At 53.1% G+C, this 115,343-nt stretch carries 106 protein-coding genes, 1 pseudogene and 3 riboswitches (1 of these 110 cut by a window edge); of the genes and pseudogenes, 89 read left to right on the plus strand and 18 right to left on the minus strand.

Annotated elements, in window-relative coordinates:
• From queE to GCU45_RS30340, 4 genes are all read right to left on the minus strand, one after another.
• Positions 1-711, minus strand: the 5' portion of a protein-coding gene (gene queE / locus GCU45_RS30325) for a 7-carboxy-7-deazaguanine synthase QueE (RefSeq protein ID WP_152403585.1). It extends 15 nt beyond the left edge of the window; only the first 711 of its 726 coding nucleotides appear in the window; it begins with the start codon at positions 709-711; the stop codon falls past the left edge of the window.
• Positions 708-1,193, minus strand: a complete 486-nt coding sequence (gene queD, locus GCU45_RS30330) for a 6-carboxytetrahydropterin synthase QueD (RefSeq protein ID WP_152403586.1) — start codon at positions 1,191-1,193, stop codon at positions 708-710. Before queD ends, queE begins: the two co-directional genes overlap by 4 nt.
• Entirely contained in the window at positions 1,190-1,858 is a 669-nt protein-coding gene (queC, locus tag GCU45_RS30335; protein WP_076167263.1) for a 7-cyano-7-deazaguanine synthase QueC, read from the minus strand. Before queC ends, queD begins: the two co-directional genes overlap by 4 nt.
• 128 nt (positions 1,859-1,986) lie before the next feature.
• A riboswitch (PreQ1 riboswitch) is annotated at positions 1,987-2,030 on the minus strand.
• Positions 2,031-2,081: 51 nt separating this feature from the next.
• Positions 2,082-3,017 (minus strand): AraC family transcriptional regulator, encoded by a 936-nt coding sequence (locus GCU45_RS30340; protein WP_152403587.1) that lies wholly within the window; start codon positions 3,015-3,017, stop codon positions 2,082-2,084.
• Between the two features lie 126 nt (positions 3,018-3,143).
• Between GCU45_RS30340 and GCU45_RS30345 the strand changes: the two genes are divergently transcribed.
• The 10 genes from GCU45_RS30345 (at position 3,144) to GCU45_RS30390 (ending at position 16,544) form a co-directional block, all read left to right on the plus strand.
• Complete coding sequence (locus GCU45_RS30345; RefSeq protein WP_163873271.1) at positions 3,144-3,881, plus strand: sugar phosphate isomerase/epimerase family protein; 738 nt, start codon at positions 3,144-3,146, stop codon at positions 3,879-3,881.
• A gap of 43 nt (positions 3,882-3,924) precedes the next feature.
• Complete coding sequence (locus tag GCU45_RS30350; protein ID WP_152403588.1) at positions 3,925-5,046, plus strand: Gfo/Idh/MocA family protein; 1,122 nt, start codon at positions 3,925-3,927, stop codon at positions 5,044-5,046.
• A 457-nt stretch (positions 5,047-5,503) separates the two neighbouring features.
• Positions 5,504-6,205 (plus strand): 4'-phosphopantetheinyl transferase family protein, encoded by a 702-nt coding sequence (locus GCU45_RS30355; RefSeq protein ID WP_167527292.1) that lies wholly within the window; start codon positions 5,504-5,506, stop codon positions 6,203-6,205.
• A gap of 101 nt (positions 6,206-6,306) precedes the next feature.
• Positions 6,307-6,393, plus strand: a riboswitch (cyclic di-GMP riboswitch).
• 179 nt (positions 6,394-6,572) lie between these two features.
• Positions 6,573-8,345 (plus strand): methyl-accepting chemotaxis protein, encoded by a 1,773-nt coding sequence (locus tag GCU45_RS30360; RefSeq protein WP_152403590.1) that lies wholly within the window; start codon positions 6,573-6,575, stop codon positions 8,343-8,345.
• Between the two features lie 20 nt (positions 8,346-8,365).
• Positions 8,366-12,073: a non-ribosomal peptide synthetase family protein gene (locus GCU45_RS30365; protein ID WP_152403591.1), complete on the plus strand. Its 3,708-nt coding sequence runs from the start codon at positions 8,366-8,368 to the stop codon at positions 12,071-12,073.
• Positions 12,074-12,893: 820 nt separating this feature from the next.
• Positions 12,894-13,415 carry a MerR family transcriptional regulator gene (locus GCU45_RS30370; RefSeq protein WP_152403592.1) on the plus strand — a complete coding sequence of 174 codons (522 nt, stop codon included), beginning with the start codon at positions 12,894-12,896 and terminating at the stop codon, positions 13,413-13,415.
• On the plus strand, positions 13,408-13,848 hold the full coding sequence (locus GCU45_RS30375) for an SRPBCC family protein (protein WP_152403593.1): 441 nt from the start codon (positions 13,408-13,410) through the stop codon (positions 13,846-13,848). The genes GCU45_RS30370 and GCU45_RS30375 overlap by 8 nt, the downstream gene beginning before the upstream one ends.
• A gap of 212 nt (positions 13,849-14,060) precedes the next feature.
• Entirely contained in the window at positions 14,061-14,783 is a 723-nt protein-coding gene (gene pxpB, locus GCU45_RS30380) for a 5-oxoprolinase subunit PxpB (protein ID WP_152403594.1), read from the plus strand.
• Positions 14,780-15,796, plus strand: a complete 1,017-nt coding sequence (locus GCU45_RS30385) for a 5-oxoprolinase subunit C family protein (RefSeq protein WP_152403596.1) — start codon at positions 14,780-14,782, stop codon at positions 15,794-15,796. Before pxpB ends, GCU45_RS30385 begins: the two co-directional genes overlap by 4 nt.
• Positions 15,783-16,544 carry a LamB/YcsF family protein gene (locus tag GCU45_RS30390; RefSeq protein WP_152404659.1) on the plus strand — a complete coding sequence of 254 codons (762 nt, stop codon included), beginning with the start codon at positions 15,783-15,785 and terminating at the stop codon, positions 16,542-16,544. The genes GCU45_RS30385 and GCU45_RS30390 overlap by 14 nt, the downstream gene beginning before the upstream one ends.
• A gap of 44 nt (positions 16,545-16,588) precedes the next feature.
• Here GCU45_RS30390 and GCU45_RS30395 read toward each other — a convergent pair whose 3' ends face one another.
• Entirely contained in the window at positions 16,589-17,509 is a 921-nt protein-coding gene (locus GCU45_RS30395) for a TetR/AcrR family transcriptional regulator (protein ID WP_167527293.1), read from the minus strand.
• A gap of 156 nt (positions 17,510-17,665) precedes the next feature.
• Here GCU45_RS30395 and GCU45_RS30400 point away from each other — a divergent pair, with 156 nt between their 5' ends.
• The 7 genes from GCU45_RS30400 (at position 17,666) to GCU45_RS30430 (ending at position 22,566) form a co-directional block, all read left to right on the plus strand.
• On the plus strand, positions 17,666-18,394 hold the full coding sequence (locus GCU45_RS30400) for an MBL fold metallo-hydrolase (RefSeq protein ID WP_152403599.1): 729 nt from the start codon (positions 17,666-17,668) through the stop codon (positions 18,392-18,394).
• Complete coding sequence (locus GCU45_RS30405) at positions 18,394-19,527, plus strand: AbrB family transcriptional regulator (protein ID WP_152403601.1); 1,134 nt, start codon at positions 18,394-18,396, stop codon at positions 19,525-19,527. Before GCU45_RS30400 ends, GCU45_RS30405 begins: the two co-directional genes overlap by 1 nt.
• A gap of 203 nt (positions 19,528-19,730) precedes the next feature.
• Positions 19,731-20,435, plus strand: coding sequence for a Crp/Fnr family transcriptional regulator (locus tag GCU45_RS30410; RefSeq protein ID WP_152403603.1), 705 nt, complete (start codon positions 19,731-19,733; stop codon positions 20,433-20,435).
• A gap of 49 nt (positions 20,436-20,484) precedes the next feature.
• Positions 20,485-21,054 carry a peroxiredoxin family protein gene (locus GCU45_RS30415; protein ID WP_152403605.1) on the plus strand — a complete coding sequence of 190 codons (570 nt, stop codon included), beginning with the start codon at positions 20,485-20,487 and terminating at the stop codon, positions 21,052-21,054.
• 188 nt (positions 21,055-21,242) lie between these two features.
• On the plus strand, positions 21,243-21,572 hold the full coding sequence (locus GCU45_RS30420; protein WP_244364733.1) for an ArsR/SmtB family transcription factor: 330 nt from the start codon (positions 21,243-21,245) through the stop codon (positions 21,570-21,572).
• 100 nt (positions 21,573-21,672) lie between these two features.
• Positions 21,673-22,182 carry an SRPBCC family protein gene (locus GCU45_RS30425; protein WP_152403609.1) on the plus strand — a complete coding sequence of 170 codons (510 nt, stop codon included), beginning with the start codon at positions 21,673-21,675 and terminating at the stop codon, positions 22,180-22,182.
• 42 nt (positions 22,183-22,224) lie between these two features.
• Positions 22,225-22,566, plus strand: a complete 342-nt coding sequence (locus GCU45_RS30430; protein ID WP_152403611.1) for a DUF1801 domain-containing protein — start codon at positions 22,225-22,227, stop codon at positions 22,564-22,566.
• Between the two features lie 105 nt (positions 22,567-22,671).
• On the opposite strand, the gene GCU45_RS30435 is transcribed toward GCU45_RS30430, so the two are convergent.
• The gene (locus GCU45_RS30435; protein ID WP_152403613.1) at positions 22,672-23,592 is read right to left on the minus strand and encodes a LysR family transcriptional regulator; all 921 of its coding nucleotides are present in this window, start codon (positions 23,590-23,592) and stop codon (positions 22,672-22,674) included.
• Between the two features lie 118 nt (positions 23,593-23,710).
• Between GCU45_RS30435 and GCU45_RS30440 the strand changes: the two genes are divergently transcribed.
• The 3 genes from GCU45_RS30440 to GCU45_RS30450 all read left to right on the plus strand — a co-directional run bounded on the left by GCU45_RS30440 (position 23,711) and on the right by GCU45_RS30450 (position 26,418).
• Positions 23,711-24,466 (plus strand): SDR family NAD(P)-dependent oxidoreductase, encoded by a 756-nt coding sequence (locus GCU45_RS30440; protein ID WP_208837176.1) that lies wholly within the window; start codon positions 23,711-23,713, stop codon positions 24,464-24,466.
• 42 nt (positions 24,467-24,508) lie between these two features.
• Positions 24,509-25,252, plus strand: a complete 744-nt coding sequence (locus tag GCU45_RS30445; RefSeq protein ID WP_145134386.1) for an SDR family NAD(P)-dependent oxidoreductase — start codon at positions 24,509-24,511, stop codon at positions 25,250-25,252.
• 380 nt (positions 25,253-25,632) lie between these two features.
• Positions 25,633-26,418: an arylamine N-acetyltransferase family protein gene (locus GCU45_RS30450; protein ID WP_152403617.1), complete on the plus strand. Its 786-nt coding sequence runs from the start codon at positions 25,633-25,635 to the stop codon at positions 26,416-26,418.
• A gap of 109 nt (positions 26,419-26,527) precedes the next feature.
• On the opposite strand, the gene GCU45_RS30455 is transcribed toward GCU45_RS30450, so the two are convergent.
• Positions 26,528-27,322, minus strand: a complete 795-nt coding sequence (locus GCU45_RS30455; RefSeq protein WP_152403618.1) for an SDR family NAD(P)-dependent oxidoreductase — start codon at positions 27,320-27,322, stop codon at positions 26,528-26,530.
• Positions 27,323-27,528: 206 nt separating this feature from the next.
• On the opposite strand from GCU45_RS30455, the gene GCU45_RS33945 reads away from it, so the two are divergent.
• The 3 genes from GCU45_RS33945 to GCU45_RS30465 all read left to right on the plus strand — a co-directional run bounded on the left by GCU45_RS33945 (position 27,529) and on the right by GCU45_RS30465 (position 30,271).
• Positions 27,529-27,702 carry a hypothetical protein gene (locus tag GCU45_RS33945; RefSeq protein ID WP_167527294.1) on the plus strand — a complete coding sequence of 58 codons (174 nt, stop codon included), beginning with the start codon at positions 27,529-27,531 and terminating at the stop codon, positions 27,700-27,702.
• Positions 27,703-27,921: 219 nt separating this feature from the next.
• Positions 27,922-29,316 (plus strand): MATE family efflux transporter, encoded by a 1,395-nt coding sequence (locus GCU45_RS30460; RefSeq protein WP_152403620.1) that lies wholly within the window; start codon positions 27,922-27,924, stop codon positions 29,314-29,316.
• Positions 29,317-29,371: 55 nt separating this feature from the next.
• On the plus strand, positions 29,372-30,271 hold the full coding sequence (locus GCU45_RS30465; protein ID WP_152403622.1) for an NAD(P)/FAD-dependent oxidoreductase: 900 nt from the start codon (positions 29,372-29,374) through the stop codon (positions 30,269-30,271).
• Positions 30,272-30,378: 107 nt separating this feature from the next.
• On the opposite strand, the gene GCU45_RS30470 is transcribed toward GCU45_RS30465, so the two are convergent.
• Positions 30,379-31,077 carry a hypothetical protein gene (locus GCU45_RS30470; protein ID WP_152403623.1) on the minus strand — a complete coding sequence of 233 codons (699 nt, stop codon included), beginning with the start codon at positions 31,075-31,077 and terminating at the stop codon, positions 30,379-30,381.
• Positions 31,078-31,324: 247 nt separating this feature from the next.
• On the opposite strand from GCU45_RS30470, the gene GCU45_RS30475 reads away from it, so the two are divergent.
• From GCU45_RS30475 to cysI, 7 genes are all read left to right on the plus strand, one after another.
• The gene (locus GCU45_RS30475; protein ID WP_152403625.1) at positions 31,325-33,856 is read left to right on the plus strand and encodes a GH39 family glycosyl hydrolase; all 2,532 of its coding nucleotides are present in this window, start codon (positions 31,325-31,327) and stop codon (positions 33,854-33,856) included.
• Positions 33,857-34,026: 170 nt separating this feature from the next.
• Positions 34,027-35,325, plus strand: a complete 1,299-nt coding sequence (locus GCU45_RS30480) for an MFS transporter (RefSeq protein WP_152403627.1) — start codon at positions 34,027-34,029, stop codon at positions 35,323-35,325.
• Positions 35,322-37,622, plus strand: a complete 2,301-nt coding sequence (locus tag GCU45_RS30485; protein WP_152403629.1) for a beta-glucosidase — start codon at positions 35,322-35,324, stop codon at positions 37,620-37,622. The genes GCU45_RS30480 and GCU45_RS30485 overlap by 4 nt, the downstream gene beginning before the upstream one ends.
• A 29-nt stretch (positions 37,623-37,651) precedes the next feature.
• Positions 37,652-39,922, plus strand: a complete 2,271-nt coding sequence (locus GCU45_RS30490) for a glycoside hydrolase family 3 protein (protein ID WP_152403631.1) — start codon at positions 37,652-37,654, stop codon at positions 39,920-39,922.
• 466 nt (positions 39,923-40,388) lie between these two features.
• Positions 40,389-41,543: a serine hydrolase domain-containing protein gene (locus tag GCU45_RS30495; RefSeq protein ID WP_244364735.1), complete on the plus strand. Its 1,155-nt coding sequence runs from the start codon at positions 40,389-40,391 to the stop codon at positions 41,541-41,543.
• 240 nt (positions 41,544-41,783) lie between these two features.
• Positions 41,784-43,640 carry an assimilatory sulfite reductase (NADPH) flavoprotein subunit gene (locus GCU45_RS30500; RefSeq protein WP_152403633.1) on the plus strand — a complete coding sequence of 619 codons (1,857 nt, stop codon included), beginning with the start codon at positions 41,784-41,786 and terminating at the stop codon, positions 43,638-43,640.
• 37 nt (positions 43,641-43,677) lie between these two features.
• Complete coding sequence (gene cysI / locus GCU45_RS30505; protein ID WP_152403635.1) at positions 43,678-45,402, plus strand: assimilatory sulfite reductase (NADPH) hemoprotein subunit; 1,725 nt, start codon at positions 43,678-43,680, stop codon at positions 45,400-45,402.
• Positions 45,403-45,512: 110 nt separating this feature from the next.
• Here cysI and GCU45_RS30510 read toward each other — a convergent pair whose 3' ends face one another.
• Together GCU45_RS30510 and GCU45_RS30515 are read right to left on the minus strand one after the other, a co-directional pair.
• On the minus strand, positions 45,513-46,049 hold the full coding sequence (locus GCU45_RS30510; protein WP_244364737.1) for a phosphatase PAP2 family protein: 537 nt from the start codon (positions 46,047-46,049) through the stop codon (positions 45,513-45,515).
• Positions 46,050-46,121: 72 nt separating this feature from the next.
• On the minus strand, positions 46,122-46,739 hold the full coding sequence (locus GCU45_RS30515; protein ID WP_152403637.1) for a DedA family protein: 618 nt from the start codon (positions 46,737-46,739) through the stop codon (positions 46,122-46,124).
• A 322-nt stretch (positions 46,740-47,061) separates the two neighbouring features.
• On the opposite strand from GCU45_RS30515, the gene GCU45_RS30520 reads away from it, so the two are divergent.
• The 5 genes from GCU45_RS30520 to GCU45_RS30540 all read left to right on the plus strand — a co-directional run bounded on the left by GCU45_RS30520 (position 47,062) and on the right by GCU45_RS30540 (position 52,418).
• Entirely contained in the window at positions 47,062-48,063 is a 1,002-nt protein-coding gene (locus GCU45_RS30520) for a Gfo/Idh/MocA family protein (protein ID WP_152403639.1), read from the plus strand.
• Positions 48,064-48,101: 38 nt separating this feature from the next.
• Positions 48,102-49,049 (plus strand): helix-turn-helix transcriptional regulator, encoded by a 948-nt coding sequence (locus GCU45_RS30525; RefSeq protein ID WP_152403641.1) that lies wholly within the window; start codon positions 48,102-48,104, stop codon positions 49,047-49,049.
• A gap of 15 nt (positions 49,050-49,064) precedes the next feature.
• Positions 49,065-50,153 carry a Gfo/Idh/MocA family protein gene (locus GCU45_RS30530; RefSeq protein WP_145020881.1) on the plus strand — a complete coding sequence of 363 codons (1,089 nt, stop codon included), beginning with the start codon at positions 49,065-49,067 and terminating at the stop codon, positions 50,151-50,153.
• 186 nt (positions 50,154-50,339) lie between these two features.
• Complete coding sequence (locus tag GCU45_RS30535; RefSeq protein WP_152403643.1) at positions 50,340-50,879, plus strand: superoxide dismutase family protein; 540 nt, start codon at positions 50,340-50,342, stop codon at positions 50,877-50,879.
• Between the two features lie 273 nt (positions 50,880-51,152).
• Positions 51,153-52,418 carry an MDR family MFS transporter gene (locus tag GCU45_RS30540; protein ID WP_152403645.1) on the plus strand — a complete coding sequence of 422 codons (1,266 nt, stop codon included), beginning with the start codon at positions 51,153-51,155 and terminating at the stop codon, positions 52,416-52,418.
• A gap of 63 nt (positions 52,419-52,481) precedes the next feature.
• On the opposite strand, the gene GCU45_RS30545 is transcribed toward GCU45_RS30540, so the two are convergent.
• Complete coding sequence (locus tag GCU45_RS30545; protein ID WP_152403647.1) at positions 52,482-53,459, minus strand: metallophosphoesterase family protein; 978 nt, start codon at positions 53,457-53,459, stop codon at positions 52,482-52,484.
• Positions 53,460-53,474: 15 nt separating this feature from the next.
• On the minus strand, positions 53,475-54,326 hold the full coding sequence (locus tag GCU45_RS30550; RefSeq protein ID WP_152403649.1) for an alkaline phosphatase family protein: 852 nt from the start codon (positions 54,324-54,326) through the stop codon (positions 53,475-53,477).
• 221 nt (positions 54,327-54,547) lie between these two features.
• Between GCU45_RS30550 and GCU45_RS30555 the strand changes: the two genes are divergently transcribed.
• The 5 genes from GCU45_RS30555 (at position 54,548) to GCU45_RS30575 (ending at position 61,333) form a co-directional block, all read left to right on the plus strand.
• Positions 54,548-55,522: an ABC transporter permease gene (locus GCU45_RS30555; RefSeq protein ID WP_244364738.1), complete on the plus strand. Its 975-nt coding sequence runs from the start codon at positions 54,548-54,550 to the stop codon at positions 55,520-55,522.
• 73 nt (positions 55,523-55,595) lie between these two features.
• Complete coding sequence (locus tag GCU45_RS30560; RefSeq protein WP_145946275.1) at positions 55,596-56,495, plus strand: carbohydrate ABC transporter permease; 900 nt, start codon at positions 55,596-55,598, stop codon at positions 56,493-56,495.
• Positions 56,496-56,534: 39 nt separating this feature from the next.
• On the plus strand, positions 56,535-58,055 hold the full coding sequence (locus GCU45_RS30565; RefSeq protein ID WP_152403652.1) for an ABC transporter substrate-binding protein: 1,521 nt from the start codon (positions 56,535-56,537) through the stop codon (positions 58,053-58,055).
• A 111-nt stretch (positions 58,056-58,166) separates the two neighbouring features.
• Complete coding sequence (locus GCU45_RS30570; protein WP_152403654.1) at positions 58,167-59,909, plus strand: cache domain-containing sensor histidine kinase; 1,743 nt, start codon at positions 58,167-58,169, stop codon at positions 59,907-59,909.
• Positions 59,910-59,935: 26 nt separating this feature from the next.
• A complete protein-coding gene (locus GCU45_RS30575; protein ID WP_152403656.1) occupies positions 59,936-61,333 on the plus strand; it encodes a response regulator in 1,398 nt (465 codons plus the stop codon).
• A gap of 30 nt (positions 61,334-61,363) precedes the next feature.
• Here GCU45_RS30575 and GCU45_RS30580 read toward each other — a convergent pair whose 3' ends face one another.
• Positions 61,364-62,260: a LysR family transcriptional regulator gene (locus GCU45_RS30580; RefSeq protein ID WP_152403658.1), complete on the minus strand. Its 897-nt coding sequence runs from the start codon at positions 62,258-62,260 to the stop codon at positions 61,364-61,366.
• Between the two features lie 104 nt (positions 62,261-62,364).
• On the opposite strand from GCU45_RS30580, the gene GCU45_RS30585 reads away from it, so the two are divergent.
• From GCU45_RS30585 to GCU45_RS30605, 5 genes are all read left to right on the plus strand, one after another.
• Positions 62,365-63,285 (plus strand): DMT family transporter, encoded by a 921-nt coding sequence (locus GCU45_RS30585; RefSeq protein ID WP_152404665.1) that lies wholly within the window; start codon positions 62,365-62,367, stop codon positions 63,283-63,285.
• 257 nt (positions 63,286-63,542) lie between these two features.
• Complete coding sequence (locus GCU45_RS30590; protein ID WP_089546898.1) at positions 63,543-63,959, plus strand: VOC family protein; 417 nt, start codon at positions 63,543-63,545, stop codon at positions 63,957-63,959.
• Between the two features lie 238 nt (positions 63,960-64,197).
• A complete protein-coding gene (locus tag GCU45_RS30595) occupies positions 64,198-65,148 on the plus strand; it encodes a glycoside hydrolase family 43 protein (protein WP_152403660.1) in 951 nt (316 codons plus the stop codon).
• A gap of 98 nt (positions 65,149-65,246) precedes the next feature.
• On the plus strand, positions 65,247-65,966 hold the full coding sequence (locus tag GCU45_RS30600) for a YebC/PmpR family DNA-binding transcriptional regulator (protein ID WP_076167139.1): 720 nt from the start codon (positions 65,247-65,249) through the stop codon (positions 65,964-65,966).
• An 83-nt stretch (positions 65,967-66,049) separates the two neighbouring features.
• Entirely contained in the window at positions 66,050-66,793 is a 744-nt protein-coding gene (locus GCU45_RS30605; protein ID WP_152403661.1) for a spermidine synthase, read from the plus strand.
• Positions 66,794-66,901: 108 nt separating this feature from the next.
• Here GCU45_RS30605 and GCU45_RS30610 read toward each other — a convergent pair whose 3' ends face one another.
• Positions 66,902-67,744: an aldo/keto reductase gene (locus GCU45_RS30610; RefSeq protein ID WP_152403664.1), complete on the minus strand. Its 843-nt coding sequence runs from the start codon at positions 67,742-67,744 to the stop codon at positions 66,902-66,904.
• Between the two features lie 138 nt (positions 67,745-67,882).
• The gene (locus GCU45_RS30615) at positions 67,883-69,100 is read right to left on the minus strand and encodes an MFS transporter (RefSeq protein WP_152403666.1); all 1,218 of its coding nucleotides are present in this window, start codon (positions 69,098-69,100) and stop codon (positions 67,883-67,885) included.
• 176 nt (positions 69,101-69,276) lie between these two features.
• On the opposite strand from GCU45_RS30615, the gene GCU45_RS30620 reads away from it, so the two are divergent.
• The 21 genes from GCU45_RS30620 (at position 69,277) to GCU45_RS30720 (ending at position 89,664) form a co-directional block, all read left to right on the plus strand.
• A complete protein-coding gene (locus GCU45_RS30620) occupies positions 69,277-69,708 on the plus strand; it encodes a winged helix-turn-helix transcriptional regulator (protein ID WP_145134344.1) in 432 nt (143 codons plus the stop codon).
• A gap of 123 nt (positions 69,709-69,831) precedes the next feature.
• Positions 69,832-70,629 carry a helix-turn-helix transcriptional regulator gene (locus GCU45_RS30625; RefSeq protein WP_152403668.1) on the plus strand — a complete coding sequence of 266 codons (798 nt, stop codon included), beginning with the start codon at positions 69,832-69,834 and terminating at the stop codon, positions 70,627-70,629.
• Positions 70,630-70,863: 234 nt separating this feature from the next.
• Positions 70,864-71,259 carry a VOC family protein gene (locus GCU45_RS30630; protein ID WP_152403670.1) on the plus strand — a complete coding sequence of 132 codons (396 nt, stop codon included), beginning with the start codon at positions 70,864-70,866 and terminating at the stop codon, positions 71,257-71,259.
• Positions 71,260-71,579: 320 nt separating this feature from the next.
• A complete protein-coding gene (locus GCU45_RS30635) occupies positions 71,580-72,635 on the plus strand; it encodes a LacI family DNA-binding transcriptional regulator (protein WP_152403672.1) in 1,056 nt (351 codons plus the stop codon).
• A 111-nt stretch (positions 72,636-72,746) separates the two neighbouring features.
• A complete protein-coding gene (locus tag GCU45_RS30640; protein WP_167527295.1) occupies positions 72,747-73,973 on the plus strand; it encodes a sugar ABC transporter substrate-binding protein in 1,227 nt (408 codons plus the stop codon).
• Positions 73,974-73,994: 21 nt separating this feature from the next.
• Positions 73,995-74,921 (plus strand): carbohydrate ABC transporter permease, encoded by a 927-nt coding sequence (locus GCU45_RS30645; protein ID WP_145946267.1) that lies wholly within the window; start codon positions 73,995-73,997, stop codon positions 74,919-74,921.
• Positions 74,918-75,757 carry a carbohydrate ABC transporter permease gene (locus tag GCU45_RS30650; protein WP_244364739.1) on the plus strand — a complete coding sequence of 280 codons (840 nt, stop codon included), beginning with the start codon at positions 74,918-74,920 and terminating at the stop codon, positions 75,755-75,757. Before GCU45_RS30645 ends, GCU45_RS30650 begins: the two co-directional genes overlap by 4 nt.
• Positions 75,758-75,797: 40 nt before the next feature.
• Positions 75,798-78,119 (plus strand): alpha-xylosidase, encoded by a 2,322-nt coding sequence (gene yicI, locus GCU45_RS30655; RefSeq protein ID WP_152403675.1) that lies wholly within the window; start codon positions 75,798-75,800, stop codon positions 78,117-78,119.
• Positions 78,120-78,814: 695 nt separating this feature from the next.
• Complete coding sequence (gene pyrH / locus GCU45_RS30660) at positions 78,815-79,552, plus strand: UMP kinase (protein WP_152403677.1); 738 nt, start codon at positions 78,815-78,817, stop codon at positions 79,550-79,552.
• A 151-nt stretch (positions 79,553-79,703) separates the two neighbouring features.
• Positions 79,704-81,164, plus strand: coding sequence for an MDR family MFS transporter (locus tag GCU45_RS30665; RefSeq protein WP_152403679.1), 1,461 nt, complete (start codon positions 79,704-79,706; stop codon positions 81,162-81,164).
• Between the two features lie 239 nt (positions 81,165-81,403).
• Entirely contained in the window at positions 81,404-82,480 is a 1,077-nt protein-coding gene (locus GCU45_RS30670) for an NAD(P)-dependent alcohol dehydrogenase (protein WP_152404668.1), read from the plus strand.
• 151 nt (positions 82,481-82,631) lie between these two features.
• The gene (locus GCU45_RS30675) at positions 82,632-83,219 is read left to right on the plus strand and encodes a TetR/AcrR family transcriptional regulator (RefSeq protein ID WP_152403682.1); all 588 of its coding nucleotides are present in this window, start codon (positions 82,632-82,634) and stop codon (positions 83,217-83,219) included.
• A gap of 75 nt (positions 83,220-83,294) precedes the next feature.
• Entirely contained in the window at positions 83,295-84,125 is an 831-nt protein-coding gene (locus tag GCU45_RS30680) for an SDR family NAD(P)-dependent oxidoreductase (RefSeq protein WP_152403684.1), read from the plus strand.
• A gap of 59 nt (positions 84,126-84,184) precedes the next feature.
• Entirely contained in the window at positions 84,185-84,559 is a 375-nt protein-coding gene (locus GCU45_RS30685; RefSeq protein ID WP_152403686.1) for a DUF4180 domain-containing protein, read from the plus strand.
• 51 nt (positions 84,560-84,610) lie between these two features.
• Positions 84,611-85,228, plus strand: coding sequence for a cyclase family protein (locus GCU45_RS30690; protein WP_152403688.1), 618 nt, complete (start codon positions 84,611-84,613; stop codon positions 85,226-85,228).
• 48 nt (positions 85,229-85,276) lie between these two features.
• Entirely contained in the window at positions 85,277-85,807 is a 531-nt protein-coding gene (locus GCU45_RS30695) for a GNAT family N-acetyltransferase (RefSeq protein WP_152403690.1), read from the plus strand.
• Positions 85,804-86,550 carry a WecB/TagA/CpsF family glycosyltransferase gene (locus GCU45_RS30700; RefSeq protein ID WP_152403691.1) on the plus strand — a complete coding sequence of 249 codons (747 nt, stop codon included), beginning with the start codon at positions 85,804-85,806 and terminating at the stop codon, positions 86,548-86,550. The genes GCU45_RS30695 and GCU45_RS30700 overlap by 4 nt, the downstream gene beginning before the upstream one ends.
• A gap of 118 nt (positions 86,551-86,668) precedes the next feature.
• Complete coding sequence (locus GCU45_RS30705; protein ID WP_152403693.1) at positions 86,669-87,520, plus strand: MBL fold metallo-hydrolase; 852 nt, start codon at positions 86,669-86,671, stop codon at positions 87,518-87,520.
• A gap of 220 nt (positions 87,521-87,740) precedes the next feature.
• The gene (locus GCU45_RS30710) at positions 87,741-88,448 is read left to right on the plus strand and encodes a Crp/Fnr family transcriptional regulator (RefSeq protein WP_152403694.1); all 708 of its coding nucleotides are present in this window, start codon (positions 87,741-87,743) and stop codon (positions 88,446-88,448) included.
• A 114-nt stretch (positions 88,449-88,562) separates the two neighbouring features.
• A complete protein-coding gene (locus GCU45_RS30715) occupies positions 88,563-88,892 on the plus strand; it encodes an antibiotic biosynthesis monooxygenase family protein (protein WP_152403696.1) in 330 nt (109 codons plus the stop codon).
• A 25-nt stretch (positions 88,893-88,917) separates the two neighbouring features.
• Positions 88,918-89,664 (plus strand): SDR family oxidoreductase, encoded by a 747-nt coding sequence (locus GCU45_RS30720; protein ID WP_076167091.1) that lies wholly within the window; start codon positions 88,918-88,920, stop codon positions 89,662-89,664.
• Positions 89,665-89,842: 178 nt separating this feature from the next.
• On the opposite strand, the gene GCU45_RS30725 is transcribed toward GCU45_RS30720, so the two are convergent.
• Positions 89,843-90,448 carry a hypothetical protein gene (locus GCU45_RS30725; protein ID WP_152404670.1) on the minus strand — a complete coding sequence of 202 codons (606 nt, stop codon included), beginning with the start codon at positions 90,446-90,448 and terminating at the stop codon, positions 89,843-89,845.
• A gap of 56 nt (positions 90,449-90,504) precedes the next feature.
• On the opposite strand from GCU45_RS30725, the pseudogene GCU45_RS30730 reads away from it, so the two are divergent.
• A pseudogene (locus tag GCU45_RS30730) lies at positions 90,505-90,741 on the plus strand (carbohydrate ABC transporter permease); the annotation flags it as partial.
• Between the two features lie 125 nt (positions 90,742-90,866).
• Here the strand turns inward: GCU45_RS30730 and GCU45_RS30735 are convergent.
• Positions 90,867-92,453 carry an ATP-binding protein gene (locus GCU45_RS30735; RefSeq protein ID WP_152403698.1) on the minus strand — a complete coding sequence of 529 codons (1,587 nt, stop codon included), beginning with the start codon at positions 92,451-92,453 and terminating at the stop codon, positions 90,867-90,869.
• 238 nt (positions 92,454-92,691) lie between these two features.
• Between GCU45_RS30735 and GCU45_RS30740 the strand changes: the two genes are divergently transcribed.
• The 20 genes from GCU45_RS30740 to GCU45_RS30835 all read left to right on the plus strand — a co-directional run bounded on the left by GCU45_RS30740 (position 92,692) and on the right by GCU45_RS30835 (position 113,235).
• Positions 92,692-92,976 (plus strand): hypothetical protein, encoded by a 285-nt coding sequence (locus tag GCU45_RS30740; RefSeq protein WP_145946256.1) that lies wholly within the window; start codon positions 92,692-92,694, stop codon positions 92,974-92,976.
• Between the two features lie 240 nt (positions 92,977-93,216).
• Complete coding sequence (locus GCU45_RS30745; RefSeq protein ID WP_145157052.1) at positions 93,217-94,083, plus strand: class I SAM-dependent methyltransferase; 867 nt, start codon at positions 93,217-93,219, stop codon at positions 94,081-94,083.
• Between the two features lie 195 nt (positions 94,084-94,278).
• Complete coding sequence (locus GCU45_RS30750; protein WP_152403700.1) at positions 94,279-95,256, plus strand: aminoglycoside phosphotransferase family protein; 978 nt, start codon at positions 94,279-94,281, stop codon at positions 95,254-95,256.
• A 190-nt stretch (positions 95,257-95,446) separates the two neighbouring features.
• Positions 95,447-95,692 carry a spore gernimation protein GerQ gene (locus tag GCU45_RS30755; protein WP_105443330.1) on the plus strand — a complete coding sequence of 82 codons (246 nt, stop codon included), beginning with the start codon at positions 95,447-95,449 and terminating at the stop codon, positions 95,690-95,692.
• A gap of 15 nt (positions 95,693-95,707) precedes the next feature.
• Positions 95,708-96,094, plus strand: a complete 387-nt coding sequence (locus GCU45_RS30760) for a spore coat protein (RefSeq protein WP_105443329.1) — start codon at positions 95,708-95,710, stop codon at positions 96,092-96,094.
• Positions 96,094-97,230 carry a zinc-dependent alcohol dehydrogenase gene (locus tag GCU45_RS30765; RefSeq protein WP_152404672.1) on the plus strand — a complete coding sequence of 379 codons (1,137 nt, stop codon included), beginning with the start codon at positions 96,094-96,096 and terminating at the stop codon, positions 97,228-97,230. The genes GCU45_RS30760 and GCU45_RS30765 overlap by 1 nt, the downstream gene beginning before the upstream one ends.
• 51 nt (positions 97,231-97,281) lie before the next feature.
• Complete coding sequence (locus GCU45_RS30770; protein WP_076169411.1) at positions 97,282-97,473, plus strand: hypothetical protein; 192 nt, start codon at positions 97,282-97,284, stop codon at positions 97,471-97,473.
• Positions 97,470-97,775, plus strand: a complete 306-nt coding sequence (locus tag GCU45_RS30775) for a spore coat protein (protein ID WP_152403702.1) — start codon at positions 97,470-97,472, stop codon at positions 97,773-97,775. Before GCU45_RS30770 ends, GCU45_RS30775 begins: the two co-directional genes overlap by 4 nt.
• A 191-nt stretch (positions 97,776-97,966) precedes the next feature.
• The gene (locus GCU45_RS30780) at positions 97,967-99,973 is read left to right on the plus strand and encodes a Na+/H+ antiporter (RefSeq protein ID WP_152403704.1); all 2,007 of its coding nucleotides are present in this window, start codon (positions 97,967-97,969) and stop codon (positions 99,971-99,973) included.
• Positions 99,974-100,039: 66 nt separating this feature from the next.
• Complete coding sequence (locus GCU45_RS30785) at positions 100,040-100,828, plus strand: alpha/beta fold hydrolase (RefSeq protein ID WP_152403706.1); 789 nt, start codon at positions 100,040-100,042, stop codon at positions 100,826-100,828.
• Positions 100,829-100,871: 43 nt separating this feature from the next.
• On the plus strand, positions 100,872-101,630 hold the full coding sequence (locus GCU45_RS30790; protein ID WP_076167041.1) for a TrmB family transcriptional regulator: 759 nt from the start codon (positions 100,872-100,874) through the stop codon (positions 101,628-101,630).
• Between the two features lie 155 nt (positions 101,631-101,785).
• The gene (locus tag GCU45_RS30795) at positions 101,786-102,970 is read left to right on the plus strand and encodes an MFS transporter (protein WP_152403708.1); all 1,185 of its coding nucleotides are present in this window, start codon (positions 101,786-101,788) and stop codon (positions 102,968-102,970) included.
• A 33-nt stretch (positions 102,971-103,003) separates the two neighbouring features.
• Positions 103,004-103,408, plus strand: coding sequence for a hypothetical protein (locus GCU45_RS30800; RefSeq protein ID WP_152403710.1), 405 nt, complete (start codon positions 103,004-103,006; stop codon positions 103,406-103,408).
• 329 nt (positions 103,409-103,737) lie between these two features.
• On the plus strand, positions 103,738-104,724 hold the full coding sequence (locus GCU45_RS30805) for an iron-hydroxamate ABC transporter substrate-binding protein (protein WP_152403712.1): 987 nt from the start codon (positions 103,738-103,740) through the stop codon (positions 104,722-104,724).
• Between the two features lie 230 nt (positions 104,725-104,954).
• The gene (locus tag GCU45_RS30810) at positions 104,955-105,920 is read left to right on the plus strand and encodes an ABC transporter permease (protein ID WP_105443321.1); all 966 of its coding nucleotides are present in this window, start codon (positions 104,955-104,957) and stop codon (positions 105,918-105,920) included.
• 83 nt (positions 105,921-106,003) lie between these two features.
• On the plus strand, positions 106,004-106,828 hold the full coding sequence (locus GCU45_RS30815) for a carbohydrate ABC transporter permease (protein WP_234489283.1): 825 nt from the start codon (positions 106,004-106,006) through the stop codon (positions 106,826-106,828).
• An 84-nt stretch (positions 106,829-106,912) separates the two neighbouring features.
• Positions 106,913-108,619: a type 2 periplasmic-binding domain-containing protein gene (locus tag GCU45_RS30820; RefSeq protein ID WP_145157062.1), complete on the plus strand. Its 1,707-nt coding sequence runs from the start codon at positions 106,913-106,915 to the stop codon at positions 108,617-108,619.
• A 91-nt stretch (positions 108,620-108,710) separates the two neighbouring features.
• Positions 108,711-110,615: a cache domain-containing sensor histidine kinase gene (locus GCU45_RS30825; protein ID WP_244364741.1), complete on the plus strand. Its 1,905-nt coding sequence runs from the start codon at positions 108,711-108,713 to the stop codon at positions 110,613-110,615.
• Positions 110,593-112,152, plus strand: a complete 1,560-nt coding sequence (locus GCU45_RS30830) for a response regulator (protein WP_152403714.1) — start codon at positions 110,593-110,595, stop codon at positions 112,150-112,152. The genes GCU45_RS30825 and GCU45_RS30830 overlap by 23 nt, the downstream gene beginning before the upstream one ends.
• A 153-nt stretch (positions 112,153-112,305) precedes the next feature.
• Positions 112,306-113,235 (plus strand): serine hydrolase domain-containing protein, encoded by a 930-nt coding sequence (locus tag GCU45_RS30835; protein ID WP_152403716.1) that lies wholly within the window; start codon positions 112,306-112,308, stop codon positions 113,233-113,235.
• A gap of 142 nt (positions 113,236-113,377) precedes the next feature.
• Here the strand turns inward: GCU45_RS30835 and GCU45_RS30840 are convergent, their stop codons facing one another.
• Positions 113,378-113,731: a hypothetical protein gene (locus GCU45_RS30840; protein WP_152403718.1), complete on the minus strand. Its 354-nt coding sequence runs from the start codon at positions 113,729-113,731 to the stop codon at positions 113,378-113,380.
• Positions 113,732-113,854: 123 nt separating this feature from the next.
• Here GCU45_RS30840 and GCU45_RS30845 point away from each other — a divergent pair, with 123 nt between their 5' ends.
• A complete protein-coding gene (locus GCU45_RS30845) occupies positions 113,855-114,577 on the plus strand; it encodes a class I SAM-dependent methyltransferase (protein ID WP_152403720.1) in 723 nt (240 codons plus the stop codon).
• A 105-nt stretch (positions 114,578-114,682) separates the two neighbouring features.
• Positions 114,683-115,009, plus strand: coding sequence for a YrdB family protein (locus tag GCU45_RS30850; RefSeq protein WP_152403722.1), 327 nt, complete (start codon positions 114,683-114,685; stop codon positions 115,007-115,009).
• 134 nt (positions 115,010-115,143) lie between these two features.
• Positions 115,144-115,248, plus strand: a riboswitch (TPP riboswitch).
• Positions 115,249-115,343: the final 95 nt, after the last annotated feature.

A 115,343-nucleotide genomic window follows, 5' to 3' on the forward strand; every position in this document is an offset into this window, starting at 1 on the left:
ATTTCCCCACACCAGCGCGTGAAGCTGGGGCAGCACGCGGACCGCGTTCAGCTCGGGGGAAGCGACCACGGCGTCGATGAGCCGCTCATAGCGGGCGAGCAGGTCGGCGGCATGGCCCGCGATATCCATCCGCTTCAGGTCGGGGTTGCCGACCTGAAGATACATCGGCGCCTGCGGGTACCGGGCATGGACTTTGGCGGCATAGGCCAGATCGGCATCGTCAAAGACGACGACTTTCAAGCTGTACGTATAAGCGGCCGGTCTGGCCGCAAGCCGGGTCACAATGCTGTCCAGCATCTCCCAGTCGGTCTCCATGCCGGAGCTCGGCGGCTTCGGCGACAGCGTGACTTCGTGAATGTCGTCGAGCCAATCCTGCCAGCGGGAGCCCTGGGTTTCGACGGCTATCCGGATCCCTTTGCTTTCCAGCAGGCTCACAAGCGAGCCGAGCTGGGGCAGCAGAGCGGGATTGCCGCCGGACAGGGTGACGTGGGAGAAGCGTTCGCCACCGATCCGCTGAAGCTCCTCCCAGATGTCGCCAGCACTCATTTGGCGGATGTCCGCCTTGGCACTGCCGTCCCATGTAAATGCGGAGTCGCACCAGGAGCAGCGGTAATCGCAGCCCGCAGTGCGCACGAACATCGTCTTCTGGCCGATGACCATGCCTTCGCCCTGAACCGTCGGGCCGAAAATTTCAAGCACGGGAATGTTCATTCGTACATCCACTCCCGTCTCGCCTCGGCATAACTCGTCGGCGTTTCGAACAGACGGACGAATTCGGTCCGGCCGCCTTCGATTCGGTAATCCCCGCAGTTAAGTGCCTCTTCCATCCGCTCAAACAGCCAAACGACTATATTCTCGGCAGTCGTATTCATCGGAGGCAGCGTTTCGTTCAAATAGCGGTGGTCCAAGGAAGGTTCGATCCGCTCCTTCCAGATTTGCTTGATCAGGCCGAAATCGGCGGTAATGCCGACCTCGTCCGGAAAGGCGCTGATCCCAAAAACGGCTTTATACGTATGGCCGTGCAAGTTTTTGCATTTGCCCTCATAGGCATGCAGGTGATGCGCGGCGTCGAAGGTAAATTCTTTGCTGACAAGCACTCTCTTATGATGATAGCGCAGGTCGGTTGGCTGGATGTCTTCCCCCAGCTTTTGCAGCCGGTCCACGATGCGGAATTCGCCGGGAGTCTTGGTCATGGCTGCAGCGCCTCCGCCTTGGATTGAAGGTACTTGTCAAGACCAGCCTTGCGCAGCCGGCAGGCAGGGCATTCGCCGCACCCGTCGCCGATGATGCCGTTATAGCAGGTCAGCGTGCGTTCGCGTACAAACGGGAAGGCGCCCAGATCGTCGGCAAGCTTCCAGGTCTCCGCTTTGTCGAGCCACATCAGCGGCGTATGGATGACAAAGTCGTAGTCCATGGCGAGGTTCAGCGTCACGTTCAGGGACTTGACGAAAGCATCCCGGCAGTCGGGGTAACCGCTGAAGTCCGTTTCGCATACGCCGGTGACCAGATGTCTGGCGCCGGATTGCTTGCCCAGCACGGCGGCGAAGCTCAGGAACAGATGGTTCCGGCCGTCCACGAATGTGCTGGGAAGTTCGCCTTCCTCCTGCGTGATTTCAATGTCGCTTCGCGTCAGCGCGTTCGGGGCGAGCTGATTGAGTAGGCTCATGTCCAGCACGGTGTTCTTCACGCCAAGCTCCGCGGCGATCGACTGCGCACATTCGATTTCAAGCCGGTGACGCTGACCGTAGTCAAACGTAACCGTTTCGACTTCCTTGAACTGCCGGAGCGCCCAGAACAGGCAGGTCGTACTGTCTTGGCCGCCGCTGAACACGACGACCGCTTTTTCGTTTTTGAGCATAAAAAAACCTCTCCTTCATGATTTGGTCCGGAAGCGCAGGGCTGGAAAGCACCTGATCTCCGGCAGAAGAGAGAGGATTCTTGAACTGATCCGTAAAAAAACAAGCCCGGTCTTTATGGCCAAAGAGGGCAGTCTTAGTTTTTTATAGAGGGAGTTCGCGAACCTCTCCCGCGCGCGACGCGCGGATTTTCTTCAATTAAGCGCAGGGTGCTGCGCCGGACTATTATATCATATCTTTGCGGATGAGGGAGTTTTGGATTTCAACATTTTCGCTGCTGACCTTTTTACGGAACTGGCTCGGCGAAATGTTCTTGTACTGCTTGAACTGCTGGATAAAGTAGCTCGAGCTCGAAAATCCCGTCTCCTGGGCGATTTCCGTCATGGTCATCTCGGTGGTCAGGAGCAGCTTCTCCGCCTCGGTAATCCGTATATAGTTCAAATAATTGGTAAACGTTTTGCCCATGATCGCTTTGAAGCGGCGCGAAAAATAGCTGTAGCTCAGGTTGCAGATCCGCGCGGCCGCTTGGGCGTTGATGTCGAAGCGGTAGTTGTCGTCGATGTACTCGAACACTTTCTGCAGCATCTGGATGTCCATCTCCTTTAGGGAGTGGGCAACATCCCAGTGGAGGCCGAGGTTTTTCGATTCGCGCAAAAACCACAGGAAGAGCCTGCAGATCAGCGTCCGGACTGCGAGCTCGAAGCCGTAAGACCGGCTCGTGAATTCGTCATAAATTTCGCGAACCAGGCCCGGGACGACCGTATCCTTGATTTCGGATTCGGCGAACATCCGCTGATTGTTCGATTCCGCCATCGTAAAGGGCAGCACGTACTTCGATTCGAATACGGTTCTGGATGTTGAGTACAAAATTTCAGGATCGAATTTAATGACAATATAAGAGACCAGCTCCCCATCCAGCGCATAGATGGAGTGGGTTTCATGCGAGTGGATCACGATCAGATCGCCTTTGCTCAGGGTATGGGACTCTCCTCCCAGGAACACCTTGGCTTTTCCCGTAAGAAAATAAAGAATCTCGATATACATGTGCCAGTGGGCGTGAACGATCCAGCGGCTGCCGGCGCTTTGATGGATCATGCATTCGTACGGATAGTGGATCGTCCCGATGGATGGGCGGTTCGACTCAAAATAAGGCTCGGTCATTTTCGCACGCTCCCGTTATACAATGACAAATATTTAATATATTAGAATAGGTTCATTGTATAACTTATCGAGGGATTTTGGTATCGTTACTTTGTATCAACGGAAGGGGTGCAAAGGATGGAAAAGGTGGCATTGCAGTTATATTCAATCAAGGAACTGACAGGAACTGATTTTCTCGGGACGCTCCGGAAGGTTGCGGAGACCGGCTACGATGGCGTCGAATTCGCCGGTTATTTCAATACTTCCGCTTCGGATCTGAAGAAAGCGCTGGACGAGTATGGCCTGCAGGCGGCCGGCAGCCATATCGGCGTATCCGAGCTGACGGATCACCTGGATCGGACGATCGAGTATTCGCAGGAAATTAATAGCGCTTACATCATCTGTCCCGGTCTTCCGGAGGAAATGAGAAACAGCGCTGACAGCTACAAGCGTACTGCAGAGCTGTTCAACCGCATCGGCGAACGCTGCAAGCAGAGCGGTATCCGCTTCGGTTACCACAATCACGGCATTGAATTTGAGAAATTCGATGGCGAATACGGGCTGGACCTGCTGGTGAACAATACGGACCCTGATCATCTGTTCATCGAGCTGGATACATATTGGGCGGAGCACGCCGGACTGCGCTCGGTGGACTTTATCAACAAATACAAAGAGCGCTGCGCCATTCTGCACATCAAGGATATGAAGAGCCTGGAGGACAAGCGGAATACGGAAATCGGTTCCGGCATCATGGATTTCCGTGCCATTACGGCGGCAGGGAAGCAGTACGGCGTCAACTGGTTTACGGTCGAGCAGGAGGAATATGAAATTCCGCAGCTGGACAGCATCGGCCAGAGCCTGAAGTATTTACGGGAAATTTTGTAATTCTGGTACAATCCCATTTTATATATGAAAAGGAGAATGAGTCATGGCGCAAAATACCGATAGAGTATTGAAGGTAGCAATCGTTGGTTGTGGAGGCATCGCCAACGGCAAGCACATCCCGAACCTGGTTAACCAGAAAAACGTAGAGCTGGTGGCTTTTTGTGACATCATCGAAGAGCGTGCCATCGAGTCCGCCCGCAAAATCGGCAAAGAGGATACGATCAAAATTTACACTGACTACAAAGAACTGCTGAAGGATGAGAGCATTGACGTCGTGCATGTGTGCACACCGAACAAATCGCACTCCTTTATTACGATCGACGCCCTCGAAGCAGGCAAACACGTGATGTGTGAAAAGCCGATGGCCAAGACAGCCAAAGAGGCAAGAGCGATGGTCGAAACCGCCAAGCGGACCGGCAAGAAGCTCACGATCGGCTATGACAACCGCTATCGTCCGGATTCCCTGACCCTCAAGCAAATTTGCGAAAGAGGCGACCTCGGCGACATTTACTTTGCGAAAGCGCATGCGATCCGCAGACGCGCCGTGCCGACATGGGGTGTGTTCCTGAACGAGGATGAGCAGGGAGGCGGACCGCTGATCGATATCGGTACGCACGCGCTGGACCTGACGCTCTGGCTTCTGGACAACTACAAGGTAAAGAGCGTCAAAGGCAACGTGTACTACAAACTCGGCGACAAGGAAAGCCCTGCCAACGCTTTTGGCCCATGGAAGGCGGAAGAATTTAATGTGGAAGACTCCGCGTTTGGCTTTATTACGATGGAGAACGGCGCAACCGTCATTCTGGAAGCGAGCTGGGCGCTCAACACGCTTGACGTGGGCGAAGCTCAGGCTTCCCTGTCCGGTACGGAAGGCGGCGCGGACATGAAGGACGGCCTGCGCATCAACGGTGAGGACCTTGGCGTGCTGTATACGAAGAAGCCGGAGCTGAAGACAGGCGGAGTCGCCTACTTCGCTGGCAATTCCGAGAGCCAAGCCGGCAGAGAATGCCGTCTCTGGATCGAGAGCATTCTGAACGATACCGAGCCGATGGTCAAACCGGAACAGGCTCTGGTCGTAACGGAAGTTCTGGAGGCCATTTACGAGTCGGCCCGTACCGGCAAAACGGTATATTTCGACGACCAGCTTGTCACGGCCGAAGGATAAGTTCAGCCTGCCAAAAACAATACGCTACAATCAAGTACAACCGTCCGGCTGCTGCCGGGCGGTTTTTTTCGTTGAAAGGCTCGTCCGCAGGAGAGCTATTCCCACGCGCTGTCCCGGATCAGCGGTGATGTACGGGTAAAGGCTGGATTCTTGGTTTCCGAGGATCCGGCTTTTTTTGCCTGAAGGGGATGCGAGGCTTGTCCCCATAGGCGTCGTGTGTAGACGTTTGTACCTAATTTGTTGATCAATTTGTGTACAAATGCTAGAAGCTATTAAAAAATAGGAAAAATTGGCCGAATAGTAATAATGAACGTTAGTTTTTTGTAGGAGGTTCAACCTAAACAAATCGATGAATTGGGGAAAATGTACTAGATTTCGCACCTTTCATTTTAGTAGCAAAAGCTGCTGTAAGCGGACCTGGTGATTACGAATGGAGCAACGTGCTCAGGAGGGCTTGATGATCAAACTGTATATGCTTGGGATCAAGAATGTTTCTGCGGCGCATTTCGATCATTTTATGAAACGGGTCTCTCCCGAACGAACCAGACAAGTACGACGAATCAGAAACAGGAGGGATGCTGTAAGAAGCCTGTTCGGCGAAGTCATGGTGCGCTGGGCGGTGAACCAAGTAAAGCCTGCTGCCGCCTTTTCCAAGCCATGGACACGCAGCGAATTTGGCAAACCGGCCTTTGCAGACGAACCGGATATTCACTTTAATCTTTCCCATTCCGGAGATTGGGTGGTAGCCGCCCTCGGCCCGTCTGAACTTGGAGTGGATGTCGAGCAGGTGCTCCCTGTGAACCCGGGAATGGCTGAATTATGTTTTTCACCCGCTGAACTCGGAATGCTTCAACACTTGACCGAAGAAGAGCGGCTGAACCGGTTTTATGACATCTGGACGCTCAAAGAAAGCTATATCAAGTGCATCGGCAGAGGATTAAGTCAGCCGCTGGACTCATTTACGATCATGGTTCGTCCGGACGGAAAAATTGAGTACAGCGGTCCCGACATTGAAGCACGCAATTATCAGTTTATGCTGATCCCGATGGAAGGACCCTATAAGCTCGCGGTCTGTACGAAATCAAAGGGGCCGATCGAAATTTATACGCCGGAAATGGATCAACTCTTGGATATGAAGATGTTTCAGGTTAATTTCTGAAATGAATGGAAATATCCATGAAAATTATGGTAGACTAGGTTTGCGAAATGAACAATTTATAGTTACTAATTATTCATTAGTATCTATAAAAATGTATATGTAAAATCCATAGGCAAAACTGCTGAAAAGCAGTGACGCAAAGCTATAGGGACTACTTCCGAAACGGGATATGTCAGCCAGTTGCAGATGAATTGGTGAGCTGTGGTTTGCATTCCCATAGGTTGCTATTTTTTTGCCCTGAACATGCTGTTTTCGCCACAGGGAGGTGTGATTCGTACAAAAACCAAGATCGTTTCTAGCATGGCCAGGTGGATAGGCGCCTGTAAGATTACATAACAGAGAGTCAGACAAAAGGAGAGAAACGAGAATGAGCAAGTTTAAGCAATTTTTCAAGAAGTGGCGGTTTAAAAATTTAAGTATTGTAAGCAGAAGTATGCTGCTGACCAGTCTTTATATTTTCATCACCGGGGCTGTCGTCATTGGCGCAAGCTTTTATATTCAGGGCACCGTTCTGACCGAGCAGCTGCAGTCGGATTCCGGTAAAACGATGGATGCCCTGGTGAAGAGCGTATCGGTACAAGATGTCGAGCAGGCCAAGGATGTTAAGGATCCCAACGCCGCTGTCCAGCAAAAGCTAACGGGTATCTTTGACGAGCTGTCCCGTACGCATCCGAATATTGCCCAAGGGTATATTTTCGGGCCGGAGCTCGAAGGAGGCAATCAAACCTCGATTATTTCGATGCCGTCGGCTGTGCTGGAAATGTTCGCCAAAGATAATTTGCATCTGGGCGACCTGTACGAGCAGCCTAAAATTCATGCCGATGCCGTCCGCGAAATGCTGAAAACAAAAAAACTGGTGTTTACCAAAGCATATACAGATAACTATGGTACATGGATCACGGTCCTGTATCCGTTCCAGGATGCAGGCGGCAACATCTTCGCCTACATGGGCATCGACGTGGATGCCAGCCTGGTCTCTACCGGTCAGAATGATCTGCTGCGCAACACGCTGTTCGCCCTGCTGATTACGCTGGTGATCGTACTGGCGCTGCAGTATTACACGAACAGACGGACGTTTGCCCCGATCAAATCGTTAATGACGGCGCTGGACAAGCTCAGCAAAGGCGATTTTACCGTACAGCTGAAGGCTGGAGACGATGAGCTTGGGCAGGTTAACGCCAAATTCAACACGATGGTGAACCAAATCAACGAGCTGGTAGGGACGATTAAAAAAGTATCGGAGCAGTCGGCGGAGCAGTCGAAGTTCCTGTTCTCGGCTGTGGAGAACAATAACAAAAACTCGTTGGCCATTACGAAAAATATTGAACAAATGTCCGAGCGGGTTGCACTGCAAAGCACATCCATCACGGAGAGCGTCGTTTCGCTGGAGGAAATTTCGTCAGGCGTCAACACGATTGCCGGCAATACGTCCGAGCTGTCGGACATTTCGATGCAGATGAAGGATCAGTCGGAAAAAGGGAACGAGAACGTTGAGCAGGTTATCGAGCAGATGAATTCGATCAACCACTCGGTTAAAAATTCCGTGGACATTATTGAGAAGCTGCAGGTCCGTTCCCAGGAAATCGGCCAAATTGTTCAGGTCATTACGGAGATTGCTTCCCAGACCAATCTACTGTCCCTGAACGCAAGCATCGAAGCGGCGCGGGCCGGCGAGGAAGGCCGGGGATTTGCCGTGGTAGCCGATGAGGTCAAAAAATTGTCCGAAGAGTCCAGAAGATCCGCCACGCAAATTATCGAGCTGATCCGCTTTATTCAGGATGAGACCGCACTGGCCGTCGAGGCCATTAGCGAAGGCGAGCAGAACGTCGCCAAAGGGATTGAGGTCGTCAAGGAAACCGGCTCCCTGTTTAAAGGCATGATGATCGCGACCGATTCGGTTACGAGCCAAATTCAGGAGGTATCTGCAGCGACGCAGCAGATGGTTGCCGAAACCGAGCAAATAACGGCTTCCATTAAACAGCTTGCGGAACTGGCGGAGAAAAACTCAGCCGTATCCAGCGAGATCAAGACGAGCGCCCACGAGCAGCAGGCTTCCTTTGACAGAATTTATGATTCCGCCAATCAGATGAACCAGGTGGCTGACCAATTGGAAACCTTAGTCGATAAATTGCGGGTGTAATCATGAAGGAGCTGAACATTTTGAACACAACATCGATAAGCGAGCGCAGCAAGGCATACTGGTCCCAGGAACTCGAGCTTCCTCTGCCCGGACTCAATCTCTACACGGATGAGCCGGTGCGGGAAATTCAGCCCGATTTGCTGCGGATCACGGAAACGCTGGACTTGGGACCGGAAGAGGCTGCTGAACTGAGCCGGCTGGGCAACCCTCGTGCCTGGTGGCTGGCTGGTTACGCGGTGTTCCTGTACAGGATGAGCGCCGATCAGGATTTGCTGCTTGGCGTGGTGAGCCGGCAAGGAGAACTGCTGCCGCTTCGCGCAGCGATCAGCGGACAAGATACGTTCCGGCAGGTCTATGCCCGGATCGAAGCCAAGCTGGGAGAGCTGGACGCTGCGGATTTGAGTCTGCAGGAGCTCGAAGAAATGATAGGCCAGCCCCTCGGCTATCAAGCGGTGTACGGCGAGGTTCATGAGAGCCGCCCTGCTTGGCTGGGCTGGAATGTTCAGGCGAAATCCGGTCGTTGGACGATGAGCATTGCCTATGCACGCCAGCTGTTCCGGGAACAGACTGTGCGCAAGTTCAGCAGGCATTACGCTCAAATCGTTCGCGGTGCGCTGCGGAACGCGGATCTGGAAATCAGCCGCCAGCCTTTTCTGCTGGAGGAGGATCGGGCCGCTTATACTGCTTTGAATGATACGCAGATGGACCTTCCGGAACAGCCGACGATCGTCCGGATGATGGCTTCCACTGTAGCGAAGTATCCGGACCGGATCGCCGTCACTCAAGATGGGCAGCAGTTAACCTACAGGCAGCTTGACCGGCAGTCCAACCGGATTGCGAACATACTGCTGTCCAAAGGGCTGCAAAAAGGGCAGTTCGTGCCTATTTTCATGAAACGGAGCCTCGAAACGATTGTTTGCATGCTTGGGGTTATTAAGGCAGGAGGGGCTTACATTCCGCTGGATCCTTCCCATCCGGATGAAAGAAACGCCTATATTATTGCTGACACGCAAACCGGGATGATCCTGACACATGCTGAATATGTGGACCGTCTGGAAACGCTGCTTTCCGGTTTTGACAGGAAGCCGGAAATTCTCCCATTGGGAGAACAGGCGGACTCCTATCCGGAAGAAGCATCCCCGGTTGCCATTGAGCCGGATGATCTGGCCTATATCATTTATACGTCCGGTTCCACAGGCAAGCCGAAAGGAGCCCTGATCGCTCATCAAGGCGTCGTCAACTTGGCAGAGTCCACGCGCAGGGAGATGGATCTGACCGAGGAGGACGTGATTCTTCAGTACTCCACGTTCAGCTTTGACGCGTCGGTCTATGACATTTTCGGATCGCTGGCCTGCGGCAGCCGGCTGCATCTGCTCACCGATGAGGAGCGTTTCTCCATCGACGCCTTCACCGCGGCGGTGGTGAAGCAGCAGGCGACGCGCGTCGCCATTCTGCCGACCGTTTTCTTCAACCAGCTTGCCGCCCATTTGCCTGAAGAGGATGCGCCCAAATACGGGAACATCAAGAGCATCATCGTCGGTGGCGAGGCGTTGTCGGGAGAGGCCGTACGCATGCTGCAGAAAAAGCTGCAGGTTCCGATCGTCAATCTTTACGGTCCTACCGAGATTACGGCGGTGGCAACCTCCCATATCGTCGATTATCCGGTTCCGGACGATCTGACGACAGTATGTATCGGAACGCCGCTGAGCAATTATGAATTGTACATTGTCAGCGAGCACGACGAGCTGTGCCCGATCGGAGTTACCGGCGAGCTCTTGATCAGCTCCGTCGGCGTGGGCAAGGGGTATTTGAACCAGCCCGAAAAAACGAAGGAAGCCTTCATCACCGATCCGATTACGCCGGAGTCGGGCAAGAAATTTTACCGTTCGGGTGATATGGTCCGCCTTCTTCCGAGCGGACTGGTGGAATATCGGGGGAGAAAGGATGCCCAGGTAAAAATCCGGGGCTTCCGGATCGAGATCGGAGAGATTGAGGACAATCTGGCAAAGCATGAGTCCGTCAAGGATATCGCTGTCATTCCAAGAACCGAAGCGGACGGAACCAAAGTGCTCGCTGCCTTTTATACGTCAAATGACGGGCAGCCGGTTGCTTCCAAGGACCTCGCCCAATTTTTAGGCCAAAAGGTGCCCGGCTATATGGTTCCCAAATATATGTGTTTCGTGGATCAAATGCCGCTGTCACCGACAGGGAAAATCGACCGCAAAAAGCTGGCGGCCTTCGAGATCGTGCCGGAAGAGGACGATTCGCCGTATGAAGCCCCGGTCACGGCTATTCAAAAGGAAGTGGCCGCTGCATGGGAGAAAGCGCTTGGCCAGACGAGAATCGGCATCCACGACGATTTCTTTGAAATCGGCGGCTACTCTTTGAAAATATTGGAGATCCTGGTGCTGCTCAAGCCGAATTATCCGCAGCTGAAGATCAACGATTTCTTCGTCTACCCGACGATTGCCGCATTGGCCGGCCGGATCGAAGTGCTGGCCCATGAAGCGTCCACAGCCGAGGAGGCATTCGGTGAGGACGTTCCGCTGCAGGATTTGGCGGAGTTTCCGCTGAGCTTTTACCCTAAGGATCCTGCCGAAGGGCGGGTATTCACGCAGGAGAACATTTTGCTGACCGGCGCGACCGGCTACCTTGGCTCTCACCTGCTGTACGAGCTGCTTCGCCAATCGAAAGCTTCGATTTATTGTCTCGTTCGGCCATCCGGCGTGCAGGAGCCTTATGCCCGGCTGGAACAGACGATGGTCGGATACTTCGGGAATGAAGTCAAACGTCTGATGGACAATCGGGTCATCGCCGTGCAGGGCGATCTGGAACAGGAGCATTTAGGATTGAGCGGGGAAGTTCGGGACATGCTGGCAGATCGCCTGGACTCCATCCTCCATTGCGGTGCGGAAGTCAAGCATTTCGGGGAAGCGGACTATTTTGCCAGGGTCAACGTGGACAGCACGAACCGTCTGCTGGCATTGGCTAAGTCCAAACCGGGCGTTCGGTTCCATTTTATTTCGACGCTCGGCATTCCGGAAGATTTGGCGCTGAACGGCCAATGGGCTTCGATCACGACCGGCTCCAGTTATGACGAAGCTTACGTCGAGAACGTCTATACCAACAGCAAGCTGGCTGCCGAGAAACTCGTCGTGCAAGCCGGCCGGGAAGGCCTTGCAGCTTCCGTGTATCGCGTAGGCAATTTGTCCTGCCGGTCGGATAACGGCTTATTCCAGAATAACATCGACAACAATGCGTTTTACCGCATGCTTAAGGCGATGCTGCTGCTTAAAAAAGCGCCGGATGTGCGCTGGGAAGTCGATATGACGCCGATCAATTACGCAGGAGAAGCCATTACCGCCTTGGCGCTTCAGGACGCGACCGTCGGACGTATGTTTCATATCTGCAACCCGGTCACGGTATCTTATCGAGACATGGTGCGGTTCTTCCAGGCATACGGTTATACGATCGACTTGACCGACTGGAAGGAATACGAGCAGTGGCTTCTCGATCCGAAGCAGGCCAAGGACCAGGCGGGCCTGGAGCTGGCCATGGCGCAGCTGGAGGGGGACGGCGCGAAAAACTCCAATTACCGCTACGCATGCCCGCAGACGCTCGAGTACCTCGAGGGGACCGGGGTCCAGTGTGCTCAGCCGGATGAGGGTTATTTCCGCAAGCTGATCGCTCATGCAGTCAAGGTAGAGTATTTTGAACAGCCCGAATAGTCGGGAGAATTGTTATCTTTGGACAAACCCTTGGGCCATACTGCGGCAAGCAGATCGTCATGAACCTGGCAAGGAAAGAAAAAGGTTAGAACGTGTTAGAAATAAATACAGAAACGGACGAAAGCGAATAGTATAGCCGGAGCAGTATGAGAAGCTCGAGTTTTGCAAGGCAGGGTGGGCATAGTATTGTGGAATCTGCGACCGCAGGACATAGCAGACAAAAGCGAGATCTCGTATCATATAGCGCGACAATCAATTCACCAGCAATGTTAACAGCAACACACCAGCAATTCGCGAGCAATTCACCGAGCAATACACGAGTAATTCACCAGCAAGAGCCAGCTTTAGTAATGAGCAGAAGGGTAGAGGAAGAACCGGCCCAGTAATCGCATGGATAACAGCAAAAGCACCGTCAAGAAGCAAAAGCTTGAACCAGGTCCGCCGAATGATAATAAGTAACAATACTAGAAAGACAATAGCACCTAATAGCGGCAGGACGTTAGCTATACGACTGTGAAATTGAAATGAATGAATGGTAAAGAACAATACAGAAAGACAGATAAGGAACAACAATCTGCGGGACTTAAGCAATACTAAGGGGATTTGCGGAACTTTGCGGGCTCTTTCGGCAAATGATATTTCCAGCCATATTAGCATTCCTAGTCATACCACTCATCCTTTTCCATGTTTGCTGAATATTGAAATCGAACGACATGATGCCGTTCGATTTTTTTTTTTTTGCAATCCCTTGAACCTTACGCTGCGTAATGTTTTATATTAGAGCTACCGGTACAAGTCTTCGCGAAGCAAGGGGATGATTATGAACACGCAGTGGAAGGTCGGGGAGCTGGCGGCCATGACGGGACTGACGATCCGAACGTTAAGGTACTACGATCAAATCGGTTTGTTTTCTCCGTCCGGGCATACCGAATCCGGTCACCGGATCTATAACGGGCATGATTTGGCCAAATTGCAGCAAATATTGTCTCTGAAAGAGCTGGGATTGTCGCTGGATGAGGTCAAGGAAATCGTGGATGGGAACGAATTCAGTCCGCTCGACATTGTCCGGATCCAGACGGACCGCCTGAGAAGTACCATACGGTTGCAGCAGCGGCTCCTGCAGGAGCTGGAGAACGTATCAGCTCTTCTGCAGCATGACCAAACGTTGACGGTCAACGAGTTTACCGCGCTGCTTGAAGTGATGAAGAAGAGCAAGGAAAAGTTCTTTTTGGAAAAACGGACAAGCATGGAGCGCAGCCTCGACCGGCTCGGGGAGGCGCTTGGGGAAAGTAAGCCGGATCCCAAGAATGAAACCATCCAAGGAGGCCATAACCATGAATAACGAACGATCTGTCATTCACGAAACATTTGTCATTGAGCGCAATTATCAAGCAGCACCGGCGAAGGTATTTTCGGCCTGGTCTGATCCGGAGCTGAAGTCAGCTTGGTTTTCGAAAGCTGACAGCTTCGAATTTAAGGTGGGGGGGCGCGAAGTCAATGCCGGCGGTCCTCCGGACGGTCCGGTTTTCACCTATGATGCAATCTACCAGGAGATCGCCGAAAACGAGCGGATCGTCTATACGTATACGTTAGACCAGGGGAGCAACCGAATGTCCATATCGGTTGTGTCGGTGCAGTTCCAGGCGTCTGGGCAAGGCACGCGGCTGATTTATACGGAGCACGGGGCGTTTCTGGACGGGCTTGATACAGCCTCGATCCGTGAGCACGGGACCAGGATTATGCTGGATAAGCTGGGCGAAGTCGTAGCTGAGTAGCCCGGTCAAGGTGGTCATTGCAAGATGCAGTACTGCATTCAGATACAAGGAGGTCGCCTCAGGATCCTGAGGCGCCTTTTTTTGCTTTGAAGGGTCGGTCTTCAGTCTTCAGTTAGAGGTGCCGACGTGTAGAAAAAACCGAATGCATACCGCATGGACTCTGCTATCATATAGATGATGAGGATTTATACATACAGAAGGAGGGGATTCCATTGAACCGAAACAAAGGGCGCAGGGTTGTACCCTTAGGTGAAGCAGCGGTTGTGGTGCACCTTGGCGACACGGTCAGCGAAGATTTGCACCGTGAGATTCAGGAGCTGACCCGCCGGATTGAGGCAAATCCCTTTCCTGGGTTTGTCGAATGTGTTCCTGCGTTTACGAGCGTGACCGTATTTTATGATCCATTCGAGCTTGATTTACCGCTGCACGAAACAAGCCGGATGGATTATGTGCAGTCCCTTCTGGAAACTTATATGGCGGACATCCAGGGAACGCCCGAAGCGGAGCCGGTGGTGATCGACATCCCGGTATGCTATGGAGGCGGGTTTGGCCCGGACTTAGAAGAAGTCGCCTCCATCAACAACCTGACCACTCCGGATGTGGTCCGCATCCATACAGCTCAAACCTATTTGGTCTATGCGGTGGGGTTTGCTCCCGGGTTCCCTTATTTGGGCGGGCTCGACGAACGGATCGCCGCGCCGCGTAAACCGTCGCCGCGGCTTGCGATTCCGGCCGGGTCGGTCGGAATCGCGGGGACGCAGACGGGAATCTACCCGGTGGAAACCCCGGGCGGCTGGCAGATCATCGGCCGGACGCCGCTTCCCCTGTTCAGGCCGGATCAGGATCCGCCCGCGCTGCTGCGGGGCGGGGAATATATCCGGTTCCGTCAGATTGACGCGGCGGAATACGAGCGGATCAAGGGGGCGCAGTCATGAGCATAACGGTCATAAAACCCGGTCTGATGGCGACGATCCAGGACTTGGGAAGATCCGGCTACGGCAAGTACGGGATCATCGTCTCCGGCCCCATGGACCGATTTGCGCACCGGACGGCCAATTGGCTGGTGGGCAACGATGAGGGCGACGCCCTCATCGAGGTGACCTGGTCGGGGATGTCCGTCCGCATGGAGCGGGAGATGTGGGTAGCCCTGACCGGAGGGGATTTATCACCGCAGATGGACGGTGTACCGGTTCCGATGTGGAGACCCGTCTTTGTCCGAAAGGGCAGTACACTCACATTCACTGGGCCGAGGGCAGGCTGCCGGACGTATTTGGCTGTTGCAGGAGGAATCGATGTGCCTGAAGTTCTTGGCAGCCGCAGCACGTATATCCGTGCCGGGATCGGCGGCATGAAGGGAAGGGCGCTGAAGGCAGGGGACATCATTCCAGTAGGGACCGGCAAAGGCCGGTTACGGCATCCATCCACAAAGGGAACGCAGCCTTTTGATGCGGTGAGGTGGGCGGTTCCGGCCTCGGAAAGGCCCGCTTACAGCGAGCACCCTTACGTCCGGATCGTCCGCGGACCGCAATTCGGCGATTTCGACGATGTGAGCCGGCGCGCGCTGCTTGATCATGATTTCCGGGTTACGCCCCAATCGGACCGGATGGGGTACCGGCTGGAAGGTCCGCGGCTGCAGCTTCACCGCCCGCAGGAATACATATCGGAAGGTGTGACGATGGGGACCGTGCAGGTACCGTCTGATGGGCAGCCGATCATTCTGATGGCCGACCGCCAGACGCTCGGCGGCTATCCAAAGATCGCCCAGGTTGCCGGTGCGGACCTGCCGGTGGTTGCGCAGACACCGCCCGGTTCAGCCCTCCGCTTTAGGGAGATCAGTCAGACGGAAGCGGAACAATTATGGATGGATCAGGGCATACGGTTAAGGCGGCTTGCCCGGATGATTGCCCTTAAATTAAAGGAGGACGGATGGCTTGATGGGTTGGATTGACTTGAACTGCGATATGGGGGAAGGATTCGGCGTATACCGGATCGGGGCCGACGAAGAGCTGATGGGGGAAATTACGTCCGCCAACATCGCCTGCGGGTACCACGCCGGCGATCCCTCCGTCATGCGGAAGACGGTGAAGCTGGCTTTAAGCCGCGGGGTCGCCATCGGCGCGCATCCCGGTTTGCCGGATCTTGCCGGCTTCGGGAGAAGAAACATGGATATTTCGCCTGAGGAGGCCATGGATTTGGTGACGTACCAAATCGGCGCACTGCAGGCGATTGCCAAACAGGAAGGCGGGCGCCTTCATCATGTCAAACCGCACGGCGCCCTGTACAACATGGCAGCGGTCTCCGCTCCCCTGGCGGATGCAATCGCCGAAGCTGTCTGCCGCACGGACGAGTCCCTGATTCTCTACGGCCTGGCAGGCAGCGAGCTGCTGGCTGCGGGGGCAAGGTACGGGCTAACAACGGCCAGCGAAGTATTCGCCGACCGTACGTATCAGCCCGACGGCACGCTGACGCCCCGCAGGCTGCCTCACGCGCTCATCACGGACACCGATCAGGCGGTTCGGCAGGTGATTCGCATGGTGAAGGAAGGCAGGGTATCTACCGCGGACGGAGCGGAGGTGAGCATTCAGGCCGACACGGTCTGCCTTCATGGCGACGGCGAGCACGCCACAGCCTTTGCCAGGGAGCTTCGGGCACGCCTGGAAGCGGAAGGCATTGGAGTCAGGCCTGCAGCAGTATGACTCTGTCATCAATAAAACCGCAAAAAGACAGTCCGTCAGGCCCTTTATGCCTGATCCGGACTGTCTTTTTGCAGTTCTGCCGCATGATTCAGCAGGCCCAGCTGCCTCACGTAAGGTCTCAGCTCGTCGACGGAATCCAGAAAGTTCGTATACACCCGGATCAAAGTCGCGTTCGGTTTATCCTGTTCCAGCTCCCGCCGAAGCAGGTCGATCACTTCCAGCAGCTCTTTCTGAATCCGCTCCGGCTGCGGCAGCTCTTGGACCTTTTGGGCAAAATACTGCAGAAACTCACCCAGGTTCGACCGCCGGGTCGGGAGGTCCACCGGATTGATGTCGTTAAAATAGGCGCTCGACACCTTGAGAATCGGGACCGGCTCCTTATCGATCATGTCGCGGATGACCGCGTCCATCCGGTCTACGCAAAACCGGGCCAGTTCCGCCATCGGACAGGCGATGGCCGTTTGGACGGCATGGGACAAATATTCCCGCGACATGCCGCGGTAGATCGCCACGATATCCCCGAGATAAGGGGAGATGGAATCGCCGTATGCTTCGTAGAAGCAGTCGCGGTGCCACGTCAGAAACGCGGCGCGCTTTTTTTTCCATTCCACCTGGAAGTTTTCGTTAGCGGTGATCGGCAGCTCTTTGAACTCGCTCGTAAAAAAGTGGTTTTCCAGCATGTATTGAAGCTGAAACTCGATCTTGCGCCGCAAAATTTCCTTCGGCGGGTCCCCCGCCAGCCGCAGCGAGCGATCCAGCTCCCGGGCTTGCTCAAACATCGTCCGGTGCACGAAGGTGAAAACGCCGGTAAACAGGTCCTCTTTGGAAGGAAACACTTTATAAATGCTGCCCTTGGCCATGCCGCATGCTTCCGCAATGTCCTGCATGGAGGCGGCGAAATATCCTTTTTCTTTAAAAATACGCATTGCCATATTGATGATCTGCTGCTTTTTGATTTGCTCCATCCTTACCACCCCTACACATTTTGACATGATGTCCGCGAAGGGTCAACAAAGGAATTGACACAAAAAACTCAGGAGTCATATAATGAACTAGCGAGTTTTATGCGGATATTTAAGTTGACAGGAGGTGAGCCAAAGCGAGATGCTTTGGCGTGAAGTATGAAAATTTCGGATCAGATCGAAATGCTGGAACTGTCCCTTTCCATGGGCGATCGGGAGATGGTGATTCATCCTGTGGTCATCCGTGATAAGGATTCCTATGTATTGGTAGACACGGGGATGCCGGGCTGCTACGAAAAAATCGTAGAGCTCATGTCTCAGGCTGGGATCGACCCTGCCGCCCCTCATTCCATTATTCTTACCCACCAGGATATTGACCATGTGGGCAGCCTGCCTCAATTTAAGGGCGAGGGCGTGGAGGTATACGCACATGCGGAAGACCAGCCTTACATCGACGGGCTCAAACCAATGATTAAATTTAGCGGGGACCGTAAAAAGGGACTGCTGGAGTCGCTGCCGACCCAATTAGCTGAAGCCTTTGAGGCGACCTTTTCCGGAAAGGTGACCAATGTGACCCGCCTTCTTGCGGATGGCGAGAAGCTGCCGTTCGGCGGGGGACTGACCGTCATTTATACACCGGGCCATACTCCAGGGCATATCAGCCTGTATCACGAGCCGAGCAAAACATTGATTACCGGTGACGCCATGGTCGTTAACAACGGCGAGCTACAGGGACCGAATCCGCCGGTGACGCCGAATATGGACGAAGCGATGCAGTCGATCACCAAATTCAAAGCCTATCCGATCGAAAACGTCATCTGCTATCATGGCGGTCTGTACCAAGGGGATGCCGGGGCGCGAATCGCTGAACTGACTGAGAGCCTGTAATGACAGACACCGCAAGCTTGAACAACAGCCGTTTGAGGAACAACAAATGGCTGCGGTTTTTGGTGACCTGCGTGTTTGCCGTCATCGGCGGATTCATCTTCCAATGGATCCATATGCCGATACCATGGCTGCTGGGCTCCATGGTTTTTGTCATGATCGGCTCCAAGCTGTTTAAAGGCGTTTCTTTCTTTTGGCCGGGGCAGGTACGCAATACGGGAATGATCATCATCGGTTATACGATGGGATTGTCTTTCACCTTGTCCACGCTGAAGCAGATCGGGCATCAGCTGCCGACGATGGTTCTGTTTACGGCGCTGCTGCTGGTCGTTGCTGCGGCGATCGCTTTTATGATCGCTTTTCTGTCGGGAATCCCGTTTCCTACGGTGCTGATGGGCAGCATTCCCGGGGGGCTGAGCCAAATGATCACGCTGGCGGAGGAAGTGGAGGGAATCGATTTGACGGTCGTGACCTTTCTTCAGGTGTCGCGGCTGATCATGATTATTTTCTGTGTGCCTTTCTTGATCTTCAGCCCGCTGTTCCATACCTCGGGATCGCATGCATCAGGAGCCGCATCTGCGGCGACATCGGCTGATTGGTCCGCCCTGTTTCCGCATATCTGGCTTTTCGCGGTGGTATGCGTCGTGTTTGCCTTGGTGGGCAAACGGATCAAATTTCCGACAGCCTTTCTTCTGGGGCCGATGATCGGCACCATCCTGCTCAATTTATCAGGATATGAGGGACATTCGCTCCCGCCGGTGGTCCTTAGCCTGTCGCAGCTGATGATGGGCGGGTATATCGGATTGCTGCTCAAACCGGAAAATTTGAAGCACAAAGTGAAAATCATTTTGCTCGCCATATTGAGCGGTGTCGTGTTGATCGCATGCTCCCTCGGGCTCAGCGTGCTGCTGACCAAGTTTCACGCGATAACGGAAGTCACGTCATTTCTCAGCCTTTCGCCAGGCGGCATGGATCAGATGGCGCTGATCGCCAAGGAAGTGAACGGCGACCTGTCGGTCGTCACCTGCTATCAGTTGTTCCGGACCCTGTTTATCTTTTTCGCCGTACCGCCGCTGCTCAGGCTGATCTTCAGATCGATGCTTAAAGGGAAAAAAATGGCCAACAGGCCGATGTGATCTATCAACAGCGCACCCACATGTTTTATCTATTCAACCAGTCATCGCTTTTCGGCCTTGGCTGTTTTTTTATCTTTAGACCACCAGCCGACGCTGCGCCACGCTAACCCTGCGAATGCTGCTGTGTTATGCTTTTGCTGCTGCCGAATATCTTCTATACTATAGTCATTATCGGGTTGACCTATTTGGGAGGAACATAGCGCATGAGCATATCACATCAATCGAGTGACAAGCCGGTCCAGGTATTTCCGTGCCTGACGGCGGTTTCGCCTGAGGAGTGGCGGGAGTCCGAGCCGTTCATCCGGCGTTTTAAAGCCAAATCGCGAATATTCCAGCGGGATGATGCGGCGGCATATGGTATGTTCCTTCTCAGTGGAACTGCGAGGATTACGGTGATCGGCGAAAATGGCTCCGAATCCGTCATCAACCTGCTGACGGCTGGAGAAATTTGCTCACTCTTGGTGCTGAGCGGTCTGAGCGGGCGCGAGTATCCCGGTGAGCTGACTGCCGAGACCGAAGTGGAAGTACTGTTTGTGGGGAAAAGCAGCTTTATGCGTTGGGTACAGGAGTACGAGTCTATTCGCGCCACCGTGTTCGGCGGGCTGCTTGACGGCATGCTTCGCATGGTGGAACGGACGCAGCAGCGCCAGACCCTCCCGCTTGACAACCGCCTTGCCGGAGCACTGCTGCGAATGACGGCCGGGGAAGCGCCGACGGTTCGGATCACCCATCAGGAGCTGGCCGAAGAGGTCGGTTCGGTTCGCGAAGTCGTGACAAGGGCACTTGCCCGGTTTCAGCGGAAAGGGTGGATCGAGACCAGCCGGGGAACGGTCCGTATTTTGCAGCGCAAGCTGCTGGAAGAGGAGTTTGGTGACCTGGTCACAGAGGAATCCGGAGCTTCCTGCTAAAGTGGGTTCATGCATCTCATGCATAGAAGATCCAAGAGGAGGAATTTCCATGACCAACCTGCTGATGACCGGGGACAAAGCCCCGCTCTTCCAATCGATCGACCAGCACGGCGATCCGGTGTCGCTGGACCAATTCCGCGGCCGCAAGGTGCTGCTGTCGTTCTTCCGTAATGCGGCTTGCGCTATGTGCAATTTACGCGTTCATCAAATGATCCAGAGGTATCCCGACTGGCGTCGCAAGGGGCTTCAAGTCATCGCGTTGTTTGAATCGCCGGAAGCGAACCTGCACAAGTATGTAGGCGCTCAGCAGGCGCCTTTTTCGCTCATTGCCGATCCGAATGCCGACATCTATAGCCTGTACGGAGTCGAATCGTCGGAATCCAAGACGGAAGCTACATTAGCGCTGCCGAATGTTCATGAACTGGCAGATGAAGCGGCGGCGGCCGGTTTTCCGCTTACGCCTGAAGAGGGGGCCAATTTCCACCGCATTCCGGCCGAGTTTCTGATCGATGAAGAGGGGATCGTAAGGACCGCATATTACGGAAAGCTGATTACCGATCACCTTCCTTTCGAATGGGTGGACCGGTTCGCAGCGTCTCCCCGGAGGGGGCACTTATGAAGCCGGAGAATCGGTCACGCTAAAAGCCGCTGAAATAAGGCGAGACAATCCCTTACCATTGTATAGATTGTTTGGGACCCAAACAGTCATAGCAGGAATTTCCTTGCTTTGGCTGTTTTTTCGTTTTTTTAAATTATTCCTTGAAAGGAATATTCCAATGTGGTAATATTTGGTCAGGAGGCATGAAGATGAACACGACAACTTTGACTGCGCTTGCTGAGCCTAACCGGCTGCATATTATTGAGCTCATTCGCGACCGTGGTCCCCTGACCATCGGAGATATCGCAAATCGGCTTGAACTCAATCAGCCCCAGACATCCAAGCATGTCCGGGTTCTTCACGAGGCCGGCCTCGTTGAAGTGCAGCCTGCCGCCAATCGGCGAATCATTAAGCTGCGTACCGAACCATTTCAAGAGCTGGACCACTGGCTTGAGTCTTTCCGATCGATGTGGGATGACCGTTTGGACCGCCTGGATGAATATCTGCGGGATATCCAGGGTCTCGATCACTCGGATTGACCGGTATGCATACAGAGAGCTGGGCGTTATAGCACTTCTCTTTGAGCAGAAGGACGCTATGAATCCAATACATTTGTCATAAGCGAAGGAGGAAATGAAGATGACTGTTAACCGTGCGACAGACAGTAAGGTGATGATTACCCGGGTATTTGACGCTCCGCGTGAACTGGTGTTTCAAGCGTGGACCGAGCCGGAGCGTCTGGCACAGTGGTGGGGACCGAAAGGGTATGAGCTGCACATCGCCAAGCTGGATCTTCGCCCAGGAGGCATATTCCTGGGAAGCCAGCGCTCTCCTGAAGGGCATGTGATGTGGGGGAAATTTGTTTACCAGGAAATCATCGCCCCCGAAAGGCTCGTCTTTATCCAGTCGTTTTCGGACGAAGCAGGAAATACCATCCGAGCTCCTTTCAGCGAGCAATGGCCGCTGGAAGTCATTAATGAACTTATGTTGACAGAGAGCGGCGGGAAAACCACCATGACGCTGAGCGGCGGGCCGTTCAATGCCACAGAGGAAGAGCGCGCAGCCTTTGAAGGAATGCGTCCTCATGTCCAAGAAGGGTTCGTCGGAACATTCGATCAACTGGACGCCTATTTGTCTCAGAATAAGTAGTGGATTTTGACGAAATCAGACTTATGAAAGGAAGTGGCATGATTGAATCCGGAAGTTACTGAATACATTGATCGGCTTCAACTGCCTTGGCAGATTGAAGTGTGCACGAAGCTTCGTGACATGGTTCATCAATCGATTCCAGGTGTCGAAGAACGGATACAGTATAAAAAACCGCATTTTTTGAAAAATGGTCATTATGCTGCGGTCATTTCACCTTCTAAGGATGCAGTTGCATTTATGATCATGAATGCGGAAGGCCTGGATCTTCCCAAAGGTCAATTCGATGGACCACCGGAAAGGAAATGGATGAAAATCCGCGATGGCGAGCCTGCCGACTATGATATGCTGTCCAAGTATCTGATCCAGGCTTCAAGCGGACTATAATATCCGAATCCGGGTCTTGATTATTAGATTAATCCATCATATGGACCCAAAAAACATCGCGTATGTCGTGATGTTTTTTTCTTTTAAACTCCAAGATGAGCTCCTTTAAGACTGCATGGATGCCCCTAATTCTTCCAAGTCATGTTTTAACCACTCCATAAAACGGCGGGAGACCTGCGAATGGGTCTTTTCTTTGCGCTGGATGACGCCAAGGTAGACAGGGCCGTGATCCGGCAGATCGAAGTCAAGAATCGCGATATTGTCCTTGCGGAAGGCCGGTTCGTTCATAAACGAAAAGTTGAGCCCGATGGTCACGGCGCCATGGTTCATGCACGCCCTGAAGATCAGATCCCGGTTATTGGTGGTGAAGAGCACGTCTACCGGGCCATAAAGTGACTGAAAGTCGTCCATATACCACTTCACATAATCGTCGTTATAGAGGACGACGGTCTGCTGCCTTAATTCTTCAGGACCGACCACGGGCTTCAGGGCGAGCGGCGACGCGCTGCTGATGCCGGCGACCATGTGCACAGGGAGCAGCCGCTCGAAAGCAAGGCCGGTGCGTTCGATCAACCGGTTTTTGAACAAAATGATGAGTCCGAGATCGCTTTTGTCCTGGTTCACATCGTCAATGATGTCCTGCGAGCCTTTTTCCACGATCTCCAGCTTCACGTCCGGAAACTTCTTTTTAAATTCGATCACGACACGCTCAAGAAGAGACATGGGGCTTGGTATAGTCGCCACCCGCAGCCGGCCCTTGACCGTACCCGAAAATCCGCGGGCGGCCTCCAGCAGATCTTCATATTTCTCCAGCGTTTCATACGCTTTTTTGATAATGATTTTGCCTTCGGGAGTCAGGGTGACTCCGGATTTGGACCTGGTAAAAATGCTGATCCCCCACTCCGATTCCAGACTGGTGATGGCTTGGCTGACCGCTGAAATCGTCACGTGAAGCTGCTCGGCCGCTTTGGAAATCGAACCGGCCCGCGCCACCTCCACCAAGTACTCCAGCTTTTCCGTATTCATGAAGCATCGTCCTTTGATCTTTAAGTTTTTCTTAAACGAAATTCAATAGGTTTAAATTTTGCTGAATCTCAAGACATGTTAACATAATGATGTGAGATACGAAAGGAAGGGATTCATGATGAGACTCGAAGGAAAAGTTGCACTGATTACTGGTGCCGGCGCAGGGATTGGCAAAACGACGGCTCTCCGCTTTGCGGAAGAAGGCGCCAAAGTCGTCGTTACCGATATAAATCAGGACAGCGCCAAGCAGACGGCTGCGGAAATCACGCAGGCCGGCGGCGAAGCTGCAGCATTCCGTCATGATGTCAGCAATGAGGACGAATGGAAAGAAATTGCGAATGCTGCGGTTCAGCAGTTTGGCCGCATCGATATTTTGTTCAACAATGCCGGCATTTATTTCATCAAGCCGCTGGCCGACATCGAACTGGCGGAATGGAACCGGATGATGGCGATCAATGTGACCGGCGTTTTCCTTGGGATGAAGCACGTGATGCCGCTCATGGCCAAGCAAAAGGGTGGCTCCGTCATTAACGCATCCTCCATTGCGGGGCTGACGGGCGCATCCGGCCATATCGCTTACGGAGCTTCTAAAGGCGCGGTCCGGACGATGACCAAGGACGCCGCGATCGAATACGCAGCCGCAGGCGTTCGGGTGAACTCGATCCATCCGGCCTACATCAACACCGCCATGGGCGCTTATGCGTCCGAGGTGAGCCAAATGTCCGAAGCCGAACTGGGTAAAAAGGTAGCGCCGATGGGCCGTTTCGGCACGGTGGAGGAAGTAGCGAATCTGGTGGTATTCCTGGCATCGGACGAGTCGTCGTATTCCACGGGATCCGAATTTGTCATCGACGGCGGGGCAACGGCTATCTAAGAGTCTGTATATTAAAGTGAATTCATAGGAGCGTGTTCAATCATGAAATTTGATTCCAAAGTAGCGATTGTTACCGGCGGCGCCAGCGGCATCGGGGAAGCGACGGTACGGATGTTTGCTTCCGAAGGGGCGAAGGTCGTTATCGCCGATTTTTCGGACAGGGGCCAGACCCTCTCAGAGGAGCTGAACGCACAGGGATACGATACGCTGTTCGTCAAAACAGATGTGACGCAAGAAGCCGAGGTACAGCGAATGGTCGAGCAGACGGTCGCCAAGTTCGGCAAGCTGGACATCCTGTTCGCCAACGCGGGTATCGCCAAGGACGGACCGGCGGACCGGTTATCGTCGGACAGCTGGCAGCGGACGATCGACATTAACCTGACCGGTGTATTTTTAAGCGACAAATATGCGATCCAGCAGATGCTGGCCCAAGGAACGGGCGGGGCAATCGTGAACTGCGGATCCATTCACAGCCATGTGGGCAAGGCGGGTGTCACGGCCTATGCTTCCGCCAAAGGAGGGGTGAAGCTGTTGACCCAGTCAATGGCAGCCGATTATGCCGCCAAGGGCATCCGGATCAATGCGGTGTGCCCGGGATATATCGACACGCCGCTCATTCAGGGCAGGGACGAAGCCATAACCGCACATCTGACTGCCCTTCATCCGATGGGGCGGCTCGGCAAGCCGGAAGAAGTCGCCAAAGCCGTGCTGTTCCTGGCGAGCGAGGATGCTTCCTTCATCACTGGCGCCAGCTTGCTGGTCGACGGGGGATACACGGCGGTATAATAAAAGTACCTGCTGGGCATGATAGAGTACTAAACCGATACAGCGCAGAATATGGAGTGGGGCAACCCCGTAATGCTCCTGTTCTGCGCTTTTTTGTATTGAATGATGCCTGAATACTCTTAGGATATGGAAAAAGAAATTCGCTTATCAACTTGATCACAACGGGTAAGACCGGGTGGGAGTTTTCGATTTTGCTGGTCGGAAATGCCGTGTTTTGGTGGACCCGGGTATTTTTTAAGCGGAAAACAGAGTGAATATCGTGAGCAGCAGAAGGTGAACCAAGCTCTGCTATAGAAATTAGCTGTATGGCTGATATTCCGATGCTTGCATGTAGCGGCATGGATATGCGCAGCACTATAACAGCAGGGAGGTAGCTCGTTGTGACTAACCATCCATCGCAGAGGCCGGAAATTCAGGCTTATCTGGACCGGATCGGATTCCATGGCAAGCTGGACAATGGGGCGGACACGCTGGCGGAACTGCAGCACTGCCATATTTACAGCGTACCCTATGAAAATTTGGATATTTTAAACAGTGTGCCCTTATCGCTAGACATCCCGGACCTGTACGACAAAATCGTCGTGCGCAAGCGCGGCGGATACTGCTTTGAGCTCAATGCGCTGTTTGGCTGGCTGCTGGGCGAACTGGGATTTCCCGTGACCCACTATTTCGCCAGATTTTGGCGCGATGAGGATAACCTGCCCCCGAAGCGCAGGCATCATGTTCTTCAGGTCGAAGCAGAAGGCGCCTGGTATTTATGCGATGTCGGGGTAGGCGGAAATGTCCCCGGCAGGCCTGTGCTGATCAAGGAGCATCTGGAACAGCAGCAGGGAACCGAATGCTATCGTCTTGACCGGGATCCGTTCTTCGGCTGGCAGCTGATGGAGCGGAAAGGGGAGGACTGGCGGCTCATTTATTCTTTTGCCGAAGAGCCCCAGCTGCCGCGGGATTATGTGATGGCCTCGTTCTGGTGCGAGCATGCTCCGGAATCGATTTTCAGACAAGGTCCGATGGTGTTTATCCGCACGTCGGAAGGGCGAAACACGGTCGCTGGCGACGAATTCCGGATCTTTGCCGGCAAGGAGGTGCGCATTCTCACTCCCCGGACACCGGAAGAGAAGCGGGATGCGTTCAGGCAGTATTTTGGCATTGTCCTCCCTGAATAAAATGACTGCTGCTCCCATCAAGATTGGGCGTGGGCAGCCGCATCATAATGAAAAGTGCCGTTTCCCTTTGGAAGGGATAACGGCACTTTTTTGCTGTTGGCGGTACACACTAAAATACGCTCCGGACTAACCCGCCGTCGATCCGCAGCGCGGCCCCGTTGATCGCAGAGGAGAGGGGGCTGCTGATGAACGTGACGAGGTGAGCAATTTCCTCCGGCCGGATCAACCGCTGAATGATCGAGGTCGGCCGGTTCTCCCGCATGAAGCGCTGCTCAGCCTCCTGGATCGTTAACGATTCCCCCGGATACAGGGTATCGAGCATTGTCTCAACCCCCTCTGTCAGGGTGGAGCCGGGCATCACGGTATTAACCGTCACGTTCGTGCCCTTGGTCAGCTCGGCCAGGCTGCGGGAGATCGACAGCTGCATCGTCTTGGTGGCGCTGTAATGCGCCATCTCCTGCGACGGCATAACGGCGGCTTCGCTGGCAATGAAAATAATTCTTCCGCGGTCCTGCTGCATCATCCGTTTCAAATAATGCCGGCTCAAGCGGACACCGCTCATAATGTTGACCTCAAAGAAGCGGAACCATTCCTCATCCGGAATATCGAAAAATTCGGCCGGTTCAAAAATGCCCAGATTGTTCACCACGATATCGACATCCGGATGCTGTTCCATCATGGTGAGACAGCCTTGTTCCGTTCCCAGATCGGCGACTGCGGGAACGAGTTCGGCTCCGGTATGCCGCCCCCGGATTTCTTCGATCGTTTCGTGGACCTTGTCTTCACGGCGGCCGTTAATCAGAACTTTGGCCCCTTCTGCAGCCAGTGAAGACGCGATCGCCTTGCCGATGCCGGAAGTGGAGCCGGTGACAAGCGCGGTTTGTCCAGATAGCTGAAGCTCCATAATAATACCCTCCTCCATAAGAATCCCTAAATAGGATCCCTACAATTTAATCTTTTATACCACTAGTTTCCAGTTCTTCATTCTAACTGTCAAGTCTGCCTCGCATCAAAAGTTCAAAACTTCAGACATCCGTCACCTGCCGGCCGGAACAGAGGAGGTGTTTGCCAGTGATCGGAGTAACGATTCTAGCAGAATGGCTTTGATCTATGAAAATCAAGGTGCAGTACAACTCTCCGCTCGGCGCATACCTGGTCAATATCGGCTCGGTCGTCATCGGCATCATCGTGCTGCTTACCTGGTCGCTCCGCAAGAAAAACAGGGTGGACTGGAACCGCATTGAGCCGGAAGACGCTAAGCCGGTAAGTTATGTACAAGCATAATCCGGAAAGAAAAACCGATGGAAGGCGGGCTCTGTGGGAGCCCGCTTTTGTCATTCGTGTGTAGACGTGCGGTATTGTGAGCAATCTGGGGGAATGGCGGGCTGGGAGGATTCCGGGCATGGTTTTCCCGTACATTTCCACCGTTTTCCTGCCTTGTGCGCTCCTTTTGGCTGAGAATATAATCAGCTTATTACACGACATATCGAAGAAGGAGAAGTCATGGGAATATGGGTGCGTGAACGGTCGTTTTACAGCATGTTTATCCGGTTAACCGTGCTGATCGGACTGCAAAATATCATTACGCTTGGCGTCAACTTGTCGGATAATCTGCTGCTTGGAGGATACAGTGAATCCGCGCTGTCCGGGGTTGCGCTGGCCAACCAGATCCAGTTTATTTTGCATATGCTGGTCATGGGCGCGGCCGAAGGGCTGGTCATCCTGTCCTCCCGAAATTGGGGCGCCAAAAATATAGACGCCATCAAACGAGCCTCCAGCATCGGAATGCGGATCGCCCTGGCTGTAAGCGTAATCATGTGGGCGGTCGTTTTTTTCTTCCCGCACGGCTGCCTGTCGCTGTTTACGAACGAGCAGAACGTGATCGCGGAAGGAGCGAAGTATTTAAAGATCATCTGTTTTTCGTACATATTTTTTGCGGTGACCAACATTTTGCTGGCGGCGCTCCGCAGCGTTGAGGTCGTGCGGATCGGCTTTCTCGTTTCGCTGTCCACTTTGATCATTAATGTGTGCCTGAATTACCTGCTGATTTATGGCCACCTGGGCTTCCCGCGCCTTGGGGTGAGCGGTTCAGCCATCGCCACACTGACCGCAAGGGTGATCGAATGCGTGATCGTCCTCACCTTCGTGAAGAAGTTCGATCAGCGGATCCGCTTTAGGCTGAAAGATTTTTACAGCATCGACAAGTCTCTGTTTAAGCAGTATCTGCGGATCGGATCACCTGTGCTGATGGCCAACCTGCTGTGGGCCGTATCGATGGGTGCCCAGACCGCCATCCTGGGCCATATGGGCGAGGCGGCGATCGCCGCCAACAGCGTGGCGAACACGATTTTTCAGCTGGTCACGGTCGTTACTTACGCATCGGCCAGCGCGACGGCGGTCATCATCGGCAAGACGATCGGGGAAGGGAATACGGGAAAGGTCATTTCCTACAGCAAAACGCTGCAGCTGCTGTACTTGATCATCGGCGTACTGACCGCGGTCCTGCTGTTTGCCGTGAAGGACGTCGTCCTCGATCTGTATGCAATATCGGAAAGCTCCAAAACGCTGGCCCTGCAGTTCATGACCATTCTGTCGGTGACGGTCGTCGGTACGGCATACCAGATGCCTGCCTTGACCGGCATTGTCCGCAGCGGAGGAGACACCAAGTTCGTCCTGTACAACGACTTCATTTTCATGTGGCTCATTGTGCTGCCGGCTTCGGCGCTGTGTGCGTTTGTGTTTGATCTGTCGCCGGTTATTACGTTTATGTGCCTCAAATGCGATCAAATCCTGAAATGCTTTGTTGCGATCGTAAAAGTGAACAGGTACCGCTGGATCCGGGTGTTCGACGATCGTGGCGGGAAGCCGAAGGACGCTGGCGGCAATGTCGCAACCTGATGCAGGATGATCACCATCGGGCAGCGGTCTGAATGGAAGGAGCGATTCGCTTAAGATGATATGGGACTGCGCGATCATCGGCGGAGGACCCGCCGGACTGAATGCCGCATTGGTGCTGGGGCGCTCCCGCAGGACGGCGGCGCTGATCGATAATGACCAGCCGCGAAACCGGGTCACAAGGGTATCGCATGGCTATCTGACGCGGGACGGCGTCCGCCCTGAACAATTCCGAAGCTTGGCTTATGAGGAGATCGGGAGGTATCCTACCGTTCGCCGGTTCATGGCAACGGCTCTGGAGGTGAATCCGGCCCGCGGTGCATTCCGCGTTACCACTTCGATGCGGGAAGAAGTGTGGGCCAGAACGCTGATTCTGGCTACCGGGCTGCACGAAACGCTGCCCCGCATTCCCGGCCTAGAGCCGCTGTATGGAAAAAGCATCTTTAATTGCGTTTATTGCGACGGCTATGAGCTGCAGGACCGGCCATTGTTTGTGCTGTCGGAGCAGCCGGGACTGTATCACTTCGTCAAGACGGTTCACCATTGGAGCCGGGATTTAATCGTCCTGACGAACGGCAAGCCTGTTCTGACGTCTGGGGAAAAGGAAAGGCTCCAATTCAAGGGGTTGCCTGTTGTGGAGGAGCCGATTCATTCGTTCAGGGGAGACGGAGGGCAGTTAACGGAAGTTGTATTTCACAGTGGTGCTTTCGTTCCGCGAGCCGGAGGCTTCATCGTACCCCATTGGTCGCAGAAGGCTCCCTTCGCGGCGCAGCTGGGCTGCCGGCCCGATGGAGCGGGCGGCATTGCTGTGGATGAACTGGGCAGAACGAGCGTGAAGGGTGTGTACGCTGCTGGCGATACCGCCCGTTTCGGGCCTTCGCAGCTGATCATTGCCGCAGGACAGGGGAGCAAAGCCGCCATGGCAGTGAATGCGGACCTGATCGATGAGGAGTTTTGATGGGAACGATGCTCGCTGTAGAACCAATTTCAGCATTTATATAATCGTACATCGTATCCGTTCCACGGGCCATATTCCCGGTTTCTTCTTGGGAATACGGCCTTTTTTTAGTATGGATGATCCAACCGATCAAGCAATTGATCCGCCACCTTTCGCTCGCCTTCGGACAGGCTGCCGGTTTGCTTCAACTGCTCCAATTTCGCCTTGACCTTGGCGGTATCCTGATAACTTAGTCCATAAGCCAGATGGGATACTACGGACTCGACTTGAGATGGAGTTTCCAATTCTGCGAGTGCTTCGATGAACTTGGATGGTTCCCGCGTGTACAGCTCGGCCAGAATGGCCGCATAACTCTCGGCAGAAGCCCCGTCCGTACCGTTACCTGCTCTTACGATGTTAGGATAATCTCCGGCTTCGATCTTATCCAGTTGTTTATAGAGATACTCAACGGTCTCAAGCGTCTTATGGCCGCTGATCCGGTTATACGTCGTCCAATTGATCCCCGCGATTTGCCGCATCATTTGAGCCACTTTCTCCTTATCGCCAATGTCTGTCCGGGAATAGATTTCGTACAGCGCTTTTTCCGCGACGATCTTCCCGCCTCCTTTGGGAATGACGGCCGCTTGCGGGGAACCGTTCGTCTCGGATTGACCGGCCGAATCGGCGGTAGGCTGCTGCCCGGAAGTGCTGGAGCTGCTTGGCGCAGACCCTGTAGCAACGTGATCTGAATCCGAAGAATCGGCACAGGCGCTGAGCGATCCGCACAGTATCGCACACACGGCAAACAACGCAAATTTGTGGTTCATCAGAAATCTCAACCCTTTCTTGTATATCTGGATACATATTCCAGACGTTATAAAGGGATAAAAGTTGCTGTGAACAGGGTGAGTTAGCAAATTTATACAGCAGAGGATGAGAAAATTATCGTATCGGCATCCGTCAGCAAGGCCTTTTGACAACTCATCTCCCCTAGTCTGAAACCAAGCAATACTTATGAACTATCTTCATCTGCTATAATTAGGTCTAATGATGCGTTAAGGAGGCCGCGCAAGTATGGCGAATTCAGTTTTTGAGCTGCTCGAGATCGATGACAGCCTTCCGTTTGACGTATCCCTGCACAGTGTGAATTACGTGCCCAGCCATTGGCATAACAGCGTTGAGATCATTTTTGTGCTGCGGGGAACGCTTGAGGTTTCGATTGACACGGTCAGCCATACGCTCAAGGAAGGGGATGTGCTGCTGATTAACCAGCATCATGTCCATGAGGTCATTGGCCTGGACATGAACATTATCGCCACCTACCAAATTCCAACCGCTTATTTGAAAGAACATATTGCAGGTTTTGAGGGCTTTTCCTTTGCATTTCAGGCCAGTAAGGCTGGTCCGGAATCCCGCGATGCTGTTTCCCGGCTGCGCCGGCTGCTTGCCGAGATGGTCCAGCTCAAATACAAGCAGACAGAGACGTACGGACTGGAGATGCAGGCCGCGATGCTTGGCGTTCTTTCCATCCTGGTCAAGCAGTTCAAGGTCCCGCTGTCCGAAGGCGGCATCAGTGAGCGGTACATGGACCGGATGCTGCGGATTATTACGTATATCGATAACCATTACCGCGAGCCCATCACCCTTCAGTCCATAGCGGATCGTGAGTTTCTGTCCGTGCCTTATTTATCGAAATTTTTCAGCGAAAATATCGGACTGAATTTTCAGGCTTATCTGACCAGCATTCGGTTAAAAAATGCCGTCGAGGATCTGCTGCGCCAAGAGGAAATCCCAATCGCCGATTTGGCCATGTTTCACGGTTTTCCGAACGCCAAGTCGTTCTATTCCGCGTTTAAGAACAGATACCATGTGACACCGAACGAGTATCGGAAACAATACCGGCCGGAGCCGGGAAAGAAGAAGGAGAAATCGACATCGAATTATATGGAGTTCAATCAATCCAGCGCTCTCGGGATTATCAATCAATACCTGGAGCGGGCTGCATCGCCGGGCGACAGGGAGGTGCATTCGCTGGAAACGCTCACCCGCCAGGTGGATGCGGCCGTGAGGACCCAGGCGATATCGCATACGTGGAAAAACTTGATCACGATCGGCAAAGCCAAGGAAGGGCTTCATGCTGACGTTCAGCGGCAGCTCCGTTACGTTCAGGAGCGGTGTCCGTTTCGCTTTTTGCGTTTTCACGGCATTTTTGATGACGGCATGATGGTTTACCACGAGAGGGAGGACGGGCAGCCCGCCTACAATTTCCGGCTCGTCGACCAATTATTTGATTTTCTGCTCTCCATTCATCTGAAACCGTTTGTGGAGCTCGGGTTTATGCCCTCCGCGCTCGCGGCGGATCCGGAAAAAGGGCTCTATTTTCGCAGAAGCTATACAAGCCCGCCAAAGTCCCTCGACACCTGGTGCGAGCTCATTGATCGATTTATCCGGCACTGCATGAACCGGTACGGTCCGGCGGAGGTCGAGAGCTGGATGTTCGAATTTTGGAACGAGCCGGAGCTCGAGGTGTACTGGCCGGGAACGGATGAAGAGTACTTCGAGTTGTATTCCCGAACTTTCCATACGATGAAGAACATTTCTCGGAATCTGCGGATCGGGGCGCCAGGGCGGATTATAACGCTTCGCTCCAACTTGTTCAGCGAGCGGTTTTTTGCCTTTTGCCGGGAACGGGAATGCCTGCCTGACTTTATCCCGTGCCATTTTTATCCGCATGAAAATCTCGAGGGCTTCTTCGAGCCGGATGAGGAACAAAGCGAGCTTCGCAAACTGGAGCCGTACCGCATCCTGCTGGAGGAATTCCGGGGCATTTCGCCGAACCCGGATTATTTACGGGACATGCTGACCCGGGAGAAGCAGCTTCTTGAAAAGGAAGGCCTGTCGGACCGCGAGATATACCTGACGGAATTCAATTCCACGGCATTTCACAGGGAACTGACCAACGATACGCTGTACAAGGCGGCATACATTGCGAAAAATCTGATCGATAATCTCGACCGGATTCAGGGCTTCGGCTACTGGGTGCTCAGTGACAATATCGAGGAAACGTCGGCTTCCCCTGCGTTGTTCCACGGCGGGCTGGGTCTGATCGCCCAATACGGGATTCCGAAGCCGGCTATGTATGCCTACGAGCTGCTGGCCAAGCTGGGGGATCAGCTTATTGAACGCGGCGAAGGCTATATTGTGACGAAGAGCGCGAATGCCTATCAGATACTGTGCTACAATTACTGCCACTTCGATGACCTGTATGCCCTGGGGGATACTTCGTTCGTAACACCGACCAGCCGGTACAGCGGGTTCAAAAACGAGAGAACCGTCAAGCTGGAATTCCAGCTGGATGGAATAGACAGCGGCAGGTATAAAATCGTCCGCCGATCCTTGAACCGGTCGAGCGGGAGCGGCTTTGACGTGTGGGTGGGAATGGGTGCACCGTCTATCATGACCGGGGAGGATCTGAATTACATTAAGCAGAGATCAGAGCCCGGCCGTCATATCACCCACGTCGATGTGGAGAACCGCCATATGACCTGTACCTTTACCCTGGAACCGCACGCTGTCGAGCTCGTCGAGGTGATTCCGGTCATTTGACGCGGGGTTGTGTCAATTTTTAACCCGAATTTTCGCGGTGTGAAGTGAAACGCTTACAAACGAAATAAAAATGGCCATAAAAGACTGCAAACCGCCGCCTCTCCTGAGCTGGGCGGTTTGTTTTATAATTAGTTTGTAAACGTTTTCAACCAATGAGGAGGTCAACCCATATGGCTAAAGCAAAAATTATCGGTCAAACGATCACGCCATTCAAACGGCTCACTTTCGGTATCATGTTCGGTTATGCCTGCATGATGCTGGCTCTCATGACACCTGCAACGCTTCTATTAACTTTTAAAATGGTCGAAATCGATCCGAACGGCTATACCTCCTCCTACGGCTTGGTATCCGGGATTGGCGCCTTCTTTGCCCTGATCGGCAACCCGCTCGGCGGAGCGATCAGCGACCGGACCAACATCGCCTTCGGCCGCCGACGCACATGGATTCTGCTCGGCCCCCTGTTTGGCTGTGCCGCACTGCTGTGGGTCGGAATGTCCACGCAGATCTGGCAGATCATCATCGGCTGGGCGATCGCCCAATTGTTCTTCAACTTCGGCATGGCCGCGTACACAGCGCTGATTCCCGATCAGGTGAAGGAAGAGAAGCAGGGAACGATCTCCGGGCTGCTGGGTACCGTGTTACCGGTAGCTATGGCGCTGGGCATGGTGCTGATGACGGCCATGACGGACGCCTCCTCGACGACGAAATGGAGCCTGCTTGCGGCCATCGGGATCGTGGGGCCTATCATCAGCCTGTTTATTATCCAGGACGGAAAAGTGCAGATCGAACACATGGCACAGGAAAAGATGACGCTTGGCGAAAAGCTGAGCAGAGTCTATCCAAACCCGCGAAAATTTCCGGCGTTCAGCTGGGCGGTCGTATCCAAGTTTCTGTTAATGATGGGGTACTGCAGCAGCTTGTACCTGACCGTTATGCTGGTTAACCGCATGGGCTATAGTGAAAGCGCTGCAACCGCAGCCGTGGCTACCATCAACATCGTGTCCATGGTGGCGATGGCGGTCACGAGTATTTTCGGCGGCGTCTTATCCGATAAGTTCCGCAAGCAAAAGCCGTTCCTGTATATCTCGGCTCTCATTATTATCGCAGCCATTCTCATCTATGCCTTTATCGCGCATAACACGGCATTTATCGTAGCATCCGCCGTGATGGGACTCGGGTTCGGCTGTTTCACGGCGGTTGATATGGCACTGGTTTCGCGAATCCTTCCGAACAAGGAAGACGCGGCCAAAGACTTCGGCATTATGAACGTAGCCAACGCGCTGCCGCAGTCGATCGTGCCGGCCATCGCACCGCTGCTGCTGAACATCGGCGGCTGGTCCTTCTTCTATATCGTGCTTGCGGTCTGCGTCGTGGCTGGGGTGGCCGCGCTCAAGCCGCTGCCTGAAGTCGGGGAGCACGCTGGTGAAAGTAATCCAACGAATCTGGAAATGGGGAGAAGCGTATCATGAAACGAAATCTGACCGACATCATCTCTCAAATGACCTTAGAAGAAAAAGCAAGCTTATGCTCGGGGCTGAATATGTGGCAGACCAAACCGGTTGAGCGCCTCGGCATTCCTTCCATTGTGATGACGGACGGTCCGCACGGCCTGCGAAAGCAGGCCAATCCGGGGGACATGTCGAGCAAGACGGTGCCGGCCACCTGCTTCCCGAGCGGAGCGGGTCTCGCATCTTCCTGGGACCGCGAGCTGATCCGGGAGGTCGGCGCCGCGATTGGCGAGGAGTGCCAGCAGGAGGACGTGCAGATTATCCTCGGACCTGCGGTCAATATTAAGCGGTCACCGCTGTGCGGCAGAAACTTCGAATATTTCTCGGAGGATCCGTACCTGTCCTCGGAAATGGGCGCGAGCCATGTGAAAGGCGTCCAAAGCCAAGGCGTCGGAACGTCGGTGAAGCATTTTGCGGCCAACAATCAGGAGACGCTGCGCAATTCGATTAACGCGGTGGTCGACGAGCGGACGCTGAACGAAATTTACCTGCGCAGCTTTGAGGGTCCGGTCATTGAAGGTGATGCCTGGACCGTGATGTGCGCCTATAACCAGGTGAACGGCGATTACTGTTCGGAGAACGATTACCTTTTGAACCAGGTGCTGAAGCAAAGATGGGTCCACGGCGGATTGGTCATGACCGATTGGGGTGCCATCAACGAACGGGTGAAGGGACTAAAGGCTGGACTGGAGCTGGAAATGCCTTATGTCGGTCCGGAGCATGACATGATGATCGTGGAGGCGGTCCAGTCCGGAGAACTGGACGAGGCGGTGCTGGATGAGGCGGTTCGCCGTCTGCTCACTGTCATATTTAAAGGATACGACGGTAAACAGGAAGGCTTCACCTACGATGCGGAAGCGCATCACCAACTTGCCCGGCGCGCGGCAGCGGACTGTATGGTTCTCTTAAAGAATGAAGGAGGCCTGCTCCCGCTGAATTCGGAGCAATCGGTCGCCGTCATCGGCGCATTTGCCAAGCATCCGCGATACCAGGGCGGCGGCAGCTCGCACATTACACCGACCCGGATGGACGCTCCGTTCGATGCAATTGCGGGAATGTCTGCCGACTGTGCGTTTGCCCCGGGCTATCTGCTCAAAGGCGGCGAGGCCGACGACAGCTTGATCGAAGAAGCTGTGAAGCTGGCGCAAAGCAAAGACGTGGCCGTCATCTTCGCCGGCCTGCCGGATTCGTTCGAATCCGAAGGCGTCGACCGCACACGGCTGGATATGCCTTCCCCGCACATCCGCCTGATCGAGGCGGTCGCGGCGGCGCAGCCCAACACGGTTGTCGTATTGTCCAACGGATCGCCGGTGATGATGCCTTGGCTTCCGCAAGTCCCAGCGGTGCTGGAAGGCTATCTGGGCGGGCAGGCGACGGGAAGCGCAGCGGCCGACGTGCTGTACGGGAAGGTGAACCCAAGCGGCAAGCTGGCGGAGACGTTTCCCGTTTGGCTGGAACAGACGCCGGCGTTCCTGAATTTCCCGGGGGGCAAGAGCGAAGTGACGTACGGGGAAGGCTTGTTCGTAGGCTACCGGTATTATGAAGCGAAAAAAGAGGAGCCGCTTTTTCCGTTCGGTTACGGTCTTAGTTACACAACCTTTGCTTATGAAGATATCCGGGCTGACCGAACGTCTATGAAGGATACCGACACCGTCAACGTGTCTGTTACCATTCGCAACACTGGTGCGGTTGCGGGCAAGGAAATCGTGCAGCTGTACGTCAAGCCGCTGGAGAGCCATGTCGTCAGACCGGTCAAGGAGCTGAAGGGGTTTGCCAAGGTCCATCTGCAGCCGGGTGAAGCGAAGACGGTCCATTTTGCGCTGGATCAACGGGCTTTTGCCTACTTCAATACCGATATTCATGACTGGTTCGCCGAATCCGGCGCTTACGACATCGTTGCAGGTCCATCATCGGCGGATACGCCCCTGTCGGTCACCCTTAGCCTGGAATCGACCGGGTTTCCTTTCCGCAAAGTGGGGCGCAACACCAAGTTCTACGAGCTGATGGCCATTCCCGAAACGGCTGCGTTTGCCGAGGAAGCGATGGAGGGCAGCCTGGAGCGCCTGAAACAGATGGGAGCTATGTTTGCGGAGAGCATGGGTGACGACGGAATCGCCGAGCTGTTCGAGGCCGTGGTGAAGTGGCGGAAGTATGACGCCCTGCGCTCGCTGTCCGGCATGATGGGCGGGGGAACGTCGGAAGCGGATTTATCGAAAATCATCGACGATCTGAACACCAAGCTGAAACTAAATTCGTAATCCGGATGATGGAGTGGAGGAAAGAGAATATGTCGAATACAAAAGCTGCGCTAAATATAGAAGAAATTCGTTATGTGAACAATCCCGATGGGCCGACGCTGGGCTATTCGGCTGCCTCGGGCGTAAAGATCCTGGAACAGGGCGGCCTTTATTTCAAGGACCTGAGCAGGGACGGTCAACTGGATCCTTATGAGGATTGGCGGCTGACGCCTGAAGAGCGGGCCAAAGATCTGGCGTCCAAGATGACGACCGAGCAAATTGCCGGCCTGATGCTGTACAGCCGGCATCAGGCGGTGCCTGCGGCGAGCGGAGGCTGGTTCTCCGCAACCTACGGAGGCAAATCCTTTGAAGAGAGCGGCGTCAAGTCATGGGAGCTGACCGATGAACAGCTCCATTTTCTGGCTCAGGATCACGTGCGGCATATCCTGGTCACCACTGTGGAGAGCCCGGAGACCGCTGCCAAGTGGAACAATCGGGTGCAGGCGTTTGCCGAAGGGCACGGCCTCGGCATCCCGGCCAACAACAGCTCCGATCCGCGGCACGGCTCCGACTCCAGTTCGGAGTTTAACGCAGGCTCCGGCGGTGCCATCTCCATGTGGCCAGAAACTTTGGGCCTGGCGGCGACCTTTGACCCGGAGGTGACGCGGAAATTCGGGGAGATCGCCTCGAAGGAATACCGCGCATTGGGTTTGTCGACGGCGTTGTCCCCGCAGATCGATATCGCTACCGACCCGCGCTGGTTCCGCTTCAACGGAACGTTTGGGGAAGATTCGGCGCTGGCGGCCGATATGGCCCGGGCGTACGTCGACGGCTTCCAGACTTCGGAGGGAGAACGCGAAATTCAGGAAGGCTGGGGCTATGACAGCGTCAACGCCATGGTGAAGCATTGGCCGGGGGGCGGATCCGGTGAAGGCGGCAGAGACGCCCATTTTGGCTGCGGCAAGTATGCGGTCTATCCCGGGAATAATTTCGGCGAGCATTTGATCCCGTTTACAGAAGGCGCCTTCAAGCTGTCCGGGAAGACGGGCAAAGCCTCGGCCGTCATGCCGTATTACACCATTTCGGCGAACCAGGATACCGTGAACGGCGAAAATGTAGGCAATTCCTATAACGCCTGGCTGATCGGAGATCTTCTTCGCAATCAGTACGGATACGATGGCGTTGTGTGCACCGATTGGATGATTACGGCCGACGAGTCCCCTGCCAAGGATTCTTTCCTCAGCGGCAAGCCGTGGGGTGTGGAGGAACTGACCGTCGGTGAACGGCATTACAAGCTGCTGATGGCCGGGGTGGACCAGTTCGGCGGCAACAACGAAATCGGACCGGTGCTGGAAGCCTACGAAATCGGGGTGCGCGAGCACGGAGAAGAGTGGATGCGGCAGCGGTTCGAGCAGTCCGCCGTCCGGCTTCTGGTCAATATGTTCCGACTCGGATTGTTCGAAAATCCGTATCTTGATCCGGATACGAGCGCCCGAGTTGTCGGAAACGCCGAATTTATGCGCGAGGGGTATGAGGCCCAGCTGAAGTCTGTGGTGCTGCTGAAAAATAATAATGCGGTGCTGCCGCTGAAGGCCGGGAAAAAGGTATATATTCCGAAGCGCTATACGCCGGCAGGAACCGACTGGTTTGGCAACCAAACCCCGGAGAAGCTGGAGTATCCGGTCAGTCTGGAGCTGGTATCCAAATATTTTACGGTGACGGATCAACCGGATGAGGCGGACTTTGGCCTGGTCTTCATTGCCTCACCGAAATCGGGCTTCGGTTACAGCCAGGAGGACGCGGAGCAGGGGGGGAACGGGTATGTACCGATCAGCCTGCAGTACCGGCCTTATACAGCCGAGCATGCACGGGAAGTGAGTCTTGCTGGCGATCCGCGTCCGGAAGACGTGCTGAACCGTTCTTATAAGGGGAAAAGAGTTACGCCTCAAAATACGACAGATCTGGACGCGGTGCTGGACACCCGAAAGGCGATGAAAGGCAAGCCGGTTATCGTGTCGATGCTGCTCTCGAATCCAGCGGTGGTGAACGAATTCGAGTCCGAAGCGGATGCGATTGTAGCCGATTTTGGCGTTCAGGCGCAGGTGATCATGGAGATCCTGACTGGCAGTGCTGAGCCTTCGGGACTGCTGCCGATGCAGATGCCGGCCCATATGAAGACGGTTGAGGAGCAGCTTGAGGATGTGGCTCATGATATGGAATGCCATGTGGACTCTGATGGCAACACGTACGATTTTGGCTTTGGCTTGAATTGGGGCGGCATTATCGAAGACGAGCGCACGCGGAAATACCGGAAGCGTTGAAGCAATGAAGCGTTGAGAGAGGATCCTCGACAAATATAAATAGTAGAATCCCTCCAGCGAAAAGAATAGATATCACGAAAAGCACACAATAGCTAAGAATCGCCCGCTGATGAAGCGGGCTTTTTTTCGGACCTTCAACGCCGATCGTCCGTTGGCGCAGAGGCACCCCGCAATAGCTGCTTGATTAGACTCTAGTTTATGCTTTCCGTGTCTTTATAAAGTTTGGCTATATTTATTTTTGGCGTTGAGGCGACCGAAGTTCTCTGCTACAATTCCAAGCAGAAAGGCGGTCGATCTCGATGGCAAATCAATTTGCCAGTATGCCAAGCGGCTCATGCAAAGCCTATTCATAGGGCGAACCTTTGCATGGGCGGACGATCAGTTTAACAGTTCGCCCTCAGGACGTTTTATTGGATGGGCTTTGCACCTTATTTTTTCATTTTAAATAATAAGGGAGTTGAGTGCATTGACCGATCCATGGATAAACAAACGTCAGCATCTCATCAATCTTCAAACACAGGTCCAGCGGCTGCTGGATGAACTTGCGAAAGACGATATCGGTGCAGGATTCCAAGCCGCAGCCTACTGGCATGGTGAACTGGTGGTGAATGCTTTTTCAGGCAGCGCCGATGCCTTAGGACAAAACCCCGTCCATCCGGATACGCTCTTCGTGATGCAGTCCTGCTCCAAAGGTGTGATTTCCACGGCGATTCATATTCTCGCCGAGCAGGGCAAGCTGGCGTATGATGAGCGGATTTCTCATTACTGGCCCGAGTTCGGGGCGAATGGGAAGGAACAGATTACGCTCCGCCAGGTTCTGACTCATACGGCAGGAGTTCCTTTGATGCCTGCGCACGCGGATATGGAGCTGGTTACCAACTGGCAAGCGATGGTGCGCGAGATGGAACAGTTACAACCTATCTGGGAACCTGGCACCAAGGCAGGTTATCACGGCATGACCTTTGGGTGGATTCTAGGGGAAACGGCCGCCAGAGCGGATGGCCGGGCGATTGGCCAGATCATTCAGGACGAGATCTGCAAGCCATTAGGAATGGAGAGGGACCTGTACTTAGGTGCCCCGGCGGAAGCGGAAACCCGGATCGCCGAAATTAGCGGCGAAGCCGTACCTATCGCTTCCATGCCCGATGACATGCTGTTCAAGCGGGTGCTGCCTCCGGCCCTGGTTCCGGTTGCCAATCCGGAGTGGAACTCGGCTTGCTTCCATTCGGCAGCCGTACCAGCCGTCAATGCCGTCGCAAATGCTCAGGCGTTGTCGCTGATGTATGCTTCACTGATTGGCGAGGGCGTGGACGGCAGACGCCTGCTCAAGCCGGCCACCATAACCGAGGCAGCACAGCTGCAATTTGAAGGGATCGACGAAGTTGCGCTCGCTCCCGTTCGGTTGGGGCTGGGCTACTCGCTTAGCCAAGACGGCGATGCCATGGGCGGCAGCCGGGCGGCTTTCGGTTACGCCGGATTGGGCGGCATGATCGGATACGCCGATCCGTCGAACGGCCTTGCCGTGGCGGTGCTGTGCAACCGGATGAAGGTTGGGCGGGGAGACCGGTCTCCGGATCGGCTGGTAACAGATCTGATCCGCGAGAAAATTTGTCATACGTAAATTGAATTTTATTCCTTCGTTTGGAGGGCCCGGCTTGTTTTACGGTCGGGCCTTTATTATCATCTAACAGCGTTTTCAAGAGGAATAATCGGCACGAAGCCACTTTATCAGCAAAGCTGATAAAACCTATAAGATCATTCTAATTGACCGTTCCCCCTTGCTGTGATAGGTTCAAGAGAGAAAATATGAGTAATCTACTAGGAATTATCACTAATGCATGCTACGCGAGGTGGATATTTGTTGGAACTTCAAGTAACGAACAGCCCTTTTAACCAAGAGCAGGTCGAGCTGCTCAACCGTCTGCTGCCCACATTAACCGATGCCCAGCGCATCTGGTTGAGCGGATATATCGCAGCGGCCGCCGTAACGGGTAGCGCTGTGCTGGGAACCGCCCCCATTGCGGCTGCCGCAAATGCGCCGGCTGCGTCTCCGGTAAGCACGGCACCGGCTGCGCCGAAAGAGGTTACCGTCCTGTACGGGTCGCAGACCGGCAATTGCGGGGCGTTGGCCAAGAAGGTGACCAAGAGACTGCAGGATCAGGGCTTTGAGGTCAAGCTTTCTTCGATGAGCGATTTTAAACCGAACGGATTGAAAAAGGTGGAAAACCTGCTGATTCTGGTCAGCACGCATGGCGAAGGGGATCCGCCGGACAACGCTATATCCTTTTATGAGTTTCTGCACAGCAAGCGGGCGCCGCAGCTTGAAGGCATGCCGTTCTCTGTACTGGCGCTTGGAGACACCTCCTATGAGTTCTTCTGCCAGACAGGCAAGGATTTTGACAAGCGGCTGGAAGAACTGGGCGGCAAGCGGCTCGTTCCGCGCGTCGATTGCGACGTGGACTTCGACGAGCCGGCGGCGGAATGGATCAACAGCGTGGCCAGTGCGTTTGCCGAGCTTGCCGGAGCAGGAGCCGGAGCTGCACCGCAGGCCGTGCCTGTCACGGCAGATTCGCTGCTCGCATCCGCGGAATCGGAATATTCCAGAACCAATCCGTTCCAGGCCGAGGTTCTGGAGAATATCAACCTGAACGGCCGCGGTTCCGACCGCGAAACCCGGCATTTGGAAATTTCGCTGGAGGGATCGAATCTGGAGTATGAACCCGGAGACAGTCTGGGCATCTACCCGGAAAACCATCCGCGGCTAGTCGACGAATTAATCGAGGCGATGGGTTGGTCCGGTGAAGAATCCGTACCGGTTAACAAAAACGGCGATGAGGCTACGCTACGCGAGGCGCTTCTCCACCATTATGAAATCACGGTGCTCACCAAGCCTTTGCTGGAAAAGACAGCCGCGCTCATTTCTAACGGTGCTTTGAACGAACTGCTCGCATCGGTTCATGATGAGCTGAGAGCCTACATCGAGGAACGCGATTTGCTCGATCTGGTGCAGGATTATTCCCTGAAGGGCATCCCGGCCAGAGAGTTCGTAGCCATTTTGCGCAAAATTCCGGCCCGTCTGTATTCGATCGCCAGCAGCCTGAAGGCGTCGCCGGACGAGGTGCATGTAACGGTCCGGACCGTCCGCTACGAGAACCGCGGAAGAGAGCGGTACGGCGTCTGCTCCGTACAGTTGGCTGAACGAAGCGAACCCGGATCGGCTTTGCCGGTCTATATCCAGCATAATCCGAACTTTAAGCTTCCGCAAAATCCGGATACCCCGATCATCATGATCGGCCCGGGCACAGGCGTCGCTCCGTTCCGCGCATTTTTGAGCGAGCGGGAAGAGACCGGAGCCGAAGGCAAGAGCTGGCTGTTTTACGGTGACCAGCACTTCGCGACCGACTTCCTGTACCAGATCGAATGGCAGCGCTGGCTCAAGGACGGCGTCCTGACGCGCATGGACGTGGCATTCTCGCGCGATTCTGATCAGAAGGTTTACGTCCAGCACCGCATGCTGGAGAAGAGCCGGGAACTGTATCAGTGGCTGCAGGAAGGCGCTGTGGTATATGTGTGCGGCGACGAGAAACGAATGGCCCATGACGTCCATTCCACGCTGATTACGATCCTTGAACAGGAGGGCGGTCTCAGTCCTGAGGAAGCTGCCGAATATATGATTCGCATGCAGCAGGAGAAACGTTACCAGCGGGATGTTTATTAAGCGCATCCGATAGGCAAGCGAGAAGGAGAGAGCAAACATGTCTGATAACAATTTGATGTCACCAAACAGCGCGCCCCACAGCGATGTGGAGGATATCAAACGCAGAAGCAACTATTTGCGGGGAAACCTGGTGGAAACGCTGAAGGATCCGATCACCGGGTCGATCCCCGAGGACGATAACCGGCTGATGAAGCATCACGGCAGCTACATGCAGGATGACCGGGACCTGCGCAACGAACGGCAGAAGCAGAAGCTTGAGCCGGCTTACCAGTTTATGCTCCGGGTGCGCGCGTCGGGCGGCGTGGTTACCCCGCAGCAGTGGCTGATGATGGACCGGATTTCCCAGAAGTACGGGAACGGGACGATCCGCCTGACGACACGCCAGTCGTTTCAGCTGCATGGGGTGCTGAAGTGGAACCTCAAGAACACGATCCGCGAGGTGAACGAATCGCTGCTCAGCACACTGGCCGCCTGCGGCGACGTGAACCGGAACGTCATGTGCAATCCGAATCCGTACGAGTCGGAGATTCATTCGGAGGTGTACGACTGGGCCCGCAAGCTGAGTGCCCATTTGGATCCGCGGAGCCGGGCTTATTATGAGATCTGGCTTGACGAAGAAAAGGTGGTGGACAGCCACGATCATGACGTGGAACAGGAGCCGATCTACGGTCCGGTATACCTGCCGCGTAAGTTCAAGATCGGCATGGCGATCCCGCCTTCCAACGATGTCGACGTATTTTCGCAGGACCTCGGGTTGATCGCCATTGTAGAGGACGGACGTCTGGCCGGATTCAACGTTTCGGTCGGCGGGGGCATGGGGATGACCCACGGCGATCCGGCCACGTACCCGCAGGTAGGGCAGGTCATCGGGTTCTGCACGCCGGAGCAGGTGATCGATCTGGCAGAGAAAACCGTGACGATCCAACGCGACTACGGCGACCGTTCCGTGCGGAAACACGCGCGCTTCAAGTATACGATTGACGACCGCGGCATCGACTGGTTTATCCAGGAGCTGACCGCGCGTCTCGGGTGGGAGCTGGAGCCGGCAAGACCGTTCCATTTCGAAAGCAACGGCGACCGGTACGGCTGGGTCAAAGGCAGCAACGGCAAGTGGCATTTGACCCTCTTTATCCAGAACGGACGGATCAAGGACGAAGAAGGGTATGAGCTGATGACCGGCTTGCGCGAAATCGCCAAGGTTCATACCGGGGATTTCCGGCTCACGCCGAACCAGAATCTGGTGATCGGCAGTGTGAGCAGCCAGAAAAAGAAGAAGATCACCGAATTGGTGCAGCAGTACGGTCTGACCGACGGGATCCATTATTCGGCGCTGCGCCGTAATTCGATGGCATGCGTGGCCCTGCCGACCTGCGGTCTGGCAATGGCTGAATCCGAACGCTACCTGCCTACGCTGCTCGGCAAAATCGAGCCGATCCTGGAGGAAGCGGGGCTACGTGAAGAAGAAATCGTCATCCGGATGACAGGCTGCCCGAACGGCTGCGCAAGACCGGCCCTGGCGGAAATCGCCTTTATCGGCAAGGCGCCGGGCAAATACAACATGTACCTCGGCGGCGGATTTGCCGGGGAACGGCTCAACAAGCTCTACAAGGAAAATATCGGCGAGGCCGAAATTTTGGATTCCCTGAAGCAAATTATTTTCCATTATGCCAAGGAACGCCGGGACGGCGAGCATTTCGGCGATTTTACCATCCGCGCCGGTTATGTGAAGGAAGTCCGCTCGGGACAATTTTTCCATGCCTGATGGCATAAGCAGCCGAATCGGCAGTGGCTCGGTACGCTGCGGACGGTCATAACGGCAGCGCAAAAAAGTGCAGTCCCCAGCGGACTGCACTTTTTATGCTGTATATAAACTCATAGATTGATCACGGCGACAGTGAGCACCGCCGTCACGCCGCCGACGAAGCTTCCGACCAGACAGTCCGAAGGGTAGTGCAGTCCGAGATAAATCCGGGAAATACAGACGATGAGTGCCATAACAAGCAGCAGGACGGCGACCCAAGAGCCCATAAACAGAAACGGCGTAATGATGGAAAAGATGGCCGTCGAATGCCCGGATGGGAACGAGGGGTCCTTCAGCGGGTTTTTGCCAACCCGAACGCCTTCGAGAGCGAGGTAGGGGCGAATCCGCTGGACCTTGCGTTTAATCAGGGTCGTAATCAAAAAGCTGATGGCCAGCGCGGCAAAGCTCTGCAGACTCGTTGTCCGCCACGGCTCGGGAGCAAACAGCGCCACGGACAGCGTCAGGGTAATCGTAAACAGCGCGCCGCCCAGGTGGGTCAGCAAGCGCAACGCAGCATGGAGCATGGTCGGATTCTGAGTTCGGTTAATCCAGTGGAATATGCGCCGGTCCCAGCCGTGCGCCTGCTCCATATAACGGGTGATGATCATGCAACGGTCCTCCTCAAAAATGTGTTTTTTGCATCGAATGGTCGTCAGCGTCGGAAGCTTAACCCTATTGCCTCATTGCCTCGAATGAACCTTGGTACGCTTGCGCCATTTCAGGTAAATGTATACGGCCAGAATGGCGAACACGGCGGCCACGACGTATTTCAAAAAATGCTCCGTCCAGGTCAAGACCAGCTGCCATTGATTGCCGAAAATGTAACCGATCCCGACAAAGACGGTAACCCAGAGCGCGGATCCCGTGTAGGCGTACAAGGCGAAGGTGCGGTAAGGGATGCGGATGATCCCTGTAAAGTAGCCGATAAACTGTCTGACTCCCGGAATGAAATAACTGAACAGCAGCAGCTTGTTCCCGTATTTGTGATATACTCTGGCGGTCTTTTCCACATGCTCCGGTTTGAGAAAAAGCCATTTCCCGTAGCGCTCAATCAGCGGCTGACCCAGCTTGTACCCTAGCACGTAAGTAACCGTCAGCCCGACGATGGAGCCGAGGTAGGCGGCACCTAAAGCCGGAAGCAGGTCCAGTACGCCTTTATAGGACAAATACCCGGTGTAGGTAAGCGTCGTATTGCCTGGCGGGATCGGCAAGGCGATGGCATCAAGCGGAAGTCCGAGAAGCAGGACCCAATATCCGTACTGTCCGAACAGCCGCTCGATATATCCCAGCACATCCATATGAATCTCCTTATCGTGATTGTACTTGTGCTTTCCATTTTAATTAGCAAAGATTAAGAACTGATGAACAGAAAGCTTAAGAAAGTATTAAGCCGTCTGCCCGATTTCTTAACAGTCCGGAAGAACTTGTATTCCCATGATACGCAAATTTTTGCCGGAGCAAAACCGTCTCCGGTTGGGGCGGAAACCCGTCTTAAGACCAGGTTTTTCCTGCGGCGCGATTTTATATAAAATTGTCGTAATATTATACTGTATTAACGGTTTTTCATGTGTTAGATTAAGGGCATGATGTCTTAATATTAAATACTGAGGAGCGCTGGATATGATCAGAATCGGTAAAATAAGCTATTGGCATGTGCATGCATGGGACTATACGAAACAAGCTGAGGCTCATCCGGGTGCGGAAATCGTGGCTGTGTGGGACGAAAATCCGGAGCGTGGGCAAGAAGCCGCCGATAAGCAGGGTGTAACTTTTTACGCTTCATTGGATGAAATGCTAAGCCGTGACGATATCGATGGGGTCATCGTGGATGCGCCAACGAACATGCACCGCGAAGTCATGATCAAAGCCGCAGAAGCCGGCAAGCATATCTTTACGGAAAAGGTTATTGCCGCAACGCTGAGCGAGGTCAACGACATTATTGCGGCTGTGGAGAAAAATAACGTGAAGCTGACCGTATCCCTTCCCAGACTGAACGACGGCTATACGCTGGCGATTCGGGAACTTCTGGACCAGGAGCTCCTGGGCAAGGTAACTTATGTACGTGTGCGGCTGTCCCACAACGGGGCGACGGCCAATTGGCTGCCTGCGCATTTTTATAAGAAGGAAGAGACGCTCGGCGGCGCCCTGATCGATCTTGGCTGCCATCCAATGTATTTGACGAGACTTTTCTTGAGAGAAGAGCCTGTGGACGTGAGCGCGCAATTTGGATACATAACCGGAAAAGAAGTGGAAGACAACGCGGTTGCGACTTTGTCTACGAAATCAGGCGCAGTAGGCGTCGTTGAAGCCGGATTCGTGAACAACTTTTCTCCGTTTACCGTGGAGGTGCACGGCACCGAAGGAACGATCCTGTTCGGAACGCCGGACAGCAAGCTGCTGCTTCGTACGACTCGCAATGAGGAATACAAGGATGCCTGGGTCGAGATTCCGGTACCGTCCAACCGCGAAAGCGCATTTGAGCAGTGGATCAGCCATATCGAACAAGGCACAACTGCCGATGAAAACATCGCGATGGCGATCGAATTGACGAAGCTCATGGAAGCGGCCAATCTGTCGAACGCGGAGCGCCGCGCCGTTAAACTGAACGAACTGCAAGGCTAACCATCACAGAACTTATCAGACATAAGGATGTTGCTGCAATGATGAATAATTTTCCATACGAAACTATGCAGGGACGCCAGGATGCTTTGGAGCGTCTGGATTTACGCATTTATTGGGGAAATTATGAGATTCGGGTGATACGTTTTCATTTGACTTCTTTTCCTCCGGGGAAAATCGTGTCCTTTCACAAGCATGCCGAGTTTGAGTTTCACTTTATACCGCGCGGCAAGGGAACGGTGATTCTGGTGGATGAACCCTATGCTCTTCAAGAGGGCATGTTCTACCTGACGGGTCCGGAGGTGCTCCATTACCAAGAAGCAGATCCCGAGGAATCGATGGATGAGCTGTGTCTGCATGTGGATATCCGGGACCTGTCGCAGGTCCAGGATTCCGGCCAGTCGCCGCGTCCATACGCTGATCCGTGGGAGGCGGCTGAGGCGCATGACTGCATCGAGAAGCTGCGGACGCTGCCGCTGAAGCCCGTGATGGATACGTACCGGGCGATGCCGTTTTTCCTGGAAGCCTTCAACGCCTCACAGCAAAAATATTTAGGACTGTATACAACGATTAAAAACTGCATCATTCAAATTCTGCTCCGCGCCGTGCGCGCTTACGAGCCGGAACCACGGGAGGCGGAGCTTCCGTCCCGGGACATGAAGGCCTACCGGTACCAGCTGGCTTTGGAGTACATCCATGCCAACTCTTCCGGCGAAGTGGTGCTGGAGGATGTGGCCGACAAGCTGCATATCAGCTCGAGGCAGCTGCAGCGGATCATTAAGGATCAGGGGGGCGGGCGGTCCTTCAGCGAAATTTTGGAGGATTTCCGCCTGCAGGAAGTGTGCCGCCAGCTGGTGGAGACGCGCTGGTCCATCGAGAAAATCGCCGTTCAGGGCGGATTTTCCAGCGGAAGCTATCTGCATACCGTTTTTCGGAAGAGGTACGGCTACACGCCGTCGGAATACCGGAGAAAGAACGCGAAAGTATAGGAGGATTACGATCTCGTGGGAAAAACAATTCGGATTGGCATTATCGGAAGCGGGGGCATCGCCGGAGCGCATGCCCGGGCTTACAAAGGAATCGAGGATGTTCAAATCGTCGGGGTGGCGGATATTCTGCCAGACAAGGCGCAGCAATTCATTGAGCGTTGGGACCTGCCGGATGCGACCGGCTTTGACGACCACCGCAAGCTGCTCGAGCTGGATCTGGATGGCGTAAGCATCTGTACGCCGAACGTGGCGCATTACCGCACAACGGTGGACGCCCTGTCGGCCGGCAAAAACGTCATGCTGGAGAAGCCGATGTCGGTCACGCTGGACGAAGCGGTCGAAATGGTGCAGGTTTCCAAGAAAACCGGAAGGATGCTGAATGTCGGTTTCCAGCCGCGCTATGACCCGAACATGGCCATCATTAAAAATATGGTCCAGAACGGGCAGTTGGGTAAAGTGTATTACGTGGAAACCGGGGGCGGACGCCGCCGCGGCATGCCGGGCGGAACATTTATCCGTCAAGATATCGCTGGCGCAGGCGCGATGGCCGATATCGGCTGCTATTCGCTGGATCTGGCGCTCAACACGCTTGGTTATCCGAAGCCGCTGACCGTCTCCGCTTATACCTCGAACTATTTTGGCACCAATCCGAAATACCACGCGGAAGCCGGACAATTTGACGTTGAGGATTTCGGCGTGGCCATGGTCCGGTTCGAAGGAGACCTGGTCCTGAACTTCAAGACGTCCTGGGCGATGCATATGGATACGCTTGGTGCGACGATGTTCCTCGGCACGGATGCGGGCATGAAGGTGCTTCCGGCAGGAAGCGGCCCTTGGAGCGGGGTGTGGGATGGGCATGTCGGCTCCATCTCGCTGTTCCATGACATCCAGGGACATCATACCGAGAGCAATATTCCGCTCATCAAGCATGAAATCAATGTGTTTGAGGAGAAAATCAAGGATTTTGTCCGCGCGCTGCGTGAAGGCACGCCGGCTCCGATTCCGGGCGAGGAAATTTTGCGGAATCAGGCCATTATTGACGGCATTATCCGCTCCGCGCAGACGAAGAAGGAAGTCGAGATTCACATTCCTGATCTCGTGTAACCGCGCTAACCAAGTCCATTGCTTTAACCCGCATGGGTACAGCAGTCCGAATTTTCCGCTACGGGATCTTCGGGCTGCTTTTATTTTTTCGGATTTCCGCCGGGCACAGGTGTTATCTTTTTCGGGAAATAGGCAAACCTGATTTTGGGAGACCTAAAACCAGAATACAGGAGGACGATTGCAAGTATGAAAAAAATGGTGATGTCCGTCTGCCTCAGCGCCGGATTTCTGCTCGGATCCGCCGCTGCAACACCGGCTGCTTATGCCAATTCGGAAGAGCCGCAGCTGAAGGTGAAAATCGTGGATTCCAAAGGCGGAGAAGTAGGGACGGCGCTTCTGACTCAAAAAGGAGCCGCAGTTCAGATCCATATCGAAGCCGCGAATCTGCCGCCAGGTGAGCACGGCATTCATTTCCACGAAAACGGCAAGTGTGATCCGCCTGACTTTAAAACTGCTGGAGCCCATTTCAACCCGACCGGCAAGCAGCACGGCTTCCATAATCCAAAGGGCTATCATGCCGGAGACCTGCTGAACATTCAGGTGAAGCAGGACGGAACGGTAACCGCCGATTTGGAAACCCAGTCCGTAACGCTTAAAAAGGGGGCCGACAATTCGCTCCTGAAGCCGGGCGGAACCGCGATCATCATCCATGAGAAAGCGGACGATTACGTGACCGACCCGTCGGGGAACTCCGGCAACCGGATCGCCTGTGCGCGGATTGATTAGCTGCGGCCTGCCGTCAGCATTCCTGGCTGCCGATAGCGATGATATACACTCCTGAAGGAAAGATGCCTTCAGGAGTTTTTTTGTGTTCTCGCCGTGTCACAAGCACATATTGGAACGGAATTGTTATCGCTTGCAAAAAAAACGTTGCCCGGCTCCATATTCCTGTGATATATTAAAACTCCTTCCATTTTTTCCACGTGATCGGCTATTTCACCGCCAATGATTCTTCAGGAAGAGAAACGACCCCATCATAAAACAGGAGGAACCTCTGTTGTGAACTGGCTTAAATGGGATTTGAACTTGCAAATCCGGCTGATCGGCGACACACTTTTCAATTTGCTGTTTTGGATGTACTTTCCTTACATCACCCTGTTTTTCAGCGACGCGTTCGGCAAGACCGCGGCCAGTATGCTGATGGCTGTTCCCCCCTTGGTCAGCCTGCTCGGGAGCTTGTTCGGCGGGTATCTGGCGGACCGCTTCGGCCGGAGGCCCGCCATGCTGCTCGGGGCCTGCATGCAGTCCTGCATGTTTGCCGCCTTTGCGTTATCCCCGTCCCATTGGCTCGATTATGCCGCATATATCGGACTCGGGCTGGGAGGGGCGATCTATTCGCCGGGAAGCTCGGCCATGGTGGCTGACGTCACTCCGGAAAAGGACCGGCGGATGGTGTTCGCAACCTTCGTGACGGGCAGAAATATCGGGGCGGTCTTTGGCCCGGCGCTGGGCTCGGTATTCTTTTTCCAGTACCGGCACGAGCTGTTGTGGACCTGCACGTCGGTAACGCTTCTGTACTTTTTGACCATTTTATTGTTCAGCAGGGAGACGCTCCCGGCATCGGCAAGGATGAATCGTACCCACAGCAAGCTGACCGCTATATTGAAGGAGCAGGTGGTGAGTTACGGCGTCATTTTTAAGGACAAGGTATTTGCGCTCTATATTGCCGCGGGGATCCTGGTGACGATTGCTTTTATGCAGCTGGATATGTATTTAGCGATGTATGTCAAAGAATACGTACCGGGACAGGCGCTGCTGTCCTTCAGCGGCTGGACGTTCAACCTGAGCAGCGCGCAGGTATTCGGGTTGATGCTGGGGCTGAACGGTCTGCTGTTCGTGCTGTGCGTTCTTCCCGTAACCAAGCTGTTCGAAGGTTGGTCCGAACGGAACATCCTGATCATGTCGGCCTTGCTGTTTGGCGGAGGGATGTTCCTGATCGGTTTGACGACGCAGGTGTGGCTGCTGCTGGTGTTTACGTTTGTGTTTACGATCGGCGAGCTGTCGCGGAGCCCCGTCACCGACAGCTTTATCAGCAAATATGCGCCTGAACACGCCAGAGGGCAATACATGGGGGCGGCGAATTTGCAGTTCTCGGTCGGCCGGTTTATCGCTCCGGTCACGATTATGCTGTCGTCGTGGTTTCCACCGGTGATCGTGTTCGGCTTCATCTTCCTGGCAACGATCCTCAGCTCGCTTTTGTATGTTCAGGTTTTTAAAATCATTCCGGCAAGCTACTACGAGAAGAAAGCCGATATCACAGGTTGAACCCAAACAAAGCCGTTCAAGAGCGGATGCAATCCGCATCGCTTGAACGGCTTTTTTAGGCTGTTATTCGGCTGCTGCCGGCATTCCCGCCTGAACGGGTCTGCCTGTCGGTGCATGAACTGGCTGGTCGCGAAGGACGGACCCGTCCTGTAGATGCAGCCAGGTGTCAAAACTCCGCTCCCCTTGCGTGAGCCGGATGACCCGGGCGCCAGGCATAAATGGCTGATCCAGATAAGCGTTGCGGGTGGTCCGTCCGTAACACAGGCGGATACCGTGCAGCGTTCCCCAAAAATCGTTGCCGTGATCATGGCCGACAAAGGTACCGAGAATGTCCCCCATCTCAACCATGCTCGCAAAAAAACCGGTGTTGATCCAGGGCGCGCAGCAGTGACGGTCAAGCTTGTTCCCATAACAGACCGAGAAATCCCAAATATCGTTATATTCGGGCAGCGGGATATGGAAGAAGGCAAGCGATGGCAGCGGGACTCCGCCGTTGCCTGCCGTAAGCCGGTAGGACTGCTGAGTATACCATTCAATCTGGCTGCGGCGGATCCAGTCGTAAAATCCGACGCGCAGATGCTCCAGCGGCGAGTAGCTGCCCGAATCCAAAAAGTACAGGGCGGCCTCCACGTTGTCCCGGTGTGAATCCCGGATTTCCAAACAATAGTTGCCGGTGCCCTTGACGTGGGGCGGATCGGGAATCGCATAGCAGTATCGGTGAGACAGCTGCAGGGCATGTAGTTGTTCCCGCGTCATATCCGGAGCCTCGGAGTCGTGGTTTCCAAAGACGGCTGCCCAGGGGATGCCCATCTGCTCCGGAACCGACACCGCATCCCGGAACGCTGCGGCCGGATTCGGACTTTTATTGCTGGCGATCACGTCACCGGTGTAGACGACCAGATCGGGCTGTTCCGCCTCTATAATCCTTCGCATCATATCCTTCATTTGAAGCTCTTCATCATCAGGCTCGCAAAACTCCGTATCGGTAAATTGGACGACGGTAAACGTGCCGTCCTCGCGAAATCGCAATGTTTTCCTCATCCGCCTATCCTCCCGCTATGCGTTTTCCGGCATGGACCGGGTCTGGAGCAAGCCGGCTGGGACAGCGGCATCCCAGGCATCCGGAATGTCCAGCCCGAGAGCGGCTGCGGCGACAGCCGCGGTGTCCACGATCGAGATTTCCCCGATAGTTGTTCCCGGCGCGATTCCCGGCCCCACGCATCCCCAGAACACATTTTTGTCCATCGGATGATCGCTGCCGTGGCTGAATTTGTCGTCGCCTCCGCCGCCGTGGTCGGTCAATAAAATCACCAGGCTGTCTTCAAGCAGGCTCAGCCGCTCAAGGGTACCGAGCACCTGACCGAACAGGACGTCATTTTGTGTAATCGCATTCAAATATTCGGAAGAATCCGGACCGTACCCGTATTTGTGTCCGGCCGCATCAGGTTCATCCAGCTGCATGAACAGCAGTTTGACGTCCGGATTTTGTTCCAGATAGTTCTGGATGGCCTGAATCAGATCGGCATCCGGCAGAGATTCCTTATGTATTCCGATGCCATCCTCAACGATCCCGTCATTGATCGGGCTCCAGCTAGTGAAGGAGGCGAGCTTGGCCTCGGGCCATGCCTTCCTTGCAAGCCGGAATACGGAAGGGTAAGGCGATTCGGCAGGATAAGGCTCGCTCGCAGCGACCTCGTTCGTTAATCCATGCTTCTCCGGCACGACGCCGTGGAGCACGGAGCCCCAGCATTCCGCGCTGATTGTAGGCGACTGCGCCTGGGCGTCATAGGTGACGGCCCCTTTTGCCAGAAAAGCGTCGATGACCGGTGTAGCCGTGTGCTGAATAAAGCTGCCGGCACCATCCATTCCCAGAATGAATACACGTGAAACGGCATTTGCATTGCTCATGGGTCAACCTCCCCAAAGATGATTTCGCTTTCATAGGATCGATCAGCCCCTAGCATAAAGATTCCCGTACGGGGTGTCAACCACCGATTGTGGATTAGGCAAACAAGTCATCAGAGCGTTAGCAGGAAGTCATCATCGTGGTAGCCGGACTTTGCTTGCACCGTATAGAATCGGATTTGTAAGGGGTTACAGGTCATGAAACGACAAAAAGGAGTGAGATCATGCAAGAGGCGGTGCAGCTTGACCGGAATGCGGTGAGCCCGGCGAAGATCCGGCGGGTTTCTACGTTCCGGAGACAACTGAAGAAATACAAATGGCTGCTGCTGATGACACTGCCGGGAGTCATTTATTTATTCATCAACAACTATATCCCTATGTACGGCGTCATCCTTGCTTTCAAAAATTACAATTATGTCGACGGCATTTGGGGAAGCGAATGGGCGGGACTGGACAACTTTAAATTTTTGTTCAACTCCCAGGACGCCTATGTCATTACGAGAAACACCTTTCTATACAACTTCGTGTTTATCGTCCTGAATCTGGTGCTGGCCGTCCTCGCAGCGCTGCTGATTAACGAAATCAGGGACAAGGTCATCACCCGGTTCTACCAAAGCACCTTCCTGCTGCCGCACATCATTTCCATGGTCGTTGTGGCGTACCTGGTCTACAGCTTTCTGAATGTTGAGAGCGGGCTGGTAAACCGGCTTATCGCCAAATGGTTCGGCGCTGAAGCCGTTTCCTGGTATGGCGAGCCCCGCTATTGGCCGTATATTCTCGTGATCGTTAATGCGTGGAAGAACGTCGGGTACTTGTCGGTCATCTATTTCGCCGCAATTATCGGGATTGACAAGGAGTATTACGAGGCGGCAACCATCGACGGCGCCAGCAAGTGGAAGCAGATGACGCGGATTACGATCCCGCTGATCACGCCCGTCATTACTACGATGACACTGCTTGCGGTCAGCGGAATCCTCCGAAGCGACTTCGGCTTGTTCTACCAAGTGCCGATGAACACGGGCGCGCTGATCCCGACCACGAATACGATCGATACGTTCGTGTACCGGGCGATGACGCAGTCGGGTGACATCGGGATGTCCTCGGCAGCGGGCTTCTATCAATCGGTCGTCTGCTTTGTCCTGATTCTGGCAGCTAACGCAGCCGTCCGGCGGATCAACAAGCGTGACGCTTTGTTTTAGGGAGCCGCGTTTTTCGTCGCAAGGGATGTGTGCAAGCGTACATTGATTTTTCCAAGAAAGGTAGAGGAACGTCATGAGGACAGCAAGCGTGAAAAAAATCATCGGCCCTTCCTTGATCCACTTGTTTTTCTGGGCTTTTACACTGGCATCATTGATCCCGTTTATACTGATTTTTATGGTGTCGATCTCGAGTGAGGATTCGATCCTTCAGAAGGGATATTCCTTGTTTCCCAAGGAAATCAGCTTTGCCGCGTACCAGTTTTTGTTTAACGATTTCTCGGAGATTGCTAAGGCCTACGGCATCACCATCCTAACGACGCTGATTGGAACGGTGGTTAGTTTGCTCATGACCGCGTTGTTCGCCTATCCGTTATCCCGTCCGGATTTGCCCCTGCGGCGTACGTTATCCTTTTATATTTTCTTTACGATGCTGTTCGGCGGGGGAATGGTGCCCTGGTATATGACGTACGTCAACATGTTTGACCTGAAAAATACGATTTTTGCCATGATCATTCCCAATCTGTTGTTGAGCGCCTTTAACGTGCTCCTGATGCGAAGCTTCTTCTCATCCACTATTCCGGAGTCGGTCGTGGAGTCGGCGACCATTGACGGAGCCAGCGAAATCCGGATATTTTTCAGCATCGTCCTGCCCCTGTCGCTGCCGATCATGGCGACCATCGGGCTGTTCAACACGCTGTCTTATTGGAACGACTGGTATAACTGCATGCTGTTTATTGATAAGCCTGAGCTGTACAACATTCAGTACTTGATGACCAAAACGTTAACCAATATCCAATACCTGCTGATGAAATCGGGAAGCTCCGCCCAGGTGGGCGAGCTGCTGGCTAAAATGCCTCGGGAAACGGTCCGGATGGCGCTGGCCATCGTCGGGATTGCCCCGCTGCTGTTCGCTTACCCGTTCTTCCAGAAATATTACATCAGCGGGATAACGAGCGGCGCCGTCAAGGGCTGACTCTACATCATTTAATCGTTGAGAGGAGAAGCGTCGACAATGAAAAAAGCCTACCATTTAGTGCTGATCATGATGCTGTGCGGAATGCTTGCCCTGACGGGCTGCGGCAAAGGAGGTGCAGGTGACTCCGGCGAAGCTTCGGGCACGGCCGCCGGCGGCTCCGGTTCGGACAGCGGCACCGGTCTGAAGCCTTATAAAATTACGCTCGTGTATCCGGCGTCCGCACCCAAGGATCTGCAGCTGGTCCAGGATGAGATGAGCAAATACCTGACGGAAAAAATCAACGCGACGATCGAGCTTAGGCCGATTGAATGGGCGTCATGGGATGACAAGACAAACCTGATGAAGATTTCCAACGAGCCGTTCGACCTGCTGTTTACGGCAAGCTGGTTTTCGTATGCCAAGGATGTGGCCAAAGGCCAGTTCGTGGAGCTGGATGAGCTGATGGCGCAGTACGGCAAGGACATTCCGGGAATCCTCGGAGATGACTTCATTAAGGGCTCGAAGATCGGCGGCAAATTGTACGCGCTGCCGACGAAGAAGGAATTCGGACAGGGCTTCGGTTTCCTGCTCGACAAAAAGCTGGTGGACAAATACAAATTCGATATCAATGGCGTCAAGTCGCTGGAAGATATGGAAGCGATGTTCAAAACGATTAAAGACAACGAGCCTGGCGTGACCCCGATCGTCTCCAGCAAGTTCACGAATACTTGGAGTGCGGCCAATTACGACGGGATCGTGGCGAACCTGGCCGTTCCGCGGGGAAGCAAGGAACTCAAGGCGATCGATACGCTGGAGGATCCCAAGTTCATCGATTTCTTCAAACGGATGCATCAGTGGTATCAGAACGGCTGGTTCGACAAGGACATTCTGACCTCTGACGCCGACCAGGGAATGAATATGATTAAAGCCGGCAAGGCGTTTGCCGTGGCCCAATCCCTGAAACCGGGCAAAGACAAGGAGATGAGCGTCACGTCGGGCGTGGACCTGGTACAGGTCGAGACGGCGGAGCCGTTCACGACGACGGGGGATGCGCAGGGGGCGATGCTCGGCATTTCCCGGACTTCCAAAGATCCGGCGCGGGCCATGATGTTCCTCGATCTGCTGTACAACGATCCGAAACTGCTGAACATGCTGGACTGGGGCATTGAGGGCAAGCACTACGTAAAAAAATCCGACCAGGTCATCGATTATCCGGAAGGCGTCAATGCGGACACGCAAACCTACCCGAATCCGGGAGGCTGGATGTTCGGCAACCAGTTCAATTCTTATCTGTGGGCGAACGAGGATCCGAACAAGTGGAAGGAATTCGAGAAATTCAACGAGCGGGCGGAACGGTCGATCGCCCTCGGATTTGCTTTTGACCAGGAGCCGGTCAAATCGGAGCTGGCCTCCATCGCCAACGTGGAAAAAGAGTTTGACGCCACGCTCCGCTCCGGTGCCGCGGATCCGGAGAAAATCATTGCCAAGTGGAAGGAAAAACGCAAGGCGGCCGGCTTTGACAAAGTCAAGGCGGAAGTAGACAAACAGCTCGCCGAATGGGCGAAGGCGAATCAATAACATGGCAGTTACGAGGGAATCTCCCAACCGGTCTAGCTTAAAACCGGGGATGGGGATTCCCTATTCCCCTTCCTGAAACACTTTATTTTGACAAAAAGGACCGACAGAGCTATGAATATCAAACGTTCGCTGCGCAGCAAATTAGTGATCGGCTTCATTGCCATTACGCTTCCGCTCTTCCTGCTTTTGCTCTATAACAATTACTACGCGATGAACACGGTCCGGGAACAGGTGGCCGATTCGAACAAAAACTCGATCATCCTGTATTCAAGCCAGATCGAGGCGGCGCTCAACAAGGAGATCAAATTTTTGTACAACTTCGCCGTTGAGGATCCCAACATTGCCGCGCTGTCCCAGCTGCTGAACGATGAAGACGAATACGTTCTGGCCAAGGCCCGGATCCTGAACAGCCTTACACGCTACCACCGGTTCGATAACAGCGTGGACCTTCAGTTCATCTATTCGGTGCAGAATCATGATTTGTTCAATACGCCGATCAAGACGCAGTCTTATGACGAACTGCAGTCGATTCAAATGGCTATTCAGCAAGTGGTGAACAATGCCCGTCCGGGCAGCCCTGTGTTCATGCAGTGGAAGGCGATTCCATACAGCAAGGGCAAATACGCCCTGATCCGGCTTGTGGATGCGGGTGATGGTTTCTATTTAGGGGCGTTCGTTCAGCTGAAAAACTTGATGATCCCGCTCGATCTGGTTCATCTCGGGGAGGACGGCTACGCCGGCTTTCTGAACGAAGCGGGCGAATTGATCACCAGTTCGGCGTCCCCCGATTCGCCCAAGCTGGACATCCCGCCGGTCGGAGATACAACCGATACGTATCAGGCCGTAAAGGCGGAAGGAAGACGGTATATCGTGGTCCAGCACCCGATCCAGAGTACGGAACTCAGCCTGGGCGCCTTTATTCCGGAAGCCCGGATGCTGCAGAATCTGTACCACTTCAGACGGGGGATCTTGATGATTTCCGTCTTAGCGGTCATCGTCCTGATCATTTATTTGATCTACTTGAACGATATCATCTTGAAGCCGATGAACAGCTTGATCCGTGGTATGCGGAGCATCAAGAACGGCAATCTGGCTTACCGGCTGAAGCCTTCCAAATCGAAGGAATTTATGATCATCAATGAAACCTTTAACAATATGGCTTCCGAAATTCAAGAGCTGAAAATCAGCGTGTACGAGGAGCAGATCAAGGCGCACAAAGCGGAGCTGAAGCATCTGCAGCTTCAGATCAATCCCCATTTTCTGCTGAACTCAATCAATATCGTATACAATTTGGCCCAAATACAAAATTACGGCGTCATTCAGCTGATGTGTCTGAATCTCGTTCAATATTTCCGATTTGCGACCCGTACGAACCAGGTGGCGGTGACGATGGCGGAGGAGATGGAACACTTGGAGAGCTATATCCGGATTCAGCAGGTCCGCTTTCCGGACCAGGTGACATACGCCTGCCATTTGCCGGAGGAGCTTGCCCAGGCGGCGGTACCGCCGCTGCTCATTCAACCGTTTGTCGAAAATGCGATGAAACACGGCTTTGATTTTATGGACCATCCGTTTCATATCGATATCCGCATCGGTCACGCAGGAACGGGAGAGCTGACGATCGTCATTGCCGACAATGGCGCCGGGTTTGACGAAGAGACGCTGCAGCTGCTGCGGACAGGGACATATATGGAGAGTAAAAGCGGCGAGCATCTGGGCATTACGAACGTCCTGTACCGCTTGAAGCATTTTTTTGGCAGCGATGCGGGACTGTCTTTTGGGAATGCTCCTGAGGGCGGCGCTGTCGTCACGCTGACGATTCCCCACCGGAGGGTGGAGGAGTTCGCTTCCTAATCTTCAACAGAACTGGAGGGAACCTGATGTATAAAGTGCTGATCGTGGATGATGAGATGTATGCCGTTATGGGAATCAAAAGCGGTGTCGATTGGGAGGCGCTGCAGGTTTCAGAGATTTACGAGGCGTATAATCTCAGGGACGCGCTGAAAGTGTTCGAGCGTTCGGCGATCGACGTGATGATCTGTGATATCGAAATGCCGAAAGGAACCGGAATTGAGCTGCTGGAGCGCGTTAATGACATTTCGCCGGAAACCGAAACGATATTTTTGACGGCTCACGCCCATTTTGATTTTATGCAGCGGGCGATTCAGCTCGACGGATTTGACTATCTGCTGAAGCCGATTGAGTACGACGTGCTGAAGTCGTCGATCGCCAGGGCGCTGGAGTCTGTCAGGCAGGAACGGGAGATGACGGAGCTGAGGGCAAGGTACAATGAAACCTGGCAGAAGAGAAAAGGACTGATCACCGAGAAATTCTGGAACGATGTCCTTACCCGGCGCATCCATTGCACACCGGATAACGTGCTTAAAATTTTGCAGGAGCATGAGCTGCTTGCTTTATCGGGGACGACCTTCATGCCTGTTCTGGTCAGCGTGGAATCGTGGATGCGGGAGTACAGCACCCGTGATGAGGAAATGATGGAATACAACATCCGCAAAGCAGCGGAGGAGATGCTGCTCGATCCCGGCCGCGGTGAGGTGATCCAAACCAAGCAGGGGGTCAACGTTGTTATTTTGTACGGTCCGGAAGATGGGGAAATACGCGAAGATACATTGTATGACCGCTGCATGGCCTACCTGGAGTCCTGCCGGCGTTATTTTCACTGTACCTTATCCTGTTACATCGGGAAGCCGTCGACATTATTCGAAATTGGCGAAACCTATCAAAAGCTGCTTGAGATGGAATACGGCAATTTGAACAAATCGAATGAGGTGTACCGGCTGGCCGGGTTCGAACCGGAGAGCGGCCAGGTGCCTGCTGCCAAGCTTCGGAATTGGATACAGCTGCTGGAGCTGGGAAAGCTTGAGGATGTAGAGCGGGATCTGAAGACCTGCCTCGCCGCCCAGCGCCTTATTCCGGCGTTGTCCGAGAAAGAAAGCCATCCTTCGGTCATTCAACGCGTCCAAGACTACATTGCCGAGCATCTCCATGAACCGATCACAAGGGAGCAGCTGGCCTGTTGTGTGCATTTGAACCCGGCATACCTATCCCGTCTGTTCAAGCGGGAAACGGGAGAGTCCATTACGGATTACATCCTTCGCGAGCGGATGGAGGCCGCCAAAGAGATGATCAGGGAGTCCAGCATGCCGATTTCTGATGTGGCCAAGTCTCTCGGATACTACAATTTTTCGCATTTTTCCAAAATGTTCAAAAAGGTGCATCACGCCTCACCCCAGCAGGTCAGACGAAAGTCGGTTTGAAGGCGTGGATGCCGTGCGGCATCTCGCCGCCTAAGTTTGCTCGTCGGGATGCGCTGCTGCAGGCGGGAACAGCCGGAATGCCGTATCCACAAACAATCTGACGGCAATGGATGCCTGTTTGAAGGACGGAACGGCAAGATGCAGCTTCCGGTACGCTCTGGGAGTCAACTCCCGGCTCATGACGTGTTCTGGCACGCTCTGCAGCGACAGCTCCGACATGATGCAGATGCCCAGTCCTTCGTTGATCATGTTCAGGGCGGTCGGATAGTTGGTCGTAATATGCTTCACGTTCAGATTCGCTCCCCCGGCGCGGAACAGCTCCATAACCGGCAGCTCATAGCCGCCCTTGCAGACCAGCATCGGCTCATCCGAAAGATCCTGAATCCGGATTTCCTTGTAATTGCGGAAGGGGTGATCGTCGCGGAAAACGACGTGAAGCGCTTCGTTCCGCAGCAGCCTTGTGTCCAGATCGTTCAGCGGCGGAATGAGGAAGCCGACATCTACGACCAGCTCATCGAGCCAATGCCGGACTTCCTCCACGGTGCCTTCATACATCTGAATATGAATGTTAGGATACTTGTCGTTGATGGCACGGACGATTTTTGGATAATAAAAGGAAGCGGCGGCCGGAAAGGCTCCGACACGGATGCTGCCGGTTTCCAGCCCTTTCTCGGCGGCAACCTCCTGCGAAATTTTTTCGTATTGGAGCAAAATTTCCCTGCCAGTGACCACGATCCGTTTGCCGATATCGGTCAGGACGACACCGTTTCGCGGATGGCGGTTCAAGAGGGTAACTCCGAGCTCGGACTCCAGGCTGGATATGGCGCGGCTGACCGCCGGCTGGGTCATATTCATCATCTGGCCCGCTTTCGTAAAGCTTCCCGTTTCCGCGACGGCCACGAATAGTCTGATCTGCGTCTCATTCATAACGGATATGTTATACCTCCTATGAGGAATATGCATTTTATTTATAGTTCAACGTATTGTATCATGGTTATTGACCATGATTCAAGGAGTGACTTTCCGTGCGAATGCAGAAGAATACATTGTTTCTATTAATCTTTTTAATATTGGTATGGGGAATCAACTGGCCATTATCCAAAATAGCTCTGGACTATGCGCCGCCAATCTTGTTCGCCGGCTTGCGGGCGCTGATCGGCGGCGTGCTGCTCGTGTTGGTGGCTCTGCCTAAAGCGAAGCAATTGCGGCTGCGTCAGACTTGGCCGATCTATTTGACCTCCGCGCTTCTCAGCATCGTTATATACTATGGTGTCCAAACCATCGGACTGCAGTATACGCCGGCCGGATTGTTCTCGGCGATCGTGTTTCTCCAGCCTGTGCTGCTTGGGCTGTTCTCGTGGCTGTGGCTGGGAGAGGCCATGACGAAGCAGAAAATGCTTGGCCTGATCGTCGGCTTTGTCGGTGTCGCCACCATGAGCGCGGGCGGGTTTACCGGGGACGTTTCCGCCGTCGGTATTATTTTGGCGTTGGTCACAGCCCTCTCCTGGGCGCTTGGCACGGCCTATGTCAAGAAGATCGGACCCAAGGTCGACTCGACCTGGCTGACGGCGATGCAAATTACGATCGGCGGTGTCATTCTGCTGCTGGCCGGTTCGGGAATGGAAGACTGGTCGAAGATCCAGTGGAACGGGACGTTCATTTGGGATACGCTGTTTATCGCCATTTTCGTCATCGCGGCAGGTTGGTTCGTCTATTTTAAACTGATCAGCGAAGGGGAAGCGAGCAAAATCGGTTCGTTTACGTTTCTGATTCCGATCGTTTCGATCTTTTCGAGCGTGCTTTTTCTGAATGAGCAAGTGACGATGAATCTTGTAGCCGGCCTTATTCTGGTTCTTGCCAGCATTGTGCTCGTCAACGTCCGGTTCCGGCGCAGAAGAGCTTCGGCGCTGCCTGCGGTGCCTGAGGGGCACGGAGGGCCGCGAGCACGATGAACCGGGAGACCGAGGCTAGAAATTAAGCAAAATCCGCGTTTATAGCGGATTTTTTCATTTTTCTGCGAGAAATCAGCGATGATAGCAATTTATAAGAAATGCAGGCGTCATTTCCATGATAGAATGCAATTAATTCAAACGGTATCACGATCTGTGAAGGCAGACTAGACTCAGGAATCTCCGCTTGGCGGAGCAAATGTTGAGCCTGATCATGCTCAGGTTACCGTGAATATTCCGAGAAAAGGTGGTAATTTTAAATGGCGCTGCAATTGGACAAAATTTTCGTGAATCTCCCGGTTAAAAACCTGAAAAACTCGATCGAATTCTTCTCCAAAATCGGATTTGCCTTTAATCCTCAATTTACGGATGACAATGCAACCTGCATGGTGATCAGTGATCATATCTATGTCATGCTTCTGGTTGAGCCGTATTATCAAACGTTCACCAATAAAGAAATCGCCGATGCCTCCAAAACGAACGAGGTCATCGTGTGCGTGTCCGCCGACAGCCGCGAGCAGGTGGACGAAATCGTCAACAAGGCACTGGAAGCGGGCGGCAAGCCGTCCAATGACAAGCAGGATCACGGATTTATGTATGGCTGGAGCTTCCAGGATCTCGACAACCATTTGTGGGAAGTCATGTATATGGATCCAAGTGCCGTGCAGCAGCAATAAGCCATTCAACAGATATTATAGAAAAGAAGGTGCAGGCTGCCGAGCCTGTGCCTTTTTTTGAAGAGATCAGAAAGTATAAGTTTCGTAGCCTCTGCTTCCTGATCTCGCAGGAAAACTTCTTTTAGACACAGTGTGTCTCCTTTGAAGGTACGTCGGTATACATTTTTCATGGGAAAACGGTTCCCCAGTTTGGTAAAATGATATACAGGACAAGTCACTTGTGGAGAGGAGCAGCATTGTGAATCTTAAAGGTAACGACCGCCGTTCAGGCAACCCGATTTTTCCCGGATGGTATGCCGATCCCGAACCCCGAATCTTTCAGGGCCGGTACTGGGTATATCCTACATACTCGGCAGCTTACGATGACCAGACGTTTTTCGATGCGTTCTATTCCGATGACCTGGTTCACTGGACCAAGGTTGAACGGATTCTGGAGATGAAGGACATTTCATGGGCAAGGCGGGCGATGTGGGCCCCTTCCCCGATCGAGCGTAATGGACGCTATTATTATTATTTTGCGGCGAACGACATCCAGAGCAATGACGAGCTGGGCGGCATCGGTGTTGCCGTGGCTGACCGGCCTGAAGGACCTTTCCGGGATGCCCTGGGGAAGCCGCTGATCGACCAGTTTTACTATGGCGCCCAGCCGATCGACCCCCATGTTTTTGTCGATGACGACGGTCAGGCGTATTTGTATTACGGGGGATGGAAGCACTGCAATGTCGTGAAGCTGAACGAAGACATGGTCAGCATCGCTCCTTTTTCAGACGGGGAGGTATACAAGGAAATTACGCCGGAGAACTTCGTGGAAGGTCCCTGCATGATCAAGCGCGAAGGCAAGTATTACTTTATGTGGGCCGAAGGCGGTTGGGGAGGCCCGGATTATTCGGTGGGGTACGCCGTCTCGGATTCGCCGCTGGGGCCGTTTGTGCGGGAGGCCAAAATACTGCAGCAGGATCCCGAGGTGGCTACGGGAGCGGGGCATCACGGCGTCATTCAGATTCCGGGTGAAGACGAGTGGTACATCGTTTACCACCGCCGTCCGCTGACCGAAACCGCTGCGAATCACCGTGAAGTCTGCATCGACCGGATGGAGTTTGATTCCGAAGGCCGGATTAGGCCGGTGAAGCTGACCTTTGAAGGGGTGCCGCCAAGAACATTGCCGACACGGGAGAAGGGCGATTCGTAAGGCAGAAGCTTGTTCAATAGACCGTTTTTGCGATATAATAGAACACGTCTTCTACAAGGAACGATAGAATCTGATATTAGTGAAAGAGAGCGGATCGTATGGGTCGTAAGTGGAATAACATTAAAGAGAAGAAAGCATCGAAAGACGCAAACACTAGTCGTATATATGCCCGCTTCGGGCGTGAAATTTATGTCGTCGCCAAGCAGGGCGAGCCGGATCCGGAATCCAACCGGGCGTTGAAGGTCGTTCTGGAACGCGCTAAGACGTACAATGTGCCGAAGGCGATCATTGACCGCGCGCTGGAGAAGGCGAGAGGCAACTCTGATGAGACCTATGACGAGCTGCGGTACGAAGGCTTCGGGCCGAACGGATCCATGGTGATCGTGGATGCCTTGACGAATAACGTCAACCGCACCGCTTCAGAAGTCCGGGCTGCATTTAGCAAGAACGGAGGCAACCTTGGCGTCAGCGGATCGGTCGCCTACATGTTCGATTCCACCGCAGTCATCGGCGTTGAAGATAAGACGGAAGAAGAAGTCCTGGAACTGCTGATGGAAGCGGATGTCGACGTTCGCGACATCATCCAGGAAGACGATTCCGTCATCGTATATGCCGATCCGGAGCAGTTTCATGCCGTGCAGGAAGCCTTCCAGAACGCTGGCGTAACCGAATTTTCGGTTGCCGAGGTTTCCATGATCGCGCAGAACTATGTGGAGCTTCCGGCCGAGTCCCAGCCGGCATTCGAGAAAATGATCGATGCCCTTGAAAACCTGGAGGACGTCCAGAATGTGTACCACAACGTGGAGCTTGAAGATTAATCAGCGTGACGCGATTTGCCGGAAGAAGGCCATTGTCTGAGAAGACGATGGCCTTTTTTGAGTTATGAAAGGAGAAGACGGAATTGTATGAATTAGCGAGAAAATCGAACGGAAGTCAGGAAATCGTCGTCTACGAAGCGCATGAGCTGTTTGGTCAAACGGGCCGCTTCCGTGTACTTCAATTTGGAGACAACGCGGTTCAAGGTGCCATCGACCTCCGGGATCCGGACCGCATCGTATTGGAGTATCCGCGCGAAATTGTCCGGCTGATTCGCAAACGGACGCCCGAAAACGGCAGGATTTTTATGATCGGACACGGAATTGGAACGATTGCCGGCCAATTTCGCGAAGATCAATGCCTCGTGGCCGAGGTCAACGCGGATATCGTGGAGCTGAGCCGAAGCTATTTTCAATACGGCTGGAACAATGTCGAGATTGGAGACGGAAGGGCCCTGTTGGAGCAGCAGGCTGACGGCTCCTTCGATTATGTGATCTTAGACGCGTTTACACGCGAAGGGACGCCTCATCATCTGACGACGGAGGAATTTTTTGCGCTGGCCTGGCAAAAGCTGAGGGCAGGCGGGATGCTGATCATGAACGCAGCTGGCAAGCTGCAGCGGGACCCCGTGCTAAGTGCCATTCATACCACAATGGAGCAGGTGTTTGCTTCAGTTCGAACATTCGCCCTGTCAGAAGGGGAACGGGAAGCAGAACGGAACGTGTTGTTCCTGGGCTCGGAAATGCCGGCCGCAGCGGAAGTCAATGGTTTGGAAGGTTTTATGCAGGTGCTGCTGGAGCAAGGATACATTCTTAGAGACCGCGTGTAGCTCCAGAGCATGGTTTTAACTGTATTCAAAAACGATAGAATTTAAAAAACGCCATCCTTCCGAATCCGGAGGGATGGCGTTTTCGTATGGTAGAATGATTAAGCACAATTAGAAATCGAAGTTGTCCGGATCAGGACCCACGCGGCGGTTCTCGTTCAGACCGTCGATCCGGTCCATGTCTTCCTGGGACAGTTCAAAGTCGAACAGCGATGCATTTTCAACGATACGGTGCTCTTTGGTCGATTTAGGGATGGTCACGACGCCATGCTGCAGATCCCAACGGAGGATCACCTGGGCGATGGATTTGCCGTATTTGTCCGCGAGTTCTTTCAGCAGCGGATGGTTCAACAGCTCGCCCTGCATCAGCGGAGACCACGCCTCCAGCTGAATGTTGTGCTGCTTCGTGAAGTCGCGAAGCTCTTTCTGGGTCAGCATCGGATGGAATTCCACCTGGTTGATGACCGGTACGATTTCCGCATCCTTCATTAAATCTTCCAGGTGGTGTACTTGGAAGTTGCTGACGCCGATCGATTTGACGCGGCCGTCTTTATACAGCTGCTCCATCGCTCTCCATGCTTCTTTATATTTGCCGGCAACCGGCCAGTGGATCAAGTATAGATCCAGATAATCGAGACTCAGCTTCTTCAGGCTTGTCTCATAGGCCGCGATGGTCGAATCGTAACCGAGGTCTGCGTTCCACACTTTTGAAGTAACAAAAAGGTCTTCCCGCTTCAGTCCGCTATCGGCCAGCGCCTCGCGGATTCCCTGACCGACGCTCGTTTCGTTGGCATAAACCGCAGCGGTGTCGATACTCCGGTAACCATGCTTCACGGCGGCTTTTACCGCTTCGACGAGCTCGCTGCCTTCTTCCACTTTGAAGACGCCAAGGCCCAGCCAAGGCATTTCGATGCCGTTATTCAATCGGGTTTTGCTTTGTACATGTTGAGTCATTATAAATTGCCTCCTAGATGTTGTTTGTCATGATATAAATTTCTGTTGCCTCCGCAATTCGAAACCCATTCGCTTATCATTACCGGAACTGTATAGAACTTATCCGCATTAGATACGATAGCTAAAAAAGGATCAGGATTACGCACTGAGCATGTTGTTGTCACTATCGGATGACGCCGTATCCTTGCGTTCGAGGGTACGGCTCCACCAGGTGAGCAGAACGGCTGCCGCAACCATGATCGAGCCGATCCATGCGGTATGAATCAAGCCGAGATGATCGGTCACGATTCCGCCCAAATACGCGCCTAGCGCTATGCCGGCGTTAAATGCGGCAATGTTCACAGACGAAGCGACGTCGACGGCCTTCGGCGCAAACCGTTCCGCAAGCATCACGACGTATACCTGAAGTCCAGGCACGTTCATGAAAGCAAGGAGCCCCATGCCGAAGATCGTAATCAGCCCGGCGACCTTAAACGGAGCCGTGAATGTGAGAAGAAGCAAAATGACCGCCTGGATCAGGAACATATACAATAAGGCGGATAAAGGCTTGCGGTTGGCCGCTTTGCCTCCGATCACATTACCAATGGCAATGGCGATGCCGTAGAGCAGCAGTATCAGGGCGACGGTTGATTCTTTAAAGCCGGTAACATCATGCAGCAGCGGCGACAGGTAGGTAAATACCACAAAGGTTCCTCCATAGCCAAGCGCAGTAATCAGAAAAGCAAGCAGCAGGCGGCCGTTGGCCACGATTTTGACTTGATCACGGACCGGCGTCCGGACGCCTTTGCGCAGGTTGCCCGGTACAAGGATCAGGTTGGCAATCAGCGCGATAACGCCGACGATCACGATCGCCACAAACGCGGCTCTCCAGCCGAGCTGCTGACCAATGAATGTTCCCAGCGGCACCCCGGTGACGGTCGCCACCGTCAGTCCGGAGAACATGATGGAAATGGCGCTGGCCCTGCGGTTTTCCGCGACGAGATCGGCAGCAATCGTTGACCCGATCGACATAAACACGCCGTGGGACAAGGCCGAAATGATGCGCGCCGTAAGCAGCAGACCGATCCCGGTGGATGCGGCCGCCAGACTGTTGCCGACAATGAATACCAGCATGATGCCGATAAGCAGAATTTTGCGCGGCACACCTGACGTTAAAGAGGTTAGAATCGGCGCTCCAAAGGTGACACCGAGCGCATATAACGTAACGGTCAACCCGGCAAGGGTTACCGAAATGTGCAGGTCATTGGCGATCAGGGGAAGCAGCCCCACACTGATAAATTCAGTGGTACCAATCGCGAACGCGCTGATGGCTAAAGCTAATAAGGCAAAGGTTGCGCGTTTTTTATCCAAAGACATGGTATCATCTCACTCCTATATGTTGTTCTATCTATTTGATGCTACGATCAAGCTAAAGGGTAGTCATTACCGGCCGGTGAATGTTATTATGTACCCGTGAAGTAAATTTGAACAGTACGTACTTTTTAGTACGATAGGCACCAAAAAGTGCCCATAGATGTTGAGGAGGGTCTTGGATGGAAAAAAAGAAATACAATATTTCGGTTGAAGCAACGCTGGAAGTGATCGGCGGCAAATGGAAGTGCGTGATCCTGTGCCACTTGACGCATGGAAAGAAACGGACAAGCGATCTGCGGCGGCTGATGCCGTCTATCACGCAGAAAATGCTCACCCAACAGCTCCGTGAGCTGGAGGACGACGGAATCGTAAACCGTATCATCTATCACCAGGTTCCGCCGAAGGTGGAGTACGAACTGAGCGAATACGGGTGGAGCCTGAAACCGATCCTGGACTCCTTATGCTCTTGGGGGGAGAATCACATTATTAAAGAGTATGGTGACAAGTTTGCCGTATTGGAGGATAACATTCTGAACAACAAGGACATCGGCCTCGCCACCGAAATGGATCAACCTGCGTTAGAAGAGGAAACTTCCTTGTCCAAAAACTGAAATTTGTCTTTTATTTAAAGGGCAAAATATGGTAATATGAACGGGAACAGTTGTTCCTGGTTTGGCAGGGGTTGGCCCAGACTCATTGCGCCTCATCCATCCGGGACTCAAGGGAGGTAAGGTATGACCAACAAGTTTCCTGAACTGGATGGAGTCATTGCCTATATTCAGAACCGGCTGGATGAACCGCTGGAGCTGAACATGCTGGCGAAGTACGCAGGGTACAGCCCGTACCATTTTGCCCGGATATTCAAAGCGCGGATGGGGCTTCCGCCGCTCTATTACGTATCATCGCTCCGCCTGCACCGGGCCAAAGAGCTGCTACTGCACACGAATCTCAGCATTCGCGACATCAGCCTGGAGATCGGACAGCAGAGCCTGGGCACTTTTACTTCCCGATTTACCGAGAAGGTAGGGGTTACGCCTTCCCTTTTCCGGAATTCCAGGGAGATCGCGGACAATCATTTAAACTCGCTTAAAGCGCTCGAAAGCTGGTATGATCTGCCGATTTTGACGTCGCCTGTGGGAACCGTGGAAGGGTCTATATCCTTCGAGGTACCGTTCGAAGGGGTCATCCTCATTGGATTGTTCGCCAAACCGATCCCTGAAGGGCTGCCACCTTACGGTACGCTTATCTCTTCGGCGGCACGTCGATTCCGGTTTACCGGCGTGAAGCCTGGGACCTACTATTTATTAGCGACTTCTGTCTCATGGGGAATGAGGGCGGCCGATTTTCTGGTGCCGCAGACGACACTTCGCGCCAAGCATAAGGTCCCGATTGTCGTCGGTCCCGATAAATCGGTTCCGTTTCAACGGGTAAACATGCGGGTTCCGCATCCGGACGATCCGCCCATCCTGATATCGCTGCCGCTGTTAATGAACAATTTTCTTCATATCAACAATCAACTCAGCAATCGGTAAGAAATCCGTTCCTGATCGCGGTGTTATAGTAGAGACGGCGGGGCAGGAAGTCATCCATGTACATAACGATTCATACAATGTTGCGCCTTTTCGGACTACGTAATTCCGAACTTTTCGGTTGCAGCTCGTTTTCATGGATAGGACAAGCATATATTCATCGTCCGCGGCCATGTCACATGTCAAGGGTACCAATCCTGCTTCTAAATGAACCATTTCAGGAAAGGATGAATGACGATGGCAAAGCACATGACTTACATTTTTTCTGAGGATGCCAGAGCGCAGGCTGAGTTTTATGTTCAGGCGCTCGGAGGAGAAATTGTATCGGTACAGACCCATGGGGAATTGCCTCACGCTACGGAAGAATACAAAGATAAGGTGTTGCACTTGAGCCTGGTTGCCGCCGGCGTGAATATTCTAATGTCTGACGCGGTATTCGAACCGCTGCAGCAAGGAACAGCGATCAACCTGGTACTGGAATTTGAACAGGAGCCGGAAGCGTATGCTGCATTTGAGAAACTGTCTGAAGGCGGAACGGTTCGCGACCCGATCAAACCGGCTTTTTGGGGTTCTTTATTTGGCCAATTGGAAGATAAGTTTGGCATCCGCTGGATGATTACGACCGGATCTTAACGTCGTTCTCCATAGCAGAGCCCGGCTAACTAACTATATCAGTTGAATTTGTAAGCAAACAGGGGCCTTCCGGGATTCATGCGGAGATCCCTTTTTGCAATGGAACAACTGGAGCTTGTAAAGTTAAATAACCATGATCCTGGTTGGCGCAAAGGGAAGGCGATTAGAAGGACCAGAAGAGATAAAATGATTATCGAACATCATTTTTTGTTCTAAACCATCATGAAAGCGTTGACACGCGGGAAGCCGCGGAGTTACAATAAACCTGCCTGAAAGATCAAACGTCTTTCGTTCTGCAGAATAAGACAAGAGGTATACTTATGAAGGATCATAAAAGACTGACGTTAAAAGGAATCGCCCAGCAATTGGGCATCTCGGTCGCCACGCTGGACCGGGTCCTCAACAATCGCGGCAATGTGAAGCCGGAGACGTACCGGAAGGTTATGGAGAAGCTGGAGGAACTGGAATACACGCCGAACAAATCGGCGAGATTCCTGTCACGGGGGACTGAAATTTCCTTTGCGATTGTGTTTCCGGAGCATCCGGATTATTTCTGGACACAGATTGAGCGCGGCATCCGCCTTGCGTATGAGGAGCTGCGGGATTACGGCCTGCGGATTGAAATTTTCAAATCGGAGAGCTACGACACGGAGAAGCAGAGACAGATCGTGCAGGAGATCGTGGACAGCGGTGCCTACGACGCGCTGGCCTTGTCTCCCAACGACTCCCAGCAGATGGAGGATCCCATAGACCAGGCGATCGATAAAGGAATGGCGGTATGCACATTTAATAACGACGCGCCGCTCAGCAAGCGTCTGTTTTACGTTGGCTGCGACTATCGGATCGCCGGAAGACTCGCTGCGGACATGCTGTGCAAGCTGATCGGAAGCGGCGGACGGGCCGGACTGATTACATCGGATGCCAGCAGCCTGCCGTCGGCAACTACGTTTCAGATGCAGCAGAAAATTACCGGCTTCCGGGAAGTCATTGCCGAGCAGGGGAACATCGAAATGGCTCTGCCGCTGAAGCTGAAGCATGAGGAATACGATCATCAGGACCGCTTTGGCGAGTACTTCCGGCAGGTCGACGGCATTTATGTCACGAGTGCCAAGCTGCATGTCATTGCGCGCCATCTGGAAGAAGCGGGTCTTGGCGGAACCGTGGCTCTGATCGGCCATGACATGACGGAGGATATTTATCAGGATCTGGACCGCGGCACGGTCACGGCGACGATCTGCCAGGACCCGGTAAACCAGGGCTATTTGGCGGTCAAGACGCTGTTTAACCATACGGCCAGCGGCGAGAAGGTGAATTTGCGGGAGAACATCTCCAAGCTGGAACTGGTTACGAGGGAGAATGCACGGTACTATATCTAAGGGTATAGGATGCCGGGCTTCTCACGAGCGAAATGATGTACGTACATCATTTTCTGATTTTTATAATCATTTAACCCAAATACTAGATCATTTCGTAAGGAGGACATGCTTATGTGCGGCAAAATGAAAGCACTCTTTCTCGCCTTTTCGCTGCTTACCCTGGCGCTGACCGCCTGCTCGGCAGGTTCCGGTACCGATTCGGGAAAAGTCACCTTGACCTGGTGGGATACGATGACGACGGACGGCAGCGTAACCGCGATCAACAATATCATCAGCGAATATGAGAAGGCCCATCCGAACGTGAAAATCAAACGCACATACGTATCTTCTTCCGATATCAAGAACAAGCTTTTGCTTGGTTCGATCGGCAATCAGGGGCCGGATATCGTGTGGATCGACAGCGCAGACCATCAGACGTTCGCTGCTGCCGGCATTTTGGCCGACATCACCTCCGAGGTTAAAGCGTGGGGGCAGGCGGATCAATATTATGACGGACCATGGTCCTCCACGGTGTACGACGGCAAAAATTACGGCGTTCCGGTTGGAAGCAACAACCTAGCGCTGTTTTATAACGAAGAGTTGTTTGATGAAGCGGGCATCAAGCCGCCCACCAACTGGGATGAGCTGAAGGAAGACGCCAAGCTGCTCACCAAGAAAAATGTATACGGTTTCGCGGTCAGTGCGGTGAAGACGGAAGAAGGGACGTTTCAGTTTTTGCCGTTCCTCCTGCAGGCCGGCTCGGATGTTCCCGACTTTGATAGTCAGGGCACGCTCGATGCGGTAAACCTGTATGACTACATGGCCAAAAACAACTACATGTCCAAGGAAGTGATCACGCAGAAGCAATCCGACACCGCGACGCAGTTCGCCGCAGGCAAAGTAGCGATGATGGTGAACGGAACGTGGCAGATCCCGTTCCTGCAGAAGGAAGGCAAAGTCAATTGGGGCGTCGTGCCGCTGCCGAAGGGCAAAACGGGAGCGACCGTGCTCGGAGGAGAAAACTGGGCGATCTCTGCAGCCTCCAAGCATAAGGATGCTGCCTTTGACGTCATTCGTTTCGCCAACGAGCCGGACCGGCTGAAGAAGCTTCTGCAGACCAACGGCCGTCTGCCGAGCCGCAAAGATTTGCTGCAGGACCCGTTCTGGCAGAAGGATCCGCAGATGAAGGTGTTTGCGGATGCGATGGAGGTGGCCAAGGCACGTGCCTATGGCCCGGATTATGCAGGAATTTCCGAAGCGATCCAGACGATGCTTCAGCAGGTACTGACCGGGCAGGCTTCTCCCGAGCAGGCCGTTCAAACGGCCGCCGGCAAGATCAAACCGCTTGCACCCCGATAATTGAGAAGGAGGAGGAACCATATGTCAGACCAATCCTATTCTGCGGCAGCGCCGAGAACGTCCAAGCGTTTAAGAAGTACAGCATGGACCCGGTATCTGTTCGTTCTGCCCGTCATCCTGTTCCTGCTGGTGTTCATTATTTTCCCGATCGTGTACAACCTGATTCTCAGCTTTCAAAATGTGACGGTATACAACTTTAAGGGGCATCATGCTTTTGCGGGTCTGGCGAGCTATATCAAGACATTCAAAGATCCGGTTTTTTACACCGCGCTTGGAAACTCGGTATTGTTCACCGTTCTCAGTCTCGTATTTCAGTTCTCGATCGGCTTTGCGCTGGCCCTGTTCTTCAACCGCAGTTTCCCGGGCCGGGGCCTGATGCGCTCGCTCATGTTGCTCGCCTGGATGCTTCCAGTCGTCATCACGGCTTCAGTATTTCAATGGATGCTGAACGGGGACTACGGGGTCGTTAACTACATCCTGCAAAGCCTCGGGATCATTCACGAGCCGCACAGCTGGCTCAGCGAAAACGGTACGGCGCTGCTTTCCACGATCGTCGCCAATATCTGGGTCGGCATTCCGTTTAACATGATCATCCTGCTGTCCGGACTTCAAGGGCTGCCGGAGCAGCTGTACGAGGCGGCCAAGCTGGACGGTGCGGGGAAAATGCTGCAGTTCCGCCACATTACGCTGCCGCTCATGCGACCGACGATACTGATTTTGCTCATGCTGGGGATCATCAACACGTTCAAGGTGTTTGACATGATCTTCATCATGACGGCGGGCGGTCCGGTAAACTCGTCGAACGTCCTGCCGATATACGCCTACCAGCTGTCCTTCACCAAGTTCCAGTTCAGCCAGGGCGCATCGGTATCCATGATCATGTTCGCGATTCTTACCGTGCTGGCCGTGATCTATCTCCGGATGTCCAGTAAGGAGGAGGCTGCATGATGAACCAGCGAGCTCAATGGAAGAGCGTCGGCATGACTGTGATCGGTGCCTTCATCACCCTGCTGTTTTTGTTTCCCGTCTATTGGATGGTCAAAACGTCGATAACTCCTATTACGGACCTGTTCTCGTCACCGCCCCATTTTGGCGTGCTGAACGCAACCTTTACGGCTTACTATGACAACTTCATTCACAACACGGATATGCTCCGGTATATCGGCAACAGCCTTGTTATCGCCATCGGGACGATGATCATGTCGCTGCTGTTCGCCACGCCCGCGGCGTATGCACTGGCGAGACTGGATCTGAAAGGCAAATCGCTGATCATGATTCTGCTGCTCGCGATCCAGATGCTGCCTGGCATTATGATGGCGATGCCGCTGTTCATCATGTTCTCGAAGGTTCATCTCGTGAACAGCTACTTCGGGCTCATCCTGGCGGACATGATCCATGCGCTGCCGTTTGCGGTCCTCGTCCTCCGGCCTTCGTTCATGGCACTGCCCAAAGGGCTGGAGGAAGCGGCGAAGATTGACGGCTGCAACCAGTTTACGGCGTTCACGCGAATCATTCTGCCGCTCGTCGTGCCCGGCATGATGACAGTCGCGGTGTTCTGCTTCCTTTTCGGCTGGGGTGACTTCATCTTTGGCCTGACCTTGACGACCGAGGACAGCGTACGTCCGCTGACGCTTGGACTGTACCGCTTTATCGGGCAGTACGGCACAGAGTGGAACAACCTGATGGCGGTCGCCACGCTGGCTGCGCTTCCGATCATTATCATTTTCATCGGCCTGCAGCGTTACGTCGTAGGCGGCATTACCGCCGGTTCCATGAAAGACTGACAATTTTAAATAGAAGATATAGATAGGAGAGAGACCCACTATGAAATTTACAGACGGCTATTGGCATGTGCGGCAGGGGCTGCAGGTATTGTATCCGGTTGAGGTAAGGGATATTGAGACCGGGCAAGACGAAATGACGGTGTATGCGTCCACCAAAAAAATCGTTCACAAAGGCGATACGCTGAATACGACGCTGCTCACGGTCCGTTATTCTTCCCCGATGGAGAACGTCATCTGCGTGGAATACATCCATCATGACGGCATGGACGACAAGGGCCCGGCCTTCCAAATCTACAAGCAGCCGGACCTGAAAGTCCAGGTCGAGAAGCGCGGCAGCGCCGTTACACTCACCAGCGGCAAGCTGACCGCCACCGTTCGCCCGGACGAGGGGTGGAACGTCGCGTATGCTTATGACGGACGCCGCCTCACCGGCACCGGCTATAAAGGCCCGGCTTACATTAAATCCTCCGAATCGGCGGATGTATATATGAGGGAACAGCTGGACCTGGGGGTCGGCGAATATGTGTACGGGCTTGGGGAACGGTTTACGCCTTTTGTGAAAAACGGTCAGGTTGTGGATCTATGGAACGAAGACGGGGGGACCAGCAGTGAGCAGGCCTACAAGAACATTCCGTTCTACGTGTCCAGTGAAGGATACGGCGTGTTCGTGGATCATCCGGAGCGCGTTTCTTATGAAGTCGGCTCTGAGAACGTCTCGAAGGTGCAGTTCAGCGTTCCAGGCGAAAAGCTGAAGTATTACATCATCGGCGGATCCAATCTGAAAGAGGTTCTGCAAAACTATACGGCATTGACCGGGAAACCGGCACTTCCGCCTGCCTGGTCTTTCGGCCTGTGGCTGACGACCTCGTTTACGACCAGCTATGACGAGGAAACGGTCAACAGTTTTGTGGACGGCATGCTCGAGCGGGACATTCCGCTGCATGTGTTCCATTTTGACTGCTTCTGGATGAAGGAGTTCCAGTGGTGCGATTTCAAATGGGATCCCGACGTGTTCCCGGACCCGCAGGGAATGCTGCGGCGGCTGAAAGACAAAGGCCTTCATATCTGCGTCTGGATCAACCCGTACATCGGGCAGAAGTCGTACCTGTTCAAGGAAGCCAAGGAGAACGGCTATCTGGTGAAAAATCCGGACGGCAGCGTCTGGCAGTGGGACCGGTGGCAGTCCGGCATGGGGCTTGTGGATTTTACTAATCCGGAGGCGGTCCGGTGGTACCAGGGCAAGCTGAAGGAGCTGCTCGACATGGGCGTCGACAGCTTCAAAACCGATTTCGGCGAGCGGATTCCGACGAACGTCGTTTATTACGACGGCTCGGATCCGGTGAAAATGCACAACTACTACACGTTCCTGTACAACAAAACGGTATTTGAGGTGCTGGAGGAGACGCTCGGTAAAAATGAAGCGGCGGTGTTCGCCCGTTCCGCCACGGCCGGCGGCCAGCAGTTCCCGGTGCATTGGGGCGGCGACTGCTCCGCCTCATACGCATCGATGGCCGAATCGCTTCGCGGCGGCTTGTCCTTGTCGCTCAGCGGCTTCGGGTTCTGGAGCCACGATATCAGCGGCTTTGAAAGTACGGCCACGCCGGATCTATATAAGCGCTGGACCGCTTTCGGGATGTTGTCCACGCACAGCCGGCTGCACGGGAACCAGTCGTACCGGGTGCCTTGGCTCTTCGACGAGGAAGCTGTTGACGTATTGCGCTATTTTACCAAGCTGAAATGCACGCTGATGCCATACCTGTTCCGTTCCGCCGTGCAGACTGCTGCAACAGGGGTGCCCGTCATGCGGGCCATGGTGCTGGAGTTCCCCGAAGATCCGAACTGCCATGTGCTGGACCGCCAGTATATGCTCGGGGATTCGCTTCTCGTCGCACCGGTCATGAACGACCAGGGCCTGGCACGGTACTATGTACCGGAGGGACGCTGGACCGATTTCGTAACCGGAGAGAATGTGGAGGGTGGCCGGTGGATCAGCCGGCAGGTCGACTACTTTACAGTTCCGCTATTGGCGCGGGCCGGAAGCATCATTCCGGTCGGAGACAATGACCAGCGTCCGGATTACGACTACGCGGACGGCGTGATCCTTCACGCCTTTGAACTTGCGGATGGGACGGAAACGACAAGCGTCGTGAACGGGACGAACGGCAAGGAGGAACTGAAAGTAACGGTAACCAGGAACGGGGAGCGCATTGATGTCCAGGCGGAAGGAACGAAGCAGTGGAAGCTGCTTCTGCGCGGCATAAGCCAGATCGCTCAAATCGAAGGCGCCGAATCCGCCGTGACCGAGCAGGGGGTGCTTTTGACGCCACAAGCAGGCGTTAAGCAGATATCGATTCAATTGTAATGGGCATTGTCTTAAGCAAACAGGAACTATAGCGATACTGACGTCAGGCTCCCGAATACTGCCTTTGGCCGGTTTTTCGGGAGTTTTGACGTTTACTTTTTTTACATTGAACTTTCTTCTATAATGGCGCGATGCGTCTCTTTAACGTTAATTTTCTTAAGTTTATTCTATCTACTTATAACGTTAACGCTTACGTCAACTGTGACGCCAACCTTTGGAAAAAGAGCGAATCAGCAACCGCTAATATCCATATTACAACATGTGAAAAATTCACAATAGAAAACCAAAAAAATCCGCACTTATCTCCAACCTGCAAACCCATCTTATCGTACAACCTAGACACTACTCACTTGTCACAAGGTAGGTCTGTCCACTCCGCCAGACCACCTCTCTGCGGCCATAGTTGCTTCAGACGAACTTTTCAGGATATAATCTGCTTGGTAAAAAACGGATTTCAAAGGAGGATCCCTGGTGTTTAAGCGGTGCATACATTCCATTATTGAGAAAACGGCATATGGCAGGAAGCGTTGAACACTAAGGCATAAACGGCTTTAGTGTTTTCTTTTTGGACTTCTGATTAGCGGTGTTGGCTGAAGGAATTTGGATGTTTCGAAATCAATACTGGGGAAGCGTATTTATCTAGGTGGGCGTATCACGATAGTCATTTTTTCGGAACCGAAAGGAGTGTTTGATCCATGGCGGCGTACCAAAGAGTGTTAATTAAGCTAAGCGGCGGAGCGGTGGCAGGAACGAGCCAGTTCGGCTTTGATCCGGGCCGGCTGGAGCATATTGCGGACGAAATTTTATCCGTTGTGTCTATGGGAGTGGAGGTTTCCCTGGTTATCGGCGGCGGCAACATATTTCGGGGAAACATGGCGGAAACCTGGGGCATCGAAAGGGCGGAGGCCGATAATATCGGCACGCTGGCCACCGTCGTCAACAGCCTGATGCTGCGCGGTGTTCTTAAAGCGAAGACGGACAAGGAGGTCCGGGTCATGACCTCGCTCCCCATCGCTTCGGTGGCCGAGCCGTATATTCGATTGCGCGCCATACACCATCTGGAGAAAGGGTATATCGTCATTTTCGCCGGCGGGAACGGCCAGCCGTACGTCACGACCGATTACCCTTCGGTGCAGCGTGCGATCGAGGTGAACTGCGACGCGCTCCTCGTTGCCAAGCAGGGAGTGGATGGCGTGCTGAGCGCCGATCCGAAGACGGATCCCTCCGCCAGGAGATTCAAGTCGCTGCATTATGACGACGTCATCCGGCACGATCTGAAAATCATGGATCAATCGGCCTTTATTCTGGCCCGGGACTACCATCTGCCTATTCATGTTTTCAACTTTGACAAGCCGGGTTCAATGAGAGAATTGTGCGAAGGGAAGCATCAAGGCACGATCATCAGCCGCGATTCTGTACTGGCTTATGAGTAACTTCTAAACGGTGGAATAATACTTAAATGATTAAAATAATAAATCATTTAAAAAAAGCAATTTATAAGAAACATTTTCACGGAGTTATGTGGTAAAATAGGCTCGCTGATGCCAAATATAGACATATTGCAAGAAACAGGAGGGAGAATATATGAATCCATCAGGTGCCGCAGCTGCATCTGCACCGGCTGATATCAGCCATATCAAGAAGCTGCCTATATTAGTCTCATTAATTGTGGGGGCGTTCTTTTCCATCTTAAATGAGACGCTGCTTAATATCGCTTTTCCGGAATTAATGGTTGAGCTCAAAGTCTCGGCCTCTACGCTGCAATGGCTGGCCACAGGCTACATGCTGGTCGTCGGCGTTCTGGTTCCCGCATCAGCCCTGCTGGTCCAGTGGTTTACGACGAGGCAAATGTTCCTTGGAGCCATGATCATCTTTACGGTGGGAACGTTTGTCTGTGCCTTTGCCCCGGGCTTTGAATTCCTACTGATCGGCCGTTTGCTTCAGGCCGCAGGAAGTGGTTTGATGCTTCCGGTTATGATGAATACGATCCTGATTCTGTATCCGCCGGAAAAACGCGGAGCCGCCATGGGCAGTATCGGTCTCGTTATTATGTTCGCTCCAGCGATCGGACCGACGTTGTCGGGATTGATTCTCGATTCGTTTGAATGGAGATGGCTGTTCTACTTAGTTCTGCCGTTTGCCATCATTTCGATCATCATCGCGTTTGTGTATTTGAAAAATGTCTCGCAGCCTACCAAACCCAAAGTGGACGTTCTGTCGATCATTCTGTCTACGATCGGATTCGGCGGAATCGTCTATGGCTTCAGCAGTCTGGGTGAAGGTGGAGCGGGCTGGTCGCATCCCAAAGTGTATTGGACCATTATTGTCGGTGCGGTTGCCCTGCTGCTGTTCGTTATTCGTCAGCTCCGGCTGAAAGATCCTTTAATGGATATCCGGTCCTTCAAATTCCCGGCGTTTACCCTGACGGCGATCATGCTGATTATTATGATGATGACGCTGTTCTCCTCCATGTCGCTGCTGCCGTTCCTGTTTCAGGGCGCACTCGGCATGACGGTGTTTGCTTCCGGTCTGCTGATGCTTCCGGGGAGCTTGCTCAACGGCTTGATCTCACCGATTACCGGTAAACTGTTCGATAAGTTCGGTCCACGGGCTCTGATCATTCCGGGAACGGCTGCTCTGGTCATCATTATGTGGTTCTTTACGCAGGTATCGGTCGAAACGAGCAAAGTCACGCTGCTCATTCTGCATATCTGTATGATGGTTTCCATCTCCATGATCATGATGCCGGCGCAGACAAACGGCATGAACCAGCTTCCGGCCCGGTATTATCCGCACGGTACGGCGATCTTGAATACGCTCCAGCAGGTGGCGGGTGCGATTGGTGTGGCCTTCTTTATCAGCGTCATGTCCAACGGCCAAGCCAGCTTCCTGAAGGGCTCTTCGGATCCAACCGCGCCTGGGCAAATGGCTGAGGCGATGGTAGCCGGCGTGCATAACGCGTTTGTCATCGGATTTGGCTTCTCCATCGTGGCGTTGATCCTGGCATTGCTATTCAAACGGACCAAAGGTCCTGCTGAATCCTAAGCGGTTGATGCCCTTGCCCGCCATGTTTCCGTCCGGTTATCCAATTACATAGCCGTGAGTGAAGGGACTTATGTTCCTTCTGCAGGGTGGTGCATCTCGCTGCACAGAAAGAATCCGCTCCCGAAGAGGGAGCGGATCTTTTTGTTGATCAGACGTTGTTTTCATAGATATTAGCGGGTTTCTATAATACAATGATAAAAAAATAATAGATTTCACGAAGGGAAGGAAGTACACAGATGATGAACTCCAGCATTCCCCAAACGATGCAAGCCGCTGTGATGCACAGCCCACGCCAAATCCGGATTGAAACGGTGCCGGTGCCGGACATCGCACCAGACGAAGTGTTGATCAAAGTGATGGCCGTCGGCATCTGCGGATCCGACCTCCATTATTATACGCATGGGCGAATCGGCAAGTACGTCGTGAAGAAGCCGATTATTCTAGGCCATGAATGCTCGGGCGATGTCGCCGCCGTAGGCGCAGATGTAACCGGATTCAAAGTGGGAGACCGCGTAGCCGTGGAGCCCGGGGTGACCTGCGGCCGCTGTGAAGCCTGCAAGGAAGGGCGGTATAACCTCTGTCCCGACGTGCAATTTCTGGCGACACCTCCGGTAGACGGGGCTTTTGTCCAGTACATCAAAATCCGGCAGGATTTTGTGTTCCGGATCCCGGACTCGCTGAGCTATGAGGAGGCGGCGCTGATCGAGCCGTTTTCCGTCGGCATCCATGCGGCGGCGAGAAGCAAGCTTACGCCGGGATCCACCATTGCGATTATGGGGATGGGACCGGTAGGATTGATGGCCGTGGTCGCGGCTAAAGCTTATGGTGCTGCCGAAATCATCGTAACGGATTTGGAACCGCTGCGTCTGGATGCCGCCAAGAAACTCGGAGCGGATCACGTGATTAACGTCGCAGAGCAGGACGCGCTGGAGGAAATTCAGCGGTTGACGGGAGGGAAGGGCGTCGATGTCGCTTGGGAAACGGCTGGCAATCCGAAAGCGCTGCAAACGGCGCTGGGCTCGCTGCGCCGGGGCGGGAAGCTGGCCGTCGTCGGACTGCCGGCACAGGATGAAATTCCGCTGAATGTTCCTTTTATCGCGGATAACGAGGTCGATATTTACGGAATATTCCGGTATGCCAATACCTATCCGAAAGGCATCCGCTTCCTTGAGTCCGGCATTGCCGATGTGATGACGCTGGTCACGGACCGTTATTCGCTCCAGGATACCCAGGAAGCGATGGAGCGGGCTTTAAATCACAAAAGCGAGTGCTTGAAAGTTGTCGTCTACCCGAACGGTGTGCCAGAGGCGGAGTGAGGCGGTTCTTGTTCCATGGATAAAAGCACGGCTTAGGTCGTGCTTTTTGTCTTCTTTTTGAACATTCCAAATATTTCTTGTCAGCGACAGGCCTCATCGCTTATAATGACTTTAGAACGATCGTTCTGTAAATAAGGAAAGGTAGATCGCTTTGAAACGACATTATGACAGTGAAGAAACGCGGCGGATTATTGCGGAGAAGGCTGCGCAGCTCTTTTCGCAAAAGGGGTTCGCCGGAACCTCGATCTCGGATATATCCAAAGCCTCCGGGTTCAGCAAGGGCCATGTGTACTATCATTTTGAGAATAAGGAAAAGCTGTTCGTTTATCTCGCGCTGGACGGCATGCGGGCCTGGGGCGAGAAGTGGGCCGGTGTATCCCCGAACTATAAGACAGCCAGAGATAAATTGTATGCGATGTCTACGTTCGTGATGAACAATTATCAGACCCCTTTGCTCAAGGTAGGGCAGGAGCTGGCGGCGAATCCGGCGACCAGTCCGGAGACGGTCCAGCAGCTGTACGGACTGGCGGTTACGCCGATGCAGGCATACTCGGACATTTTCCAATACGGGATCGATACCGGTGAATTTGAGATCGACGATCTTCAAGGAACGACATTTTTATTCGGGACGCTGCTGGGGGCGCTGTGCCAGCATATTTACACGATGGAGCATGGACAGCTGCATGGTCTTTTCCGGAAAAGCGTCGATCTTTTTCTAAGCGGAATCCTCAAACGATGAGGCTTTACGCTTAAGTAGATTAGAACGATCGTCCTAATTGTTCTAATGTTAAAATGATGAGGAGGAGTCAAGGGTATGGAAGAATGGGGTAAAGTGGCAATCGTCACAGGAGGGGCTTCGGGAATTGGCCGGGCCATTTGCGAAGCGTTGGCAGGGGAGCGTATTTTCGTTGTGGCAGCCGATGTGGACCGAGCAGGCGGCGAGGAGACGGTCCGAAGAATTACCGCTGCAGGTGGGGGAGGGCGTTACGTCCACCTGGACGTGACGGACGCCTACCAGGTGGAAGGGCTGATCGAGAGTGTGTATGAGGAGTTCGGGCGGCTCGACTATATGTTCAACAATGCGGGCATCAGCATTTACGGGGAGCTGTACCACATGACATTTGATCATTGGAATCGGATCATTCAGGTCAACTTGTGGGGCGTCATCCATGGAACACAGGCAGCCTATCGGGTTATGAAGCAGCAGGGCTTCGGCTGTATTGCGAATACTGCGTCCGCGACCGGACTGGGGCCATCGCCAACCGCCGCCGCGTATGCTGCGACCAAACATGCTGTGGTCGGACTGACCACATCCCTTCACTATGAAGCGGAAGCGTTTGGCGTTCATGTCAGCGCTCTATGCCCCGCCTTCGTGGATACTCCGATCCACCGGACGGGCGAAGCGATCCATTTGGATCAAGAACTCGTCCTGAAGCAGATGCAGAAACAGAAAATGATGAGCCCCGAGCAGTTCGCCCGAATTGCGATAAAGTGCGTTCACAAGAACGAGCCTGTGGTTTGCCCGATGCCGCTGCGCCGCACCATGGATGTCGTATTCACCTTGTTTCCGCAGCTCCACCGCAAACTGATGCGACTCGTGTGCCGCGTTGCCCGCCAAGCAGCGGTTCAGCCGGACCAGACGTAGGAAAAGACTGGAACAGACTTCTCAGACAAGGTAATATAGCGGAAAGGAGGCAAAAAAGTATGAACTATACGATACATGAACAAGACGGCTCGAAGGTAGCGGTTCTTGACGACCCTCATGCCGTTATTGCCGACGTCCAGACGGCTCTGGATCTGATGGCTGGCATTGGGTGGGATCCATCGGGGCCATGCCATAAGCTGCTGCTGAATCAGTCGAATTTGCCTGAAGCGTTTTTTGAGCTGAAAACCGGGCTGGCAGGGGAAATCCTGCAAAAATATCGGAACTATCATTTTAAAATTGCCATTGTTGGTGATTTTGAAGCTTATTCCAGCAAAAGCCTGCGTGATTTCATCTACGAATGCAATCAGGGGGAAGATGTGTTCTTTATGAAGGACCGGGAAGAGGCGCTGGCCTCCCTTCATCGGGTACCTTAAAAGCCTGGAGAAATGAGGCCAAAAGCAAGGAACAAGGAGTTGGTGAATCCGATGATGATTGATCTGACCAGGCTGATCCATGATGGAATGCCTGTTTTCCCGGGGGATCAGGAAACTGTGCTTGCCCAGACGAGACATTTGATAAGCGATTCGTATACCAACCACCAACTGTCCATCAATATGCACGCCGGCACGCATATCGACGGACCGATGCATTTGACGGATTCCGACCGGTATCTTTACGAATTTCAATTGGACCGCTTTATTGGAAACGGGTGCATTCTGGATGTCTCACACGAATCGTCGGTTGAATATAAGTCTGTGTATGAAGAGAAGATTGGAATGGGACAAATCGTGGTGCTGCATACGGGCCATGGCAAGCTGTGGGGACAGCCGGAATACTTTACGGACTATCCCGTTTTGACCCAAACGTTTGCCGAGCTGCTGGTACGCAAGCAGGCGAAGATGGTCTGTCTGGATATGCCGTCGCCGGATAAGTACCCTTTTGATATTCATAAATATTTATTTGGACATGGGATATTTATTGCCGAAAATCTGACCAACACTGATCGGCTGCTATCTTTGACCGATTTTGAGATAACGGCACTGCCTTTACTCATCCGGGCGGATTCGTCACCGGCCCGCATTATTGCACGCAGTACAGAGTAAGTGTGTTGTAAATAATGCGTTATAAAAAAGATAAGGGGATGATCCTGGATGAAGGATGTCGTGCTGAGTACTGACCGGTTGATCCTGAGGCACATGGGACGGGAGGATGTCCCTTTGCTGCAGCAAATTTTTGCCGACCCCGTCGCAATGAAGTACTATCCCTCCACCAAAGACAACCAAGAAACGCTGGAATGGATTGAATGGAACCTGCGAAATTATGAGGACTGCGGTGTCGGCTTATGGATCGTGGAGAACCGGATCAACGGTGATTTTCTGGGACAGTGTGGCATCGTTCCACAGATTGTGGAAGGGGTTCGCGAAATGGAGATTGGCTACCTGTTCGCAAGGCGCGTATGGGGGAACGGTTATGCCACTGAGGCAGCAATGGCTTGCAAGCACTACGGATTTGAGCAGATGAAGCTTCGCAAAATCGTTTCGCTTCCCGATGCCAGCAATAAACCATCCACTCGGGTGGCCGAACGGATCGGAATGACGCTGGAAAAACAAATCGTCAAATGGAACAAAGATGTGCTTGTATATTCCGTTTACTCCGATACAGAAGAGGTGGTCGAAAGATGAATCAACAGGTGCCCATTATGGGGATCCCTTTCCCGAAATTGACGATGGAGCAGAGCGTAGAGCTTCTTCAAGACGTGATTGACCAAAAGGAGCAGCGGCTGTTTCACGTCGTTACCGGCAATCCGGAGATCGTGATGTCCTGCCAAAAGGATGCACAGCTGCGCCGAATTGTCGATGAGGCGGGATTGGTCACTGCGGATGGCATCGGCATCGTCATGGTCTCCCGGTTGCGGGGCGGCAGCCTGCCGGAGCGGGTAACCGGCTGCGATCTGCTGTTTAAGCTGCTTGAGGAGGGCGACCGGAAGGGATGGTCGTTTTACTTTCTGGGCGCAGATGAGGAAACGAGCAGGCAGGCTGTCATCAACATTGGCCAGCAGTACCCGGGCGTCGCCATACGCGGCAGACATCACGGTTTTTTTGCGCCGGAAGATGAGCCGCGAATCGTACAGGAGATTGCTGATGCCGCGCCGGACTTTCTGATCGTGGCTCTGGGCGCACCCCGGGCAGAAAAGTGGATACATAGCCATAAGGACAAGCTGCAGGCGAAAATTGCCATCGGTGTCGGCGGCAGCCTGGATATCATAGGCGGTAAAGTGAAGCGGGCGCCGGCAGCTTGGCAGCGTCTAAATCTCGAGTGGCTGTACCGGCTGATTTCCCAGCCGTCGAGATGGCGCAGACAGCTGATTTTACCCCGGTTTGCGGTGAAAGCGGTATTTTTTAGAGAGAGATCCAGAAGCGTTTAGCCCTTGTGAGCGGGTGGTTAAAAGATACCTGGATAAGGTGAGCGAGATCCGCTGCTTACTTGGGATCTCCATGTAATGATAAATATACCTGGAAAAGTAACGGAAGGGAGAGGAAGGCATGAGCCAGTCACAGCCACAGAAGCAAGGCCAGCTCCTGATTCAGGAAATCGAGGAAACCTTCGTGCCGTACGGCATGGTCGCGGTATGGCCGCTTGGACAAGCCAGCTTTATCATTAAGGGAGGGGATACGGTCATTTACATCGATCCGTATGTCAGCCATAACCCGGATCGTACCTACCCGGCACCGATCGGACCGGAGCATATTACGAATGCGGATTACTGCCTGATCACCCATGAGCATTCGGACCATATGGACCTGGAGGCGATTGCGGCCATGTCCAAGGCTAACCTGCAGACCGTGTATATGGCACCGGCATTCTGCCGTAAGGACATATTGAGGCAGGGCGTAGCCCCAGAGCGCTTCGTGATCGCCGATACGGAGCAGGATTACGGCGATAAAGTGATCATACGCCCCATCGCGGCCGCACATGAAGAGCTGGAAACGGATGAGCAGGGTTATCATCGTTACGTCGGCTATCTGATCAAACTGAACGGCGTTACGGTATACCATTCCGGAGATACGGTCATTTATGAAGGATTGACTGAACGGCTTCAGGGTGAGTCGATCGACCTCGGGCTTCTCCCGATTAATGGCCGCGACGCATTCCGGAACAGCCGCGGCATTATCGGCAATATGGACTACCGGGAAGCAGCCGAGCTGGCGAAGACCGTCGGGATCGGGATGACGATCCCGATGCATTATGACATTTTTGCGGGGAACGCTGAGCATCCGGGATATTTCGTGGACTATGTATATGACCACTTTCCTGAAATGCGTATTCATGTAATCGCACGTGGCGAAAGATTTATCCACGTGACGGATGCGGCACTGAGCGCTTTGAAGTCATAGACTGAAGGTGACCATTCGATAACGTCAAAAGGTATGGATTAGAGCAGCCGCAAACCGCCTTCATTTGAAGGTGGTTTGTTTTTTTGTAATCTGCATTACAGAAGGGGAAACTATGGTGGTTTATGATGAGTGTAACACTCCGTTATCGGTGTTACATGAGGAACGATTATCGCGGCGAGTGGAGCGGTAGCCGCTTGCAGCAATGACAGGAGGGGTCACAATGTTACATGATGAGGCGATGGAAAACATAACTTCATTTTTGCCACAAATCAAGATATTTGAATCGCTTCCGGCAGAAATTATGCGTGAAATCGAACAATTGGTAACCAGATCCAATACGTATAAGCTTCCAAAAAACTATATTCTTCAGACGCCCGATGATGAAAGGAATGGCTTATTTTTCGTAATCGCCGGTAAACTACGCTTATACAAAACCAATTCGGCCGGCAAACAACATACAGTCTGCATCCTCAGCGAAGGCGGCATGTTTGGCGAGGTTGAAACGTTCTCATTGGGCAATAGAGGAACTTATGTGGAGACGATGGAAGACTCGATTGTTTTTTCGATTCCGACTGAACAATTCGAACCGCTTTTACGCAAGTATTCTGAATTGTCTTTGCGATTTTTATCGGAAATAAGCAAACGCCTACGGGATCAGGATGAATTGGTGGAAAAATTGGTTTTTAGAGATCTGCGTGGTAAAGTGCTTTACTTTCTCAACCGATTGTCTAAAAAGTTCGGCATAGAAGAAAATGGATACCGAAAAATCGATATTCCCCTGACTCATCAAGAATTGGCCAATATGATCGGTGCCACAAGAGAAGCGGTATCGCTTACCTTACAGGAACTATCCAATGAAGGTATTATCGTGACCAGCCGCAGAATGGTCATGATTCATATCGAAAAAGCTATGAAAGAACTGGCTTGATTCATGACCCGAAAAACTTCGTAATCTAAATTACTGTCGAATTTTTCATCTAGCGTTATGATAAATGCCGTAACGGAATTACTGCAAAATATGAAGCTTATAGGAGGAGTCAGCATGTCCAATCAACAAGTCCAATTGAATATTCGATTCAAAGTTAAACCAGGGAAAAAAGAAGAATTCCGCAGGGAGCTGTCTTCCCTTATTGAGGAGATGTCATCCGAGAAGGCATTCATTAGCGCCATTGTTTCGGACGATCTGGATCAGCCGGATGACTTGATTATTTATGAAACATGGCAAGGCACGAGAGATAGCTGGCTTGCGGAAGAGTTTATTAAACCATACCGCAAGGATTACGAACGAACACTGGGCGATTTCATTGTGGATAGAAGCGTCAGCTGGTTGCAGCCAAAAGGCGAATGGGGAAGTCATATAACGAATGCATGATGACGTTGATGGGAGGCATATAGATATGGGGAAATTTGAAGGAAAGGTAGTCGTTGTTACCGGAGGAACAAGCGGTATCGGACTTACAACGGCACAACGATTCGTTTCGGAAGGGGCCTACGTATTCATTACCGGCCGTAGGCAAAGCGAGCTGGACGCGGCAGTAAAATTGATCGGTGACCGGGTTACCGGCGTTCAAGGTGATATTTCTAATTTGAAGGACCTAGACAAACTGTACGATACGGTAAAGCAGGAGAAAGGACATCTGGATATTCTATTCGCAAACGCTGGACTTGGCAGCTTTCTGCCCTTGGGTCAGATTACGGAAGAGCAGTACGACACAACCTTCAACGTGAACGTAAAGGGTACTTTGTTCACCATCCAAAAGGCTTTGCCGCTGTTTCCAAATATGACAGGAAACATCATCTTAACCGGCTCGACGGCGGGTACGATCGGCGAAGCAGCGTTTAGTGTCTACGGAGGTACCAAGGCGGCTCTCCGTCAGATGGCCAGGAGCTGGATAATGGATTTGAAAGGCACAGGGATACGACTTAATGTAGTGAGTCCTGGCACGGTCCACACGCCAGCGTATAATGATCTTTTTGGCGAAGCGCTAAATCAAGTTCTTGATTCGGCGAAGAATGTCGTTCCGCTAAGCCGCTTGGGCAAGACGGAGGAGATTGCCAGCGCGGTGATGTTTCTGGCGTCGGAGGAAAGCAGTTATGTGAACGGCATCGAATTGTTCGTAGATGGCGGTATGGCTCAAGTTTGACCTTGAATCAGAAGGGATGGGTTGTCATTTAAGCAATTCCTAATAAGCCCATGTATCAAATCAGGCAGAGGAGTCTATATAGGCTCTCTGCCTGATTTTCATACTGCGACGGATTGGGCGAAGCATTCGTGGACGAGCTGTCGCACTTAATTTGACAACCTGTCATTTACCAGACTGATTATTCCTCTATGCGGAATCGAACTTCCTTCCCGGTCGGCTCGCCGCCGAAGGGGGATCCGATTTCCTCCCTGAACACGAATTCGAGACCGGAGAGCTTGTCCGGCAGTGACGGGGATACCACGTAATTATAAGTTGCGTTGCCAGAGCAGCTTCCTCCCGTGTCCATCCGGCATTCATAGGGCTCTCCCATATCCAACACGAAGTTGGATATTTCGGTCGAATTTCGTTCCGGGATCGTCACATCCCAGTCCACATACAGCGTCACGACGCTCGCATTGGCGTATTGCCGAACCGAAGTGAGTGTAAAGAAGTACCCCTTATGCTCTTGTGAAACTAGCACCGGAACATGCTTGATGAAACCGGCGGGTTCGACGATCGGTTTGAAAAACTCGTCGGATCGGATGGCACCAAAGATATATTTTAGAAAGTCCTCATAAAGCCCCGTTTCGGCCGCCCATTGGTCAATGTAAGCGAAAGGCGGATAGCCCGGATTTCCTTCCGAAATCTCTTTGCGCTGCTGCAGCAGCTGGCAGATTTGTCTGTCGATAGGGAGCAGGCGTTCATCGTAATGCTCGGTGGGTCGTGTGAAAGGCATCCGTTTCATCATCATTCCTCCTCATATATTCTATTGTACCCCAATGTGCTAAATGTTGGAAAACGGTCAGCAGCAATTCGCTCCAGCCGCTGCAAATTGTGCTGAGGGACATCCTGCTATCCAACCAGGTGTTTTCATCCGGACCAGGCTCCGGCGGAGCTGCCGGAGGGTATGCGCAGCAGTATGCTGATCAGGTCAAATATGCGGTGATCATCGTATCCACACTGCCGATTCTTATCGTGTATCCGTTTATACAGAAGTACTTCGAAAAAGGCGTCATGATCGGCTCGGTCAAAGGTTAGCGGAGCGGGTTCATGCCGGCACGAATGAATAATGCCGCCGGGCAGCTGTGCCCGGCGGCTTTTGTATCATCGAATCATCATAATGATCGGACCTTTAGAATCGTTTCGATGGCAGGGATCGACGATTAAGCTTCTTCCGTCAATACCGGCAACGTAATCGTGAAGACGGATCCTTCGGATTCCATGCTTTTGACGGTGAGCGTACCGTTGTGGTCCTGGATGATTTTATGGCAGATGGATAGGCCGAGGCCGGTTCCTTCTTCCTTGGTCGTATAGAACGGATCGAAGATTTTCGGGAGCAGGTCTTCGGGAATCCCCTTTCCCGTATCGGACACGTCAATGGTTACCATCGAATTCGTTTGCTGCACCTGAATATGGATATGACCCGGCTGTTCCATCGCCTCGATGGCATTGCGCACCAGATTTATCAGCACTTGTACGATTTTATCCCGCTCCATTTCAACCATGACGGAATCGCTGACATTCTCCATGCTGATGCTGTGCCCTCTGGAAGTCACCTGCGACTCGGTTAAATTTCTCGCTCTTTCCACGCAATGCGAGATGGGCTCGGGCCGGATGTTGCCAAGATGGGGCTTGGAAAACTGCAGAAACTCCGCCGTCAGCTCGTTCATACGCGTGATCTCGTTGGTGATGATATCGACCCATGGTCCGATATTGTACGACTGCGATTTGGACAGGTGGATGAAGCCCTTCAGCGTTGTGAGCGGATTCCGGATTTCATGAGCCATACCCGCAGCAAGCTCGCCGACGATTTTCAGCTTTTCGCTTCGGAACATTTCTTCCTCCCGCTTCAGCCACAGCATTCTCTTTTTCTGAAACAGCCGGTCTTCGGCCAGCATGATAATATCATGCGAGGTTGTGCTTTCCCGGGGAAACCGGGCCGTGCTGTATGTCACCTCATAGCCGAGCTTGCCCGATTCAAGAATATCCTGGGCTTGTCCAAGCGACCCATCGGTATCCGGGATCACCATGGCAAACCGGTCCCCGGCATAACGGGAAATGGCGAAGGCGCTCGGGAAGTAAGTCCGGATGATGAGCGATATTCTCGTCAAAATTTCGTTGCCGCCGCGGATGCTTTCCTTGTTTAGGCTTTTAAAGTCCTGAAAATCCAGCAGGATCAGTACAAACGGCGATTTTTTCGTTTCAACCAATTCGTTGACGGCACTGACATAACCGTCGTAGTTCAAAAAACCGGTCAGCGGATCATGTGATGCGAGAAACTGGTTTCGCCTCAAAAGCCGCTTTCTTTCAATCTCGGTTGTGACGAGATAACGCATTCCAAGGACGATTAATACCAGACTAATCAGATCGTAGACCGAAACCAATAGATTGTAACGGTCCCAGGGGAGGTAGCTTAGCCGGATGACGGTATACAACATGGAATAAGTAAATGCCAGCGACAGCGTATACTTCAAGTTTCTCGTATTTCGGGTTTCCATAATAATTAATATAAAGTAAATGATTTGCGTCCAATTGAGCTGGGAACTCCAATGGAAGAAGGCGAGGCTTACGGATTGAAGAAGCAAGGAACGGCTGCTGGACTCGGCGAAAAAAATCATCACCCCCGTCAGCATCGCTCCGGAGAGAAATAGCAGAAAGATGCTGTCGGCTTTGCCCAACAGAATGGAAGATAACATGATAAATGTAGTTAAGGAAGGAATCAAGACGTGTCTTGTCTGTTTTACGATCATGTTTATGCTCCTAGGGAAAAAAGTAAAATTTCAGTAAGCCCTTATCTACTGCCATTATATCGGATAGGCCCTGAAAACAATGTCGAATTTCCGTGTCGCCTTGGAAATGATCATGATTTTTTTTCTCCTATGGAGAAAACAGATTTTATGGTATAAATGACCTCATAGCCCGCCGGATGAATTCGGTGTGGAGGGATGCCGGAAGGATCCGGCACGAACGCAAACCAGGGGGAGTGTCATGCGGACGTATTTTGTCATCAGCCAGATCATCTATGTGTTATGTTTTATTCCTTGGCTGCTGATTTGGGGAATTTCGTTCATGGGGTTTGATAGTGGAATCAGTGGAGCGGCCATCGCCTTGGTGTCCGTGATCGGCGTTTACCCGCTCGTCACCATTGCCTGTGCCATTATGGCATGGGTGTTCTACAAGAAGAGGAAGAGAGCGGCGGTCATCGTGAATTCGATTCCGCTCTTGTGGGTACTGGGCATCGGCGTGCCGGTGCTCGCATTGAATCTTTCGTGAACGATTCAAGAGCATGAACAATGCAAAGCCCGGCAGTTTCAGGATAAATCCTGAGTTGCCGGGCTTTGCGTCTTTACAGCACCTGCTTTGGCTACCGACCGTTAACCGATGGTCATTCGGACAAAGCCTTATAAAAATATCCCGCAGACTCGACTTTAAAGCTATACTTTTCCAGGGATATCCACTATTGTTGACTGTGTATCAATATGGATGACCAGAACAATCGGGGAGTGTGAAACAGTGGAGTCTTATGATTGGGATGAGAAGATGGGGTATTTGCGCCGGAGAATGAATCTTTATTATAATGACGACTACATCGCGTTTTTGGTCAAATCGGTTTGGAAATGGGAAACACCGGTTCGGATCGTCGATTTCGGCTGCGGTTACGGGCAGCTGGGCTTGATGATGCTTCCGCACCTGCCGGAAGGCTCAACTTATACGGGGATCGATCCGGGAGCAAGACAGATTGGGTCGGCCAATGAGCTGTATGCTCACCTGCCCTGGAAGGCCGAGTTCATTCAGGCGGAGCTGACGGATGCTGACCTGGGCAGCGCCTTTGATGTCGCCGTATCGCACGCAGTGCTTATGCATAGATCCGATCCCCTGCAGCTGCTGGCCAAGATGGCCGAAAGCGTGAAGGACGGAGGAACGGTCATTTGTTACGAGCCTCACGGCTGTGCTTCCATGTCGAGCTATTATTTTGATGATGTTTTATCTACGGAAGTCATGCCGCTTGGCCCCCTGCAGAAGCTGCATGAACAGGATGCATTGCGGACCGGAAAAGACGCCAACATCGGCATGAAGCTTCCGGTTTACTTTTCGCAGCTGGGGCTGCGCCGAATCGAGAGCAGAATCAGCGATAAGGTGAACTATTACGACCCGGCACAGGATTCCGAGGAGACGAGGGCTTTGTTCAGCAACCTGCAGTTTGAATGCCCGGCTCAGGAGGAAGACTTTATTCAAGCGCTGATTGAGCGGGGGCTTACCCAGGAGGAAGCAGAGCGTCTCTATATCGCAGAGGACCTGTTATCGCAGGTCAATACGCCGTCGATTGCGTTCGCCCATGCGCCGAGCATGAAAATTACATTCGGTACGGTAGTCCGATAAGTCCGTGTAACATAAAAAGGAGCTGTTCCCAAGGTTCATTGACCTTCCGGGACAGCTCTTTTTGCTTACGACCATTTTTAACCAGACCTTATTCAACATCATAACAGAACCGAAAGAAACAGTCTATATTTTCAGCAGGGGACTGGGGTATAGTTGGTGATGCCGGCAATCCAATCATAGAAACGGGGAAACAGTATGGAAAATGCATCTCATCTTTCCGAGTCGGATTTAACGCATTATACCAAGCAGGTATTCGGATCGGGTTACGCGATCTCACAGATTACGCGGCTAAATGGAGGGGCACAGAAGGTCGTCTATCAGCTCGATTTTCTGAACGGTTTTTCATGTATGCTGTACGTTTGGGATTTATCCATGAATTACTTTCGGGAAGAAATCGAACATTCGGATCATGATATGCGCTCCTATGGAGCCGACTTGTTTGGCGAGAACAACCGGGTATTAACCCAATTGGGCATTCCCACACCTGAGCTGTATAACCTTAATCTCGAGCGTCGGGAGTATGCGTTTGATTATGCGCTTGTCGAACGTATTGGGGGCGGCAAAGCGGAAGACTATTTTGCACACCCGGATACGGCGGAGCAGCAGCGATTGTTTCGGCAGATCGGGGAGATGGTAGCCAATATGCACGATAGCGCGAGAGATGTGCACGGGCGGCCCGGCCAAACCAAGCCTCCGCGGAAGTCCTGCCAGCAGGAGCTGGTGGACAATGCCCTCAGGCAGATCACGTATGCAGCCACTTATTTGCCTGAGATTGCGGCTGCTCAAGAGGGGCTTATGTCCGTCCTTCAGGAATGTTCATCGCGAATTCGTCCAAGGACATCTTACGGACTGATTCATGGCGAGCTTGGACCGGACCACATTTTGGTGAATACGAATCTGGAGCCGTATCTGATCGATATTGAAGGTGTAACCTATTTCGACATTGAGCATGAGCACAGCTTTCTGGAGTTTCGGTTCGGGGAGCATTACCGATATTTCCGTCAGGACCATCTGGATCCCGACCGGATGGCCTTCTACCGCCTGCACCACCATATCTCCTTAATCGGAGGCGGCTTAAAACTGCTTCACCGCGGCTTTCCCGACCGGCAGTTCGCCCAGGGTATCGTGGATCACCATCTGAAGTGCGCCTTGAAATATGTTGAAATAGGATAAATGTAAGCCGATGCCATTCCATTAACCGATTAACTGTGGAAGCCTCTATCAGAGGCTTCTTTTTTGTGAGGAGCAACCCGGCAGGCAAATTTTATGATCCTTGGAGTGCCGCGGAAACTGAATCAAGCTGTACACAGGAGGATAACCTATCTTTGCAGACATCGTTAAATAAAGGAGGTACAGGTCAGACATGAAGGATTTTCCGCTTGCACCCCATGAATCGATCGATCTTCATGAAGTGCTGAATTTTAAAACGCTCTGCGTCGCCAAATCGAAGCTGATGCAGGGGATGGTTTTTGACAAAGAACTGAAGGCGCTGATGCAAAAGGACGTTGAACAGTCCACGCAGGCCATCAACGAGCTGAAGGCGGTTTATGAACGAGCTCCGTTTCAGGCTCCGGTTCCGGAAAGCAAGCCTGCCCCCATCCTAAATTGAAAAGGTGATACTCTGATGAACAACGATTATTTAGATCCGATCAATTCGCTCAACATGCCGGAGATGGCCGATATGACTTTTGCTATGGACTTTTTGATCCGGGCGAAGGAAGGGGTTCGTAATACCGCGGTTGCCCTGACCGAAACCGTATCCACAGAAGCGAGAGAACTGCTGAAAAAGCAGCTGAAGCAGGGGATTGCCCTCCATCAGGAAATCACCGAGCTGATGATCCGTAAGAAATGGTTTCACCCGTATGAGCTGCACGAGCAGTACCAGCTGGACCAGCTGTCGGCCAAAAACACGGCCATGATTGCCGGGATGAACCTGTTCCCCGCAGATACTTCGCGCAAAGGGATGTTCGACCGGACGCCAGATGAGCATATGGAGGAAAGCCGAGCATGATGAAAGCCGTTACGTACCAAGGGGTTAAAAATGTCGTCGTCAAGGACGTCCCCGATCCGAAAATTCAAAAACCGGATGACATGATCGTAAAGCTGACCAGCACCGCCATTTGCGGCTCCGATTTGCACCTGATCCACGGCATGATTCCCAATCTGCAGGAGGATTACGTCATCGGTCATGAGCCGATGGGGATCGTGGAGGAGGTCGGACCTGAAGTCACCAAGCTGAAGAAGGGCGACCGGGTCATTATCCCGTTTAATATTGCCTGCGGGGAATGCTTTTTTTGCAAAAATCAGCTGGAAAGCCAATGTGATAATTCGAACGACAACGGGGACATGGGTGCGTATTTCGGCTACACGGGAACGACCGGCGGTTATCCGGGTGGGCAGGCCGAGTATTTGCGGGTTCCATTCGCCAATTTCACGCACTTCAAAATTCCGGAAAACAGCGAGCGGCCGGATGAGAGCCTTGCTCTAATCGCCGATGTGATGCCCACTGCCTATTGGAGCGTAGACAATGCCGGCGTAAAGAATGGAGATACGGTCATCGTGCTCGGCTGCGGTCCGGTCGGTCTTCTGGCCCAGAAATTCTGCTGGCTCAAAGGGGCGAAGCGGGTCATCGCCGTCGACTATGTGGATTACCGGCTGCAGCATGCCAAAAAGAACAATCATGTTGAGACTGTCAATTTCGAGCAGCACGACAATGTTGGTGCATACCTGAAGGAAATCACCAAGGGCGGAGCCGACGTGGTCATTGACGCGGTGGGCATGGACGGGAAGATGAGCGACCTCGAGTTTCTGGCGAGCGGCTTAAAGCTGCAAGGAGGCACCATGAGCGCCTTGGTCATCGCCTCCCAGGCCGTTCGCAAGGGCGGAACGATTCAAATTACAGGCGTGTACGGCGGCCGCTACAACGGATTCCCGCTAGGGGACATCATGGAGCGCAATGTGAACATCCGCTCCGGACAAGCTCCGGTCATTCACTATATGCCTTATATGTATGAATTGGTGGCGTCCGGCAAAGTCGACGTGGCCGACATCATTACGCATGTCATCCCGCTCAGCGAAGCCAAACGCGGTTACGAAATGTTCGATACGAAGACGGACAACTGCATCAAAGTGATTTTAAAGCCGTAAAGTACTTGACAACACAAGGGAGTGAAGTTCTTGATAAATCCAACGTATGCCATGCATGAATTGTTGGAGGCGCATGAAATTGCCGCCTTCAAGACGGTCTGTATGACGAAGTCGAAAACGATGCAGGCGCTGGTCACAGATCCTGAGCTCAAGCTCATTCTCCAACAGGATGCCGCGATGTCATCCGATCAGCTGGCCGAGCTTGCAGCCGTTCTGAACAAAGGAAAGGAGACGCTGCAATGAATCCCGTACTGGAATACATGACCGGCATGAACAAATTAACCGACGATGTGGTTGCCATGGACTTTCTGGTCACCGCCAAGAGCGGCGTCCGGAATTTGGCGATGGCCGTGACGGAATGCGTCACTCCGGAAATCAAAGGCATCCTGGAGCGGCAATTGGAACAGGCGATCGATACGCATGAGAAGATTACCAAATACGCGATCGCCAAGGGGCTGTACCATCCTTTCAGCGTGCAGGAGCAATTGCGTGTCGATCTGCAGCAGATTCGGACCGCGCAGAGCATTCCTTTTCCCACGCCGTAACAGCTTGATTTGTATCTGGCATCTTATCGGTAACTGCATACGCATTAAACAAACAGCCGGCTGTGTGATACAGCCGGTTTTGCTTTCATGATTTATCCCTGCCGGATCGGCTGACTTCAACTCATGAATTATCCCCCTTCCGGGAATGTTAGCCATATCGACATTTGGCAGAAAGAAGGCAGGAAATCACTATGGAACTGTTACTGATGGTCATCGTTCTTCTAATTTTGATCGGCATATCGAACGTTATCAATCACTTTATCCCGGCGGTCCCGGTGCCTCTGATCCAGATTGCGCTGGGCGTCGCGGTCACGTACATTCCCGGCATGCATCATGTACCGCTGAATCCAGAACTGTTCTTGCTGCTCTTCATCGCGCCGCTGCTCTTTAATGATGGAAAAATGACACCCCGCGACGAGCTGTGGCAGCTGCGGTCGTTCATTCTGCTGCTGGCGCTCGGCCTCGTGTTTGCCACCGTGCTGATTGCAGGGCCGTTCATTCACTGGCTCATTCCGGCCATCCCGCTGTCGGCGGCTTTTGCGCTGGCGGCCATTCTGTCGCCGACCGATGCGGTGGCCGTCGGTTCGCTGTCCGGCCGGGTAAAGCTCCCGGGCCGCATCATGCGCCTGCTCGAAGGCGAGGCGTTAATGAACGACGCTTCGGGCCTCGTTGCTTTTAATTTTGCCATTGCCGCAACCGTCACCGGCCATTTCTCCCTGCCGCGGGCGATTGGCAGCTTTATGGTGATCGCGGTCGGCGGGATTGTGGTCGGAGCGCTGCTCGGCTTCCTGGCGATTTGGCTCCGCATGCTGCTGCGCAGGCTTGGGATGGAAGATGTCACATTACATGTGCTGATTATTATTTTGACACCGTTTCTGATCTATTGGATTGCTGAAGAATTTCACGTATCCGGAATTTTGGCCGTCGTTGCTGCCGGTGTAACCCATGCGATCGAACGGGACCGGATGAGGGCGGGATCGGCGCGCCTGCGCGTCGTTTCCGACAGCACGTGGTCGGTCATCCTATTCTCCTTGAACGGCCTCGTGTTCCTGCTGCTTGGACTCGAAATTCCCGGTGTCATCCGGACGGTATGGCAGGACAAGGCATACAATAACGGCCAATCCATTGCCTATATCGTTCTGATTACGCTCGTATTAATGGTCCTTCGCTTTGTGTGGGTATGGGCATCGAACCGCCAATTCCGTTCCGCCGTGCTGACAGCGTTGTCCGGTGTCCGGGGAGCCCTGACGCTGTCGGCGGCCTTCTCCATTCCGTTGACACTGGCCGACAACAGTCCTTTCCCCGAACGGGACTTGATCCTCTTTATCTGTTCAGGCGTCATTCTGCTGACCCTGATCAGTGCCAGCGTGTTACTGCCCATCCTGACCCGCGGTCCTCAGGTGGATCCCGCTCTCGCCGAGGATGCCGAGAGACAAGCGCGCATCCGTGTCATTGAGGCGGGTCTCCGAACGGTCAAAGAGGAGAAAAATGATGAAAACCGGCAGCAGGCTATCGAGCTGATCGCTGCGTATTCCCGCAGGCTGCAGATGTGCAGATTCAGAGATCGTGCGGAAATGAACAGATTATGGAAAGAGGCTGTGGAAATCCGGCTGGAGGCGCTTGAGGCGGAGAAGGAAACCGCGGACCGATGGCTGCAGGAAGAGCGGGTATCGCCAAAACTTGCGGATCGGTTCAAGGCCACGATATCACAGATCGAGCTGCTGCTGTCCACCCGTTTCAAGGTGAAGAAGCTGATAATCGTCGGATGGTCGGCCATCACCCGGCTGTTCCAAGGCAGCAAACACAAAAAAGCCCGCATGACACCAGACCACCCGAAGTGGAATGCTTATAAGGCGCTGAAGCTGGAAGCGATCCGTGCTGCAATAGAGCGGGTTAAGGGGCTCGAGACAGCGGGCAACCGGGACACCATCGCCATGATTATTGCCGATTACCGCGGGCTGGAGCTCCATCTGACACAGGAACCTGCTCACGAGGAGCAGGCTGAAGAGATGGATGCGGTCCGCCGGGAGCTTGAGCTCAAGGCCATCCAGTCGGAGCGGAACGAAATTCAAAGGTTGTTCGAAACGGGTGAGATCAGCCGGGCGCTGGCCAACAATTTAAGGCTGGACGTCAATTATCATGAGGCGCATCTGTTTGAATCGCAAACCGTGCATGAGGAGGAAGGGGAGCATGCTTAGAAAGCTGCTTTGCCTTCCCTGCTGAGAATGGTAAAATAAGCTCATTCCGGTTGGGGAGGGAAAAGTATGGAAGCTTTCGTTAACGGGATCAAGCTCCATTATGTCGATGAAGGAACCGGCTTTCCGCTGATCGTATTGCATGGGCTTGGCCTGGACGTTCACTCGATGGAACCCGTCGTTCACTCGTTCAGCACTGATTTTCATGTCATTGCCATTGATGCCAGAGGGCATGGCCTGTCGGATAAGCCGGCAGAATACAGTCTCTCGGATCATGTTCGGGATGTCATCGCGGTGATGGATTTTCTGAAGCTGGACAAAGTATACCTGGTGGGTGGATCGATGGGAAGCTATATCGCGCAAGGAGTCGCCATTGCCGCTCCGGAGCGGGTGGAGAAGCTGGTGCTTGTCACGCCCAAGTCCAACGGCAGGACCTCGTCGATGGCCCGTTTATTCAGTGAGCATGCCGAGGAACTGGAAGGTATGGATACCCCGGCAAAGGTGCAGCATTTAAGCCGGTACATGTTTCACAATCTCTCATTGGTCGGAGTGTGGATGCAGCATGTTCAAGAGGGCGGAACAAGCTTGACGGAGGAGCAGAACGCCGCTTCCAACCGGGCGCTTGAAGGGTTTGATTTCCGTCCCGATTATGGCCGGATTACGGCGGAGACGCTGATCATCAGCGGGAAATACGACGGTCTGAATCCGCCGGAGTGGGGCAGGGAAATCGCGGATGCCATTAAGGGAGCACGGTTCGTGGAGTTCCTTCACTCCGGGCATGCGCCGCATGTGGAGGAGCCGGAGCGATTTGACGAAACGGTAAGAAGCTTCCTGCTTGCGCCTCCGGAACAAAGCTGAAGATTGCACCGACCAAGCAGCAAGGGGAGCGGGGATAAAATTCATGTTACATAAATTCGGATTTTCACAATATGAGAGCAAGGTGTACGAGGCGTTGGCGTCGGCGGAGCAGCCGATGGACGCCACGATGATCGTGAAGCATTCCGGCGTGCCCAAGGCGAAGATATATGAAGTGATCTCCCGGATGGTGGAGAAGGGGATGGTGCTGGAATCCGTTTCGGAAAAAAAGAAGCTGTATACCGCATTGCCTCTTCCGCTCGTGATCGAAAAATTAACGTCAGAGTTTCAGTCGGACATTCAGGAGCTGGAGCAGCATAAGGTTCAGAAGGCGGTCATCGACGACCATGTCTGGAGCTTGAAGGCAGACTCATCGATCGGTTCCCAGTTAAAGCAGATGATGGAGAATGCAGAGCGCTCGATCCGGTTTTCGGCATGGGAGGACGATTTCCACAAGTATCTGCCTATCCTGCTGGACAAGCAGCAAAATGGCGTCAAAGTGGAGGGTGTCGTGATTGGCGATACGCCTGATGGCCTGCCCCAGATCGTCCCGATGAAGCCTAGCGAGCAGCATGTCATGCTGGAGCGGTTCAGGCTGCTGATCGTAGACGACCGCGAGGTCGTATTCGCCGGCGTGGAGAATGATTCGTGGCAGGCGATCAAGACCCAGTCACAGCCGTTTGTGCGCGTGTTTACGGACTATTTCCATCACGATTTGCTCTTGGCGAAAATAACAGGCAAATACAATGATATTCTGCTGAACGACGAGGAGATTATGACGGAATTGCTTCAGTTGAAATATTAAGCGCGTCACGTGAAAAACGGGTGGACCCGGATCCACCCGTTTTTTGTATGCAAAAAATAGGGGTTGATCCTCATTTTGAATTAGGTTACCATTGCAGTAGTAACCATAAGAAACATGGAACAGAGAGATTTTTACAGAGGGGAGTTACATGCTGCATGAATTTTAAAATTTACATTTTAGCGATCGCCTGCTTCGTGACCGGAATGGTGGAGCTGATCGTCGGGGGGATGCTGGATCTCGTTTCATCGGACCTTCATATTTCGGTGAGCACAGCCGGGCAGTTGATCACTTTGTATTCCGTGGTATTTGCCGTATCGGGGCCTGTGCTGCTGGCGGCAGCTTCGAGGGTCGAACGTAAACTGCTGTACCAATGCGCCTTGTTGGTCTTCATTGCCGGCAATGTGCTTTCGGTCGTCAGCCCGAATTTTACGATGATGGTGATCGCGAGAATTTTGTCGGCGGCGAGCGCCGCGCTCATCACCGTGCTGTCTATCACGATGGCTTCCCAGATGGCGGAACCGGCGTATAGAGCCCGGGCAATCGGCGTTATCTTTATGGGAGTCAGCGGCTCCCTGGTACTGGGCGTACCTGTGGGCATGATGCTGGGCAACGCTTTTGGATGGCGTGCTCCGTTTGTCATGATCTCCATTCTGGCCGTTATATCGTTCATCGCGGTGCAAATTTTTATTACCAAAACGCCTCCCAGCGAGACCGTTCCGCTGCGCAAGCAGCTGGCATCCTTGAAAAACGGCAAAATCATTTTTGGCCAGCTGATTACGATTTTGATGCTGACCGGTCACCTGACCTTATATGCTTATCTGACGCCGTTTCTGCAGGAAACGCTGCACCTAAGTCCTTCCATGCTCAGCCTGTTTTATTTTATTTTTGGCATCGCGGCTGTTCTTGGCGGCGGGGCAGGCGGCTGGGTCACCGACCGGTTTGGGCCTGAGAAAAGCATTCTGACTATTGTCAGCGTGTTTGCCGTGGCCATGGTGCTGATGCCGGTATCTACGGTTTCGGTATATGTCTGCCTGATCGTGATGATCGTCTGGAGCATGCTCAGCTGGTCGATCTCTCCTTCGATGCAGAGCTACCTGATCAAAGCGGCACCGGAATCGCCGGACATCCAGCAGAGCTTGAACAGTTCGGCTTCCCATATCGGTATTGCGCTGGGGTCGGCGATTGGAGGTATGGTGATCGAAGGATCGTCGGTGTATTACAATGCCTGGGTTGGCGTTATTTTCGTCCTGCTCGCATTGGGATCCGCGGTGCTGTCGATTACTTGGAAAAAGCGCCGGGTCGAGTCCCGTGCGGCTGCGGGCGTCCAGGAAACATCATGATGGAGGTGAATTCCGCAGTGGCGGCACAGCGGAATGTCAATGGAACAACAGTGGAATATGGAGCCCGCCAAATGCATGGCGTTGACTGTTCAGTTGATGCAGGGTCGGATCTGTCCTGTTACCGACGGTGATGAAGAAGCAGACGGCTTTTACCAAGAGTTGGGGCGGTTTGCCCAAGACCCTGTCATTCACGAACTGCTTGAGAGTGGAAGCTTTGAATTGGTTGACGTGGGGGATGCCGATATATTTGCTTACAAACGAAGCATGGATCAGCATCGGCTGCTGATCGTAGCGAATATGAACAAGGAGGAGGCGGCATTCCGGGGTGACGGAATAACAGGCGGACAGAAAATGGTATCCGTCTATCCGGATACCGTTCCATCCGAAGCGATGCGGCTGCGGCCGTATGAGGCGTTTGCGGTATTGATCAACGGATGAAGGAGGGGAATAATCCCTCCTTTTTTTGTGCTCTGGCAACCCCCAATGATAAAGCACCGCTTATTCTCATCTTTCTAGCTCCTGTGGGTGACTTTATACCAAGTATACCCAAAGACGGGTCACTGTCACGAAAAAAACACTTGATAATGAGATTCATTATCACTTATGATACTTAAAGAGATATCTTTCACGTAAAACCGGATGGATCATGAATGTACATATAGGTTTTCGTAAAAATAATAAGACTCTAGCCTAGATAGAATGAACTAAAGTTTTGCATTTCTTTAGTTCATTCTATATAGATGAATCAGTGGAGGGGACAAACAATCATGAAACTCAAACTTAAAGGATCACTGTTGCTCGCGCTGCTGATGAGCTTTACCGTATTGGCCAGCGCCTGCGGCGATAAAGCCGGCAATTCTAATACAACGGATTCGGGGGCAGCGGCAGGAGATAACAGCACCGCGGATACCAAGCAGGAACGTGTGCTGACGGACGCGCTTGGTCATGAAGTGAAAGTGCCTGCGAATCCGCAGCGGATCATCGCTTCCTATTTAGAGGACCACCTGCTGACGCTTGGCGTCAAACCGGTTGCCCAGTGGTCGACTGGCAAGGGTTCCGTGCAGTATTACCTGCAGGATCAGCTGAACGGAATCCCGGAAATCTCTTACGACCTGCCCTATGAAGCCGTCATGAGCTTTACGCCGGATCTGATCATCCTGAGCAGTGCGGACATGGCGACGGACGACAAGTACGAGCAGTACTCTAAGATCGCTCCGACCTACGTCGTAGGTAAAGAGAAGAGCAACAATTGGCGCGAAGAACTGAAGGCGGTCGGCGAAGTTCTCGGTAAGAGCAAGGAAGCAGAGGAAGCCGTTCAAACTTATGATAAGAAAGCGGCGGACGCCAAGGAGCAGCTTCAGAAAACGGTCGGCACCCATACGGCAGCGGCACTTTGGGTGACGGGCAAAGACATCTACGTCTCAAGCGACCATCTGTCCAGCGGCTCGGTGCTGTATGATGACTTGGGACTCGCGAAGCCTAAGCTGGTAGAAGAACTGTCCAAAACCGGCACGGTGAGCTGGAACCAGGTTTCGCTGGAAAAATTCGCGCAAATGGACGCCGATTATCTGTTTATCGTCAACAGCCGCGGCGTATCGAAGGATGAGCTGCTGAAGGATCCGGTATGGGCCAACATCCCGGCCGTCAAGGAAGGCCATGTGTATGAGTTTGACGATCATTCCAGCTGGCTGTACTCGGGAACGATCGCCAATACGCAAATCATCGATGACGTGTTGTCCAACGTCGTCAAATAACTCAATGAAAACTTGTAACGCTCTACATTAGAAGCTAAGGTTTAAAAGCCTCGGTTCCGGCACCTTCTGTCGGATTCGGGGCTTTTTTCTGTCTTCACCACCTGATGCCACCTGAAATTTAGAAACCTTAACTAAAATTTGAAGACTATTTTTCATAGGAACCGCCGCCTATAATTAGTACCTGAAAGGGCTTACATAAGAGATTTCAGAAACGGGGTGCTTTCCAGAACATGAACGCAAGGGCCGGTATTGAAGCCGAGTGGGAACCTGCCGCCGAGAAGGCGAAAGAGAGGAAGCTGTGGCGGAAAATTGTGGGCCAGCGCTATCTGCAGATTATGGCTCTGCTGGGCGTCGCCTGGATGATTGTTTTCAATTATATCCCGATGTACGGGGTCATCATTGCTTTTAAAGAGTTCGACATTATTCACTCGATCTCTTCGGCTCCGTGGGTCGGATTGGATCATTTCAAGGAATTCCTGGAGGACGACAGTCTCGGATACGTGATCAAAAATACGCTCGGGATGAGCCTCCTGAAGCTGGTGATCGGGTTTCCGCTGCCCATCCTGTTCGCACTCCTGCTGAACGAAATCCGTTCGATCGTGTTCAAAAAGTGGATTCAGACGATTTCCTACCTGCCTCACTTTTTGTCCTGGGTCATTCTGGGCGGCATCCTCGCCACTTGGCTGGCGGATGTGGGCATCGTCAACAAGGTGCTGATGGCGCTTCACCTGATCGATCAGCCGATTACATACTTGGCCGAGCCCAAATACTTCTGGTCCATCGTCGTCACTTCAGACATCTGGAAGGAGATCGGCTGGTCGGCGATCATTTACCTGGCGGCGATTTCGAGCGTGTCTCCGGAGCTGTACGAGGCGGCTACGATCGACGGGGCGGGCCGGATGCAAAAAATGTGGAACATTACGCTTCCTTCGATCAAAGGCACGATTTCCATTTTGTTCATTCTGGCCGTCAGCGGCATCCTGAACTCCAACTTCGACCAGATTCTCGTGCTGCGCAACTCGCTGAACGAAACGTCAAGCAACGTCATAGACGTCTACGTATACAACGTTGGTCTGGCAGAGAGCCGGTACTCCTACGCGGCTGCGGTCGGACTGATCAAAAACGTGATCGCTCTCGCGCTGCTGCTTGGAGCCAACAGCATTACGAAACGGCTTAACAATACTTCCTTATTCTGATGGGACGGCGGTGACTCTTCGTGTATTCATTCAAACGCCAAAGCGCTTCGAGCGCGATCTTTGAAATATTCAACTCCGTGCTGATGCTGATCGTCTGCTTCGTCACGCTGTATCCGATCTGGTACGTCATCGTGAACGCATTTAATGACGGGGCGGACGCGATGCGGGGCGGCATTTACTGGTGGCCGCGGCAGTTCAGCCTGGACAGCTTCCAGGCCGTATTCCGCAGCGAGGGCATTATGACCGCCATGGGGGTCACGGTGGCCAAGACGCTGATCGGTACCCCGGTTCACGTGTTTTTTACCGCGATGGTGGCGTATGCCTTTTCCAGAAGGGAGCTTGTGGGACGCAAGCTGTATATGTTCATCGGCACGGTGACGATGTTCTTCGGCGGGGGCCTCATTCCGTATTACCTGCTGATCCGGGATTTACATCTGCTGGACAATTTTCTGGTATATATCATACCTGCTGCATTCAGCTTCTTCGACCTGATCATCTTCCTGTCGTTTTTCCGGGAGATTCCCCCGGGATTGGAAGAAGCGGCGAAGATCGACGGGGCGAACGATTTTAAAATTTTCTACAAAGTCATCATTCCGGTATCCATGCCGGTGGTGGCGACAATCGCCCTCTTTCACGGGGTGTACCAATGGAACGATTACTTTACCGGGATGATCTTCATTAATGATACGAACCTGCAGCCGATCCAGACGTATTTGTACCGCGTCGTTGCGCAGTCAAGCTCCAACCAGATGCTGGCATCCATGCCAAGCGGCATGGCGGTGTCGGTGACGAGCCAATCGCTGAAGCTGGCTACCATGGTCGTTACCACCGCGCCGATCGTCTTCGTGTACCCGTTCCTGCAAAAGTATTTTGTAAAAGGCTTCATGATCGGATCGATCAAGGAGTAACCGGGAATCCGGGTTTATCCATGGTTATCAGTCCCGCCTGGCGGGAGTGTTAATAGATTAACGAAAGAAAAGGGGTTAGAATCCATGAGCAAATCGCGCAGACTCATGACTTCCATGATCGCTCTGACCGTCGTGTTCACGATGGCGCTGTCCCTTGCGGGCTGCTCCGGCGGCAAGAGCGAGACAAACGGCGGCAGCACTGCCGCGACAAGCGGAAGCACGGATGCAAAGAACACGTCGTCCACGGGCGGCGGGGAAGCCAAACCGAATCCGGATGAGCCGGGCTGGAAGTCGGACAACGCACCAATCACGTTTGATTGGTACATGAACTTTTCGTGGTTCAATAAAAAATGGGGCGGCGACGCGACTGCCGAATATGTCACCAAGAAGACGGGCGTCAGCATCAACTTTATCGTTCCGGCGGGTAATGAGAACGAGAAGCTGAACACCATGATCGCCTCCGGCAAGCTGCCTGATTTCATCACGCTCGGCTGGAGCGAGGAAGCCGTCAAGAAGATGATCGAGGGCAAGCTCGTGCTTCCGCTGAACGAGTTAGCCGATCAATACGATCCTTACTTCTTCAAAGTAGCCGACCCTGCTAAACTGGGATGGTACACGCAGCCGGACGGCAACATCTATGGTTATCCGAACGCATCGTCCTCTCCTGAAGATTACAAAAAGTACGGCTCGAACTTCACGTCAAACCAAACGTTCGAGGTTCGCAAGGACATGTATGAAGCCATCGGCAGCCCGGATATGAGCACGCCGGAAGGGTTTCTGAACGCGCTCAAGCTGGCGAAGGAGAAGTTCCCGGAAGTGAACGGCCAGCCGCTCATTCCGCTCGGGCTGCATGAATTCAGCGAGACCGGCAACTATTCGCTCGAAGGCTATCTCCAGAACTTCCTGGCGATCCCGCAGCAGAAGGACGGCAAGCTGTACGACCGACGCCTGGATCCCGAATACATCTCATGGCTGAAGACGTTCCGCAAAGCCAACGAAATGGGACTGCTCTCGAAGGACATCTTCATCGACAAACGTCCGCAAATGGAGGAAAAAATCGCGCAGGGCCGCTACTTCGCGATGCTGTACCAGCGCTCCGACTTTGATGCGCAGAACATGTCGCTGTACCAGAAGGACCCGAATTCTGCGTACATCGCGATCAACGGTCCGGCCAACTCCAAGAAGGACGCGCCGACCCTTTCCGGTCCTGGCATCTCCGGCTGGACGCTGACCCTGATCTCCAAGGACGTGAAGGACAAGAAGCGGGCGATCGAGTTCTTGACCTACCTGATCAGCGAGGAAGGCAATAAGGACATGTTCCTCGGCGAAAAAGGCGTCACCTACGACAACATCGACGGCAAAGACCAGTTCCTGCCGGATGTCGTGAAGCTCTTGAACACGGACCGCACCGCGTTTGACCAGAAATACGGCGCGTCGTACACCTACTGGATGCTGATGGATACGAACATGAACCTGCAGTGGGCACCGCCGGGCGTCGATCCGCAGAAACAGATGGCGGACTGGACGAAGGGCAAATCGATCAGCATGTCCGAATTCGACAATCTGGATCCGCCGAGCACTTCCGAAGAGGGGGTTGCCGGCAGCAAAAACGCACGGAATTGGGGCAAACTGCTGCCGAAACTACTGCTGGCCAAATCGGATGCCGACTTCGACAACATGTGGAACAGCTACATCGAAGACCGCAACAAGAACAAACAGGACAAAATTGACGCATACCGTCAAAAGGCATACGAAGAAAACGTCAAAAAACTGGAAGCGCTCAACAAATAAGCGCCTTCTGACACAAGCCTGGAATCCGCGATTTTTTGCTCGCGGATTTTCAGGCTTATTACCATAATTGGGCTGGGTGGTGCTTGCGACAATGATCGAACTTTCCCGGAATCGAATGGCCAGGCTGTCGACCGCCATCGGCCGGATGCCGATTCAATTGAAGCTGATCCTATCGTTTATCTGTATTATTCTGATCCCGATCACCCTGGTTTCCTGGTATTTATTCAACGGGGTATACCTGAATACGATCAAAGATTTGACCAAGAAAAACCAATATATTCTGGAGATCGAGAAAACGAACGTGGCCAACAACATGCAGGTGATGGAACGGACGGCCCAGCTGGCCATCTCCAACAGCGAGATCAATGAGTATCTGCAGAGCCGGGAGGAGCTGGATACGGCCGATTTGATCGATTTTAAGATGAAGACGTTCTCCAGCTTTCAGTACTATCTGTTTAACAATCCAAACATCGCCAACATCCGGCTGTATTCGGAAAACCCGAACGTGAGGGAGTTTTGGCCGGTTATTTTCAAAGAATCCCGAATCAAGAACAAGCCTTGGTACCAGACGGTTCTTCGGCGCAACGGACTGGTCTGGTGGGAGATCAGCGCGACGAATAAGGACGTGATCAAGAACAGCACGGTGGCCAGCGACCAGGTCGGCGATTTTGTCACGCTGCTGCGCGAGATCAAATATCCGAACGATAAGCATAACGGGATCCTGGAGGTGACGATGGAGCTGAACAACTTTTTCATGAAAACCTTCAGCAGCGTACAGGATACAAGCTCGCAAATGATCGTGGTGAACCGGGAGGGCAAGGCGTTTACCAACCCGTCCCTGAGCCTGATGCAAACGCTCCCCGTCGAAACGATCATGGCCGAGTTCGCCAAGCACGGCAAGAAGACCGATCACGAGTTTACCTTTACCTATAACGGGACGCCATATTTGTGCATTCCGAGCGATATGGAGCCGCTGGACAGCTATCTGTTCAACGTCGTTTCGCTAAAAAGCGCTTTGTCGGACGTCAGCAAACGGCGGAATACGATTATCATTGCCACGATTATTCTGATCGCACTGCTGTCGGCCACGTCCTATATCCTGCATTCCTTGATTTTGAAAAAACTGAACATTTTGCGCGATTCGATGAAAAAAGTACGCAAAGGCGACTTTAATTTCGAAATTGACATTACGAGCATGGATGAGATCGGGGAATTGGCCCATCATTTCCGCCAGATGCTCAAACGAATGAATGAGCTGATCGTCGAGGCGGTGAACCGCCAGGCGGCAACCAAAGAAGCGGAGCTGAAGTCGCTCAAAAACCAGATCGACTCCCATTTTCTGTACAATACTCTCGAAAACTTAAAGATGCTTGCCGAAATTGAGGGCCAATTCACGATTTCCGATGCGCTCACTTCACTCGGACGTATGATGCGCTACAACCTGCAGTGGACCAGCAACCATGTGCGGCTGAGGGATGAACTGGAGCATATCCAAAACTACATCGCCATCATGAACATACGCTACGACAACAATCTGGTGCTGAACATCAACGTTCCGCCGGTCCATATGGAACAGGAAGTGCTGAAGATGTCGCTCCAGCCCATCGTCGAAAACGCCGTTAAGCATGGGATGGGTTCCCGTTCCGAGGGCGAAAAGCTGGAAATCGCTATACATGCTTATGTATCTGGGGACAGCATCATTATCGAGGTTTGTGACAATGGCGACGGGATTCCCGAATCCAAACTGAAGAAGATCAACCTGATGATCCGGCTGGAAGATGCGGAATATCAGCAAATGCGGAAAGAGCTGAACGACGGGGAAAGCAGCGGCATCGGACTGCGAAATGTCGATCAGCGTATCGTCATGTTTTACGGGAAGTCGCACGGGATCCGGGTGGAGAGCACCGAAGGAAGTTTTACGCGAGTCACGATGACGCTGCCTTATCTAATTCTAGCGGGAGGTGTGCCTGCCCATGTGCAATCTGCTAATCGTTGATGATGAGAAAAATATCCGGGATGGCCTGAAAGCGATGATTCGCCGCGAATTCGGCGACGTCTACGCACTGTACTTTGCCGCGAATGGGGAGCAGGCGCTTCAAGTCATGGACGAGACGGAAATGGACTTGGTCATTACCGACATCCGCATGCCGGTGATGGACGGAATCGAGCTCATTAACCGTATACAGGATCTGGAGGCGCGGCCGGATCTGGTTATTCTAAGCGGCCATGACGACTTCCAGTATGCCAAAGCGGCGATCCGCTGCAATGTGAAGGAATACTTGCTGAAGCCGATCGTGCGAGATGAGCTGTTCCGGACGCTGCGGCGTCTTGACGAAGAGCGCATCCGCAAGGGGGAAATCGCCGATCAGCTGCGCGGAACGAAGGCGCTGAAGGAAAATTATGCGGTGAGCCGGCTGCAGTATTTGTTTTTGCAGGAAGGCATGGACGAGCACGCCATTCGGGATGTGGTCCTTCAGGCGGGACTGGATTGGCTGGATGCGGGCGGATACGCCGCGCTGGTCCTCGTCCCGGAACGCTACCGGGAAGCCGGCTGGGACGAATTCACCACTTATGTTGACCAGATGATCGGCTGGCTGCCGGGTGAACGTTATATCCGTTTTTATGACAAAGACGGCAAACTCGTGTTGTTTACCGACACCGCTGCTCCGTTCAACCGGCTGGGAGAGGAAATCATCCGCCAGTCGTCCAGCGCCATCCGGGCCGGCATCAGCGAACGGATAGCGGGTGCAGGGGAGGTGAAGAAAGCTTACCAGCAGGCGGGCCGTGCGTTGAAGTACTTTTTGTTCCAAAACATGCCTGGACTCATTCGGAGCACTGAACTGTCCGGCAAACGGACGGATTACCGCATCCCGGTGGAAGACATCCGGAAGACGGCCAACCTGCTCGGATTGGATCGGGATGCCGAGCTGAGCCGGCTGCTGCAGCATATTTTCGATATCCGGACGATTCTTCAATATGATATTGGGTATCTGGAAGGGATCAGCCATGCTTTTAACGAGCATGTATTCGACCAGGTGTTTCAAACCTATGGCGAGGAATCCGTCGACATTTTAAAACTCCACAAGCAGGTGGGGAATCTGTACAACTTCAATCATTTTCATGATTATTTTCATAGTCTGGAGAGCCTGCTCTTCCTGCTGAGCGATTATGTGAAACGGATGCGGTCGATGCATTTTGACCAGAGCGAGATTCAGCGGGCCATCGTCTATATCGAGGAGCATTTTCATGAAAACTTGAATATGGCCGTCGTTTCCAATCATGTCTCATTGAATTATTCGTATTTCAGCCAAGCTTTCAAGGAGTATACGGGGGAGACGTTCGTGAGCTACTTGCGGAAGCTGCGGATCCGTAAGGCCAAGGAGCTGCTCGGCAGCACGGACCTGAAAGTGTACGAAATCAGCGAGCGGGCCGGGTTCGAGAACGTGAAGCATTTTACCAAGGTCTTTAAGGAAATGGAGGGCGTTGCGCCGCTCGAATACCGCTCACAGCAGGAGGCGTTAGGGCGGAGGTGAACAAAAGGCCGGTTAGACGGCTCTTGGCTTTCTTTTATGTGTTGGTTTGATAACCGGGTACGAAGCGAATAAAAAAGGTAACGGGCAGCAGGGAAATTAGATGATGTCGGCGAACATATATTCCTATCATGATTATCTTTAGGAGGAGTGTGTGTGAATCTGGACAGCGTTCCTAACCAAGCAGTATTTGAGCCATTGGATGAAGTCGTCCGAAAGGCACGCACCGAATACGGTGCATCAGCTTCATCCATTCTGGTCATACATAACGACAGGATCGTCTATGAGCAATATCATGGATTTCATCATCATAAAGGAGGAGCGGTTCCCGTTACGAAGTCCTCCATGTTCAACATTTACTCCACCCGAAAAACGTATATCTCCTCTGCAATGGCTATGGCTTCTCTGGACTACGGAGTGCCGATCTCCACCCCGGTTGCAGAAGTGTTGAGCGATTACCCCGGTGAAGATTTGGGGCAGCTGACATTATGCGATTTGGCGACTGCTTCCGGCCCTAAATTTTTTCATGATATGCAATGGGAAAGGGAAGGGATTCAAGGGCAGGTAGTGAGAGCATTGTCAGGGAAGTCTATTGCGGCGTTTCTGGAGGAGCGCGTTTTAAAGCCGCTCAGCTGCAAGGAAACCATATGGGCTACCGCGCCAACGGCCAGTCTTGTCTGCGACTATGCAACGAATCCAGCCTATGCTACGGTTCGTCTGGAATCCCATGAAGGGCATGAAAGAAACATGTATACGAGCTCCAGGGATTTGGCCAAGTGGGGGTACCTGCATTTGAAACGGGGAAGCGCGGGAGGTCGTCAGCTGATTCCGTCAGCATTTTATCGTCTCAGCGACGAGTTGAAAGCGATGAATCCGGATCGCCGTATACTGGGGTGGTATCATCGCTCGGATTGGTTCTACGCTACCGGAGCGGCAGGATGCCATGTGGTTGTCTACCCGGAGCATCAGGCCGTGGGTGTCAGAATGCTCAATAAGTATACGAGCCGATATGAAGAAGACCAGACTCTTTTCAATAACACCCTTCTGCATTGTCTGCAGCAAGCTGTGACGACAAGCATCCTGTAGCAGAAGGCCATTGCCCTTCAGAGGCGTGAAATCCGCTGAAAGCCAATAAATCAAGCGTAAAAGGCTGCCGTGAGGCAGCCTTTTACCGTTACTGGACGAGCAATGAGGAAGTGGTACGAGCATGAAAACCAGAATCTAGGGATCATGATGTCGACCTCGGATGGCCACGGCGAGCCATTCCACGCTTCATCCCGTAAATGAGGAGATCAACCGCCGCACCGATGATGGCTGCCATGACGATGGAGAGAAGATATGCCGGGAACCGTAAGGGGATAAAGTAGCTGTTCGTTACGAAAGCGTGTTTATCGGACAGCCAGCCCGAATACACCGGGTCATGCAGCAAGGCTTCAAGCAAGGGATTCAGCCGGATCAGTATGATGTTGGCCAAGCCCTGTCCGGAGGCATCCAGTATGCAGGTGAGGATCATACATAACGTGAGCCCAAAAGAAACGCTTTTTAACAAAGACATCCCCGCCTTCAAACTTGTTCTTGTCATTTATAACGCATCCTGCCGTAACTAAGTTCTATACAGCTTACATAAAGCTGGTTTATTTATATCCAACCATTCTGTTGGTTGGTATAATATGGTGGAGAAGAGCGAGTCTACGGAGGTGGTTGCATGAAAGAGAGGGTGCTCGAGGCTTATACCAAGCTCGCCAAGGACTATGAACTGCATACCGATTCGGACAGCGGCGCCAACGCATACTACGAGCGTCCGGCCATGCTGGAGCTGCTGCCAACGGATATGTCCGGACTTCATGTCCTTGATGCAGGCTGCGCCGCAGGATGGTATGCCGAGCAGTTCGTTTCCCGCGGGGCATCGGTATCGGCGATCGATCTCAGCCCTGATATGGTGGAGGCGGCCAAACGGCGAGTCGGCAGTCAAGCGGAGATTCAAGTTCATGATCTAAATGAACCGCTGCCATACGGTGCGAATAAGTTCGACTTGATTCTCAGTTCGCTAACGCTGCATTACATCGAAGACTGGGATCCCCTGTTCCGTGAGTTTCAGCGGGTATTGAAGCCTGGAGGAACGTTATTGTTTTCGGTGCATCATCCGTTTATGGACTTTACTGTTTTTAAGAGACCGGATTATTTTGTACGGGAGCTGCTTGTAGACCGGTGGACGAAGAAAGAGGCAGGCAGCGTTGAAGTGACGTTCTTCCGCAGACCCCTGCAGGATATCGTCAATACGACGTCAAGCTGGTTTGTACTGGACCGGCTTGTCGAACCAAGGCCGGTTCCCGAGTTTCTGGAGCGGCTGCCGGAGTCGGCCGACTTCTACCAGCGGATTCTGCATCACCCGCATTTTTTAATTGTGAAAGCCCACAAGCCGGAGTGAGAGGGGAAGAGTCGCTGCGGTAGGCAAGAAACAATCGGCATAATTTTACTCTGAGAATGGCTTCATTCCAAAGGCCCTGACCGGCCCAAAACGGAGGGTTTGGCAATGATTGTGATCGACCTTATCTTTTTTCTAATGGAGCTGTGTGCACTGGCAGCCTTTTGCCTGTGGGGATTTAAGCTGGATACCGCCTTGTGGATCCGTATCGTGGCAGGAATAGGTTCGCCGATTGTCGTTGCTGTTTTTTGGGGCATGTATGTCGCACCGAAAGCGACCTTTCCGGTGACGCTTCCCGTCCGGGCTGTGCTGCAGCTGATCGTATTCGGTCTGGCCGCGGCTGCGCTGTACGGATCAGGTTATCGAACGGCCGCTGTCATTTATGCCGCTGTCGTCATCGTCGAGATGATCCTTTCTTACGCGTTGAAAAGATAAACACTTGAAGGTGGAAGGAGATCCGCATAAACGATCGACAAGCTTTTTCCCGGTATCCCGCCAGCAGGTTTTTTTGTTTGACAACACCGGCAAACGGAGCTACAGTTATTCATGAACTTGTAAAATATCATACGAAAATCCACTAGGGGAGCTGCGGAGGCAGCTGAGACAAGTGATCGCTTGGACCCTTTGAACCTGATCCGGTTAATACCGGCGGAGGGAAGTGGAGCAGGCCTTTACATACGCAACTTTCTTGATGAGATCCATTCAGGATGACACTGCAAATAGCGGCCGCTCCATTTCGGGGCGGCTTTTTTTGTGTTGGCTTCCCTGC

The sequence above is a fragment of the Paenibacillus cellulositrophicus genome, assembly GCF_009363095.1.
Taxonomy (GTDB): Bacteria; Bacillota; Bacilli; order Paenibacillales; family Paenibacillaceae; genus Paenibacillus_AQ; species Paenibacillus_AQ favisporus.

Bases quoted from the DNA above. Each gene is read 5' to 3' on its own strand.
- queD (WP_152403586.1), bottom strand. From the start codon at position 1,193: ATGACCAAGACTCCCGGCGAATTCCGCATCGTGGACCGGCTGCAAAAG.
- queC (WP_076167263.1), bottom strand. From the start codon at position 1,858: ATGCTCAAAAACGAAAAAGCGGTCGTCGTGTTCAGCGGCGGCCAAGAC.
- GCU45_RS30340 (WP_152403587.1), bottom strand. From the start codon at position 3,017: ATGACCGAGCCTTATTTTGAGTCGAACCGCCCATCCATCGGGACGATC.
- GCU45_RS30350 (WP_152403588.1), top strand. From the start codon at position 3,925: ATGGCGCAAAATACCGATAGAGTATTGAAGGTAGCAATCGTTGGTTGT.
- GCU45_RS30355 (WP_167527292.1), top strand. From the start codon at position 5,504: ATGATCAAACTGTATATGCTTGGGATCAAGAATGTTTCTGCGGCGCAT.
- GCU45_RS30360 (WP_152403590.1), top strand. From the start codon at position 6,573: ATGAGCAAGTTTAAGCAATTTTTCAAGAAGTGGCGGTTTAAAAATTTA.
- GCU45_RS30370 (WP_152403592.1), top strand. From the start codon at position 12,894: ATGAACACGCAGTGGAAGGTCGGGGAGCTGGCGGCCATGACGGGACTG.
- GCU45_RS30375 (WP_152403593.1), top strand. From the start codon at position 13,408: ATGAATAACGAACGATCTGTCATTCACGAAACATTTGTCATTGAGCGC.
- GCU45_RS30385 (WP_152403596.1), top strand. From the start codon at position 14,780: ATGAGCATAACGGTCATAAAACCCGGTCTGATGGCGACGATCCAGGAC.
- GCU45_RS30390 (WP_152404659.1), top strand. From the start codon at position 15,783: ATGGGTTGGATTGACTTGAACTGCGATATGGGGGAAGGATTCGGCGTA.
- GCU45_RS30395 (WP_167527293.1), bottom strand. From the start codon at position 17,509: ATGGAGCAAATCAAAAAGCAGCAGATCATCAATATGGCAATGCGTATT.
- GCU45_RS30400 (WP_152403599.1), top strand. From the start codon at position 17,666: ATGAAAATTTCGGATCAGATCGAAATGCTGGAACTGTCCCTTTCCATG.
- GCU45_RS30405 (WP_152403601.1), top strand. From the start codon at position 18,394: ATGACAGACACCGCAAGCTTGAACAACAGCCGTTTGAGGAACAACAAA.
- GCU45_RS30410 (WP_152403603.1), top strand. From the start codon at position 19,731: ATGAGCATATCACATCAATCGAGTGACAAGCCGGTCCAGGTATTTCCG.
- GCU45_RS30415 (WP_152403605.1), top strand. From the start codon at position 20,485: ATGACCAACCTGCTGATGACCGGGGACAAAGCCCCGCTCTTCCAATCG.
- GCU45_RS30420 (WP_244364733.1), top strand. From the start codon at position 21,243: ATGAACACGACAACTTTGACTGCGCTTGCTGAGCCTAACCGGCTGCAT.
- GCU45_RS30425 (WP_152403609.1), top strand. From the start codon at position 21,673: ATGACTGTTAACCGTGCGACAGACAGTAAGGTGATGATTACCCGGGTA.
- GCU45_RS30435 (WP_152403613.1), bottom strand. From the start codon at position 23,592: ATGAATACGGAAAAGCTGGAGTACTTGGTGGAGGTGGCGCGGGCCGGT.
- GCU45_RS30440 (WP_208837176.1), top strand. From the start codon at position 23,711: ATGAGACTCGAAGGAAAAGTTGCACTGATTACTGGTGCCGGCGCAGGG.
- GCU45_RS30445 (WP_145134386.1), top strand. From the start codon at position 24,509: ATGAAATTTGATTCCAAAGTAGCGATTGTTACCGGCGGCGCCAGCGGC.
- GCU45_RS30455 (WP_152403618.1), bottom strand. From the start codon at position 27,322: ATGGAGCTTCAGCTATCTGGACAAACCGCGCTTGTCACCGGCTCCACT.
- GCU45_RS33945 (WP_167527294.1), top strand. From the start codon at position 27,529: ATGAAAATCAAGGTGCAGTACAACTCTCCGCTCGGCGCATACCTGGTC.
- GCU45_RS30460 (WP_152403620.1), top strand. From the start codon at position 27,922: ATGGGAATATGGGTGCGTGAACGGTCGTTTTACAGCATGTTTATCCGG.
- GCU45_RS30465 (WP_152403622.1), top strand. From the start codon at position 29,372: ATGATATGGGACTGCGCGATCATCGGCGGAGGACCCGCCGGACTGAAT.
- GCU45_RS30470 (WP_152403623.1), bottom strand. From the start codon at position 31,077: ATGAACCACAAATTTGCGTTGTTTGCCGTGTGTGCGATACTGTGCGGA.
- GCU45_RS30475 (WP_152403625.1), top strand. From the start codon at position 31,325: ATGGCGAATTCAGTTTTTGAGCTGCTCGAGATCGATGACAGCCTTCCG.
- GCU45_RS30480 (WP_152403627.1), top strand. From the start codon at position 34,027: ATGGCTAAAGCAAAAATTATCGGTCAAACGATCACGCCATTCAAACGG.
- GCU45_RS30485 (WP_152403629.1), top strand. From the start codon at position 35,322: ATGAAACGAAATCTGACCGACATCATCTCTCAAATGACCTTAGAAGAA.
- GCU45_RS30490 (WP_152403631.1), top strand. From the start codon at position 37,652: ATGTCGAATACAAAAGCTGCGCTAAATATAGAAGAAATTCGTTATGTG.
- cysI (WP_152403635.1), top strand. From the start codon at position 43,678: ATGTCTGATAACAATTTGATGTCACCAAACAGCGCGCCCCACAGCGAT.
- GCU45_RS30510 (WP_244364737.1), bottom strand. From the start codon at position 46,049: ATGATCATCACCCGTTATATGGAGCAGGCGCACGGCTGGGACCGGCGC.
- GCU45_RS30515 (WP_152403637.1), bottom strand. From the start codon at position 46,739: ATGGATGTGCTGGGATATATCGAGCGGCTGTTCGGACAGTACGGATAT.
- GCU45_RS30520 (WP_152403639.1), top strand. From the start codon at position 47,062: ATGATCAGAATCGGTAAAATAAGCTATTGGCATGTGCATGCATGGGAC.
- GCU45_RS30525 (WP_152403641.1), top strand. From the start codon at position 48,102: ATGATGAATAATTTTCCATACGAAACTATGCAGGGACGCCAGGATGCT.
- GCU45_RS30535 (WP_152403643.1), top strand. From the start codon at position 50,340: ATGAAAAAAATGGTGATGTCCGTCTGCCTCAGCGCCGGATTTCTGCTC.
- GCU45_RS30545 (WP_152403647.1), bottom strand. From the start codon at position 53,459: ATGAGGAAAACATTGCGATTTCGCGAGGACGGCACGTTTACCGTCGTC.
- GCU45_RS30550 (WP_152403649.1), bottom strand. From the start codon at position 54,326: ATGAGCAATGCAAATGCCGTTTCACGTGTATTCATTCTGGGAATGGAT.
- GCU45_RS30555 (WP_244364738.1), top strand. From the start codon at position 54,548: ATGCAAGAGGCGGTGCAGCTTGACCGGAATGCGGTGAGCCCGGCGAAG.
- GCU45_RS30560 (WP_145946275.1), top strand. From the start codon at position 55,596: ATGAGGACAGCAAGCGTGAAAAAAATCATCGGCCCTTCCTTGATCCAC.
- GCU45_RS30565 (WP_152403652.1), top strand. From the start codon at position 56,535: ATGAAAAAAGCCTACCATTTAGTGCTGATCATGATGCTGTGCGGAATG.
- GCU45_RS30570 (WP_152403654.1), top strand. From the start codon at position 58,167: ATGAATATCAAACGTTCGCTGCGCAGCAAATTAGTGATCGGCTTCATT.
- GCU45_RS30575 (WP_152403656.1), top strand. From the start codon at position 59,936: ATGTATAAAGTGCTGATCGTGGATGATGAGATGTATGCCGTTATGGGA.
- GCU45_RS30580 (WP_152403658.1), bottom strand. From the start codon at position 62,260: ATGAATGAGACGCAGATCAGACTATTCGTGGCCGTCGCGGAAACGGGA.
- GCU45_RS30585 (WP_152404665.1), top strand. From the start codon at position 62,365: ATGCAGAAGAATACATTGTTTCTATTAATCTTTTTAATATTGGTATGG.
- GCU45_RS30590 (WP_089546898.1), top strand. From the start codon at position 63,543: ATGGCGCTGCAATTGGACAAAATTTTCGTGAATCTCCCGGTTAAAAAC.
- GCU45_RS30600 (WP_076167139.1), top strand. From the start codon at position 65,247: ATGGGTCGTAAGTGGAATAACATTAAAGAGAAGAAAGCATCGAAAGAC.
- GCU45_RS30610 (WP_152403664.1), bottom strand. From the start codon at position 67,744: ATGACTCAACATGTACAAAGCAAAACCCGATTGAATAACGGCATCGAA.
- GCU45_RS30615 (WP_152403666.1), bottom strand. From the start codon at position 69,100: ATGTCTTTGGATAAAAAACGCGCAACCTTTGCCTTATTAGCTTTAGCC.
- GCU45_RS30620 (WP_145134344.1), top strand. From the start codon at position 69,277: ATGGAAAAAAAGAAATACAATATTTCGGTTGAAGCAACGCTGGAAGTG.
- GCU45_RS30625 (WP_152403668.1), top strand. From the start codon at position 69,832: ATGACCAACAAGTTTCCTGAACTGGATGGAGTCATTGCCTATATTCAG.
- GCU45_RS30630 (WP_152403670.1), top strand. From the start codon at position 70,864: ATGGCAAAGCACATGACTTACATTTTTTCTGAGGATGCCAGAGCGCAG.
- GCU45_RS30635 (WP_152403672.1), top strand. From the start codon at position 71,580: ATGAAGGATCATAAAAGACTGACGTTAAAAGGAATCGCCCAGCAATTG.
- GCU45_RS30640 (WP_167527295.1), top strand. From the start codon at position 72,747: ATGTGCGGCAAAATGAAAGCACTCTTTCTCGCCTTTTCGCTGCTTACC.
- GCU45_RS30645 (WP_145946267.1), top strand. From the start codon at position 73,995: ATGTCAGACCAATCCTATTCTGCGGCAGCGCCGAGAACGTCCAAGCGT.
- GCU45_RS30650 (WP_244364739.1), top strand. From the start codon at position 74,918: ATGATGAACCAGCGAGCTCAATGGAAGAGCGTCGGCATGACTGTGATC.
- yicI (WP_152403675.1), top strand. From the start codon at position 75,798: ATGAAATTTACAGACGGCTATTGGCATGTGCGGCAGGGGCTGCAGGTA.
- pyrH (WP_152403677.1), top strand. From the start codon at position 78,815: ATGGCGGCGTACCAAAGAGTGTTAATTAAGCTAAGCGGCGGAGCGGTG.
- GCU45_RS30665 (WP_152403679.1), top strand. From the start codon at position 79,704: ATGAATCCATCAGGTGCCGCAGCTGCATCTGCACCGGCTGATATCAGC.
- GCU45_RS30670 (WP_152404668.1), top strand. From the start codon at position 81,404: ATGAACTCCAGCATTCCCCAAACGATGCAAGCCGCTGTGATGCACAGC.
- GCU45_RS30680 (WP_152403684.1), top strand. From the start codon at position 83,295: ATGGAAGAATGGGGTAAAGTGGCAATCGTCACAGGAGGGGCTTCGGGA.
- GCU45_RS30685 (WP_152403686.1), top strand. From the start codon at position 84,185: ATGAACTATACGATACATGAACAAGACGGCTCGAAGGTAGCGGTTCTT.
- GCU45_RS30690 (WP_152403688.1), top strand. From the start codon at position 84,611: ATGATGATTGATCTGACCAGGCTGATCCATGATGGAATGCCTGTTTTC.
- GCU45_RS30695 (WP_152403690.1), top strand. From the start codon at position 85,277: ATGAAGGATGTCGTGCTGAGTACTGACCGGTTGATCCTGAGGCACATG.
- GCU45_RS30700 (WP_152403691.1), top strand. From the start codon at position 85,804: ATGAATCAACAGGTGCCCATTATGGGGATCCCTTTCCCGAAATTGACG.
- GCU45_RS30705 (WP_152403693.1), top strand. From the start codon at position 86,669: ATGAGCCAGTCACAGCCACAGAAGCAAGGCCAGCTCCTGATTCAGGAA.
- GCU45_RS30710 (WP_152403694.1), top strand. From the start codon at position 87,741: ATGTTACATGATGAGGCGATGGAAAACATAACTTCATTTTTGCCACAA.
- GCU45_RS30715 (WP_152403696.1), top strand. From the start codon at position 88,563: ATGTCCAATCAACAAGTCCAATTGAATATTCGATTCAAAGTTAAACCA.
- GCU45_RS30720 (WP_076167091.1), top strand. From the start codon at position 88,918: ATGGGGAAATTTGAAGGAAAGGTAGTCGTTGTTACCGGAGGAACAAGC.
- GCU45_RS30725 (WP_152404670.1), bottom strand. From the start codon at position 90,448: ATGAAACGGATGCCTTTCACACGACCCACCGAGCATTACGATGAACGC.
- GCU45_RS30735 (WP_152403698.1), bottom strand. From the start codon at position 92,453: ATGATCGTAAAACAGACAAGACACGTCTTGATTCCTTCCTTAACTACA.
- GCU45_RS30740 (WP_145946256.1), top strand. From the start codon at position 92,692: ATGCGGACGTATTTTGTCATCAGCCAGATCATCTATGTGTTATGTTTT.
- GCU45_RS30750 (WP_152403700.1), top strand. From the start codon at position 94,279: ATGGAAAATGCATCTCATCTTTCCGAGTCGGATTTAACGCATTATACC.
- GCU45_RS30755 (WP_105443330.1), top strand. From the start codon at position 95,447: ATGAAGGATTTTCCGCTTGCACCCCATGAATCGATCGATCTTCATGAA.
- GCU45_RS30760 (WP_105443329.1), top strand. From the start codon at position 95,708: ATGAACAACGATTATTTAGATCCGATCAATTCGCTCAACATGCCGGAG.
- GCU45_RS30765 (WP_152404672.1), top strand. From the start codon at position 96,094: ATGAAAGCCGTTACGTACCAAGGGGTTAAAAATGTCGTCGTCAAGGAC.
- GCU45_RS30770 (WP_076169411.1), top strand. From the start codon at position 97,282: ATGCATGAATTGTTGGAGGCGCATGAAATTGCCGCCTTCAAGACGGTC.
- GCU45_RS30775 (WP_152403702.1), top strand. From the start codon at position 97,470: ATGAATCCCGTACTGGAATACATGACCGGCATGAACAAATTAACCGAC.
- GCU45_RS30780 (WP_152403704.1), top strand. From the start codon at position 97,967: ATGGAACTGTTACTGATGGTCATCGTTCTTCTAATTTTGATCGGCATA.
- GCU45_RS30785 (WP_152403706.1), top strand. From the start codon at position 100,040: ATGGAAGCTTTCGTTAACGGGATCAAGCTCCATTATGTCGATGAAGGA.
- GCU45_RS30790 (WP_076167041.1), top strand. From the start codon at position 100,872: ATGTTACATAAATTCGGATTTTCACAATATGAGAGCAAGGTGTACGAG.
- GCU45_RS30795 (WP_152403708.1), top strand. From the start codon at position 101,786: ATGAATTTTAAAATTTACATTTTAGCGATCGCCTGCTTCGTGACCGGA.
- GCU45_RS30800 (WP_152403710.1), top strand. From the start codon at position 103,004: ATGTCAATGGAACAACAGTGGAATATGGAGCCCGCCAAATGCATGGCG.
- GCU45_RS30805 (WP_152403712.1), top strand. From the start codon at position 103,738: ATGAAACTCAAACTTAAAGGATCACTGTTGCTCGCGCTGCTGATGAGC.
- GCU45_RS30810 (WP_105443321.1), top strand. From the start codon at position 104,955: ATGAACGCAAGGGCCGGTATTGAAGCCGAGTGGGAACCTGCCGCCGAG.
- GCU45_RS30815 (WP_234489283.1), top strand. From the start codon at position 106,004: ATGCTGATCGTCTGCTTCGTCACGCTGTATCCGATCTGGTACGTCATC.
- GCU45_RS30820 (WP_145157062.1), top strand. From the start codon at position 106,913: ATGAGCAAATCGCGCAGACTCATGACTTCCATGATCGCTCTGACCGTC.
- GCU45_RS30825 (WP_244364741.1), top strand. From the start codon at position 108,711: ATGATCGAACTTTCCCGGAATCGAATGGCCAGGCTGTCGACCGCCATC.
- GCU45_RS30830 (WP_152403714.1), top strand. From the start codon at position 110,593: ATGTGCAATCTGCTAATCGTTGATGATGAGAAAAATATCCGGGATGGC.
- GCU45_RS30840 (WP_152403718.1), bottom strand. From the start codon at position 113,731: ATGACAAGAACAAGTTTGAAGGCGGGGATGTCTTTGTTAAAAAGCGTT.
- GCU45_RS30845 (WP_152403720.1), top strand. From the start codon at position 113,855: ATGAAAGAGAGGGTGCTCGAGGCTTATACCAAGCTCGCCAAGGACTAT.
- GCU45_RS30850 (WP_152403722.1), top strand. From the start codon at position 114,683: ATGATTGTGATCGACCTTATCTTTTTTCTAATGGAGCTGTGTGCACTG.